General features: G+C 71.3%; 113 protein-coding genes, 1 tRNA gene and 1 pseudogene (1 of these 115 cut by a window edge). 74 read left to right on the top strand and 41 right to left on the bottom strand.

Annotated features, from left to right (window positions below; genetic code table 11):
- Both WFI00_RS12475 and WFI00_RS12470 read right to left on the bottom strand, forming a co-directional pair.
- Positions 1-1,586 carry the 5' portion of a sensor histidine kinase gene (locus tag WFI00_RS12475; RefSeq protein WP_336632529.1) on the bottom strand. It extends 100 nt beyond the left edge of the window, so 1,586 of the gene's 1,686 nt are visible here — the first part of the coding sequence; its start codon is at positions 1,584-1,586; its stop codon lies off the left edge, out of view.
- On the bottom strand, positions 1,583-2,317 hold the full coding sequence (locus WFI00_RS12470) for a response regulator transcription factor (protein WP_336632530.1): 735 nt from the start codon (positions 2,315-2,317) through the stop codon (positions 1,583-1,585). Before WFI00_RS12470 ends, WFI00_RS12475 begins: the two co-directional genes overlap by 4 nt.
- 158 nt (positions 2,318-2,475) lie before the next feature.
- Between WFI00_RS12470 and WFI00_RS12465 the strand changes: the two genes are divergently transcribed.
- Positions 2,476-3,489 carry a magnesium and cobalt transport protein CorA gene (locus WFI00_RS12465; protein ID WP_336632531.1) on the top strand — a complete coding sequence of 338 codons (1,014 nt, stop codon included), beginning with the start codon at positions 2,476-2,478 and terminating at the stop codon, positions 3,487-3,489.
- A gap of 683 nt (positions 3,490-4,172) precedes the next feature.
- Here the strand turns inward: WFI00_RS12465 and gndA are convergent.
- On the bottom strand, positions 4,173-5,651 hold the full coding sequence (gene gndA, locus WFI00_RS12460) for an NADP-dependent phosphogluconate dehydrogenase (protein WP_336632532.1): 1,479 nt from the start codon (positions 5,649-5,651) through the stop codon (positions 4,173-4,175).
- A gap of 28 nt (positions 5,652-5,679) precedes the next feature.
- On the bottom strand, positions 5,680-6,621 hold the full coding sequence (locus WFI00_RS12455) for an NAD(P)-dependent oxidoreductase (protein ID WP_336632533.1): 942 nt from the start codon (positions 6,619-6,621) through the stop codon (positions 5,680-5,682).
- Between the two features lie 114 nt (positions 6,622-6,735).
- On the opposite strand from WFI00_RS12455, the gene WFI00_RS12450 reads away from it, so the two are divergent.
- The 4 genes from WFI00_RS12450 (at position 6,736) to WFI00_RS12435 (ending at position 10,883) form a co-directional block, all read left to right on the top strand.
- Entirely contained in the window at positions 6,736-7,794 is a 1,059-nt protein-coding gene (locus WFI00_RS12450; RefSeq protein ID WP_336632534.1) for a D-2-hydroxyacid dehydrogenase, read from the top strand.
- A 37-nt stretch (positions 7,795-7,831) separates the two neighbouring features.
- Complete coding sequence (locus tag WFI00_RS12445) at positions 7,832-8,629, top strand: IclR family transcriptional regulator (protein WP_336632535.1); 798 nt, start codon at positions 7,832-7,834, stop codon at positions 8,627-8,629.
- A 95-nt stretch (positions 8,630-8,724) separates the two neighbouring features.
- Entirely contained in the window at positions 8,725-10,146 is a 1,422-nt protein-coding gene (locus tag WFI00_RS12440) for an MFS transporter (protein WP_336632536.1), read from the top strand.
- Entirely contained in the window at positions 10,143-10,883 is a 741-nt protein-coding gene (locus tag WFI00_RS12435) for a fumarylacetoacetate hydrolase family protein (protein WP_336632537.1), read from the top strand. The genes WFI00_RS12440 and WFI00_RS12435 overlap by 4 nt, the downstream gene beginning before the upstream one ends.
- 12 nt (positions 10,884-10,895) lie before the next feature.
- On the opposite strand, the gene WFI00_RS12430 is transcribed toward WFI00_RS12435, so the two are convergent.
- Entirely contained in the window at positions 10,896-11,609 is a 714-nt protein-coding gene (locus tag WFI00_RS12430) for a FadR/GntR family transcriptional regulator (protein WP_336632538.1), read from the bottom strand.
- A 131-nt stretch (positions 11,610-11,740) separates the two neighbouring features.
- Here WFI00_RS12430 and WFI00_RS12425 point away from each other — a divergent pair, with 131 nt between their 5' ends.
- From WFI00_RS12425 to WFI00_RS12385, 9 genes and pseudogenes are all read left to right on the top strand, one after another.
- Positions 11,741-13,273, top strand: a complete 1,533-nt coding sequence (locus WFI00_RS12425; RefSeq protein ID WP_336632539.1) for a sugar ABC transporter ATP-binding protein — start codon at positions 11,741-11,743, stop codon at positions 13,271-13,273.
- Positions 13,270-14,439, top strand: coding sequence for an ABC transporter permease (locus WFI00_RS12420; RefSeq protein WP_336632540.1), 1,170 nt, complete (start codon positions 13,270-13,272; stop codon positions 14,437-14,439). The genes WFI00_RS12425 and WFI00_RS12420 overlap by 4 nt, the downstream gene beginning before the upstream one ends.
- Positions 14,440-14,497: 58 nt before the next feature.
- Positions 14,498-15,682: a substrate-binding domain-containing protein gene (locus WFI00_RS12415; RefSeq protein ID WP_336632541.1), complete on the top strand. Its 1,185-nt coding sequence runs from the start codon at positions 14,498-14,500 to the stop codon at positions 15,680-15,682.
- A gap of 88 nt (positions 15,683-15,770) precedes the next feature.
- Positions 15,771-16,712: a cyclase family protein gene (locus WFI00_RS12410; protein WP_336632542.1), complete on the top strand. Its 942-nt coding sequence runs from the start codon at positions 15,771-15,773 to the stop codon at positions 16,710-16,712.
- Positions 16,712-17,752, top strand: a complete 1,041-nt coding sequence (locus tag WFI00_RS12405; RefSeq protein WP_336632543.1) for an NAD(P)-dependent oxidoreductase — start codon at positions 16,712-16,714, stop codon at positions 17,750-17,752. Before WFI00_RS12410 ends, WFI00_RS12405 begins: the two co-directional genes overlap by 1 nt.
- Entirely contained in the window at positions 17,749-18,528 is a 780-nt protein-coding gene (locus WFI00_RS12400) for an SDR family oxidoreductase (protein ID WP_336632544.1), read from the top strand. The genes WFI00_RS12405 and WFI00_RS12400 overlap by 4 nt, the downstream gene beginning before the upstream one ends.
- A 37-nt stretch (positions 18,529-18,565) precedes the next feature.
- Positions 18,566-19,579, top strand: a pseudogene (locus tag WFI00_RS12395) (zinc-binding dehydrogenase); the annotation flags it as partial.
- A gap of 57 nt (positions 19,580-19,636) precedes the next feature.
- Complete coding sequence (locus tag WFI00_RS12390; RefSeq protein WP_336632635.1) at positions 19,637-20,140, top strand: gluconokinase; 504 nt, start codon at positions 19,637-19,639, stop codon at positions 20,138-20,140.
- 73 nt (positions 20,141-20,213) lie between these two features.
- Positions 20,214-20,642: a shikimate kinase gene (locus WFI00_RS12385; RefSeq protein ID WP_336632545.1), complete on the top strand. Its 429-nt coding sequence runs from the start codon at positions 20,214-20,216 to the stop codon at positions 20,640-20,642.
- Positions 20,643-20,690: 48 nt separating this feature from the next.
- Here the strand turns inward: WFI00_RS12385 and WFI00_RS12380 are convergent, their stop codons facing one another.
- Positions 20,691-20,813: a hypothetical protein gene (locus WFI00_RS12380; RefSeq protein ID WP_336632546.1), complete on the bottom strand. Its 123-nt coding sequence runs from the start codon at positions 20,811-20,813 to the stop codon at positions 20,691-20,693.
- A 251-nt stretch (positions 20,814-21,064) separates the two neighbouring features.
- Here WFI00_RS12380 and WFI00_RS12375 point away from each other — a divergent pair, with 251 nt between their 5' ends.
- Both WFI00_RS12375 and pth read left to right on the top strand, forming a co-directional pair.
- Positions 21,065-21,688, top strand: a complete 624-nt coding sequence (locus WFI00_RS12375) for a 50S ribosomal protein L25/general stress protein Ctc (protein WP_336632547.1) — start codon at positions 21,065-21,067, stop codon at positions 21,686-21,688.
- Between the two features lie 68 nt (positions 21,689-21,756).
- Positions 21,757-22,341, top strand: coding sequence for an aminoacyl-tRNA hydrolase (gene pth / locus WFI00_RS12370; protein ID WP_336632548.1), 585 nt, complete (start codon positions 21,757-21,759; stop codon positions 22,339-22,341).
- Between the two features lie 33 nt (positions 22,342-22,374).
- Here the strand turns inward: pth and WFI00_RS12365 are convergent, their stop codons facing one another.
- Complete coding sequence (locus tag WFI00_RS12365; protein ID WP_336632549.1) at positions 22,375-23,115, bottom strand: hypothetical protein; 741 nt, start codon at positions 23,113-23,115, stop codon at positions 22,375-22,377.
- Between the two features lie 60 nt (positions 23,116-23,175).
- On the opposite strand from WFI00_RS12365, the gene mfd reads away from it, so the two are divergent.
- Positions 23,176-26,772 carry a transcription-repair coupling factor gene (mfd, locus tag WFI00_RS12360; RefSeq protein WP_336632550.1) on the top strand — a complete coding sequence of 1,199 codons (3,597 nt, stop codon included), beginning with the start codon at positions 23,176-23,178 and terminating at the stop codon, positions 26,770-26,772.
- A gap of 192 nt (positions 26,773-26,964) precedes the next feature.
- Entirely contained in the window at positions 26,965-28,269 is a 1,305-nt protein-coding gene (locus WFI00_RS12355) for an HNH endonuclease signature motif containing protein (RefSeq protein WP_336632551.1), read from the top strand.
- 90 nt (positions 28,270-28,359) lie between these two features.
- Here WFI00_RS12355 and WFI00_RS12350 read toward each other — a convergent pair whose 3' ends face one another.
- Complete coding sequence (locus WFI00_RS12350; RefSeq protein ID WP_336632552.1) at positions 28,360-28,923, bottom strand: adenylyl-sulfate kinase; 564 nt, start codon at positions 28,921-28,923, stop codon at positions 28,360-28,362.
- Positions 28,924-28,961: 38 nt separating this feature from the next.
- Entirely contained in the window at positions 28,962-30,320 is a 1,359-nt protein-coding gene (gdhA, locus tag WFI00_RS12345; RefSeq protein ID WP_336632553.1) for an NADP-specific glutamate dehydrogenase, read from the bottom strand.
- Between the two features lie 189 nt (positions 30,321-30,509).
- On the opposite strand from gdhA, the gene WFI00_RS12340 reads away from it, so the two are divergent.
- Positions 30,510-31,109: a gamma carbonic anhydrase family protein gene (locus WFI00_RS12340; RefSeq protein ID WP_336632554.1), complete on the top strand. Its 600-nt coding sequence runs from the start codon at positions 30,510-30,512 to the stop codon at positions 31,107-31,109.
- Between the two features lie 70 nt (positions 31,110-31,179).
- Here WFI00_RS12340 and WFI00_RS12335 read toward each other — a convergent pair whose 3' ends face one another.
- Entirely contained in the window at positions 31,180-33,861 is a 2,682-nt protein-coding gene (locus WFI00_RS12335; RefSeq protein WP_336632555.1) for a phosphoenolpyruvate carboxylase, read from the bottom strand.
- Positions 33,862-33,972: 111 nt separating this feature from the next.
- Between WFI00_RS12335 and WFI00_RS12330 the strand changes: the two genes are divergently transcribed.
- The 3 genes from WFI00_RS12330 to hisS all read left to right on the top strand — a co-directional run bounded on the left by WFI00_RS12330 (position 33,973) and on the right by hisS (position 37,264).
- Complete coding sequence (locus WFI00_RS12330) at positions 33,973-35,121, top strand: Na+/H+ antiporter NhaA (RefSeq protein ID WP_336632556.1); 1,149 nt, start codon at positions 33,973-33,975, stop codon at positions 35,119-35,121.
- Positions 35,122-35,228: 107 nt separating this feature from the next.
- Complete coding sequence (locus WFI00_RS12325; RefSeq protein WP_336632636.1) at positions 35,229-35,852, top strand: MazG family protein; 624 nt, start codon at positions 35,229-35,231, stop codon at positions 35,850-35,852.
- A 143-nt stretch (positions 35,853-35,995) separates the two neighbouring features.
- Entirely contained in the window at positions 35,996-37,264 is a 1,269-nt protein-coding gene (hisS, locus tag WFI00_RS12320) for a histidine--tRNA ligase (protein ID WP_336632637.1), read from the top strand.
- Here the strand turns inward: hisS and WFI00_RS12315 are convergent, their stop codons facing one another.
- Positions 37,265-38,188: a helix-turn-helix transcriptional regulator gene (locus WFI00_RS12315; protein WP_336632557.1), complete on the bottom strand. Its 924-nt coding sequence runs from the start codon at positions 38,186-38,188 to the stop codon at positions 37,265-37,267. It lies immediately after the preceding gene.
- Positions 38,189-38,322: 134 nt separating this feature from the next.
- Between WFI00_RS12315 and WFI00_RS12310 the strand changes: the two genes are divergently transcribed.
- On the top strand, positions 38,323-39,762 hold the full coding sequence (locus tag WFI00_RS12310) for an MFS transporter (RefSeq protein ID WP_336632558.1): 1,440 nt from the start codon (positions 38,323-38,325) through the stop codon (positions 39,760-39,762).
- A 216-nt stretch (positions 39,763-39,978) separates the two neighbouring features.
- On the opposite strand, the gene WFI00_RS12305 is transcribed toward WFI00_RS12310, so the two are convergent.
- The gene (locus WFI00_RS12305; protein ID WP_336632559.1) at positions 39,979-41,250 is read right to left on the bottom strand and encodes an APC family permease; all 1,272 of its coding nucleotides are present in this window, start codon (positions 41,248-41,250) and stop codon (positions 39,979-39,981) included.
- 71 nt (positions 41,251-41,321) lie between these two features.
- On the opposite strand from WFI00_RS12305, the gene WFI00_RS12300 reads away from it, so the two are divergent.
- The 13 genes from WFI00_RS12300 (at position 41,322) to WFI00_RS12240 (ending at position 51,551) form a co-directional block, all read left to right on the top strand.
- On the top strand, positions 41,322-42,674 hold the full coding sequence (locus WFI00_RS12300; protein WP_336632560.1) for a GDSL-type esterase/lipase family protein: 1,353 nt from the start codon (positions 41,322-41,324) through the stop codon (positions 42,672-42,674).
- A 100-nt stretch (positions 42,675-42,774) separates the two neighbouring features.
- Positions 42,775-43,149, top strand: coding sequence for a GntR family transcriptional regulator (locus WFI00_RS12295; RefSeq protein WP_336632561.1), 375 nt, complete (start codon positions 42,775-42,777; stop codon positions 43,147-43,149).
- Positions 43,150-43,190: 41 nt separating this feature from the next.
- Positions 43,191-44,192 (top strand): DUF1648 domain-containing protein, encoded by a 1,002-nt coding sequence (locus WFI00_RS12290; RefSeq protein ID WP_336632562.1) that lies wholly within the window; start codon positions 43,191-43,193, stop codon positions 44,190-44,192.
- A gap of 47 nt (positions 44,193-44,239) precedes the next feature.
- Positions 44,240-44,908, top strand: coding sequence for an O-methyltransferase (locus tag WFI00_RS12285; RefSeq protein WP_336632563.1), 669 nt, complete (start codon positions 44,240-44,242; stop codon positions 44,906-44,908).
- 129 nt (positions 44,909-45,037) lie between these two features.
- Complete coding sequence (gene eno, locus WFI00_RS12280; protein ID WP_336632564.1) at positions 45,038-46,318, top strand: phosphopyruvate hydratase; 1,281 nt, start codon at positions 45,038-45,040, stop codon at positions 46,316-46,318.
- A gap of 63 nt (positions 46,319-46,381) precedes the next feature.
- Positions 46,382-47,002 (top strand): FtsB family cell division protein, encoded by a 621-nt coding sequence (locus WFI00_RS12275; protein ID WP_336632565.1) that lies wholly within the window; start codon positions 46,382-46,384, stop codon positions 47,000-47,002.
- Positions 47,003-47,103: 101 nt separating this feature from the next.
- Positions 47,104-47,583, top strand: coding sequence for a DUF501 domain-containing protein (locus WFI00_RS12270; protein ID WP_336632638.1), 480 nt, complete (start codon positions 47,104-47,106; stop codon positions 47,581-47,583).
- Positions 47,580-48,947, top strand: coding sequence for a S8 family peptidase (locus tag WFI00_RS12265; protein ID WP_336632566.1), 1,368 nt, complete (start codon positions 47,580-47,582; stop codon positions 48,945-48,947). The genes WFI00_RS12270 and WFI00_RS12265 overlap by 4 nt, the downstream gene beginning before the upstream one ends.
- Before the next feature lie 32 nt (positions 48,948-48,979).
- Positions 48,980-50,434: an NAD(P)/FAD-dependent oxidoreductase gene (locus tag WFI00_RS12260; protein WP_336642365.1), complete on the top strand. Its 1,455-nt coding sequence runs from the start codon at positions 48,980-48,982 to the stop codon at positions 50,432-50,434.
- Positions 50,435-50,540: 106 nt separating this feature from the next.
- A tRNA-Leu gene (locus tag WFI00_RS12255) sits at positions 50,541-50,613 on the top strand.
- Between the two features lie 69 nt (positions 50,614-50,682).
- Positions 50,683-50,919: a hypothetical protein gene (locus tag WFI00_RS12250; RefSeq protein WP_336632567.1), complete on the top strand. Its 237-nt coding sequence runs from the start codon at positions 50,683-50,685 to the stop codon at positions 50,917-50,919.
- A gap of 3 nt (positions 50,920-50,922) precedes the next feature.
- The gene (locus WFI00_RS12245; RefSeq protein ID WP_336632568.1) at positions 50,923-51,198 is read left to right on the top strand and encodes a hypothetical protein; all 276 of its coding nucleotides are present in this window, start codon (positions 50,923-50,925) and stop codon (positions 51,196-51,198) included.
- A gap of 8 nt (positions 51,199-51,206) precedes the next feature.
- Entirely contained in the window at positions 51,207-51,551 is a 345-nt protein-coding gene (locus WFI00_RS12240) for a hypothetical protein (RefSeq protein ID WP_336632569.1), read from the top strand.
- A 90-nt stretch (positions 51,552-51,641) separates the two neighbouring features.
- On the opposite strand, the gene WFI00_RS12235 is transcribed toward WFI00_RS12240, so the two are convergent.
- The 4 genes from WFI00_RS12235 to WFI00_RS12220 all read right to left on the bottom strand — a co-directional run bounded on the left by WFI00_RS12235 (position 51,642) and on the right by WFI00_RS12220 (position 54,670).
- The gene (locus WFI00_RS12235) at positions 51,642-52,487 is read right to left on the bottom strand and encodes an HNH endonuclease signature motif containing protein (protein ID WP_336632570.1); all 846 of its coding nucleotides are present in this window, start codon (positions 52,485-52,487) and stop codon (positions 51,642-51,644) included.
- A gap of 38 nt (positions 52,488-52,525) precedes the next feature.
- Positions 52,526-52,783 (bottom strand): hypothetical protein, encoded by a 258-nt coding sequence (locus tag WFI00_RS12230; RefSeq protein WP_336632571.1) that lies wholly within the window; start codon positions 52,781-52,783, stop codon positions 52,526-52,528.
- A gap of 28 nt (positions 52,784-52,811) precedes the next feature.
- Positions 52,812-53,210, bottom strand: coding sequence for a GNAT family N-acetyltransferase (locus WFI00_RS12225; protein ID WP_336632572.1), 399 nt, complete (start codon positions 53,208-53,210; stop codon positions 52,812-52,814).
- A 740-nt stretch (positions 53,211-53,950) separates the two neighbouring features.
- Positions 53,951-54,670 carry a GntR family transcriptional regulator gene (locus WFI00_RS12220; protein ID WP_336632573.1) on the bottom strand — a complete coding sequence of 240 codons (720 nt, stop codon included), beginning with the start codon at positions 54,668-54,670 and terminating at the stop codon, positions 53,951-53,953.
- Between the two features lie 173 nt (positions 54,671-54,843).
- On the opposite strand from WFI00_RS12220, the gene WFI00_RS12215 reads away from it, so the two are divergent.
- The 7 genes from WFI00_RS12215 to WFI00_RS12185 all read left to right on the top strand — a co-directional run bounded on the left by WFI00_RS12215 (position 54,844) and on the right by WFI00_RS12185 (position 63,473).
- Entirely contained in the window at positions 54,844-56,184 is a 1,341-nt protein-coding gene (locus tag WFI00_RS12215) for an ABC transporter substrate-binding protein (protein ID WP_336632574.1), read from the top strand.
- A 147-nt stretch (positions 56,185-56,331) separates the two neighbouring features.
- The gene (locus WFI00_RS12210; RefSeq protein ID WP_336632575.1) at positions 56,332-57,165 is read left to right on the top strand and encodes a carbohydrate ABC transporter permease; all 834 of its coding nucleotides are present in this window, start codon (positions 56,332-56,334) and stop codon (positions 57,163-57,165) included.
- 2 nt (positions 57,166-57,167) lie between these two features.
- Positions 57,168-57,971, top strand: coding sequence for a carbohydrate ABC transporter permease (locus WFI00_RS12205; RefSeq protein WP_336632576.1), 804 nt, complete (start codon positions 57,168-57,170; stop codon positions 57,969-57,971).
- Between the two features lie 40 nt (positions 57,972-58,011).
- Complete coding sequence (locus tag WFI00_RS12200; RefSeq protein WP_336632577.1) at positions 58,012-58,794, top strand: 6-phosphogluconolactonase; 783 nt, start codon at positions 58,012-58,014, stop codon at positions 58,792-58,794.
- A 28-nt stretch (positions 58,795-58,822) separates the two neighbouring features.
- Positions 58,823-61,180, top strand: coding sequence for a beta-glucosidase family protein (locus tag WFI00_RS12195; protein WP_336632578.1), 2,358 nt, complete (start codon positions 58,823-58,825; stop codon positions 61,178-61,180).
- The gene (locus WFI00_RS12190) at positions 61,177-62,127 is read left to right on the top strand and encodes an N-acetylglucosamine kinase (RefSeq protein WP_336632579.1); all 951 of its coding nucleotides are present in this window, start codon (positions 61,177-61,179) and stop codon (positions 62,125-62,127) included. Before WFI00_RS12195 ends, WFI00_RS12190 begins: the two co-directional genes overlap by 4 nt.
- On the top strand, positions 62,124-63,473 hold the full coding sequence (locus tag WFI00_RS12185) for a family 4 glycosyl hydrolase (RefSeq protein ID WP_336632580.1): 1,350 nt from the start codon (positions 62,124-62,126) through the stop codon (positions 63,471-63,473). The genes WFI00_RS12190 and WFI00_RS12185 overlap by 4 nt, the downstream gene beginning before the upstream one ends.
- Positions 63,474-63,492: 19 nt before the next feature.
- On the opposite strand, the gene WFI00_RS12180 is transcribed toward WFI00_RS12185, so the two are convergent.
- From WFI00_RS12180 to WFI00_RS12150, 7 genes are all read right to left on the bottom strand, one after another.
- On the bottom strand, positions 63,493-65,715 hold the full coding sequence (locus WFI00_RS12180) for a glycoside hydrolase family 31 protein (RefSeq protein ID WP_336632581.1): 2,223 nt from the start codon (positions 65,713-65,715) through the stop codon (positions 63,493-63,495).
- Complete coding sequence (locus WFI00_RS12175) at positions 65,715-66,863, bottom strand: glycoside hydrolase family 15 protein (protein WP_336632582.1); 1,149 nt, start codon at positions 66,861-66,863, stop codon at positions 65,715-65,717. The genes WFI00_RS12180 and WFI00_RS12175 overlap by 1 nt, the downstream gene beginning before the upstream one ends.
- Positions 66,864-66,984: 121 nt before the next feature.
- Positions 66,985-68,229: an ABC transporter substrate-binding protein gene (locus WFI00_RS12170; protein ID WP_336632583.1), complete on the bottom strand. Its 1,245-nt coding sequence runs from the start codon at positions 68,227-68,229 to the stop codon at positions 66,985-66,987.
- A 59-nt stretch (positions 68,230-68,288) separates the two neighbouring features.
- Complete coding sequence (locus tag WFI00_RS12165) at positions 68,289-69,119, bottom strand: carbohydrate ABC transporter permease (RefSeq protein ID WP_336632584.1); 831 nt, start codon at positions 69,117-69,119, stop codon at positions 68,289-68,291.
- Positions 69,112-70,059 (bottom strand): carbohydrate ABC transporter permease, encoded by a 948-nt coding sequence (locus WFI00_RS12160; protein WP_336632585.1) that lies wholly within the window; start codon positions 70,057-70,059, stop codon positions 69,112-69,114. The genes WFI00_RS12165 and WFI00_RS12160 overlap by 8 nt, the downstream gene beginning before the upstream one ends.
- Positions 70,056-71,288 (bottom strand): ROK family transcriptional regulator, encoded by a 1,233-nt coding sequence (locus WFI00_RS12155; protein WP_336632586.1) that lies wholly within the window; start codon positions 71,286-71,288, stop codon positions 70,056-70,058. Before WFI00_RS12155 ends, WFI00_RS12160 begins: the two co-directional genes overlap by 4 nt.
- Before the next feature lie 92 nt (positions 71,289-71,380).
- Positions 71,381-72,034: a TetR/AcrR family transcriptional regulator gene (locus WFI00_RS12150; protein WP_336632587.1), complete on the bottom strand. Its 654-nt coding sequence runs from the start codon at positions 72,032-72,034 to the stop codon at positions 71,381-71,383.
- A 116-nt stretch (positions 72,035-72,150) separates the two neighbouring features.
- Between WFI00_RS12150 and WFI00_RS12145 the strand changes: the two genes are divergently transcribed.
- The 7 genes from WFI00_RS12145 to WFI00_RS12115 all read left to right on the top strand — a co-directional run bounded on the left by WFI00_RS12145 (position 72,151) and on the right by WFI00_RS12115 (position 80,447).
- On the top strand, positions 72,151-73,440 hold the full coding sequence (locus WFI00_RS12145) for a glycosyltransferase (protein WP_336632588.1): 1,290 nt from the start codon (positions 72,151-72,153) through the stop codon (positions 73,438-73,440).
- 185 nt (positions 73,441-73,625) lie between these two features.
- A complete protein-coding gene (locus WFI00_RS12140) occupies positions 73,626-74,861 on the top strand; it encodes an alanine racemase (protein WP_336632589.1) in 1,236 nt (411 codons plus the stop codon).
- Positions 74,858-76,171, top strand: coding sequence for a D-arabinono-1,4-lactone oxidase (locus WFI00_RS12135; RefSeq protein ID WP_336632590.1), 1,314 nt, complete (start codon positions 74,858-74,860; stop codon positions 76,169-76,171). The genes WFI00_RS12140 and WFI00_RS12135 overlap by 4 nt, the downstream gene beginning before the upstream one ends.
- An 84-nt stretch (positions 76,172-76,255) precedes the next feature.
- Positions 76,256-76,822: a LemA family protein gene (locus tag WFI00_RS12130; RefSeq protein WP_336632640.1), complete on the top strand. Its 567-nt coding sequence runs from the start codon at positions 76,256-76,258 to the stop codon at positions 76,820-76,822.
- 44 nt (positions 76,823-76,866) lie between these two features.
- Positions 76,867-78,099, top strand: coding sequence for an AI-2E family transporter (locus WFI00_RS12125; RefSeq protein ID WP_336632591.1), 1,233 nt, complete (start codon positions 76,867-76,869; stop codon positions 78,097-78,099).
- The gene (gene ilvA / locus WFI00_RS12120) at positions 78,096-79,322 is read left to right on the top strand and encodes a threonine ammonia-lyase (protein ID WP_336632592.1); all 1,227 of its coding nucleotides are present in this window, start codon (positions 78,096-78,098) and stop codon (positions 79,320-79,322) included. Before WFI00_RS12125 ends, ilvA begins: the two co-directional genes overlap by 4 nt.
- A 219-nt stretch (positions 79,323-79,541) precedes the next feature.
- The gene (locus WFI00_RS12115) at positions 79,542-80,447 is read left to right on the top strand and encodes a hypothetical protein (RefSeq protein WP_336632593.1); all 906 of its coding nucleotides are present in this window, start codon (positions 79,542-79,544) and stop codon (positions 80,445-80,447) included.
- Between the two features lie 149 nt (positions 80,448-80,596).
- Here the strand turns inward: WFI00_RS12115 and greA are convergent, their stop codons facing one another.
- Together greA and WFI00_RS12105 are read right to left on the bottom strand one after the other, a co-directional pair.
- A complete protein-coding gene (gene greA / locus WFI00_RS12110; protein ID WP_336632594.1) occupies positions 80,597-81,085 on the bottom strand; it encodes a transcription elongation factor GreA in 489 nt (162 codons plus the stop codon).
- 74 nt (positions 81,086-81,159) lie between these two features.
- A complete protein-coding gene (locus WFI00_RS12105) occupies positions 81,160-81,588 on the bottom strand; it encodes a DUF4307 domain-containing protein (RefSeq protein WP_336632595.1) in 429 nt (142 codons plus the stop codon).
- A 92-nt stretch (positions 81,589-81,680) separates the two neighbouring features.
- Here WFI00_RS12105 and WFI00_RS12100 point away from each other — a divergent pair, with 92 nt between their 5' ends.
- On the top strand, positions 81,681-82,043 hold the full coding sequence (locus WFI00_RS12100) for a hypothetical protein (RefSeq protein WP_336632596.1): 363 nt from the start codon (positions 81,681-81,683) through the stop codon (positions 82,041-82,043).
- A gap of 48 nt (positions 82,044-82,091) precedes the next feature.
- On the opposite strand, the gene trhA is transcribed toward WFI00_RS12100, so the two are convergent.
- Entirely contained in the window at positions 82,092-82,793 is a 702-nt protein-coding gene (gene trhA, locus WFI00_RS12095; RefSeq protein ID WP_336632641.1) for a PAQR family membrane homeostasis protein TrhA, read from the bottom strand.
- 109 nt (positions 82,794-82,902) lie between these two features.
- Between trhA and WFI00_RS12090 the strand changes: the two genes are divergently transcribed.
- The 3 genes from WFI00_RS12090 to WFI00_RS12080 all read left to right on the top strand — a co-directional run bounded on the left by WFI00_RS12090 (position 82,903) and on the right by WFI00_RS12080 (position 86,827).
- Complete coding sequence (locus WFI00_RS12090; RefSeq protein ID WP_336632597.1) at positions 82,903-83,688, top strand: isoprenyl transferase; 786 nt, start codon at positions 82,903-82,905, stop codon at positions 83,686-83,688.
- Between the two features lie 71 nt (positions 83,689-83,759).
- On the top strand, positions 83,760-85,313 hold the full coding sequence (locus WFI00_RS12085) for an aminotransferase class V-fold PLP-dependent enzyme (protein WP_336632598.1): 1,554 nt from the start codon (positions 83,760-83,762) through the stop codon (positions 85,311-85,313).
- A gap of 164 nt (positions 85,314-85,477) precedes the next feature.
- Positions 85,478-86,827: a PhoH family protein gene (locus tag WFI00_RS12080; protein ID WP_336632599.1), complete on the top strand. Its 1,350-nt coding sequence runs from the start codon at positions 85,478-85,480 to the stop codon at positions 86,825-86,827.
- Between the two features lie 53 nt (positions 86,828-86,880).
- Here WFI00_RS12080 and WFI00_RS12075 read toward each other — a convergent pair whose 3' ends face one another.
- The 7 genes from WFI00_RS12075 to xseA are packed head-to-tail and all read right to left on the bottom strand — an operon-like array spanning position 86,881 to position 92,800.
- The gene (locus WFI00_RS12075; protein ID WP_336632600.1) at positions 86,881-87,537 is read right to left on the bottom strand and encodes a response regulator transcription factor; all 657 of its coding nucleotides are present in this window, start codon (positions 87,535-87,537) and stop codon (positions 86,881-86,883) included.
- Positions 87,534-88,517 (bottom strand): sensor histidine kinase, encoded by a 984-nt coding sequence (locus WFI00_RS12070; protein ID WP_336632601.1) that lies wholly within the window; start codon positions 88,515-88,517, stop codon positions 87,534-87,536. Before WFI00_RS12070 ends, WFI00_RS12075 begins: the two co-directional genes overlap by 4 nt.
- Before the next feature lie 21 nt (positions 88,518-88,538).
- Positions 88,539-89,936, bottom strand: coding sequence for a class II fumarate hydratase (locus tag WFI00_RS12065; RefSeq protein WP_336632602.1), 1,398 nt, complete (start codon positions 89,934-89,936; stop codon positions 88,539-88,541).
- 55 nt (positions 89,937-89,991) lie between these two features.
- Positions 89,992-90,639, bottom strand: a complete 648-nt coding sequence (locus tag WFI00_RS12060) for a carbonic anhydrase (protein ID WP_336632603.1) — start codon at positions 90,637-90,639, stop codon at positions 89,992-89,994.
- On the bottom strand, positions 90,636-91,253 hold the full coding sequence (locus tag WFI00_RS12055) for a DUF4245 family protein (protein WP_336632604.1): 618 nt from the start codon (positions 91,251-91,253) through the stop codon (positions 90,636-90,638). The genes WFI00_RS12060 and WFI00_RS12055 overlap by 4 nt, the downstream gene beginning before the upstream one ends.
- Positions 91,254-91,269: 16 nt before the next feature.
- The gene (locus tag WFI00_RS12050; protein WP_336632605.1) at positions 91,270-91,491 is read right to left on the bottom strand and encodes an exodeoxyribonuclease VII small subunit; all 222 of its coding nucleotides are present in this window, start codon (positions 91,489-91,491) and stop codon (positions 91,270-91,272) included.
- A gap of 34 nt (positions 91,492-91,525) precedes the next feature.
- A complete protein-coding gene (xseA, locus tag WFI00_RS12045; RefSeq protein ID WP_336632606.1) occupies positions 91,526-92,800 on the bottom strand; it encodes an exodeoxyribonuclease VII large subunit in 1,275 nt (424 codons plus the stop codon).
- Positions 92,801-92,935: 135 nt separating this feature from the next.
- Here xseA and WFI00_RS12040 point away from each other — a divergent pair, with 135 nt between their 5' ends.
- Both WFI00_RS12040 and WFI00_RS12035 read left to right on the top strand, forming a co-directional pair.
- Positions 92,936-93,961 carry a 4-hydroxy-3-methylbut-2-enyl diphosphate reductase gene (locus tag WFI00_RS12040; RefSeq protein ID WP_442928323.1) on the top strand — a complete coding sequence of 342 codons (1,026 nt, stop codon included), beginning with the start codon at positions 92,936-92,938 and terminating at the stop codon, positions 93,959-93,961.
- Positions 93,958-94,569: a DUF6264 family protein gene (locus WFI00_RS12035; protein WP_336632608.1), complete on the top strand. Its 612-nt coding sequence runs from the start codon at positions 93,958-93,960 to the stop codon at positions 94,567-94,569. The genes WFI00_RS12040 and WFI00_RS12035 overlap by 4 nt, the downstream gene beginning before the upstream one ends.
- A 30-nt stretch (positions 94,570-94,599) precedes the next feature.
- Here the strand turns inward: WFI00_RS12035 and WFI00_RS12030 are convergent, their stop codons facing one another.
- The gene (locus WFI00_RS12030) at positions 94,600-94,923 is read right to left on the bottom strand and encodes a hypothetical protein (protein ID WP_336632609.1); all 324 of its coding nucleotides are present in this window, start codon (positions 94,921-94,923) and stop codon (positions 94,600-94,602) included.
- Between the two features lie 93 nt (positions 94,924-95,016).
- Here WFI00_RS12030 and WFI00_RS12025 point away from each other — a divergent pair, with 93 nt between their 5' ends.
- The gene (locus WFI00_RS12025; protein WP_336632610.1) at positions 95,017-95,637 is read left to right on the top strand and encodes a TetR/AcrR family transcriptional regulator; all 621 of its coding nucleotides are present in this window, start codon (positions 95,017-95,019) and stop codon (positions 95,635-95,637) included.
- Between the two features lie 192 nt (positions 95,638-95,829).
- On the opposite strand, the gene fbaA is transcribed toward WFI00_RS12025, so the two are convergent.
- Complete coding sequence (fbaA, locus tag WFI00_RS12020; protein ID WP_336632611.1) at positions 95,830-96,861, bottom strand: class II fructose-bisphosphate aldolase; 1,032 nt, start codon at positions 96,859-96,861, stop codon at positions 95,830-95,832.
- Between the two features lie 238 nt (positions 96,862-97,099).
- Here fbaA and glpX point away from each other — a divergent pair, with 238 nt between their 5' ends.
- Together glpX and WFI00_RS12010 are read left to right on the top strand one after the other, a co-directional pair.
- Positions 97,100-98,089, top strand: a complete 990-nt coding sequence (gene glpX / locus WFI00_RS12015; RefSeq protein WP_336632612.1) for a class II fructose-bisphosphatase — start codon at positions 97,100-97,102, stop codon at positions 98,087-98,089.
- A gap of 238 nt (positions 98,090-98,327) precedes the next feature.
- A complete protein-coding gene (locus WFI00_RS12010) occupies positions 98,328-98,522 on the top strand; it encodes a UDP-N-acetylmuramyl pentapeptide phosphotransferase (RefSeq protein WP_336632613.1) in 195 nt (64 codons plus the stop codon).
- Positions 98,523-98,942: 420 nt separating this feature from the next.
- Here WFI00_RS12010 and rmuC read toward each other — a convergent pair whose 3' ends face one another.
- The 3 genes from rmuC to adhP form a co-directional block, all read right to left on the bottom strand.
- Complete coding sequence (rmuC, locus tag WFI00_RS12005) at positions 98,943-100,382, bottom strand: DNA recombination protein RmuC (RefSeq protein WP_336632614.1); 1,440 nt, start codon at positions 100,380-100,382, stop codon at positions 98,943-98,945.
- A gap of 86 nt (positions 100,383-100,468) precedes the next feature.
- Positions 100,469-101,068, bottom strand: coding sequence for an exonuclease domain-containing protein (locus tag WFI00_RS12000; RefSeq protein ID WP_336632615.1), 600 nt, complete (start codon positions 101,066-101,068; stop codon positions 100,469-100,471).
- 135 nt (positions 101,069-101,203) lie between these two features.
- Positions 101,204-102,271 carry an alcohol dehydrogenase AdhP gene (adhP, locus tag WFI00_RS11995; RefSeq protein WP_336632616.1) on the bottom strand — a complete coding sequence of 356 codons (1,068 nt, stop codon included), beginning with the start codon at positions 102,269-102,271 and terminating at the stop codon, positions 101,204-101,206.
- Positions 102,272-102,405: 134 nt separating this feature from the next.
- Here adhP and WFI00_RS11990 point away from each other — a divergent pair, with 134 nt between their 5' ends.
- A complete protein-coding gene (locus WFI00_RS11990) occupies positions 102,406-103,170 on the top strand; it encodes a class I SAM-dependent methyltransferase (protein ID WP_336632617.1) in 765 nt (254 codons plus the stop codon).
- 47 nt (positions 103,171-103,217) lie between these two features.
- On the opposite strand, the gene WFI00_RS11985 is transcribed toward WFI00_RS11990, so the two are convergent.
- The 3 genes from WFI00_RS11985 to WFI00_RS11975 are packed head-to-tail and all read right to left on the bottom strand — an operon-like array spanning position 103,218 to position 105,507.
- A complete protein-coding gene (locus WFI00_RS11985) occupies positions 103,218-104,642 on the bottom strand; it encodes a recombinase family protein (RefSeq protein WP_336638489.1) in 1,425 nt (474 codons plus the stop codon).
- Positions 104,639-105,103: an ImmA/IrrE family metallo-endopeptidase gene (locus tag WFI00_RS11980; protein WP_336632619.1), complete on the bottom strand. Its 465-nt coding sequence runs from the start codon at positions 105,101-105,103 to the stop codon at positions 104,639-104,641. Before WFI00_RS11980 ends, WFI00_RS11985 begins: the two co-directional genes overlap by 4 nt.
- Entirely contained in the window at positions 105,100-105,507 is a 408-nt protein-coding gene (locus WFI00_RS11975; protein ID WP_336632620.1) for a helix-turn-helix domain-containing protein, read from the bottom strand. Before WFI00_RS11975 ends, WFI00_RS11980 begins: the two co-directional genes overlap by 4 nt.
- 153 nt (positions 105,508-105,660) lie before the next feature.
- On the opposite strand from WFI00_RS11975, the gene WFI00_RS11970 reads away from it, so the two are divergent.
- The 14 genes from WFI00_RS11970 (at position 105,661) to WFI00_RS11905 (ending at position 112,458) form a co-directional block, all read left to right on the top strand.
- Entirely contained in the window at positions 105,661-105,879 is a 219-nt protein-coding gene (locus WFI00_RS11970; protein WP_336632621.1) for a helix-turn-helix domain-containing protein, read from the top strand.
- Positions 105,880-106,417: 538 nt separating this feature from the next.
- On the top strand, positions 106,418-106,579 hold the full coding sequence (locus WFI00_RS11965) for a hypothetical protein (RefSeq protein WP_336632622.1): 162 nt from the start codon (positions 106,418-106,420) through the stop codon (positions 106,577-106,579).
- On the top strand, positions 106,576-106,935 hold the full coding sequence (locus tag WFI00_RS11960; protein WP_336632623.1) for a hypothetical protein: 360 nt from the start codon (positions 106,576-106,578) through the stop codon (positions 106,933-106,935). Before WFI00_RS11965 ends, WFI00_RS11960 begins: the two co-directional genes overlap by 4 nt.
- 115 nt (positions 106,936-107,050) lie before the next feature.
- A complete protein-coding gene (locus tag WFI00_RS11955) occupies positions 107,051-107,989 on the top strand; it encodes a YqaJ viral recombinase family protein (protein ID WP_336632624.1) in 939 nt (312 codons plus the stop codon).
- The gene (locus WFI00_RS11950; RefSeq protein WP_336632625.1) at positions 107,986-108,171 is read left to right on the top strand and encodes a hypothetical protein; all 186 of its coding nucleotides are present in this window, start codon (positions 107,986-107,988) and stop codon (positions 108,169-108,171) included. The genes WFI00_RS11955 and WFI00_RS11950 overlap by 4 nt, the downstream gene beginning before the upstream one ends.
- Complete coding sequence (locus WFI00_RS11945) at positions 108,168-108,380, top strand: hypothetical protein (RefSeq protein ID WP_336632626.1); 213 nt, start codon at positions 108,168-108,170, stop codon at positions 108,378-108,380. Before WFI00_RS11950 ends, WFI00_RS11945 begins: the two co-directional genes overlap by 4 nt.
- The gene (locus WFI00_RS11940; RefSeq protein WP_336632627.1) at positions 108,377-109,186 is read left to right on the top strand and encodes a hypothetical protein; all 810 of its coding nucleotides are present in this window, start codon (positions 108,377-108,379) and stop codon (positions 109,184-109,186) included. Before WFI00_RS11945 ends, WFI00_RS11940 begins: the two co-directional genes overlap by 4 nt.
- The gene (locus tag WFI00_RS11935; protein ID WP_336632628.1) at positions 109,183-109,413 is read left to right on the top strand and encodes a hypothetical protein; all 231 of its coding nucleotides are present in this window, start codon (positions 109,183-109,185) and stop codon (positions 109,411-109,413) included. Before WFI00_RS11940 ends, WFI00_RS11935 begins: the two co-directional genes overlap by 4 nt.
- Complete coding sequence (locus WFI00_RS11930; protein ID WP_336632629.1) at positions 109,410-109,859, top strand: hypothetical protein; 450 nt, start codon at positions 109,410-109,412, stop codon at positions 109,857-109,859. The genes WFI00_RS11935 and WFI00_RS11930 overlap by 4 nt, the downstream gene beginning before the upstream one ends.
- Position 109,860: 1 nt before the next feature.
- Positions 109,861-110,175 carry a hypothetical protein gene (locus tag WFI00_RS11925; RefSeq protein WP_336632630.1) on the top strand — a complete coding sequence of 105 codons (315 nt, stop codon included), beginning with the start codon at positions 109,861-109,863 and terminating at the stop codon, positions 110,173-110,175.
- A 115-nt stretch (positions 110,176-110,290) separates the two neighbouring features.
- Positions 110,291-110,677 (top strand): hypothetical protein, encoded by a 387-nt coding sequence (locus WFI00_RS11920; RefSeq protein ID WP_336632631.1) that lies wholly within the window; start codon positions 110,291-110,293, stop codon positions 110,675-110,677.
- Positions 110,678-110,811: 134 nt separating this feature from the next.
- A complete protein-coding gene (locus WFI00_RS11915; protein ID WP_336632632.1) occupies positions 110,812-110,967 on the top strand; it encodes a hypothetical protein in 156 nt (51 codons plus the stop codon).
- Positions 110,968-111,346: 379 nt separating this feature from the next.
- The gene (locus WFI00_RS11910; RefSeq protein WP_336632633.1) at positions 111,347-111,625 is read left to right on the top strand and encodes a hypothetical protein; all 279 of its coding nucleotides are present in this window, start codon (positions 111,347-111,349) and stop codon (positions 111,623-111,625) included.
- On the top strand, positions 111,622-112,458 hold the full coding sequence (locus WFI00_RS11905) for a DNA cytosine methyltransferase (RefSeq protein ID WP_336632634.1): 837 nt from the start codon (positions 111,622-111,624) through the stop codon (positions 112,456-112,458). The genes WFI00_RS11910 and WFI00_RS11905 overlap by 4 nt, the downstream gene beginning before the upstream one ends.
- Positions 112,459-112,561: the final 103 nt, after the last annotated feature.

The raw sequence follows: 112,561 nt of genomic DNA, 5'->3' as shown, positions 1-112,561 counted from the left end.
GAGCCCTGATGGGCGGTCACGATGGCCTTCGCGATCGACAGCCCGAGTCCGGTGCCGCCGGTCTGGCGCGCGCGCGAGGCATCCGCTCGGGCGAACCGCTCGAACAGCTCACCGGCGACCGCGGGGTCGATACCGGGCCCGTCGTCCGCGATGCGGACCACGGCGTCGCCCTCGTCGATCGAGACGGTCGCGGTGACCTGCACTCCGGCGGGGGTGTGCACCCGCGCGTTGGTCAGGAGGTTCGCGATCACCTGATGCAGACGCCCGGCATCCCCGGCCACGACGACCGGTTCCTCGGGCACGTCGATCACCCACTCGTGATCGGGGCCGGCGATCTGCGCGTCGGTGACGGCGTCCACGACCACCCGCGACAGGTCCACCGATCCGTACACGAGCTCCTTGCCCTCGTCGAGCCGCGCGAGCAGCAGCAGATCCTCGACGAGGGTGGTCATCCGCAAGGATGCCGCCTGGATGCGCTCCAGGGCTTGCCGGGTCTGCTCCGCACGCGCCGCACGCCGCGAGGCATCCGCGGCATCCTCATCCGCGAGAACGGACCGGATGCCGGCCTCGCCGCCGACGGAAAGCGACCCCGAACCTGCAGCGGACGCGCCCAGCCCGATCGAACCCGAACCCGAATCCGCGCCCGCCGACTCCGCGCCCGCCGGTGCCCGTCCGCCGATCCCCCCGGAGTCGCGCCCGGACGCCGCATCCTGCGCGAGGGACTTCAGCGAGAGCTCCGAGTACCCGCGTATCGCGGCGAGGGGCGTGCGCAGCTCGTGGCTCGCATCGGCGACGAACGCGCGCATCCGCTCCTCGTTGCGCTGGCGTGCGGCGAGCGACTGGTCGACGTGGTCGAGCAGGGTGTTCAGCGCCGCGCCGACGGCGCCGATCTCGTCCGTGGGATCGGCCTCCGCGAGCGGGACGCGCTCGGTGATCGTGACGTCTCCGGATGCGAGGGGCTGCGCGGCGACGCGTGCGGCGGTCTCCGCGACGACGTGCAGCGGACGCAGCGAGCGCCCGATCACGAACGCGATGATGGCGGCGAGCACGAGCAGGCCGCCCGAGGTGAGCAGCGCCACGGTCGTGAGGATCTGGGCGATCTGCGCGGTCTGCTCGGTCGCCGGCAGCCCGAAGATCACGAATCCGTACCCGCGAAGCGACTTCGCCATGACCCGGTACTCGCCGAGGTCGAGGACGGGGAGGGTGGCGTATCCCGTCTTCTGCACACTGTCGACGATCGTGCTGATCTCGTCGGGCGAGAGGGCGACGACGCGGTCGTCATCTCCGACGTACGCCCCGCTCAGCCCGCTGAAGCTCTGGACGATGAGCAGAGCGCCGTCCTGCGGACGATCCGCGAGAAGCGCGGATGCCGTCATCTCGGGCTTGAAGGGGACTTCGGATGCCGCGGCGTTGATCTTGGAGTCGAGGCCCTCCGAGACGATCGAACGCAGCGCCGCCCCGGTCGCGAGCCCCACCGCGATGAGGATGAGCGCGACGAAGGACACGACGGTGACGATGAGCCGGGTCTGCAGGCTCCATCTCCGTCGTGCGCGCGCACCGGCCGGCGCGCCCGGCGCGGCGCTCACTGCGGTGCTTTGATCATGTAGCCGACGCCGCGGACGGTGTGGATGAGCGGCTCGCGTCCCGCGTCGATCTTCTTGCGCAGGTACGAGATGTACAGCTCGACGACGGATGACCGGCCGCCGAAGTCGTAGTTCCACACCCGGTCGAGGATCTGCGCCTTCGACACCACGCGGCGCTGGTTGCGCATGAGGAAGCGCAGCAGCTCGAACTCGGTCGCAGTCAGCTCGATCTCCGTCCCGGCGCGCTCCACCTCGTGCGAGTCCTCGTTGAGACTCAGCTCGCCCACGCGCAGCACCGGATCGGACCCGCCCGCCGTCGCCGTGCCGGCCCGGCGCATCAGGCCGCGCAGGCGTGCCACGACCTCCTCCAGGCTGAAGGGCTTCGTGACGTAGTCGTCGCCGCCCGCGGTGAGTCCGGCGACCCGGTCGGAGACCGAGTCCTTCGCGGTCAGGAACAGGACCGGCACGTCGTTTCCGGCGTGCCGCAGACGCTGCAGCACCGCCATCCCGTCGAGATCGGGCATCATCACGTCGAGGACGAGCGCGTCCGGGTCGAAGTCCCGGGCGACGTTCAGAGCGTCGAAGCCGGATCCCGCCGTGCGCACCTCCCACCCCTCCATGCGCAGCGCCATCGACAGCAGGTCGGTGAGCATCTGCTCATCGTCGACGACGAGGAGGCGCAGGGGAGACCCGTCGGGGCGACGGAGGGCGGGGCTGGCGACGGGAGCGGTCATGTCTCCATTGTCTGGCGTGTGCTGTGAGGGAGCTATGCCGCAGGTTATGTGCTCCCTATGAATCAGCCGATGGGCCTACCGAGCGGGCCGGGGGAGCGGCGGCGGCGCGGCGCGTCGGCGCGCCGGGCATCCATCGGAACGAGGCCTAGGGTGTCAGCATGTCCCAGCCGCATCTCGTCGTCTACGACGGGCACACCGCGCTTCCCACCGACCCCGATCCCGCCACCGCGTTGGCCGCGGCGCGTGCCGTCGGCGGCATGCTGTGGGTGACCCTCGAAGACCCGACCCCCGACGAGGTCGTCCGGCTCGGGACGGTCCTGGGGCTCGAGCCGCTGGGCGTCGCGTCGGTGCTGCGCACCCATCAGCGTTCGAAGCTCACTCGCGTCGGTGACCACCTGTTCGTCGTCGTGCAGCCCGCACAGTACGACGACGCGGCGGAGACGGTCGAGTGCCACGAGGTGGACATCTTCCTGGGCGACGACGTCTTCGTGGTGATCTCGGCCGACGGTGCGGTCGACCTCGAGGCGATGCGGGGGCTGCTCGACCAGCATCCGCATGTTCTGGATCGCGGGCCGTTCGGAGTGCTGTGGGGCGTCTTCGAGTACGTGACGCGGGGGTACCGCGACGTGCTCGACGGCATCGAGCACGACATCGACCAGATCGAGGAGGAGCTCTTCGCCGAGGACGAGGGCGTCTCGCGCCGCATCTTCGCGCTGCAGCGCGAGGTCATCGACCTCGGGCATGCCACATCGTCGCTGCCGGACGTGCTCGCCCGCATCCAGCGGATCGTCGAACGGCGCGAGAAGGTCGAGGATGCCCCGGCCTTCGGCGAGATCGCCGAGCGCGCCCGGTTCGTCGATCAGCGGGTGTCCGGGTTCCGATCGACGCTGGACAACGCGCTGACGATCCACTCGACGCTCGTCGATCAGCGCAGGAACGAGGCGATGCAGCGGATGACGGAGACCAGCATCCAGCAGAACGACCAGGTCAAGAAGATCTCGTCGTGGGCGGCGATCGGGTTCGCCCCGACGCTCGTCGCGGGCATCTACGGCATGAACTTCCAGTACATGCCGGAACTGGCATGGCCCTGGGGATATCCCTTCGCCCTCGGCCTGATGGTCGCCGTGAGCGCCGGGCTGTACGCGGTGTTCAAGTCGAAGGACTGGCTGTAGCCGAGCCCCGGGCGCCGCGTCGAGCCCCGGATGCCACGTCGAGCCCCGGATGCCACGTCGAGCCCCGGATGCCACGTCGAGCCCCGGATGCGGCATCGAGCCCCGGATGCGGCATCGAGACCGCGGGCGTCGTCCTGGGTCTCGACGTGCGGAGGCGGTCTCGTGTGATGTCCACGTCGAGACCGCGCGAGGGCGTCGAGACCATCCGCAGATGTCGAGGCCCAGCGGCAGGGTCGAGACCCCTATGCGGCATCGAGACCGCGGGCGTCGTCCTGGGTCTCGACGCGGGAAGGCGGTCTGGCGGGATGCCCGCGGCGAGACCGCGCGCGGGCTTCGAGACCCGGATGCCCTGTCGAGACCCGGATGCGGCGTCGAGACCGCGGGCGTCGTCCTGGGTCTCGACGTGCGGAGGCGGTCTCGCGTGATGTCCGCGTCGAGACCGCGCGCGGGCGTCGAGACCGGGATGCCACGTTGAGACCGGGACGCCCCGTCGAGACCGGGATGCGGCGTCGAGACCGCTGGCGTCGACATGGGTCTCGATGCACGGAGGCGGTCTCGTGGGATGTCCGCGGTGAGACCGCGCGGGGGTGGCGAGACCGCGCGGGGGCGGCGAGGCCCGACGCGGGGGGGACGGAGGGGCCGGACGCGAGGGCTGAACCCCCGGCATCCGGCCCCTCCGGGCGTCAGTGCGTGTCTTCGGCCTCGACCTCGGTGCGGTCGCCCGACCAGAGCGTGTGGAACGTGCCCGGCTTGTCGATGCGCTTGTAGGTGTGCGCTCCGAAGAAGTCGCGCTGGCCCTGGATGAGAGCCGCGGGAAGGCGCCGGGCGCGCAGCCCGTCGTAGTACGCGAGCGACGAGGAGAAGGCCGGAGCGGGGATGCCCGCGGTCGCGGCGATCCCGACGATGTCGCGCCACGCGTCCTGTGCGCGTCCGAGCGCCTCGACGAAGTACGGCGCCGTGAGCAGCACGGGCAGGTCGGCCTCGGCGGCGTAGGCATCCGCGATCCGGTTGAGGAACTGCGCGCGGATGATGCAGCCGCCGCGCCAGATCCGGCTGATGGCTCCGAGGTCGATGTTCCAGCCGTACTGCGCGGCGCCGGCGCGGATCTCGTCGAAGCCCTGCGAGTAGGCGACGATCTTCGAGGCGTAGAGGGCCAGGCGCACGCGCTCGACGAACGCGTCGGCGTCCTCGACGGTGAACGCGTCCTCCGCCGGTCCCGGCAGCGACCCGGAGACCTCGCGCTGCTCTCGGTGGCTGGAGAGCGACCGGGCGAACGTGGCCTCGGCGATGCCGGAGACGGGGACGCCGAGGTCGAGGGCGGTCTGGACCGTCCAGGCGCCGGTGCCCTTCGCGCCGGCCTCGTCGAGGATGACGTCGACGAGGGGGAGCCCCGTGGTGGCGTCGACCTGGCGCAGCACCTCGGCGGTGATCTCGATGAGGTAGGACTCGAGCTCGCCGCGGTTCCACTCGGCGAAGATGTCGGCGATCTCGGCCGGGGACTTGCCGGTGCCGCGACGGATGAGGTCGTACGCCTCGGCGATGAGCTGCATGTCGGCGTACTCGATGCCGTTGTGCACCATCTTCACGAAGTGACCGGCGCCGTCGTGTCCGACGTGCGTGACGCAGGGCTCGCCCTCGGCGACCGCGGCGATGGAGCGCAGGATCGGGCCGAGGGTCACCCAGGCCTCGTCCGGCCCGCCGGGCATGAGCGAGGGTCCGAGGAGTGCCCCCTCCTCGCCGCCCGAGACGCCCATGCCCACGAAGTTGAAGCCGCGCTCGCGGACGGCCTTCTCGCGGCGGATCGTGTCGGTGAAGAGGGAGTTGCCGCCGTCGATGATGATGTCGCCCGGCTCGAAGACGTCCATCAGGGAGTCGATCACGGCGTCGGTGGGTGCGCCCGCCTTCACCATGATGAGCGCCGTGCGCGGCTTCTGCAGCGACGCCGCGAACTCCTCGTACGAGAACGCGGGGATGAAGCCCGCCTCGGGGTGCTCGGCGACCAGCTCGTCGGTCTTCGACCGCGACCGGTTGTACACCGCCACCGTGTTCCCCTCGCGGCTGGCGAGGTTGCGGGCGAGGTTCGAGCCCATCACCGCCAAGCCGACGACGCCGATGTTGGCCGTGGCGGACGGGCTGGTCTCTGCGGTGGTCACTTCGGGCACGTCGAACTCCTCAGGTCTCGAACGGGATTCATCGTTCAGCGTAGTCCGCCGCGGCACCGGTCGTCGCCGCGTCCGCGGGGGCGCGGCGCTCGGCCGCCAGGCGCCGGGTGACGGAGATGTCGCGGTCGCCGAGCCCGCTGTCGACGATCTCCGCGAAGATGTCGCGGAGGGCGGGGACGAGCGCCGGGAGGACGCCGGTGTCGCGGGCGATGTCGGCGACGTACGCGAGGTCCTTGACCATGTACTTGGCGGCGCCCGAGGGCGAGTCGTCGCCGGCCACGAGCCGCTCCTGCCGGCTGGTCAGGAGCCGCGATCCGGCGTAGCCGCCGCCGAGGAGCGTCCACATCGCGTCGACGTCGAGGCCGGACCGTGCGGCGAGCTCGGTGGCCTCCCCGAGGGCGGTGATGGTCGCGGCGACCACCAGCTGGTTGCACGCCTTCGCCACCTCTCCCGCCCCGAGGGGGCCGAGATGCACGGGCGTGCCGCACGGGGACAGCGCCGCCGCCGCCCGGCGCGCGTCGGCATCCGCGCCGCCGATCATGATGGAGAGGGTGCCCGCTGTCGCACCGTCGACGCCGCCCGACACCGGGCAGTCGACGACGCGGACGCGTCCGTCGGTCTCGGCGCCCAGACGCTCGGCGAGGTCGCGGACACCGGTGGGCGAGGACGTCGATCCGATGAGCAGCAGCAGCTCGCCCTCGGCGGCGAGCAGCCCGTCGGCACCGCCCAGCACCGCGTCGAGCTCGGGCAGATCGGGGAGCATGGCGAGGATCACGTCGCTCTGCCGGGCGAGCTCGCGCGGCGTGTTCGCGACGATGGCTCCGGCGGCGACGAGGTCGGGGCGCGGCGAGCGGGAGAAGATCGACAGGCGACCGTGGGCGGCCAGCAGGTTCCGGGCCATCGGGGCACCCATGGCGCCCAGCCCGATCACGCCGAGGCGGGGCATCTCTTCATCGAGGAGCGGACTCATAGCGGACACCGTAGCGCACATTCATTGGGCCGGACAGTGTCCAGCTGACTGGACGTGGGATACTGTGGCCGAGGGCGCTGCCGCCCGTCTGCTGTCTCGATGGAGGGATCATCCATGTCGGAGAACACCCCCGCCCTGCGCGTCGTCGCCGCCGTTCCCCTGCGCGACGAGCTCTGCCGCCTGATCGAAAGGCTCGAGCCGCGCGTACAGGTCGTGAACGACCCGGACCTGCTGCCTCCGATGCGGGGTCCGGCGGACTGGTCGGGGGACCCGTCCTACCAGCGCACCACGGCCCAGCAGCGCGCCTTCGACGAGCTCGTCGACTCCGCGGATGCGCTGTTCGGGATCCCCGACGTCGATCCCGCCGCGCTGGCGCGCACGGCGGAGGCCAACCCGGGCCTGCGCTGGGTGATGACCACCGCGGCCGGCGGAGGGGCCCAGGTGCGCGCCGCGGGGCTGGATGCCGCGGCGCTGGAGCGAATCGTGTTCACGACGAGCGCCGGGGTACACGGCGGGCCGCTCGCCGAGTTCGCCGTCTTCGGCGTGATGGCCGGCGCGAAGGGACTGCCGCGTCTGCGCGCGGATCAGGATGCCCGGGAGTGGCCGGACCGCTGGGAGATGCGCCAGCTCGACGAGATGACCGTGCTCGTCGTGGGTCTCGGCGGCATCGGGGCGGAGTGCGCGCGGCGCTTCCACGCCCTCGGTGCGACGGTCTGGGGGACGACGCGCTCGGGCGCCCCCGTCGACGACGTCGACGTGCTCGTGCCGCTCGACCGGCTCGAGAGTGCGATGGCGGAGGTGGATGCCCTGGTCATCACCCTGCCCGGCACGGATCAGACCCACCACCTCATCGACGCGCGAGTCCTCGCCGCGGCCCGTCCGGGTCTCATCGTGGCGAGCGTCGGCCGCGGCACCGTGATCGACGAGAGCGCTCTGCTCGCCGCTCTGGACGACGGCACGGTCGCCTTCGCGGCGCTCGACGTCTTCGAGGTCGAGCCGCTGCCGCAGGACTCGCCCCTGTGGGCGCATCCGCGCGTGCTCGTCAGTCCGCACACGGCGGCGCTGAGCTCGCGCGAGGAGGAGCGCATCGCCCGACGCTTCGCCGCGGATGCGACGCGGCTGCTCGACGGCGAGCCGATGCGCGCCGTTGTCGATACGGTCGAGTTCTACTGATTCCACGCACCGCCCGTACGGGCGGGAGGGGGAGGGCATGACCGACGACATCGACGACCGCACCGGGCGCGATCCGGCTCCCGCCGTCACCCGCGGCATCCGCCTGCTGGGCCTGCTCGCCGACGCGCGGCGTCCGCTGAACCTCACGGAGCTCGCCGCCGGGCTCGGTCTCGCGAAGTCCTCCACGGCCAATCTGTGCCTCGCGCTGGAGGCGGCCCGCATGATCGAGCGGACGGCGCAGGGATACCGGCTCGGGCTGCGGGCCGCCGAGCTGGGCGGCGCCTTCGCCGCGCAGTTCAACCAGGTCCGCGAGTTCTACGCGGTGTGCGACTCCTCATCCGTGCTGGCGCCCGAGCTCGTCCAGGTCGCGATCCTCGACGGCGCCGACGCCCTCTACATCGCCCGTCACGAGGGATCGCGGTCGCTGCGGATCGGCACGCCGCTCGGCTCGCGCCTGCCGGCGGCGCTGTCGGCGACCGGTCGCGCGATGCTGTCCACGTTCTCGGATGCGGAGGTCACCGCGCTCCTCGGGCCGGGTGCGGTGTTCCCCGCCGCGACCGAGAACTCCACCCGCGACCTCGCCGGGCTCCTCGGCCGCCTCTCCGAGGCGCGGGCGCGCGGCTGGGCGCTGGATGCGGAGGAGTCGTTCCCGGGGATCGTGGGCGTCGCGGTGCCGCTCGAGGGCTGGGCGCCGGGGGATCCGCAGTTGGGCATCGGCGTCGGGATCCCGGTGGGGGAGGCGAGCGAGGAGCGGATCGCCGCCGTCGCGGCCGCACTGGGCGACGCCGCGCGGCAGCTGACGAACCCGTTCAGCGCCGCGGTACGCCAGGGTTAAGCCTCCTTCGTCCCGACGCTCGTTCAATGGGTTGTACTCGGGCCAACAGGTTGGTACGGTGATCTCACGCAGAACACCCGCGCCGATCGAAGGAGATGGCCGTGTCCGAGACCCGTTCCCCCGAGGTCACCGCCCTGGCGGATGACCCCGAGTACGCCGCGAACCTGCGCCGAGCCACGCTCGCCTCGAGCATCGGCAGCGCCCTGGAGTACTTCGACTTCGCGCTGTACGGGCTCTCGACCGCTCTGATCTTCAACGTGCTGTTCTTCTCGCAGGAGGACCCCGCGATGGCGACGGTCGCGGCCTTCGCGACGTTCGGCGTCGGCTTCGTCGCCCGGCCGTTCGGCGGCCTGTTCTTCGGCACCCTCGGCGACCGGCTCGGGCGCAAGTGGGTGCTCGTGATCACCATCCTGCTGATGGGCGGGGCATCCACCGCGATCGGCCTCCTCCCGACCTACGAGCAGATCGGGCTGTGGGCGCCCGCGCTCCTCGTGCTCATGCGACTGCTGCAGGGGTTCGGCGCCGGCGCCGAACAGGCCGGTGCCACCGTGCTCATGGCCGAGTACGCCCCGGTGAAGCGGCGCGGCTTCTTCTCGGCGCTGCCGTTCATCGGCATCCAGGCCGGGACGCTCCTGGCGGCCGTCGTGTTCGCGCTCATCTCCCTCCTCCCCGAGGAGCAGCTGCTCTCGTGGGGCTGGCGCGTGCCCTTCCTCGCCTCGTTCCTGCTGATCATCGTCGCGCTGTTCATCCGGATGCGGCTTCGCGAGACCCCGACCTTCATCGAGCTGGAGAAGCACGAGCAGATCGCCGAGCGCCCGATCCGCGAGATCTTCACGCGCGGTCTTCCGACGGTGATCGTCGGCATCGGGCTGCGCATGGCGGAGAACGGCGGCTCCTACATGTTCAGCACGCTCGCCCTGACGTTCTTCGTCGCCACCATGGGCGGCACGGCCGACCGGGGCCTGCTCACGTGGGGCGTGACCCTCGGATCGCTCATCGGCATCTTCTCGGTCCCCCTCGCCGGCGCCCTCTCCGACCGCTTCGGACGGCGCACCGTCTACCGCGCCGGCGCCGTCTTCATGCTCCTGTACACCTTCCCCGCGTGGTGGATGCTGACCCTCGGGAGCTATCCGCTCGCGATCGCCGTCATCGCCGTGGGCATCGGCGTCGCGGTCAACACGATGCTCGGCGCCCAGTGCGCGATGCTGCCCGAGCTGTTCGGCAACCGCCACCGGTACCTGGGCGTCGCCATGGCGCGGGAGATCTCCGCCGTCCTGGCCGGGGGAGCGGCCGGTGTGCTCGGCGCGTACCTCATCGCGGTGAGCGGGGGCAACTGGGTGCTGCTCGCGATCTACATGACCGTGCTCGCACTCATCACGACCGCCTCGACCTTCCTCGTCCCCGAGACGCTGCGGCGCGACCTCACGCGCACGGACGACGCCGTCAAGGTGTCGCGGGAGGAGGCGGGGCCCGGCGTCTCGTCGACCACCGTCACGATCCGCACCGTGGAGTGGTGAGCGTGCTCGTCGGGCGAGCACGCACCGCCGACGGCGTGCGCGACGTGCGCTGGAGCGCGGACGGTCCCGTGCCGATCGAGTCGCCTCTCGCGGCGTTCGCGGCGGGGCGCGCGGCGCAGGACGTCGGGGACCCGATCCCGGGTGCGGTCCTCGTCGCGCCCGTCGCGCCGACCCTGCTGATCGGGATCGCGCAGAACGGGCCGGGGCACGCGTCGCCGGTCCAGGCGTGGCTGAAGAGCCCTCGCACGATCGTGCCGAGCGGGACGGCCGTGCGGCTTCGGCGGGATGCCGGGACACCCGTCGCCGAGGGCGAGATCGCGGTGGTCCTCGGGCGCGATGCGCGCGACCTGACGGCGGAGAACGCGCACGAGTACGTGTGGGGCGTGACCGCGGTGAACGATCTGTCGAGTCCTGACCGCAACGACGCCGACCCGCGCAACTTCGAATCGAAGTCGGGTGCGGGCTACACCCCCCTCGGCCCATGGATCGACACCGAGGCGGACATCGGGACGGTCCCCCTCGCGCTGAGGATCGACGGTCGGCTGCGGGGCGAGACGACCGCGGCGGCCCTCCCTGTCGCGATCGCGGAGTGCCTCGCCTACCTCGCCGGCTGGACGCCGCTCGGGCCCGGCGACGTCGTGATGACGGGCGCGCCCTTCACGCACGTGCCGATCGAGCCCGGCCAGCGCGTCGAGGTGGCGGTGGGTGCGGTGCGTCTGATCACGCCGACGCTGTAGCCGCGCGCCGACTCACGTCGGCTCGACCTCCCGCGCCACCAGGACCAGGTGCTCGCGGGCCGCGTGCTCGGCCGCCTCCGCATCGCCGCGGAAGATCGCCTGAGCCGTGCGGACGTGGGCCTCGAGGGTTCCCACGCGCGGCATGCTCGGGGTGAGCCCCCGCATCGATCGGCCGCGGAGGACTTCGGCGATGGGCTCGGTCAGCTGCGCGAAGAGGGTGTTCCCGCTCGATTCCAGCAGGAGCGAGTGATAGCTGATGTCGGCGGCGAGATACTCGGCTCCGGCGCCCTGGCCTCGTCCGCCGAGGGTGCTCAGCTCGTCCGCCCAGCGCACCAGCTCGGCGCGCTGGGCGTTGGTGGCGCGCAGCGCGGCGAGCCGGGCGGCGAGCGGCTCCACCGCCGTGCGCAGCTGAGTGAGCTCCAGAAGCGTCTCACCGCGGTAGGGACCGTCCAGCATCCATTCGATGACGGTGACGTCGAGGTTGTCCCACTCCGACCGCGGCAGGACGACGAGACCCACCCGCCGGCGGGACGCGATGAGGCCGTGCGCCTCCAGGACGCGCGCCGACTCGCGCGCGACGGTCCGCGACACCTGGAACTCGGCCTCGACCTCGGCGAGCGTCAGCACGTCGCCCACCGCGAGGGTGCCGCTCGTGATGCGCCGGCCCAGCGCATCGACGACGGGTGTGTGGGAGACCGGCGCGGGGGCCGCTGTGCGCGTTGTCACGATGCCCATCCTGTCACCCGGCGATCCATCGCGGCGAGAAAAGTCATCCCAAAGGCTTGCAAAGGTGTTACCTTTTGTGCGACGCTGATGCCGGTCACGATGATGTGGCATCCCATCGAAGGAGATGAACTGTGGTGACGGCGAACACCGGAGCGGAGATCCCTCTGCTCGAGGTCGACGGCTTGACCAAGTCGTTCTACGCGACCAAAGCGGTATCAGACGCATCGTTCTCGGTGCGGTCCGGCGAGATCGTCGCCCTGCTCGGCGAGAACGGTGCCGGGAAGTCGACGGTCATCAAGATGCTCGCGGGCGTCTACCGCCCCGACGGCGGCACGATCCGCCTCCTCGGTGCAGAGCTGGACGGCACCACGCGCAAGCAGGTGTCGTTCGTCCACCAGAACCTCGGCCTGATCGAGTGGATGACCGTCGCAGAGAACATCGCGCTCACGCTGGGATACCCCCGGACCGGGCTGGGTCTGCTGAGCCGCACCCGGATGAACGCGCGGGCCGCCGAGGTCCTCGCGAGCGTCGGCGGAGGCATCGACCCCACGACGAGGATCTTCGATCTGCCGCGCGCGGAGCGGAGTCTCCTCGCCATCGCGCGAGGACTGGTGAGCAAGCCCAAGCTGCTGATCCTGGACGAGCCCACCGCGTCGCTGCCGGCCAAGGACGTCGAGCGTCTCTTCGACGTGCTGCGCACGCTGCGCGACTCGGGCGTGGGGATGATCTACGTCTCGCACCGGCTCGACGAGATCTACCAGATCAGCCAGCGCGCCGTCGTGATGCGCAACGGCCGGGTCGTCGCCGAGACCCGCGTCGCCGACCTGCCCCCGGACACCCTCGTCGAACTCATCGTCGGCCACGGCACGAAGCCGCCCCGGATCGGCGCCGCGGGGGAACGCGAACGACTCACCCTGCGCGGTGTGCGCGTCGGCGACACCGGCCCCATCGACCTGTCGGTGCGCGAGGGCGAGATCCTCGCCCTCTGCGGCCTGCGCGGCGCCGGGCATGAGCCGATCGGGCGCGCCGTCGCGGGTGCGCTGCCCACGACGGGCGGAGCCATGACCCTCGACGGCGCGACGTACGCCCCCCGGGACCCCGGGCATGCGATCGCCCAGGGCGTCGCGTTCGCGACGTCCAACCGCGAGTCCGAGTCGGTCGCTGCGGGCCTCTCGGTGCGGGAGAACCTCTTCCTGAACCCCCGGGTCTGGGGGCGTCGCGCCTGGCAGGCCCGACGCGCCCGCGGAGAGGGGGAGCAGGCGGCGGCCGTGCTCGCGCCGTACCAGATCCGTCCGGCCGATCCCGAGCTGCCGCTGGACACCTTCTCCGGCGGCAACCAGCAGAAGGTCGTGCTCGCCCGCTGCTTCGGCAGCGCGCGATCCGTCGTCGTGCTGGAGGAGCCGACCATGGGCGTCGATGTGGGGGCGAAGGCCGAGATCTACGACCTCCTCGGGACGGTCGCGGGCGCCGGCACGAGCGCCGTGGTCGTCTCGACGGACATGGAAGAAGTCGCCAAGATCGCCCACCGCGCGATCGTCTTCGGCCGGGGGCGCGTCGTCGCGGAGCTGTCCGGCGACGACGTCACGATCGGAAACCTCATCGCCGCCGCCTCCGACCTCGGAGCCGTCGGCCACGACGCACGGACTGGAGTGGACGCCGCATGACCATGAACACCTCGCTCACGTCGACATCGTTGGAGCCCGGTCCCGGATCGAGCTTCTTCGCGCGACTGACGAGCAACTACGGCATGGTGCTGCTCACCATCGCCCTCTTCGTCCTGTTCGCGCTGCTGCGCCCGGACACGTTCGCCTCGCTGCTGAACTTCCAGCTCCTCGCCTCCAGCAAGTCGGTCCTGCTGATCCTCGCGCTCGCCGTGACGATCCCGATGGTGGCCGGGAAGATCGACCTGTCGATCGGGTACGGCGTGGGCCTGTGGCAGGTGATGGCCCTCTCGTGGCAGATCGAGGGGCTCGACTATCGCCTCGTCATCCTCCTCGTGCTCGTCGGCGGGGGCGTGATCGGTCTGCTGAACGCGCTGCTGATCGAACTGGCACAGGTGGACGCGTTCATCGCGACCCTCGCCACGGGGCAGGTGATCTTCGCGATCACCTACTGGTACACCGGCGGACGCCAGGTCACCGACTCGGCGGGGGCGCGTGCAGCGGCCTTCGACGAGCTGACGCGATGGTCGCTGGGCCCCATCCCCGGCCCGTTCGTGATCGCCCTCCTGATCGGCGTCGTCGTCTGGCTGGTGCTGGACTACCTGCCGGTCGGACGCTATCTCTACGCGGTCGGCGCGAACCCCGGCGCGGCACGCCTGTCCGGGATCCCGCGTCGCAAGTACGTGGTCGGCGCGATGGTCGCGTCGGGGATGCTCACGGGTGTGGCGGGCATCCTGCTCGCCTCGCGGCAGGCCGGCGTCGCGCAGGCGAACATCGGCCCGGAGTACCTGCTGCCGGCCCTCGCGGCCGCGTTCCTCGGCTCGACGACCATCCGGCCCGGCCGCGTCAACGGTCTGGGGACGATCCTCGGCGTCGCGATCGCGACGATCGGCATCTCGGGCCTGCAGCAGGTGTTCCCGGGCCAGTTCTACCTCGAGCCGCTCTTCAACGGGCTGACCCTCGTCGCCGCGATCACGATCGCGTCCCTCGCCACGCGTCGCCGCGTGTCCCGAGCCGATGCGCCCGTGGCCGCCGCGACGCCCGCCCCGCCGTCGCACATCGGGCCCGATCGGAGCCTGACCGACGAGGCGGTCGCCGACGACGCCGTCGCCCCGCCCGACGCGGATCTGCCCAGCAGGCGCTCGGCGGCATCCGACCACACCTCCTGACACCGACACCATCCCGCACGCAGTACCGACACCGCACGCTCCACCGAAAGGATCACCCGTGAATCGACAGCACCGACGCCGTCTCACCCTGGCCGCGTTCGCCGCCCCTCTCGTGCTCGCCCTCGGCCTCACCGCCTGCTCCAGCGTCAGCGTCGGCGCCGGAAGCGCGGCGAGCGGGTCGGCCACGCCCTCGACCGGACCCGACTTCTCCTCGATCCTCCCCACGGGCGACGCCCTGGAGTTCTCGAAGAAGCTCGTCGAGACCAGCCTGTCCGCCTCGGACGGGTTCACCCCGCCCAGCACCGGCCCGACCGCGCAGGAGCCCGGTGCGCACGTCGCCTACGTGGGCAGCGACCTCACCAACGGCGGCATCAACACGGTCGCCGAAGGCGTGCAGGAGGCAGCGACCGCGATCGGGTGGACCGTCGACTCCTACGACGGCAAGGCGACCGCCCAGGGCCGTTCGGACGCCCTCAGCCAGGCGATCGCGGCCGCACCGGCGGCCATCATCCTCGGCGGATTCGACCCGACGGAGCAGGCCAGCACGATCGCGCAGGCGACGCAGGCCGGGATCCCCGTGGTGGGCTGGCACGCGGGCACGCAGACCGGCGGAGGCAACGGCCTGTTCACCAACGTGACGACCGACCCGCTGAAGGTGTCGCAGCTCGCCGCCGCCTACGCGGTCGCGCAGGCCGACGGGAAGGCGGGCGTCGCGATCTTCACCGACGGCCAGTACGAGATCGCACGCCTGAAGGCGGACGCGATGAAGGCCTACGTCGAGAGCTGCAGCGGCTGCACCGTGCTGTCCTACCAGGACTCGCCGATCGCCGAGGCCGATCAGCGGATGCCCGGAATCATCTCCAACCTCCTGCAGAGCGACGGCGACAAGCTCACCTCGCTCCTCGCGATCAACGGCAACTACTTCGGCGGGGCGCAGCAGGCCCTCCGGGCGGCGGGCAAGGACCCGGCCGGTCCGCCGATCTCGATCGCTGCGGGCGACGGTGACGCCGCCGAGTTCCAGCGGATCCGCAACGTCGACTACCAGGCGGCCACCGTGGCGGAGCCGCTGCTGCTCCAGGGGTGGCAGCTCGTCGACGAGGTGAACCGTGCCCTCGCCAAGCAGCAGCCCTCCGGGTTCGTCGCCGCTCCGGCGCTCGTGACGAAGGCCAACGCGCCGACCGGCGACGTGTTCGATCCGGCCAGCGGGTACCGCGACGTGTACGAGAAGGTCTGGGGCAAGTAACCACGACGGCGGGCGGGGAGGGCCCACCTCCCCACCCGCCTCCCGGAGACGTCGCACTCGGCGTCCCACCCGTACGAAAGGCAGAGGAATGATCACCGACGAGCACCGCGGCGAGACCGCACCGCTCTCCGCCGAGGCGTTCGACGACCTCTATCGGGGCATCCGTCGCTGGGGCGCCTGGGAGGACGCCGACCGTGGCGCCTACAACCTGCTGACCCCGGCGCACACGGCTCGGGCCGCGCGCCTGGCCACGGCGGGGGAGGTCGTGCCGATGGCGCTGCCCTGGGCGACCGAGCCGGACGTCGACAACCCGCGGCCGGCCCTGCACCACATGACCGACCTGGGCGACCGCGAGGCGCCGGAGCCCTCCACCAACAAGGACTTCATCGGGATCGACTACCACGGCAAGTCCTCGACGCATCTCGACGCGCTCGCGCACATCGCCTACCGCGGCGAGCTGTTCGACGGCCGGGAGAGCCGTTCGGTCGTCGGGGCTACGGGCGCGCGCTTCGGGGCCGTGTCGGCCCTCGGCCCGTTCGTGGGCCGTGGGGTGCTGCTGGATCTGCCGGTCGTCGCCGGACGGTCCTGGCTCGAGCCGGGGGAGGCGGTGTACGCGGACGACCTCCTCGAGGCGGAGCGCGTGCTCGGCGTCGAGATGGGCGAGGCCGACGCCGTGCTGGTGCGCACCGGTCACAAGGCGCGGCGTACGGACCTGGGGGCGTGGGACCCGTCCGACCTGTCTGCCGGGCTGCATGCGACGGCGATGCCGGTGCTGGCCGATCGCGGCATCTCGCTGCTCGGATCGGACGGCGACAGCGACGTGCGCCCGTCGCCGGTGCCGGGCGTGCACTCGCCGGTGCACATCCTCGCCCTCACGGCGCTCGGCATCCCGCTTCTGGACAACCTGGATCTGGAGGCGGTGTCGCAGGCGGCCGCGCGGCACGGTCGATACGAGTTCCTCTTCGCCGTGCTGCCGCTCAACGTGCCGGGCGGAACCGGATCGCCCGTGACCCCGACGGCGGTGTTCTGATGGCGGCGACGGATTCCTCGCGCCCCGTCGGCGTGAGCCGCGACTTCCTCGGCCCCGACGGCACGAACGTCTGGGGGGACATCGGACTCGGCGCCCTCGACGACGCCGGCGTCGCCTGGGAGTACCTGCCCGAGACGGTCGACGTCCTCCGCCCCGAGGACGTCGACGGACGCCCCGGTCTGATCTTCGCCGCGCCCGCGGTCGACGCCTCGACCTTCGACGGCGTGGCCCGTCCGCCCGCCGTGCTCGCGCGGTTCGGTGTCGGCTACGACGCGGTGGATCTCGCAGCGTGCACCGCGGCCGGCGTCGCGGTGACGATCACCCCCGACGGGGCCCGTCGCCCCGTCGCCACCGCGGCGCTCACCATGCTGCTCGCGACGCTTCTGAACGTCGGCATCAAGGACCGCCTGGTGCGCGAGGACAGGTGGGACGAACGAACGGAGTGGATGGGGCGCGGCCTGACCGGAACGACCGTCGGGATCGTCGGCTTCGGCAGCACGGGCACCGACCTGGCGCGGCTGCTCGCCCCCTTCGAGGTCGAACTGCTCGCCTACGATCCGTATGCGCCGCCCACGCGGGCCGCGGAGTTCGGCGCCGAGCTCGTCGGCATCGGCGAGCTCGCGCGCCGCGCCGACGCCGTCGTCGTGATGGCCGTCCTCACGCCGGAGACCCACCACCTGCTCGACCGCGCGTTCTTCGCCGCGATGAAGCCGACCGCGACGGTCGTCAACGTGGCGCGCGGGCCCATCGTCGACGAACAGGCGCTGATCGACGCGCTGCGCAGCGGTGCGATCCGCGCGGCCGGCCTCGACGTGTTCGAGGGGGAGCCGCTGGAGGCGGGGAGCCCGCTGCGCGGGATGGACAACGTCCTGCTCGCTCCGCACTGCATCGGCTGGACGGACGAGATGTCGCGCGGCAACGGCGGCAGCGCCGTGCGCGCGATCCTCGACGCGCGCGACGGCCGGGTCCCGTCCTTCGTGGTCAATCGGGACGTGCTCGACAGTCCGGCATGGGCGGAGCGGAAGGGTGGAGAACGATGAGCACGGAACCCTCCCGCACCTTCGACCTCTCGGGTAGGCTCGCGCTCGTCACGGGGTCGTCGCGCGGACTGGGTCAGAGCCTCGCCGTCGGTCTGGCCGACGCCGGCGCACGGCTGATCGTCCACGGCCGCGACGAGTCCGCCGTGCGCCGCAGCGTCGAGCTGATCGAGGAGCGCACCGGGGTGCGCCCCGAGACCGCGCTGTTCGACGTGACCGATGCCGCCGCCGTGGAGGATGCCGTCGGCGACCTCGTCTCGCGTGTCGGCGTGCCCGATGTGCTGGTCAACAACGCGGGCATCCAGCGCCGCGCGCCGTTCGCGGAGTTCGCGGTCTCGGACTGGGACGACATCATCGCGACGAACCTGTCGAGTGCGTTCTACGTCTCGCGCTTCGTGGCGCCGGGCATGATCGACCGCGGCTCGGGGAAGATCATCAACATCGCCTCGGTCCAGTCCGCGCTCGCCCGACGCACGATCGCGCCCTACTCGGCGAGCAAGGGCGGCATCGCCCAGCTGACACGCGGGATGGCTGCGGATCTGGCGCGGCACGGCATCCAGGTCAATACGCTGTCACCGGGATACTTCGCGACCGAGATGAACGCGGCGCTCGTGGCCGACCCGGACTTCACGGCCTGGGTGCAGGAGCGCACGCCGGCCGGCCGCTGGGGGCGCGTGGAGGAGCTGCGCGGTCCGCTGGTCTTCCTGGCGTCGGCGGCGAGTGATTTCGTGAGCGGGCAGAACCTGTTCGTCGACGGCGGCATGACCGCGGTCGTGTGACGTGCCGGATCAGGCGACCGAGAGAAGGAGGAGGCGGATGGACGCCGTCGTCATCGCAGGCAAGCTCGACCTGAGCGTGCAGGAGCGCCCGGTGCCCGAGCCCGGCGAGGGGCAGGTGCGCGTGCGGGTCGGCTACGTCGGCATCTGCGGGTCCGATCTGCACTACTACTTCGAGGGCGCCAACGGAGCGTTCGTCGTGGCGGAGCCCCTCGTGCCCGGGCACGAGCTGTCCGGCTGGATCGACGTCGACCCGTCGGGCCGCGTCGCCCCCGGCACCCCGGTCACCGTGCACCCCGCGCGCTTCGGGGATCGGATGGCGGAGCTCCCCGACGCGCCGCACCTTTGGCCCGGCGGGTCCTACCTCGGCAGCGCGTCGACGACGCCGCACACGCAGGGTGCCATGAGCGACCTGCTCGTCGTCGACGCGGGCATGATCCGCACGCTTCCGGAGGGCCTGCCCGTGCGTCGCGCGGTGCTGGCGGAGCCCCTGGCCGTCGCCCTCCACGGGGCCGGTCGCGCCGGTGCGCTCGAGGGGGCGCGCGTGCTCGTGTGCGGCGCGGGCCCGATCGGACTGCTCGCCCTCGTCGCCGCGCAGGCTCGAGGAGCCGCCTCGGTGACGGTGACGGACCTCCTGCCCGAGCCTCTCGGGCGCGCCCGCGAACTCGGGGCGGACGAGGTGCTGCGCATCGGCGAGGACGACGTCCCCACGGAGGGCTTCGACGTCGTGCTGGAGTGCTCCGGGGCGGGCCCGGCCGTGACGGCCGCGGTCGCGGCGGTGCGCCGGCGCGGCACGGTCGTGCAGATCGGCATGCTGCCCAACGAGCCGCGACCGATCAACCTCGCCCCGCTGGTCGCGAAGGAGGCGACCCTCGTGGGCGCCTTCCGCTTCCTCGATGAGATGGACGAGGCCCTCGCGCTGCTGCTCGCCCGCCCCGACGTCGAGCGCGTGATCACCCACGAGTTCGCACCGGCGGACTCGGTCGCGGCGTTCGAGACCGCGCGGCGGTCGTCGGACAGCGGCAAAGTCGTCGTCACGCTGTCCGCTGCGCGCGAGGCCGGACACGGGGGAGCGGGTGCCGACGCTCGCCCCACGCCGCGCGTCGTCGTCATGGGTCCGAGCGGATCCGGCAAGACCGCGGTGGGCGCGGCCCTCGCGGTCGACCTCGGAGTCCGCTTCGTCGACGCCGACGACCTGCATCCCGCCGCCAACGTGGCGAAGATGGAGTCCGGCGTCCCGCTCGACGACGACGATCGCCTCCCGTGGCTCGACACGGTCGGGGCCGCCCTCGCCGACGCTCCGGGGCTCGTGATGGCCTGCTCCGCGCTCGCCCGCCGGTACCGCGACCGGATCCGCGCCGCCGCGCCCGACGTGCGCTTCGTCGAGCTGCGGGTCTCCCGCGAGGAGCTCGACCGGCGGATGCGCACCCGGCAGCATTTCATGCCGGCGGCGCTGCTCGACTCGCAGCTCGCGACCCTCGAACACCTCGAGGACGACGAGCCGGGAGTCGTCGTGGACAATGACGGCGGCATCGTCGAGGTGGCCGGTCGCGCACGCGTCGCCCTCGACGAGGCCGCGCGCGCCGAGAACCGCGCAACGCCCGGCGACGCCTGAGCGGGGCGTCCGCGGCACGGTAGCATCGACCCCGCCGCGGTGTGCGGAACGGGGTGCGCGGAGGGAGCGGCTGGTGGCGCGAGTCGTCGTCATGGGATCGGCGGGGACGTCGACCTCGATCATCGGCGCCGCCGTGGCCGCGAGGCTGCGTGCGCCGTACGTCGACGGCGCCGACCTGTGGCCGCGGCCCCGTCGCGGGGGCCTCCGCCGGGCACGGACGGCCCCGCAGCCGGCCCGCTCCGACCATGAGCTCTGGTTCGACGCGCTCTGCCGTGCTCTGACGCAGGGCGCCGTCGTGACCACCGCGGCGTTGACGCGCTCGGGCCGCGACAGCGTGCGTCACGCGGTACCGGAGACGCTGTTCGTCGAGATCGTCCCCGACGCCGGGGCCGACGGGGCCCGAGAGCCCCTCACGCAGGACGAACGCGGCGTGCGCGTCGCGGACGACGTGGATCTGCCCGCCGTGGTCGATCGCATCGTGGATCTCCTCGGCGCGGGCTGAGGACAGACTCCCTGCCCTGCGGCTGAGGGGAGGCCGACGTGCGACGCGTCAGCGCTTGCGGTACTCCGAGCGACCCATGGCGTACATCGCGCCCACGGCTCCGAGGGTCGCGCAGACCGACATCGCGCCGATGATCCACATCAGCGCGTGCGACATCCAGCCGTAGTCCATGGGGATCCTCCTCGGTGGGTGCGGGTGACGTCTTCATCGTAGCGGGGTCACTGGTAGACTCGGTGCGTACTTCGGCGAGGGATGCCGCGTGCCGGCACCGCCGGTTCCGTCCATCCGTGATCGACGCGGTGTGGCAGGGCCTGTTCCCGGAGGAGTCCGGAGGGCGGGATCTCCTCACGTGCGAGCGTTCGAGTCGAGCCCCAGACCCCACCGGATCCGCTGCCGCGGATCCCGTCCTGCAAGGAGAAGACATGACCACCGAGACCGACACCAAGGTCGTCGCAGAACTGCGCGAGAACTTCGGCAAGGGCTACGCGCGTCGTCTGCGCGCCGCCGGCCAGATCCCCGCCGTCATCTACGGGCACGGCACCGACCCCGTCCACGTCGCGCTGCCCGGCCACCAGGTCGCGCTGCTCATCCGGCGTGCGAACGCCGTCCTCGAGCTCGAGGTCGGCGGCAAGGAGCAGCTCACGCTCGTCAAGGACGTCCAGAAGGACCCGGTGCGCCAGATCATCGAGCACATCGACCTGCTCGTGGTGAAGAAGGGCGAGAAGATCCAGGTCGACGTGCCCGTCGTCATCCTGGGCGAGCCCTTCGCCGGCACCATCGCCAACCTCGACAACGCGACCGTGTCGCTCGAGGTCGAGGCCACGCACATCCCGGAGACCATCGAGGTCGACGTCGAGGGCCTCGAGGACGGCACGCACATCACGGCCGCCGACCTCGTCCTGCCCAAGGGCGCGGCGCTGGTCACCGACGCGGAGACCCTCGTCGTCGCGATCTCCGTGCCGGCCGCGACGATCGCCGAGGCCGACGAGATCGAGGCGGCCGACGAGGCCGTCGCCGAGGAGCAGTCCGAAGAGGCCGCCGAGTAAGCACACCGCGTCCGAAGCCCGCCACCACCGACACGGGTGTGGCGGGCTTCGCCGTAGAGGGGGAGAGCATGGCGCAGACCTGGCTCGTCGTCGGCCTCGGGAACCCGGGCCCGCGCTACGAGAACACGCGGCACAACGTCGGTCAGATGGTGGTCGCGGAGCTCGCCGCGCGCCGATCCGAGACCCTGCGCGCGCACAAGGCGAACGCCCGCGTCGCCGAGAGCTGGCTGCGTCCGGGCGGCCCGAAGCTCGTGCTGGCGACACCGAACTCGTACATGAACGTGTCGGGCGGGCCCGTGTCGCAGCTCGCGCGTTTCTACGACGTCCCGGCCGAGCGCGTCGTGCTCGTGCACGACGAGCTCGACATCCCGTTCGACACCATCAAGCTCAAGGTCGGCGGCGGCCACGGGGGCCACAACGGCATCCGCGACGTCGCCAAGGCCCTCGGAACCCCCGACTTCCCGCGCGTGCGGGTGGGCATCGGCCGTCCTCCCGGCAGGCAGGATCCCGCGGACTGGGTGCTCGACCCCTTCGCCTCGACCGAGCGCACGCAGCTGCCGATCCTCCTCGGCGACGCGGCGGACGCCGTCGAGCAGCTCATCGATCAGGGGTTGCTCGCCGCGCAGCAGACCCACCACGCGCCCCGCGCCTGAGGGCGTCCGGCGCGCGTCGGGGGAACCCGCGCGTCAGGCTCCGCTCGCCCCGGCGCCGATGCCGGTGAGCACGCAGATGCCGACCACGACCGTGAAGACGAACGGACCGACCGCGGCGATGACCACCGCGGCGATCCCCTGCGCGCGCCCGCGGCGGGTCGCGATGGCCGCGATGCCGGTGACGAGGGCCGCAAGCCCCAGCCCGGTGCCGATCCAGTAGCCGATCTCGGCCCACAGCACGAGGCCGCGGACGGGGCTGAGCAGGCTCAGCAGCTGCTGCTCGGACAGGTCCTCGAGGCCCGAGGGCGAGATGCCGATCGCGTGCCGCATCGCCCCCTCGGCCGCGGCGAACCCGGTCGCTCCGCTCAGGACGATCGAGATCGTCACCGCGGCGAGTGCCAGCGACAGCGCCAGGATGCCCAGCATCGCCGGTCGCGTCGCGGCGTCCGCCGGTGCGCCCGGAACGCCCGACCGTGACGGCGTGGCGGTGCCGGTCGGAAGCGGCGCGGAGGACGGCTGGGTGGGCTGCGGCGCGGGCTGCGCGTACGGCGGCAGGGGCCGGGTGGGCTGTGCGAACGGCGGCGCGGGCTCTGCGGGTTGCGTGTACGGCGGGGCGGGCTGCGCGTACGGCGGCGCAGGCTGGGCGTACGGGGCGGGCTGCGGCGGCGCGCCGGGAGTCGTCTGAACCCAGCCGCCGGGCGGAGTCGCCGGCGGTGCGGACGGCACGGACGGTGCGGGCGGTGCCGGCGGGGGAGTCTGCGGATCCTGGCTCACAGCCTCATCCTAGGCAGGGCGCCAGGGAGCCGTGTCGGCGGGGCGCAATAGACTCGGTCCGTGACAGTTTCCGGGATCGCGCGCGCCCTGACGCAGGCTCCGTCCGTGCAGCGTGCCGTGGAGGCCGCCCGCGCCGACACCGACTTCTCCGTGGTGGCGGGCCTCGACGCACCCGTGCTCGCCGCACTGCTCGCCTCGCGCGGGTCCGCCGGCGCGGCACCCGTCTCGCTCCTGGTCATCACCCCCACCGGGCGGCGGGCGGAGAGCATCGGCGCGGCGCTGCAGAGCCTCGTGCCGGGCGCGGCGGTGCACCATTTCCCCGCGTGGGAGACGCTGCCGCACGAGCGGCTCAGCCCCTCGACCGAGACGGTCGGGCGGCGGCTCGCGGTGCTGCGGGAGGCCGCGGCGTGGGACGGCTCCGCCCCGCTGATCGTCACCGCCTCCGTCCGCGGTGCCCTCCAGCCGCTCGCCGCCGGGCTCACCGACGCGGGCTCGCTCGACCTCGCCGTCTCCGGGCGCGGCCACGACCTCGAGGCGGTCGCGCGTCGACTGGTCGACCTCGCCTATCTGCGGGTCGACATGGTGTCGCGCCGCGGCGAGTTCGCGGTGCGCGGCGGCATCCTCGACGTCTTCCCGCCGGTGGCGGATCACCCGTACCGCATCGAGTTCTTCGGCGACGAGGTGGATCAGATCCGCGCGTTCTCGGTCGCCGACCAGCGCTCGCTGCCGGGCGAGGTCGCATCGGTGACGCTGCTGCCCGCCCGCGAGCTGCTGCTCACGGAGGACGTCCGGGCGCGGGCCGCCGCCCTGCGCGAGAAGTTCCCGGGTCTGCAGGCGATGATCGAGAAGATGAGCGAGGGCATCCCCGTCGAGGGCATGGAGTCGCTCCTGCCGGCGGTGGCCGATGCCGTCGTGCCGCTCGTCGACTATCTGCCCCGCGGCACGGCCGTCGCCCTGATCGACCCGGAACGCGCCGTGACCCGCGCGATGACCCTCGGCGACACGAACCGCGAGTTCCTGGAGGCCGCGTGGAGCGCCGCCGTCGCGGGGGCCGACACCCCCGTCGACCTCGGCGCCGGCGACTTCCTCGCCCTTCCCGACCTCGAGGCCGCCGCGCACGCGCGGGGCGGCGTGTGGTGGTCCTTCAGCGGGTTCGACTCGGGCGCCGCGGACGCCGCCGACGAGGGGCTCGGCGCGAGCGACGTCGTGCGGGTGGCCGGTCGCGCCGTGCCCTCCTTCCAGGGGAACGTGGACGGCGCGACGGAGCACGTGGGCGGGCTCGTCGCGGACGGCTGGCGCGTCGTGGTCGCCGCGTCCGGTGCGGGACTGGTCGATCGTGCGCGCGATGTGCTCGCCGAGCGCGGCATCGCCGCGCGCGCGGTCGACGCCCTCGCCGAGGCGCCCGACGCCGGGGTCGTGACCGCCGTGTTGGGAGCATTGGAGAGCGGTTTCGAGCTGGCCGAGGCCAAGCTCGCCGTGCTCACCGAGGCGGAGTTCTACGGCCGCACCATCGGCTCCGACGGTCGCGTCGTGAAGAAGCTCGCCTCGCGCCGGCGCAACGTCGTCGACCCGCTGCAGCTGAAGGCGGGGGACGTCGTCGTGCATTCGACGCACGGGATCGGCAAGTTCGTCGAACTGGTCCAGCGCGAGGTCTCCAGCGGCGGGCGCAACGCCGTCAAGACGACGCGGGAGTATCTCGTGCTCGAGTACGCGCCCTCCAAGCGCGGGCATCCCGGCGACAAGCTCTTCGTGCCGACCGATCAGCTCGACCTGCTCAGCAAGTACGTCGGAGGCGAGGCGCCCGCGCTGTCGAAGATGGGCGGCAGCGACTGGGCCGCCGCGAAGGGCAAGGCGCGCAAGGCCGTCCGCGACATCGCCGTGGAGCTGGTGAAGCTCTACTCGGCGCGGATGGCCGCCAAAGGCTACGCCTTCGGCCCCGACACCCCGTGGCAGCGCGAGCTCGAGGAGGCGTTCCCCTTCGCCGAGACGCCCGATCAGCTGCAGACCATCGACGAGATCAAGGCCGACATGGAGCGGCCGATCCCGATGGACCGTCTGCTCTCGGGCGACGTCGGCTTCGGGAAGACGGAGGTCGCCGTGCGCGCGGCGTTCAAGGCCATCCAGGACGGCAAGCAGGTCGCGATGCTCGTGCCGACGACGCTGCTCGTGAAGCAGCACCTCGACACCTTCCAGGAGCGGTTCGCGGGCTTCCCGGTGAAGGTGCGGCCGCTGTCGCGGTTCCAGACCGACAAGGAGGCGCGCGACACGCTCGCCGGTCTCACCGACGGCACCGTCGACATGGTCATCGGCACGCACCGCATCCTCACCGAGAAGGTGATCTTCAAGGACCTCGGCCTCATGATCATCGACGAGGAGCAGCGCTTCGGCGTCGAGCACAAGGACGCCCTCAAGAAGCTGAAGACGAACGTCGACATCCTCGCGATGAGCGCGACCCCGATCCCGCGCACGCTCGAGATGGCGGTCACCGGCATCCGCGAGATGTCCACCCTGGCGACGCCGCCGGAGGACCGGCATCCGATCCTCTCCTACGTCGGCGCGCGCAGCGACAAGCAGATCGCGGCCGCGATCCGTCGCGAGCTGCTGCGCGAGGGACAGGTGTTCTACGTGCACAACCGGGTGCAGTCGATCCAGCGCGTCGCCGCGCACCTCGCCGAGCTCGTCCCCGAGGCGAGGATCGCGGTCGCCCACGGGCAGATGGGCGAGCACGCGCTGGAGGAGGTCGTCGACGGGTTCTGGGAGCGCAAGTACGACGTCCTGGTGTCGACGACGATCATCGAGACGGGTCTCGACATCTCCAACGCGAACACGATTGTCATCGACCGGGCCGACAAGTACGGCCTCAGCCAGCTGCACCAGCTGCGCGGGCGCGTCGGTCGCGGGCGGGAACGGGCCTACGCGTACTTCCTGTACGACGACCTCAAGCCCCTGTCCGAGACGGCCGCCGACCGACTCGAGACGATCGCGGTCAACAACGACCTGGGATCGGGCATGCAGGTCGCGCTCAAGGACCTCGAGCTCCGCGGCGCCGGAAACCTGCTGGGAGCCGAGCAGGCCGGGCACATCGCCGGCGTCGGCTTCGATCTGTACTTGCGGATGATCGGCGAGGCGGTCGCGACCTTCCGCGGCGACGAGGTGGACGGGCCGGCCGAGCTCCGGCTGGAGCTGCCGGTCGACGCGCGCATCCCCGAGGACTACATCGACAGCGAGCGGCTCCGGCTCGAGGCCTATCAGAAGCTGTCGGCGGCGGCCTCCCCGGCGCGCGCGGGCGCGGACGGCGCCGACGCGATCGACCTCGTCCGCGAAGAGCTCGAGGACCGCTACGGTCAGGCGCCGCCGGAGGTGGACGGGCTGTTCCAGGTGGCGCGGCTCCGTCGGCGCGCCGCCCAGGCCCAGCTCTCCGACGTGGTGGCGATGGGGCCGAACCTGCGGGTCGCGCCCGCGCCCGCGGCGGACTCGCTGCGCGTGCGGCTGCAGAGGCTCTACCCGAAGTCCAAGGTGCTGGCCGGGGGAGAGGCGATGGTCGTGCCGCTGCCCTCGGCGGGCGGCGAACCGCTGGCGGACGCGGACCTGATCGCCTGGGTGGCGCAGCTCCTCGACCAGCTGTACCCCCTGCCCGAGCCCGCCGCCGACGCCTGACCCGCCCGCTCCCGCTCCGCCTCCGCCCCTCCCGCTCCGCCTCCGCTCATCGCTTCCGCGCATCCACGCGAGACCGCGCGAGTGTGCGGTTCTCGGGTGTCTTCCGTGAGATATGCGCGGTCTCGCGAGAGGCGCCTGACGGCGGTGGGCACGGGGACGGCGGATGTCGGAACCCCTGGTCAGAATGGGGTCATGGGAGATCTGGCGGGGGCATTCGGCAGTGACACCGACGTCGCGGCGTTGGCGGAGATCGTGGCGGGCGTCGCCTCGGTCGACGCGCAGCTGACGGCGGCGCAGGTCGCGCAGGTGCGGCTGCTGGCGTGTGCGGGCCGACTCGCGGCGCAGCAGGCCGCGGGGTCTCCCGAGAGCGTGCGCGTGCACGACATGGCGCTGCGGTCCGTCGCGGCGGAGCTCGGCGGCGTGCTGCGTGTGACCGACCGCACCGTCCAGGCTCGGATCGACGAGGCCCGCGAGATCGTGGAGTCGTACCCGGCGGCCCTCACCGCGTGGGAGTCGGGTCGTATCACGCGGGGGCACGTCCGGGTGATCGTCGAGGCGGGGAACGTCGTCGCCGCCGAGCGGCGCGCCGAGTACGAGCGCGAGGCGATCGAGCGGTGCGTGCGAGACACGCCGAATCGGGTGCGTGCGGAGGTGGAGATCCTCGCCCACCGGATGGGGGAGGTCTCCTTCACCGAGCGGCACCGGGCGGCTGCCGACGGGCGGCGCGTCCGAGTGACGCCGGGCACCGACGGGATGAGCGAGGTCGTCGCCGAGCTGCCGACCGTCATCGCGGACGGCATCCTCGACCGCCTCACCCGGCAGGCCCAGGCTGTGATCGATGCGCGGGAGCCCGTCGAGGGCGACCATCGCCGCATCGACCAGGTCCGCGCCGACGTGTTCGCGGACCTTCTGCTGGCCGGCACACCGTCGCTCGACCCGACGGCGGACTCCGACGGCCCCGGCGCACTCGGCGCCATCCGCGCGCACGTCCAGGTGATCGTGCCCGCCCTGACCCTCCTGGGCTCCGACGACGGGCCGGCAGACCTCGTCGGGCGCGCGCCGATCGACGCGGACACGGCGCGACGGCTCGCGTCGGAGTCCCACAGCTGGGCGCGTGTGCTGACGGAGCCCGTCGACGGCACCGTGGTGGCCGTCGACCGCTACCGGACACCGTGGCCGCAGCGGCGATTCCTCCGGGCGCGCGATCAGCACTGCCGGTTCCCCGGATGCCGGCGGGCGGCGATCCGCTGCGAGATCGACCACACCGTGGATGCGGCCCGGGGCGGCCCGACCGCGCTGTGGAACCTCGCGCACCTCTGTCAGCGACACCACAGCATGAAGCAGTTCACGAGGTGGCGGGTGCGTCAGCTCGGCGGCGGCGTCCTCGAGTGGACCTCACCGCTGGGCCGGGTCTACCGCGAGGATGCCCCCGCCCCGCCCGTCCACTTCACGCCGAGCATCCCCGAGCCTGCCGCGGCCGAGCGACCGCCCTTCTAGCGACGATCCGATCCCGTCGACGCGCGCTCCGCCCCGCGGAGTCGCCCCACTCCGATGCGCCGCCCGAGCCGTGCTCACCCCCGCAGGCGGTCACTCCGCGCTCCCTGCGACATCCGTGGTGTGTCGCACCGCCGACCAACCCGCCCGGACGAGGATCTCCTCCGCCACGTCCGTGACACGGCGGCCATCGGTGGAGATACGCGCGACGGCGTGCTCCGCGGCCTCAAGGCTCCGCGCTGCAGCCCGGCTGCGCTCGAGGTGCTCGTCCAGTCCGGTGCCGACCTCGCGGTGCGCGAGTCGGCCGGCGGCTGTCTCGTCGGTCGCGGTGAGCAGGGCGGCGAACCAACGGACCTCGCCGCCCAGCGCGGCGGTGAGCGCGGTGATCTGCAGGACACTCACCGTGTTGGTGAAGATCAGCCGCGAGTACCCGATGGCCCGGTAATTCCGCCACATCGCTGCGAGGTTCTGCTCCGCGAGGTCGACGCCGTCACGCCACGGCTCTGGATACGCCTGGTCGAGGTTGTCACCTTCGATGACTGCGTGACGGACGTCGGCGCGCACGAGCATTCGGGAGGCCTCGGCGGCCACCGACGTCTTCCCCACCCCCGAGCGTCCGCCGATGAAGATCACGTCCGAGGGCTCGGCGCTCGGCACCCTCGCATCCCGACCCACGGCGCCGCCCCGCGCCCGCGTCAGATGACGCCCTGCGCCAGCATCGCGTGGGCGACGCGTTCGAAGCCGGCGATGTTCGCCCCGGCGACGTAGTCGCCCGGGCGGTCGTATCGCTCCGCGGCGCCGAAGGCGGCCGCGTGGATGTCCGCCATGATCGCACGGAGCTTGTTCTCGCTGTCGGTGAAGCTCCAGCGCTGGCGCGAGGCGTTCTGGCTCATCTCCAGTGCCGAGGTCGCCACGCCGCCCGCGTTGGCCGCCTTGCCGGGGCCGAACAGGACGCCCGCCCCCTGAAGGGCGGCGACCGCGGCGGGCGTGGAGGGCATGTTGGCGCCCTCCGAGACGACGCGCACGCCGCCGGCGATGAGGGCACGTGCATCGTCCTCATCGAGCTCGTTCTGCGTCGCGGAAGGGATCGCGATGTCGACCGGCACCTCCCACGGGCGCGCGCCCTCGACGAAGCGTGCGGAGGGTCGTGCGGCGGCGTACTCGGAGATGCGTGCGCGGTCGATCTCCTTCACCTTCCGCAGCAGGTCCACGTCGATGCCGTCCTCGTCGAGGACGTAGCCCGACGAGTCCGACGCGGTCACGGGGACCGCGCCGAGCTGCTGCGCCTTCGAGATGGCATAGACGGCGACGTTGCCCGACCCCGAGACGGCCACGCGCTTGCCCGCGAAGGACTCGCCGTGCACGCCCAGCATCTCCTCGGCGAAGAACACCGCGCCGTAGCCGGTCGCCTCGGTGCGCACTTCGGCGCCGCCCCACTGCACGCCCTTGCCGGTGAACATCCCGGACTCGTGGCGGTTCGTGATCTTGCGGTACGCGCCGAAGAGATAGCCGATCTCGCGCGCGCCCACGCCGATGTCGCCGGCGGGCACGTCGGTGTGCTCGCCGAGGTGTCGCCACAGCTCGCTCATGAACGACTGGCAGAAGCGCATGATCTCGGCATCCGAGCGTCCGTGCGGATCGAAGTCACTGCCGCCCTTGGCGCCGCCGATGCCCTGACCGGTGAGCGCGTTCTTGAAGATCTGCTCGAAGCCGAGGAACTTGATGATCGACAGGTTCACCGACGGGTGGAAGCGCAGTCCGCCCTTGTACGGCCCGAGGACCGAGGAGAACTGGATGCGGTAGCCGCGGTTCACGTGCACCGCTCCGGCGTCGTCGACCCACGGCACGCGGAACATGATCTGGCGCTCGGGCTCGACCAGACGCGGCAGGATACCGGCGTCGACGAACTGCGGATGGCGATCGAGCACCGGCGCGATGGAGCCCAGCACCTCGTGCACCGCCTGCTGGAACTCCGGCTCGTGGGGGCTTCGGGCGAGTACGGCGTCGAACACGGACGAGACGGAATCGGGCAGGGGAGTGAGCGTTTCGGGCACGGTGGAGCTTTCTGGCCGGATGAGCGGCCCGCGACGGGAGCGCGGGCGCAGGAGATTCCACTGTATCGACGTGCGCAGGGCGCTCGACGCCGTGTGACGACACCACGAAGAACGCGGGAACACGCGCTGTCGCCGCCCCGCCCTCGACGCCGCCGACGACGCGGGCCTACGCTGGCGGCGGAGGCCCATATGCGTTTCGAGCACCTCGGGGCACAGCCCCGCATCCATCCCGACGCCATCGTCGCACCCACGGCGGTCGTCTCCGGCGACGTGACGATCGGTGCGGGATGCCAGGTGCTGCACGGCGCCGTGATCACGGCGGAGGGTGGGCCGATCACGCTCGGCGAGCACGTGATCGTCATGGAGAACGCCCTCATCCGTGCGAGCGCCACCCATCCCGTCCACATCGGCTCGCATGTCCTGGTCGGTCCGACGGCGAGCCTGTCCGGCGCTGTCGTCGACGACGAGGTCTTCCTCGCGACCGGCGTGCGCGTGTTCAACGGCGCGCGGATCGGCGCGCGCTCCGAGGTGCGCATCGGCGCGATCGTGCACCTGCGGACCGTCCTGCCGCCGGACTCGGTCGTCCCGATCGGATGGATCGCGGTCGGCGACCCTGCGCGGGTGCTCTCGCCCGACCGCCACGAGGAGATCTGGGCGCTGCAGAAGGAACTCGACTTCCCCGGTTATGTGTTCGGCCTCGACCGCGACACCCCGGACCTCATGATCCAGCTCACCGAGCGCTATGCCGCGGCGCTCTCCCGACACGCCGACGACCGCCGCCTGGACTGACGGCGGCACGGACGGCAGGACGCAGCGGGCCCCGGTCCGGTGGCCCCGCCGCGCGGCGTGCGGAGTCGGCTCACCCCGTGTTCTGCAGGCCGGCCGAGACGCCCGACACCGACAGCAGCAGCAGACGCTGCCAGCGGGGCAGGTCCGCCTCGGAGACGTCGCCCGTGCGCAGGGTGCGCAGCGCGCGCAGCTGCAGCAGCGACAGCGCGTCCACATAGGGGCTGCGCATCTTGACCGCGCGCTGGAGCACCTGCTTGTTGGCCAGGAGCTCGTCGCCGCCGGTGATCGCGACGACCCACCGCTGTGTGAGACGCATCTCGTCGACGACGAGGTCCGCGAGGTCGGGCCGGTCGCCGAGGTCGAGGTAGCGGCGCGCGATCCGGTCGTCCGCCTTCGCGAGGCTCATCCCGACGTTGTCGATCACGGTGCGCAGCAGCGGCCACTCCTCGTAGGCGCGGCGCAGCAGCTCCACGTCGCCGACGGCGTCGAGCGCCGTGCCGAGCCCGAACCATCCGGCCAGGTTGATGCGGGCCTGCGACCAGGCGAACACCCAGGGGATGGCGCGGAGGTCTTCGAGCGACTCGACGGACAGGCCGCGGCGCGCGGGGCGGGACCCGAGGGCGAGCAGGCCGATCTCCTCCATGGGGGTGACGGTCGCGAACCAGGGCGCGAACCCGTCCGCCTTGACGAGCGAGAAGAACCGCTCGCGCGAGGCCGCGTCCATCGCCGCGGCCACATCGGCGTACCGCTCCGCGGCGGCGCTGTTGCGCTGCTCGATCGAGGGGGCGGATGCCAGCAGCACGGCCGCCGCGACCTGGTCGATGTGGCGCATCGCGATGTTGGGGTCGCCGTAGCGGGCGAAGATGACCTCGCCCTGCTCGGTGAGCTTGAACCGTCCGTCGACCGAGTGCGGCGGCTGCGCCAGGATCGCGGAATTGGCCGGCCCGCCGCCGCGGCCGAGGGCGCCTCCGCGGCCGTGGAAGAGGGTGAGATGGATGCCCTCGTCCTGCGCCCACGCGGCGATCTTCGCCTGCGCCTCGTACAGGGCCAGGTTCGCCGCCACCGGTCCGACGTCCTTCGAGGAGTCCGAGTAGCCGAGCATGACCTCGAGGCGTCGTCCGGTCGCGTCGAGGCGTGCGGCGAAGTCGGGGTCGGTGATGATCTCGGCCATGATCGCCGGTGCGGCCTGCAGGTCGGCGAACGTCTCGAACAGCGGGATCACATCGAGCACGGGCGGGGTGCCGCCCGGACCCACCGCGTGCCGCGCGAGGGCGTGGACGGTGGCGAGGTCCGTCGCCGACTGCGTGAAGGAGACGATGTAGCGCCCCGCGGCGTCGGGTCCGTAGCGGTGCTGGATCTGCGCGATCGTGCGGAAGACCTCGAGCACCTCCTCCGCCTGGGTACTGAGCGAACCGCCCGAGGCGAGCGCCTCGCACTCGGCGAGCACCTTGGCGTGCACGGCGGAGTGCTGCCGCACCTCGAGCTCGGCGAGATGGAAGCCGAACGTCTCGACCTGCCACAGCAGCTGCTGCAGGTGCCCGTAGGCCTGACGGGGGGCGCCCGCTGCGACGAGGGAGTCCTGCACGACGCGCAGATCGCGCAGGAGCTCCGCGGGCTGGCGGTAGGCGAGGTCGGCGTCGCGGGCGCGCGTGGCGCCGATCCTGCGCGTGATGAGCAGCATCGCCTGCTTGTGCGGCTCGGTGCGGGCGCGCTTGAGCGCGTCGGCGGCGCCGTCCTCGTCGGCGGCACCGAGGCGCTGCAGGAGGGCGTCGAGGTCGGCACTGGCGGGCGTCGTCTCGCCGGCGACGGTGAGGGTCTTCGAGATGCGGCTCGCGGACTTCTCCAGGCCCAGCAGGATGTGCTCCGACGCGATCCCGGCGGCCTTGCGGGTCACGGACGCCGTCACGAAGGGGTTGCCGTCGCGGTCTCCGCCGACCCAGGTGCCCAGGCGCACGAACGGACGGATGACCGGGGCGCGGCCGCCCGCCGCCGGACCCTGCAGAGCGTCGTCGACGCGGCGATAGACGTGCGGGACCGCCGTGTAGAGCGTCTCGTCGAACACGGCCATGATGGCGCGCACCTCGTCGACGGGCGTCGGCTTCTCGGCGCGCAGGGGAGCGGTGCGCCAGAGCGTGTCGATCTCCTCGAGCATCCGGCGCTCGGCTCGCCGCTCGTCCGCGCCGCCGCTGAGGGAGGCGTCGTACTCGCCGAGCAGACGCACGAGGCGCCGGATGCTGGTGGACACGGCTCGCCGGCGCGCCTCGGTCGGGTGCGCCGTGAACACAGGGTGGAAGCGCAGATCGCGCAGACGCTGGAGGGCCGTGTCGTCGCCGACCTCCTCAGACAGGCGCACGAAGGCGGCGGCGACCGAGTCGGCGGCGCCCTCCTTCTCCGGACGACCGTCGCGCTCGCGCAGGACGCGGACGCGCTGGTGCTCCTCGGCGAGGTTCACGAGGTGGAAGTAGACGGTGAACGCGCGCGCGACCTCGTCGGCGCGGTCGATCGAGAACGACTCCGCGATGGCGGCCGCACGCTCGAAGGCCTCCGGTGACTCGTCCGTGTAGGCCGCGATCGTGGCGACGCGGAGCCGTTCGACGTCCTCGTACAGGCCGGAAGATCCGCTCTCGCGGAGAACGCGGCCGAGGAGCGAGCCGAGCAGTCGAACGTCGGCGCGCAGTCGCTCGGGGAGTTCCTGTTCGGCCTCATCGCGACCGACGAGGTCGATGGCTTCGGTGCGGGTGAGTTCACGCATCCCCCCACGCTAACGGTCGGATGTTTCCCGCGTGTCACGCGGTATGATGCCGTCCTGGTGTGCCGGGAAGTCTGGTCGGCGTCTCCCGTTCACCGACCCCTTCGGAGCGCCGTGTCCCTGCTGCGTTCGGCCCGATTCCCGGCCGTCCTCCTCCTCGTCGCCGCGGCCCTCGGGCTCGTCCTCGCGAACTCGCCCGCGAGGGGCGCCGTCGCCGCCGTCCTCGACCTGCACCTCGGCGTCGCCGGGGTCCTCGGGCTGACCCTGCGCGAGGCGGTCTCCGACGGGCTGCTCGCCGTCTTCTTCTTCGTCGCCGCGGTCGAGCTGCGCCAGGAGCTGACCGTGGGGCACCTGGCGTCGCGGCGCCGGGCCGCGCTCCCGGCGCTCGCCGCGGCGGGCGGCATCGTCGTCCCCGTCGTGCTGTATCTGTCCGTCGCGGGTGAGACCGCGACATCCGCGGGGTGGCCGATCCCCACCGCGACCGACATCGCCTTCGCCCTCGGGGTGCTCGCGGTCTTCGGCCGGGGCCTGTCGCCGCGGGTGCGGGTGTTCCTGCTGGCTCTGGCCATCCTCGACGACATCGTCGGCATCGTGTTCATCGCGGTGCTGTTCACCTCCGACGTGAACGTGGGGATGCTGCTGCTCGGTCTGGGGCTCGTCGGCGTCTTCGCCGTGTGCAGTCGTCTTGTGGGCGCACGCGGCGGCCGGTGGGCGCGCGCCGGACAGGTCGTCTCGGCGCTCGGCGCCTGGTACGCCGTGCACGAATCCGGGGTGCACGCGACGATCGCCGGCGTCGCGCTCGGGCTCGCGATGTCGCCGCAGCCCGCGCTGCGCGCGCGGTTCGTCCTGGAGCCGTGGGTCAACGCGCTCGTCCTTCCGCTGTTCGCCCTGTGCGCCGCGTTCGTGACGATCCCCGCGGTGTCGCCGGGCGACCTCTCGCCCGCGTTCTGGGGCGTGCTGATCGCCCTGCCCGTGGGAAAGCTCGCCGGGATCGCCCTCGCCGGCGGTATCGCGCAGCGGATCCTGCGGGTGCCGCGCACCACCGCGATGAGCCTCGGCGACCTCCTCGCCGCCGGCGCTCTGGGCGGCATCGGCTTCACGGTCTCGTTGCTGCTGAGCGATCTGGCCTTCGAGGGCGACGCCGGCATCCGCGACCAGGCGGTGCTCGGCGTGCTCGCCGGATCGACGATCTCCCTCGTCCTCGCCTCGATCCTCGTATCGTGGCGGGCATGGCACCATCGACGCGCGACGACGACCCGCTGACGCCCCCCTCCGCTACAGGCTCCGCCGCGCACTCTGCGCCGGACACCGCAGCGCTCTCCGCGTCGGATGTCACAGCGCACGACAGTCTGCGCGAGGCGGCCGAGACGATGCGTGCCGTGCGCGAGCGCTGCGTCTGGTCGCAGCGGATCACCCACGACGACCTGGTCCCCTACCTCGTCGAGGAGTCGGCCGAGCTGATCGACGCCGTCGAGGCGGGTACGCGCGCGGACCTGCGCGAAGAGCTCGGCGATCTGCTCTGGCAGGTGCTGTTCCACGCCGCCGTCGCCGCAGACGACCCCGACGACCCGTTCGACATCGACGACGTGGCCGCCGGCCTCACCGAGAAGATGGTGCGGCGGCATCCGCACGTGTTCGGCGACGCGGTCGCCACCACGCCCGAGGAGGTCCTCGTGCACTGGAACGCGGCGAAAGCCGCCGAGAAGCGCGAGCGCCGGTCGGTGCTGGACGGCGTCTCGCCGCACATGCCCGCCCTCGCCCTCGCCCAGAAGCTCCTCGGCCGCGCCGCGGCGCTCCCCGGAGGAGTCGGCCTCACGATCCCGACCGGTTCGCCCGTCCCGGGGGTCGATGCCGGAAGCGAGGACGAGCTGGGGGAGCGGCTGCTCTGGCTCGTCGCGCAGGGGCGCACGCACGGGTGGGATGCCGAACGGGCTCTCCGCGGCGCCCTCCGTCGTCTCGAGGGCGACATCCGGGCCGCCGAGCGCGAACTCTGACGACCCGTGCGACCGCCCGCGTCCGCGCGAGGAGGCGAGACGGCCCGGATGCGGGCGGCGTCGATCATGCCAACACAACGGTCGGGGCGGTACGCCCGACCTGGAAGAATGAACCCGTGGCATCCGTGAACCCGCCGCGCGGCATGCGCGACTTCCTCCCCGCCGACAAGGCCCGCCGCGAGCGCGTCCTCGCCGTGATCCGTGAGCGCTATCGCGCGCACGGATTCGACGAGATCGAGACGCCCGTCCTCGAGGACTATTCGCGCCTGCACGCGGGCATCGGCGGAGACAACGAGAAGCTGGCGTTCAACGTCCTGAAGCGCGGTCTGGACGCCGACGCCGTCCGCGCCGGAGCCGACGACCCGGCGGCACTGTCCGACCTGGGCCTGCGCTACGACCTCACGGTGCCGCTCGCGCGGTTCTACGCGAGCCACCGCGGAGAGCTCCCGAGCGTCTTCCGGTCGATCCAGATGGCGCCGGTGTGGCGGGCGGAGCGTCCGCAGAAGGGGCGCTACCGCCAGTTCGTGCAGTGCGACATCGACGTCATCGGCGACGCATCGGCGCGCGCGGAGGCCGAGCTGCTGGTCGCGAGCCTCGACGCGCTCGACGCCCTGGGGCTCGACGGTGGGACGATCCGCATCAACGACCGTCGCGCGCTGGACTGGATGCTCGGGCACTTCGGCTTCGCCGCCGATGAGCGCCCCGGCGTCCTGATCACCATCGACAAGCTCGACAAGATCGGGCCCGACGGCGTCACGGCCGAGCTGCGCGAGCGCGACGCCACGGCGTCGGCCGTCGATGCCTTCGAGGCGTTCCTGCGTCGCCCGGGGACCCTCGAGTTCCGCCCCTACGGAGACGGGCAGATCCGTGCGGCGCTGCCCGCCGGCGTCCCGGACGACGTCGTGGCGGACCTCGTCGCCATCGGCGAGGCGGTCGGTGCCGCGCGCCCCGCGACGGACGCCGTCTCCGGTGTCCCGCTCCTGTTCGACCCCTTCCTCGTGCGCGGCATGGGGTACTACACCGGCACGATCTTCGAGCTCGCACACCCGAGCGTGGACTACTCGCTCGGTGGGGGCGGCCGCTACGACGGCATGATCGGGCGGTTCCTCGGTCAGGACGTTCCGGCTGTCGGGTTCTCGTTCGGCTTCGAGCGCCTCGTCGAGCTCCTCGACTCCGAGACGGATGCGGCGGCCACGGCCCTCGTCCTCGTGCACGACCGTGACGTCCCCGTCGGCGAGCTCGTCGCGCTGAAATCGGCCCTCGTCGCCGAGGGAGCGCGCGTGCGCCTCGAGCAGCGCACCAAGAACCTCAAGGCTCTCCTCGAACGGGCCGCGGCCGACGGCTACACCGCGTTCGCGACCGTCGCGGCCGGGCAGGCGCGCGCATCGCTCGAGGTGAAGCCGCTCGCCTGATCAGCCGATCGCGGTGAGCGTCCGGTGACGGTGACCGGGTGACGCAGCGGGAGGCGGCGCCGAGCCGGCTGGAGGCTCGGAGACCACGGGATCGTCGGGCGCGAACCGCGACAGCTCCTCGACGGCGCGCTGCGTGGCCTCGTCGGCCGGGGTGAACCACACGACGCGGGACGCACCGGCGTCGCCGATCCAGAGACTCGTCATCTCGAGGCGCAGCGGGCCGAGCAGGGGGTGCACGAGGTTCTTCACGGTGTTCTGCTCGCCGCCCACGTCGCCCCGACGCCACAGTTCAGCGAAGGCGGCCGATCGGTCCTCGAGCCGTGAGACGAACTCCTGCCAGCCCGGTTCGTCGTGGTGCCGGCCGTAGGCGGCGCGCAGCCGTGCGGCGATGCGGTGCTGGGCGTGGGCGAGGTCGGCGTGGGCGCGTTGCCAGATCGGGTCGGTGAAGATCAGCACGGCGCAGTTGCGCCCGGTCGCCGGATACTCGTCGAGGTCGTCGAACAGGAAGCGGTACGAGCGGTTGTACGCGCGGATGTCGAACCGCGCGGTCTGCACGGCGGCGGGGTAGGGCATCAGCTTCGCGAGCAGATCCAGGTGCGCCGGTTGCACGCAGGCGCGCACCTCGCGGCCGGGCACCGAGACGCCCGCCAGCGCGAAGAGGTGGTCGCGCTCGTCCTCGGACATCCGCAGGGCGCGGGCGATCGCGCCGAGCACCTGCTCCGATGCGGCGATCGGACGCCCCTGCTCGAGCCAGGTGTACCAGGTCAGTCCGACACCGGCGAGCTGCGCGACCTCTTCGCGTCGGAGTCCCGCCACGCGTCGACGCGACCCGGTCTGGAGCCCCACGTCGCTGGGCCGCAGGCGCTCTCGGCGCGTGCGCAGGAAGGCGGCGAACTCGTCGCGGCGCTCGGAGTGCCCGCTCATCGATCGCCTCCTCGGGGCCGTCTCCCGCCAGAGTAGCCCTCTCGCGCCCCGCGACGCTCACGGTGACGAGTGCTGTCAGTACCAGGATGAGGAGACTCCTGGTACCAGCATGAGCGGGGCGGGATGCTGTGGACATGACGACCGCACTGCACGACCCTGCGACCGCCGCCGTCCGGGTACTCCCGGCCGCGATGCCGACCTGGCGCTACCTGGGGTTCCTCATCGGACCGGGGGTGGGCACCTTCGCGTTCAACGCCGTGACCGTCACGATGCCGCAGGTGCACACCGCTCTCGCGGCGACCGAGGTGCAGCTCGAGCTCGTCGTCGCGGGGTACGGCATCCCGTTCGCGGTGCTCCTCATCCTCGGCGGGCGCCTCGGCGACCGATTCGGCCGGCACGCCATGTTCATCGCGGGCATGGGGCTGTTCCTCGCCTCCGCGATCGGGTGCGCTCTGAGCCCGACGATCGAGATCCTCATCGCGTCGCGGATCGTGCAGGGGATCGGGGCGTCGCTGTGCACGCCGCAGGTGCTCGCCACGATCCAGGCCACCTCGACGGGTCAGGCCCGCGCCCGCGCGATCGCTGCGTTCGGAGCGAGCGGGGGCATCGGTGCCGCCATCGGACAGGTCCTCGGCGGCGCGCTGGCCGGGGTCGAGCCGGGTGGGATCGCGGGCTGGCGGCTGGTGTACGTCGTCGTCGCCGCGGCGGCGCTCTCGGCGATGCTGCTGGCCGGGCTCGCGCCGGCCTCGCGTGCGCACGAGGTCGTCGCCATGGACCTCGCCGGCACGGTCGAGCTGGCGGCCGGCATCCTGCTGATCGCCTCGGCGCTCACCTTCGGGCCTGCGCTCGGGTGGTCCGCGCCGGTGTTCGCCGCGCTCGCCGCAGGACTCGCCGTGCTCGTCGTCATGTGGATGCACCAGAGCCGGATCGAGCGCAGCGGGCGGGTGCCGCTCCTTCCCCCGAGCGTGCTCCGGCTCCGCCCCCTGCAGCTGGGCCTTCTGACGGCGGGACTGTTCTTCGCCGGCTACGCCGCCGTGCTCTACGTCCTTCCCCGTGCGGTCGAGTCGGGACTGGGCTACGGCCCGCTGGATGCAGGGCTTCTCCTGCTGCCGTTCGCGGTCGTGTTCGCCGTCGTCTCGCTGTCGGTGACGCGCGTCCAGCGCCGCCTGGGTGAGACGACCCTCGTCTGGGGCGTCGCCGTGCAACTGCTCGCCCTGCTCGGATTCGGCATCACGACAGCCGCGGGATGGGGCGGTGCGCTCATCTGGTGGCTGCAGCCCTGGCTCGTGCTCCTCGGGGTCGGACAGGCGCTCATCTTCTCGCCGCTGACGCAGACCGTCGTGCGTGAGGTGCCCGTCGAGGCGGCGGGGCTGTCGGGCGGCATGTTCAGCACGGTGCAGCAACTGGGCCTCTCGCTGGGGGTCATCGCGATGGGCACGGTCGCCGGCGCGATGGGGTGGACGGGCCGGGCCGAACTGCTCGCCGGGGTCGCCTTCGACGCCGCACTCGCACTGGGCGTGCTGACGCTGGCCGTCGTGCTCGTCGTGCCGCGCCTTCGGGCGGGCGCGCGGTAGCGAAGAACGCGCGGCAGAGAAGAACGCGCGGCAGCGAAGAACGCGCGGTAGAGAAGAACGCGCGGCAGAGAAGAACGCGCGGCAGAGAAGAACGCGCGGTAGAGAAGAAGGGTACGGCCCTGTCGGAGCATCGTCGGGGCCCGCGCCGGCGAGCCCGCGCGGGCCGCCGGCCGCCGCCGGGTGCTCGCGGCGCGGCCTGCGGGCCCCGATCGTGCGTCAGCCGAGCGGTGCCCGCGAAGAACGGCGCATCCGCAGCATGCGATACGCGATGCCCGCGGCGACGACAGCGGTGCCGGCGGCGACGCTCTGCCACGGCAGAGTGACGGCGAGCACGAGGCACCCGATCGCGCCGACGATCTGCAGGACGCGCGGGTACCGGCGCGCGTCGCCGCGCTGCCGCCACGCGGCCGCGTTCGCCACGAGGTAGTACAGCAGCACACCGAACGAGGAGAAGCCGATCGCGCCGCGCAGATCGATCGTGGCGATGAGGGCGATCACGACGACGGCGAGCACGAGCTCGGCGCGATGGGGGACGCTTCGAGTCGGGTGCACCGCCGACAGTGCACGAGGCAGATCGCCCTCGCGCGCCATCGCGAACGCGGTCCTCCCGACGCCGGTGATCAACGCGAGCAGGGCACCGAGCGACGCGGCGGCGGCGCCGACGCGGACGATCGGGCCGGTCCACCCCCATCCCGCCGCTGCGGCCGCGGCGACCGGTTCCGAGGATGCCGCGGTCGCCGCCGGTCCCAGCGTCGAGAGGACGGCGACGCCGATGACGGCGTAGACGACGACCGCCGCGGCGAAGGCGACGACGATCGCGCGCGGGATCGTGCGCCGCGGATCGCGCACCTCCTCGCCGAGCGTCGCGATGCGTGCGTAGCCGGCGAAGGCGAAGAACAGCAGACCCGCCGACTGCAGCACGCCGTACATCAGACCGGCGGCACCGCCGTCCGGCTGTGGGACGCCCACCAGCCACCCCTCGGCATCCGGCGCCGCCACCGCGCCGCCGACGGCGATCGCGAGCACGATCAGCACGACGACGACGATGATCCGCGTCAGCAGCGCGGTGCGGGTGATGCCGAGGAGGTTGGTCGCGGTCAGCGCGACGACGGCGGCGATCGCGGTGGGCCGCTCCCAGCCCGACGGGGCGGCGTATGCGGCGAAGGTCATCGCCATCGCGGCGCAGCTGGCCGTCTTGCCGATGACGAACGCCCAGCCGGCGGTGAACCCCCACCACGGCCCGAGCTCGGCGCGGCCGTAGGCGTAGGTCCCGCCCGAGGTCGGATGGGCCGCCGCGAGCTGGGCCGAGGCGGTGGCGTTGGCGAAGGCGACGACCGCCGCGATCACGAGGCCGATCAGCAGCGCACTGCCGGCGGCCTGTGCCGCGGGCGCCCAGACGGCGAAGACGCCCGCGCCGATCATGGAGCCGAGACCGAGCGACACGGCGTCGCCGAGGCCGAGGCGGCGCTGCAGAGCGGGGAAGGACATGCGCGCACCGTACCGGATCCGGGTAGCCGCTCGGTCACCGCCCGTTCACCTGCGCGCGGTGCAATCGACGAGTGTCTCGACGACAGGTCCCACGCCGCACGATCGTCGCCGTCGGCGGCGCGATCGTCGGCGCGGCGGCGGCGACCGTCGCGGCCCGCAGCGTGCTCACGCGACAGGCCGCCGTCGCGCGGCGACGCATAGGCAAACCCCTGGGCGAGATCGCCCTGGACGCGGACCGCGTCTGGCGGCCGAAGCTGCGCGGGCCCCGGGTGGAGCTGCTGCTCGTCGGCGACTCGATCGCCGCCGGCCTCGGCGCCGAACGCGCGAAGGATGTCCTGGGCGCCCGCATCGCGAAGGGCGTTGCCGACTTCCTGGGTCGATCCGTACAGCTGCGCACCGTGGCATCCGTCGGCGCGGAGTCGCGCGACCTCGCCCGACAGCTCGACCGGCTCCCCGAGCTCTACCGCCCGGAGGTGGCCGTCGTGATCGTGGGCGGCAACGACGTGACGCATCGCACCCCGATCGGCGTCGCCGCGGCGCAGCTCGAAGAGGCGGTGACACGCCTGCGCGGGCTCGGCGCCGAGGTCGTCGTCGGCACGTGCCCCGACCTCGGCGCCCTGCTCGCGGTGCCGCAGCCGCTGCGAAGCCTCGGCGCCCAGGCCTCGCGCCAGCTCGCGCGCGCGCAGGCGACCGCCGCCGAGCGCGGCGGTGCTCGGGTCGTCTCGCTGCGGCGCGCGGTCGGTCACCTGTTCGTCGCGAACCCCGACGACATGTTCAGTCTCGACCGCTTCCACCCGAGCGCACTCGGATATCGACGCACGGCGGACGCCCTCGTGCCCGAAGTCGTCGCTGCGCTCGCCGCGCGCCCCGCCGGCGGCGAGCGCGGCCTCGATCGCGCGCCGGAGGGCGAGCGGCTGCGTGTCGCCGCCGTTGCGGGCGGACCGACCCCTCTGGCCGGGCCGGTGCCGATGCGGGAGGATGCCTCCATGACCCTGCACGTGCGAACGACGCTGCCCGCGACCGGCCCCGCGACGGCGATCGAGCTCACCGACGCCCAGGTCGCCGAGCTCGGCGGAGGCAAGCGCGCGGCCGTCCGCGTGCGCATCGGTGACCGCGAGGCGCGGTTGCGCCTCGGCGTCATGGGCGGGCGCAACCTCATCGGACTGTCGAAGGCATCGCGCGCCGAGCTCGGAGTGGAGATCGGTGACACCGTCGATGCGCACATCGATCTCGACGACGCGCCGCGCGAGGTCGTCGTGCCGGACGATCTCGCCGCGGCGCTCGCCGAGACTCCGGGCGCGCGTGAGGCCTTCGACGCGCTGTCGCCGAGCCGTCGCGCCGAGCTCGTCCGAGGCATCGTCGAGGCGAAGAAACCGGAGACGCGTACGCGGCGCGTGAGCGCAGCCGTCGGCGACCTCGCCTGACGGTCCGGCCGCACGGGCACGCCACCTCCCGTTCGGTCGTCGTCTCCGTCGTTGTCGACGTGGTCTCAGCGCATTGTTCTAGTTGAACTAGAATGACTGTGTGTTGATTCGTGTCGATTCCGGCAGTGACGCGCCCCTGTTCGCTCAGATCGCCGATGCGATCCGTGCGGACATCGCGGCCGGACGTCGACACGCTGGCGACCGTCTGCCCTCGGCGCGTGTCCTGGCCGAGGGACTCGGGGTCAACCTGCACACCGTGCTGCGGGCGTACCAGCTGCTGCGTGACGAGGGGATCGTCCAGCTTCGCCGAGGCCGCGGCGCGACGGTCACCGACGCCGCCGGGTCGCTGTATGAGCTGGGCGTCGAGATCGCCGCGCTCGTGCGGCGCTCCCGTCAGCACGGGATCGCGCCCGACACCCTCGCCGCGCTCGTGCGCGGCGCCGCCCTCCGCCCCGACGCATCGACCGGCGGCTGACGCGCTCACGCCGACGCCCATTCCCTCGAGAAGGAGTACCGATGCCCTCGCCCCGTTCGACCGCCGTCCGCCGGCTCGTCCTGGTCGCGATCACCCTGCCCTCCGTGCTGACACTCGTGGCGGTGATCGCACAGCTCGTCGCCCTGCCGTCGCTGCCCGATCCCCTCGCGATCCACTGGGGCCTCACCGGCGGCCCGAACGGGTTCGGGCCCGTGTGGGTGCCGCCCCTGCTGACACTGCTCGTCGGTCTCGGCATTCCTCTGCTGCTGGCAGCCTCCGTGCTCAACGGGCTCCGCCGGGGCGACCGGGGGATCACCTATCGCTTCCTCGGCGCGGTCGCACTCGGCGAGAGCGTGCTGTTCGCCGTGCTCGTCACCTGGACGACGCTCATGCAGACGGGGCTCGAGGATGCCGCCGGAGCGCCCGCCGCGACGCTTCCCACGATCGTGGCATTCGCCGCTGCTGTGGGCGCCGGCGTGATCGCGTGGCACCTGCAGCCGGACGAGCCGTATCGTCCGAGCGCTCCCGTCGATCTCGCCCGCGTCGAGCTCGAGCCGACCGAAAGGGTCGTGTGGCTGCAGAGCGCGCGCATGGCGCGGAGCGGCGCGATCGTGTTGGGCATCGCCCTCCTGATCATCGTGGGGTCGCTGATCCTCACCATCCTCGTCGCGCCGCTCGGCATGGTGCTGCCGATGGCTGCGCTCACGGTGCTCATGTTCGTCGCGGTCGCGGTCGCCGTCGCATTCCACGTGCGGGTGGACGGGTCGGGGCTCAGCGTCACGTCGGTGTTCGGCTTTCCGCGGGTCCACATCCCGCTGAGCGACATCGACGAGGTGAGCGCCGTGTGGGTGTCTCCGATGGGAGAGTTCGGCGGGTGGGGGCTCCGGTGGGCGCCGGGCGGCGGCTTCGGAGTCGTGCTGCGCGAGGGGGAGGGCATCCGCGTGCGACGCCGGTCGGGCAAGGTGTTCACCGTGACTGTCGACGACGCGGAGACGGGAGCGGCGGTGCTGGCGGCGCTCGCGGCGCGCGCGACCCGCACCTGACTCCGTCACGCCTTGACGTCGGGATCGCCGGCGATGAGGCTGGCGGCATGACCGAGCCCACTCCCGCGGCGGCGCACGACGTCGACCGCTACCTCGTCGCGACGCTGATCGCCCCGGATCCCGCGCTCGACGCGGCGGTCGCGGATCAGCGCGCCGCGGGGATGCCCGACATCGAGGTCGCGCCGACCGGCGGCAAGCTGCTGCACCTGCTCGCCCGCGCGACCGGCGCGCGCCGCGTGCTCGAGATCGGCACGCTCGGCGGATACTCGACGATCTGGCTCGCGCGCGGGGTCCCGCACGACGGGCGGGTCGTGACGATCGAGGCCGAGCCCGACAACGCCCGGGTCGCCCGCGGGAGCATCGACCGGGCGGGTGTGGGGGAGAAGGTCGACATCCGCGTCGGACGGGCCGCCGACGTCCTGCCGACGCTCGCGGGCGGCGAGCCCTTCGACCTCGTCTTCATCGACGCCGACAAGGAGTCGAACACGGTCTACCTCGACTGGGCGGCGCGGCTCGCCCGCCCCGGCGCTCTGGTCGTCGTCGACAACGTCGTGCGCGGCGGGCGGGTCGCCGACCCGGGCGACGACAGCGCGCAGGTCTCGGGCGTGCGCGCGGGGCTGGAGATGCTGCGCGACGACCCCCGATTCGAGGCGACCGCCCTGCAGACCCTGGACGCCAAGGGATGGGACGGCATCGCCGTCGCCGTCGTCGTCTGACCCCGCTGTTCCCCGTTTGTTCCGGGGCGGCCGCTGTGGCGGTGGCATCCGGGTCACTATGCTCGAACACGGAGCGGGAACACACCAGTGACGCTCCGAGATTCATCCTCCACAAGCAAGGAGTCCCCTGTGGCACTGATCGAGGCTGTAGGCGCACGCGAGATCCTGGATTCGCGTGGCAACCCGACCGTCGAGGTGGAGGTGCTGCTCGACGACGGCATCGTCCAGCGCGCGGCCGTCCCCTCCGGCGCATCCACCGGCGCCTTCGAGGCGTACGAGCTGCGCGACGGCGACAAGAGCCGGTACGGCGGTAAGGGCGTCCTGAAGGCCGTGAACGCCGTCATCGACGAGCTCGGCCCCGCGGTCGAGGGTGTGGACGCCAGCGAGCAGCGCGTCATCGACGAGATCCTGATCGCCACCGACGGCACCGAGAACAAGTCGCGCTGCGGCGCGAACGCGATCCTCGGCGTGTCGCTGGCCGTGGCGAAGGCTGCGGCCGACGCCGCCGACCTGCCCCTGTTCCGCTACCTCGGCGGCCCCAACGCGCACGTCCTGCCCGTGCCGCTGTTCAACGTCATCAACGGCGGCGAGCACGCCGACAACGGCATCGACTTCCAGGAGTACTTCCTCGCGCCTATCGGCGCGGAGACCTACGGCGAGTCGCTGCGCTGGGGCACCGAGGTCTACCACGTCCTCAAGGGCGAGCTGAAGGCCGCCGGCTACAACACCGGCCTCGGCGACGAGGGCGGCTTCGCCCCCGACCTCCCCAGCAACCGCGAGGGCCTCGACTTCCTCATCAAGGCGATCGAGAAGGCCGGCTTCACCCCCGGCAAGGACGTCGCCGTGGGCCTGGACGTCGCCGCCACCGAGTTCTACAAGGACGGCGTCTACACCGTCGAGGGCAAGGCGTGGTCGGCCGAGAAGCTGACCGACTACTTCGCCGACCTCGTCGCGAACTACCCTGTCGTCACGATCGAGGATGCCCTCGCCGAGGACGACTGGGACGCGTGGAAGCACCTCACCGACGCCATCGGGGACAAGGTCCAGCTCGTCGGCGACGACCTGTTCGTGACCAACCCGGTCCGCCTGCAGAAGGGCATCGACCTGGGCGTCGCGAACGCGCTGCTCGTCAAGGTCAACCAGATCGGCACGCTGTCCGAGACGCTCGACGCCATCGCGCTCGCGACCCAGAACGGTTACCGTTCGATGCTGTCGCACCGTTCGGGCGAGACCGAGGACACGACGATCGCCGACCTCGCGGTCGCGGTCAACGCCGGCCAGATCAAGACCGGTGCGCCCGCCCGCAGCGAGCGCGTCGCGAAGTACAACCAGCTGCTGCGCATCGAGGAAGAGCTCGGCGACGCCGCGGTCTTCGCCGGTCGCGGTGCCTTCCCGCGGTTCAAGGGCTGAGCATTCGCTGGATGACCGGGGTGCCGGCTTCGCGTCGCGATCACTCGACGTAGGGTGGACTCCATGACAGAAGAGGGAGCCGGGCGCCACGCGCCGGCTCCCTCTTCTCGTCCCGTCAGGCCTCCGCGCGGCTCGCAGTTCGCCGAGGCGTCGCCCGCGGCGCGCGCCCGCCCGGCGTCCGGGGGACGCGGGGGGACGGCGCGGCCGCGGCGCACGGTCGACGTGCGGGAGTGGGCGGGAGGCATCCGCTTCTCGGCGTTCACCGCGATCATGCTCGGCCTCGTGGTCCTGGCCGTGTTCGTGCTCGTGCCGACGGTGGGGACGTTCCTCTCGCAGCGGCAGCAGATCGCGGCCCTCGAGCAGTCGGTCACGCTGACGACCTCGGAGGTCGCCTCCCTGCAGCAGCAGAAGGACCGCTGGTCGGATCCGGCGTACGTGACCTCGCAGGCCCGTGCTCGGCTCTACTACGTACATCCGGGTGAGGTCGTCTACCTCGTCGACAACGACCTGCCGCCGTCCGCCATCCCGCGCGCCCGGACGGCCGTCAGCGAGGACGTCCAGGTCACCCGTGCCGACTGGATGGGTCAGCTCGTGCGCTCGGTCGCCGGTGCCGGGCTCGCCCGGACCGCGACGGGGCCCGCCGATCCGGCGGATCCGGCGGATTCCTCCACGCCCACGCCCTGAGCGCACCGCGGGGCGTCCAGCCGGTCGTCAGCGGGCGCCGGTACCCTGGAGCGGTGCCGCACCCCCCACTGACTCCTGCCACCGACGCCGACCTCGAGGTCATGCGTGAGCAGCTGGGGCGCCCGATGCGCGGCGTGGTCGGCATCGCCGCCCGCTGCGTCTGCGGCAATCCGACGGTCGTGGCGACCGAGCCGCGCCTGCCGGAGTCGGCAGGCGGTGCGCCGTTCCCGACCTTCTACTACCTGACCCACCCGGGGGCGACGGCGGCGATGTCGGCCCTCGAGGCCACGCAGGTGATGCGCGAGTTCTCGGAGCTGCTGGCGACGGACGACGAGGTCGCGGCGGCGTATGCCGCGGCGCACGACGCCTACCTGTCCGACCGCGCCGTGTACGGAGAGGTCGAAGAGATCGCGGGGATCTCCGCGGGCGGGATGCCCACGCGGGTGAAGTGCCTCCACGCCCTCGCCGGTCACGCCCTCGCCGCCGGTCCCGGCGTCAACCCGATCGGCGATCTCGCCCTCGCGCGCGGGGAGTGGTCTCCCGAGCACTGCACCTGCGCGCGTCCGCGGGAGTCCGCATGAGCCGTCGACGCTCGCGGTTCGCCGCGATAGCCGTCGTCGCCGCGCTGCTGGCAGCGCTCGCGGCCGACCCGGCGATGGCGGCCGACCCCGGCGGTCCGGCTGCCGAGGCCCCCCGCACGTCGATCGCGCAGCCGGCGGTGGACCCGACCCCCGCCCCCGACCCCACCCGCGGCGCCGAGTACTGGCTCGACCAGTACGGTGTCCGCTCGGCGTGGCAGACCACGAAGGGCAAGGGCACGACGATCGCGATCATCGACACCGGCATCGGCCGCGGGCCGGTCGAGTTCGCCGGTGCCGTCGTCGGGGGAACCGATTTCTCCGGGGTCGGCGCGTCCGATGGCCGGCTCCCGGTGGGGGCGGTGGACGGGAACCACGGCAGCTGGGTCGCCTCCCTCGCCGCCGCACGCGGAACCGGCACGGACACCGGCATGATCGGGGTCGCGCCGGAGGCGAGCCTGCTCTCGATCTCGATCGGGTTCGGCGCATCGTCGTCGGTGCCCTTCGTGCAGCAGGTCGCCGACGCGATGCGCTGGGCCGTCGACCACGACGCGGACATCATCAACCTGTCGTTCACGACCAACACGCTCGCGTGGGACCCCTCCTGGGACGACGCGTTCCAGTACGCGTTCGACCACGACGTGGTCGTCGTGGTCGCCGCGGGCAACAAGGGGAGCGGCACCGAGGAGGTCGGCGCGCCGGCGACGATCCCCGGCGTGCTCACCGTCGGCGGCGTCGGGCGCGACGAGATCTCCAGCAAGGAGGCGTCGACCCAGGGCATCACGATCGGCATCTCGGCGCCGAGCGAGCAGCTGCTGGGCGTGTCGGCCGACGGGCAGATCGTCCAGTGGAACGGCACGAGCGGCGCCGCTCCCATCGTCGCCGGCATCGCCGCGCTCGTGCGCTCCGCTCACCCCGAGCTGGATGCCGCGAACGTGATCAACCGGATCATCCGCACCGCGCGGCCGGCTCCGGCCGCGCGCAAGGTTCCCGACGAGAAGTACGGCTACGGCCTGGTGGACGCCGCCGCCGCCGTCACCGCCAACGTGGCATCCGTCGACACCAACCCGATGGGAAGCCTCGCCGAGTGGGTGCGGCTGTACCGCCGCGCCAATGTCGCGCCCGTCCCGCAGCCGACCGCCAGCGCGGTCGTGGTGCCGGATCTCCCCGCGGCGGATCGCGTCGAGGTGCGCTCGCCCCTCCTCCCCAGCGCGGACACGCTGCGCTACGGCACCGTCCCGCTCGTGACCTTCAGCCTGGCCGCTATACTGGTGGCGCTCGGCGTCACTGCTGCTGCCCGGCGAATCAGATCGGAGCGCGCGTCGCGCCCTTCGAGCCGCCCACCCAAGGAGTACTCCCACCTGTGACTGACACAGCGTCCAGCACCGCCGTTCGCGCCGTGCCCAAGATCCTCATCGTCGGTGGCGGTTACGCCGGCTTCTACACCGCGTGGAAGCTCGAGAAGCACCTGCGCAAGGGCGAGGCCGAGGTCACCGTCGTCGACCCGCTGCCGTACATGACGTACCAGCCGTTCCTGCCCGAGGTCGCCGCCGGCGAGATCGAGGCGCGCCACGTCATCGTCGGGCTGCGCCGTCACCTCAAGAAGACGCGCGTGGTCACCGCCAAGGTCACGGGGATCGATCACGCGACCAAGACCGCGACGATCACGCCCGACCAGGGCGAGCCGTGGCAGGAGTCGTATGACCAGATCGTCGTCACCGCCGGTGCGGTCTCGCGCACCTTCCCGATCCCCGGGATCGCCGACAACGCCATCGGTCTGAAGACGATCGAGGAGGCCGTCGCCATCCGCGACCGCATCCTCACGAATTTCGACCGCGCCGCGAACCTCCCGCCCGGACCCGAGCGCGACCGCCTGCTCACCGTCGTCGTCGTCGGCGGCGGGTTCGCGGGCATCGAGGTGTTCGCCGAGACCCGCGCGCTCGCGTCGTCGCTGCTGAAGGACTACCCGCAGCTGCGCTTCGAGGACACGCACTTCCACCTCATCGAGGCCATGAGCCGCATCATGCCCGAGGTCTCGCTCAAGACGAGCGAGTGGGTCCTCAAGGATCTCGCCAAGCGGGGCGCGAGCGTGCACCTGGACACCCAGGTCACCGGTGCCGTCGACGGGAACGTCGAGCTGTCCACCGGCGAGGTCATCCCGACCGACCTCATCATCTGGACCGCCGGCGTCATGGCGAACCCCACCGTCGTGCGCGGCGGCGACCTGCCCGTCGAGGAGCGCGGTCGCATCCGGACCCGCGCCGACCTGCGTGTCGGCACCGCGGACGAGGTCGTCGAAGGCGCCTGGGCGGCCGGTGACGTCTCGGCCGTGCCGGACCTGACCGGCAAGGGCGTCGGCGGCTACTGCGTGCCCAACGCGCAGCACGCCGTCCGCCAGGCGAAGCTGCTCGCGAAGAACCTCGTGGGCGTGCTCCGCGGCGAGGTTCCCCGCGAGTACATCCACCACAACCTCGGCGCGGTGGCCGGCCTCGGCCTCTACGACGGCGTGTTCCAGTCCGGCAACATCGCGCTCAAGGGCTTCATCGCCTGGTGCGCGCACCGCGGCTACCACGGGCTCGCGATGCCCTCGTGGGAGCGCAAGTGGCGCGTCATCGGCGACTGGTGGCACAACTTCTGGCTGCGTCGCGACAACGTCTCGCTGCAGACCGTGCAGAACCCGCGCTACGTCTTCGAGGAGTTCGCCGCGCGTCCGCGCCCGGCGGCCCCCGCCGAGGCGCCGGCCGCTCCCGCCATCGATCCGAAGTCGGTCGCGGCGGAGGCGGAGGGCAAGACCCCTGAGTCGGCGCCCGCCGCGAAGGCTCCCGCGAAGAAGAAGGCCGAGGCGTCGGCCTGACGGTCGCCCCTGTTCTCGCGAACCCCCTCGCCGGTCGGGCGAGGGGGTTCGTCGCATCCCGGCCCGCACGGTTCGTCGCGTCCCGAGCCCGCTAGCCTGGACGAGGGCCCCCGTAGCCCAATGGCAGAGGCAGGCGACTTAAAATCGCTTCAGTCTGGGTTCGAGTCCCAGCGGGGGTACTCGGACCCCTGGGAAAGTCGGGTATCTGGCCTGACCATGGTGTGGGCGATCGCTCTCACCGCGGGGCCGTGCTCGCACTCGTGGTCGTCGTCGCGGGGTGGTGGTGGCTGGAATGCCTCGGCCTCTATGACGTAGGTGTCGGAGCGCTCATCTACTTCGCCGTCGTCCTCGCCCTCCACTTCCAGGAGCCGCCGGGCTCGTCCCGCCTCACGCAGGCGGGCTTCATCGTCATGGTGGCCCTCACGGTCTGCGTCATCCGGGTGCACGACATCTGGAGGTACACCTTCGAGCCCCGCAGGAAGTGATGCATGGACCGGCTCGCACAGGAGATCACCAGCACGATCCTGACCCTCGCCGGCGGCGCCGCGGGCGTCGAGCTGATCCGCGCCGTCATCGGCGGCATCGCCGGATCGATGCGCCGCCGCCGCGCCGAGGTCGACCGCAAGGAGACCGAACGCGCCGCCGAGGAAGCCGGCGCCGACGAGGCGGAACGGCGCCTCCGCATCGTCACCGAACACGCCCACACAGTCCGCGTCGCCGCCATCCAAGGCGGTATCCCAATCCCCGAATTCCCGACCTTCTAGGAGTCGTCATGACCGACCGGATCATCCCCGCCGCGGTGAAGCTCGCCGCCAAGCGCGCCGCGGTGAAGACCGCCGCGCAGTCCGCTCGAGGCGCCGGCGCGGCCGTCGTCGCCGCGATCGGCGCATCCGTCCTCGGCGTCGACTGGATGCTCGTCGCCGGCGTCGCCGGCGCGGGCGTCGTCACCGTCGTCTGGGCGGGCGCCGACGCGTACCTCGACAAGATCCGCAACGGCATCCCCGTCGAGTACACCGACGCGACCCTCGTCGAACAGGCGACGCTCACCGAGGACGCGCAGCTCGCCGACCAGGAAGCGGCCGTGTCCCGCGTGCTGCGTCGCGACCCGAGGGCATGACAACCCGGGTTCATATCTAAGGCCCCCTCCCCAGCCGCGTGGCCGGGGAGGGGGCTTTTCTACGTTGGTGCTAGGCCGGGGGAGGCCGAGCTAGTCCCGTGTTCTGCGGCTGAACGCGCCGCCGACCGGGGCGGGCGGGGCTCCGTAGTGTCGAGGGGAACTGCGGATCCCGAGCGCAGTCGGATAGCCGATTCGTTCAGACTCGACGGTGATCGACCCGTCCTTCAGAGTGAGCCCCGCGAAGGTCCTCTCCGCAATCTCAAGACCACCGTCGGGCGCATCGGAACCGATGAGGATGGGCACATGATTGAAGTAAAACTTGCCCCGGTCGAGGCTGATCTTGTGTGGTGGAGTGAGCTCTATCTGAGTGATGATCTTGCCGAGGCCGGCTCGTACGCGAAGGTGGGTGCCGGTGAACTCGACGTCCCAGTTTTCCGTGGCGACCCGCAGCCACCCGTCATCGATCCGAAGCAACGTGCGGTTGTGCTCGTCTCTGATGTTCACGTCGAGGCGTAGGTAGCCGTTGGTAATCCGGGCGCCGAGAACTATCGCGCCGTCAACGACAATTGCTGCGGCACGATCATCGTCCTCGACCCCATCGGTCTTGAGTCGTAGATTTCCGAGCTCGACCGCGAAATCCATGCCGTTGAAGTAGAGCTCGTGGGAGCTCGAGAACGAGGACTTCACGTTGCGCGGGTCGGCGTTCGCCTTACGTACGGTCTCGACCGGAAGACGTCCGGCGGTCTTCTCGCGGTGATGCCACGGGCACAGCAGAGTCATGTGATCGGGGTCGTGGCCGGTCGCCTCGAACCCCTCGATGTGTTCGTAATCGAAGACTGGCGAGCCGCACATGGCGCATCCAAACCCGCATCGCTGACGAAGCTCGAGCCTTACGTCGCGCGGCGGCGTCCTCGCGATGGTGTCTTGCGTGCTCATCTGCCGAGGGTAGCGAGACGGGGCATCCTCGTACATCATTAGCGAACGCTCAGTAGGGCCCATCCGTTGGGCGCCTTCGCCTCGAGCGCTGGCATGGTGTCGTCGTTGATCTCGCGGAGCCCGTCGAGCCGCTGGAACGTCCCGGTCGCGGTCATGACTGTGGAGCCCTTCACCATCGCGACGGGTGCCGACGCGAGTTCCCAGCCGGCCGGGACGGCGGCGGTGAGCTTTTCCTGGATTTCGGCGAGGGAATGGCGCTCGACGTCCATGGTTCTGGTCTCGACGGGACGGATCACACCGGTCAGGCTAAGTCGGGTGACGTGCTCAGACGACCGTGAGGTCCATTCCGGGGCCTGACTCTGGGCGACGCTCGAAGCCGTGCCGTTCGTAGAAGCCTGCGCGCCCCCGAGCAGCGAAGAGCTGCACATCCTCGACCCCGCGCCGTCGCGCTTCCTCTACGAGGCGGGCGAGGACCTCCCCACCGATGCCAGATCCGCGGGCGGTCTCGGTGACGATCATCTCCGTCACGAACGCGTGGAGAGCACCATCGCTGATGAGCCTTCCGATCCCGATGAGGCGCCCAGCGTCGTCTCGCACTGAGCAGACGACCCAGCTACCGGCAAGCGCCTGAGCAAAGCGTTCAATGGTCCAGGTGCCCCACCCTGTCTCTTCGTAGAGCGCCTTGAACTCGACCGCGGTCGGTGAGGAGAACGAATACTGCACGCTCCGACGCTAGCGCGTCACGAGCGGGTCGCCCTACGACCGGACAGCGACGGCGGTGCGCCACACGACGGTGTTGCGGGTTGCGCCGGGGGCCTCGTTCCATTCGACGACGACGACGCGGTCGTTCCATCCCGACGCGAACCCGGCGACGCGGGAGGCGGGGCCTTCCGCCCAGCTGATCCACGCCCAGACTGCCGGCTTGCTGTGCTTCGCTCATTCGAGCGGGTTCGGCCCGTGCGCGTCCATCGGCAGGGTGCACGCGATCCCCGCGTCGTGGTTCCGTGCGCGTGATCGCGCGTCCATGGATTCCTCGTATCGCCTGTTGCTGCCCATGGCCGTCCCCTTCTCGGCCCGAGACGGTCAGCCTAGAACGACACCCCCGCCATCGGTCACCAGCCGGGAAGGCCGGGGAGCCCGTCACCGAGATCATCCACCCCGCCAACGTAGACGGGTCGCTCACGAGCCGCTGTTTAGTCGCCGTTTTCGCGAGTTCCCGGTCCTTACCGTCGGTTCCCGTTCGCCGGACTTCCGCGGCGCGGGAGGCGATGGGAGACAGTCGTAAACCTCGCGCCGTATCGCTTCAGTCCGGGTTCGAGTCCCAGCGGGGGTATTCGACGCTCCACGGCACGGACCGGTGCCTGTCGCCGCACGCCGAAAGAGACGGGGGACGGGGTCGGGCGGGTCCGCGTCGAGAGGCGCTGAGCACGATCGACGCGCGGGCACCCTCGCCTCGGGGCGTACTACGCCCGACGGAACAGATCCGCCTGGAACCGGTACGCGTCGCCGCGGTACTTGTTCAGTCCCAGCAGCACCGGGATGCCCTCCGCGGTGTAGGCCGTCTCCTCGCCGACGAGGACCGCCGCTCCGATCGTCGTGTTCAGCATCTTGGCCAGCGTCGCATCGGCGGTCGACGCCGCGACGCTGTACGCGCTGCGGTAGATCGTCACGCCACACAGCTCGCGCAGCGTCTCGTACAGCGAGGCGTTCTCCAGGGCGGCGCCGACGAGGTCCGGCGCACGCTGCTCGGGGACTACCACGACGTCGAAGCACACGGGCGTGCCGTCCATCGCCCGCAGCCGATCGATCTGCAGGACCGACGAGGCGGGGGCGACGCGCAGGCGCTCCGCCTCATCGAGCGTCGCGGTGCGCAGCTCCTGCCGCAGGACGCGCGCCGTCGGATGGAGGCCCCGCGCGCGGGCCATCTCGGTGAAGGACTGGAGCGTGCTCGGGGGCTCGCCGAGGACGGTTGCCGGCACGAACCACCCCCGCTGCGCGGAGCGGATCAACCGGCCCTCTCCTTCGAGCGCGGTGAGGGCCGAGCGCAGCGTCACGCGGCTCACCCCGATCCGCTCGGCGAGCTCGCGTTCGCCCGGAAGGCGCGTCCCCGCGCCGAACAGTCCGACGTCGAGTTCCTGCGTCAGCTGCTCGTAGGCCTGGGATGCCGCCGTGGTGAGGCTCATGATGCGAAACGTACCACACGGCCGATCTGGTCGACCAGTAGACCATTCTGTTTTACTACTGGACTAACTGGTCTGAGGGTGTTAGCGTGCCAGCAGCGCGGCCCGTTTGACTCCGGTGCACCCGGTGACGACACCCGGGGCCGGCGACGGCACACGAACACGATGGAGTGAAGATGATCTCGAAGAAGTCACGCGTCACGGCGGTGGCGGCGGCCGGTGCGCTTGCTGCGCTGGCGATCACGGGGTGTGCGCCGGGCGGAGGGACGGGCGGGCCGACGGGTCCGGCGAGCGTCTCCAAGGACGTCGCCGCCGCGGGCGACGTCACCCTGAAGCTCTCCGACTTCTGGGGCTCCGCGGAGCAGGACTGGATCGTCTCGGTAATCGATCAGTTCGAGAAGAAGTACCCGAACGTCACGATCGAGCGCACGCAGGAGGACTGGGGACAGCTCACCAGCACGCTGAACCTGCAGATGCAGGACGACGGCGGTCCCGACATCGCTACCGCGAACAACGGCTGGTCGTCGCTGGGCACCTTGGCGAAGGGACACCTCGTCCTCAATCTCGACGCCTACGCCGACCTCTACGGCTGGAACGACAGTGTGCCGACGACGATCGCCCGACAGAACAAGTTCACGACCGATGTCACGAAGATCGGCGAGGGCTCCTGGTTCGCGACGCCCCAGGCGAGGGCCTCCCTCATCGGGGTCTATTACAACGCCGACGTCCTGACGAAGCTCGGGATCGAGGTGCCGAAGACGCTCGACGACCTGGAGCAGGCGGCGGCCACGGTCAAGGCGGCCGGGTTGATCCCCTTCAGCTACAGCGGTCTCGACGGCAACACTGCGGCCCTGCTGGGCCTGCAGGCGGTGTACGGCAGCGAGGCCGACATCAACGACTTCGTCTACGGCGACCCGGGTGTCACCGCCGACCAGACCGGGCTCACGCGGGCGGCGGCGACTCTCCAGGACTGGAACGCGAAAGGCTGGCTGACCCCGAACTTCGAGGGCATCGACTACCAGACCTCGGTGGCGGACTACCTCGACGGGAAGGGCGTGTTCCGCTTCGAGTACACCGGGTCGCTCGGTCTCAGCGGCGACCAACTGAACCGGTTCGGGTACATCCAGTTGCCGCAGGCGGGGGGCGGGTCCACGGTCGGCGTCGGGGCGGCGCCGGGCGCGATGGTCATCTCGGCGATGTGCGCCCACCCCGACGTCGCCGCCGCCTTCCTCGACTTCGTGATGTCGCAGGACTCGGCGCAGACGGCGGTCGACCTCGGGCTGGTGCCCGCCCTGCACGAGGTGAAGACCCCCGACGTGCTCAGTCAGCGAGGCGAGGCGGCGGCCACCGCGACGCTCGACAGCGACGACGGTTACGTGCCCTACTTCGACTGGTCCAGCCCGACCATGCTCGACGTGCTGAGCCAGAACATGCAGCTGCTGCTCGCGGGCAAGACGACGCCGCAGGACTTCTCCGCTGCGGTCGACGCCGATCGCGACGCGTTCCTGGCGGGCTGATCGTCCGTGAGCATCTCACACGCGGGGGCCGCCGTCGCACGCGACGCGGGTGATGGCGGCCCCTCGGCCACGCGCGCGACCCTCGTGCCGCCACGGCGACGGGGGCGCACATCGCATGCGCGTCGACGCGCGCGTATCGCGGGGCTGATGTTCGCCGCGCCGGGCCTGCTGATCTACGCCGGCGTCGTGCTCTGGCCGCTGGTGCAGTCGCTGCAGTACTCGTTCTACAAGTGGGATGGGATCTCCGCGGCGATCTGGGTGGGCGCCGACAACTACCTGAACTTCTTCACGGACCCGGTGCTGCGCTCGACGCTCGGCAACGTCCTCGTCCTGATCCTCTTCTTCGCGATCCTGCCGATCGCCCTGGGGCTCCTGTCGGCGGCGCTGATCACCACCGGGAAACGCCGCGGCATGGCGGTCTACCGGTGGATCTTCTTCCTGCCCCAAGTGCTCACGAGCGTCGTCATCGCGCTGCTGTTCAAGCGGATGTACGCGCCTGAGGGCCCCATCAACGAGGCGCTGCGCGCGCTCGGACTGGACGCCCTCACCAAGAACTGGCTCGGCGACTTCACGTGGGCGCTGCCGGCCGTCGGCCTGATCGGCACCTGGGTGACCTTCGGATTCTGCATGGTCCTGTTCATCGCGGGGGCGTCGTCTATCGCCCCCGAGCTGTACGAGGCGGCGCGGATGGACGGTGCCGGGCCCGTCCGGGAGTTCTTCGCGGTCACGCTGCCCGGCCTCCGCGGTCAGATCGCGGTCGCGCTGACACTCACCATCACGGCGGCGCTGCGTGCGTTCGATCTGATCTGGATCACGACGCGCGGGGGACCCGGCACGTCGACGCTCACCCCCGCCGTGGCGCTGTACAAGGCCGCGTTCGTCAACCCGGATGTCGGCCAGGCCGCGGCGATCGGCGTCGTCATGGCGATCCTGTGCCTGATCATCGCCGTCGTGATCACCCGCGTCTCGGAGAAGGAGTGACCGTGTCCTCACGTTCCGAGAAGGTCTTCACCTACGCCGTCCTGACCATGGCCGTGATCGTGCTGTGGCCGGTCGGCACCTTCGTCGCGGCGGCGCTCAGCCCCGACCGCGCGGGGCGTCCGTCGGCCGATCTGCAGTGGGGCAACTTCGTCACCGCATGGACGAGCGCGGAGTTCTCGCGTTCGATGGTCGTCTCACTCACGATCACGGTCGCCGTGGTCATCGTCGGCACCCTCCTCGCACTCCTGGGCGGCTACGCGTTCGGCGTTCTCGGAGTGGTCGGCGACCGGGTCCTGTTCCCGCTCATCCTCCTGGGGATGATGATCTCGCTCGAGGCGATCATCGTTCCGCTGTACTACCAGTTCCGAACGCTCGGGCTCACCGACAACCTGCTCGGCGTCATCCTCATCCACGTAGGCATGGGCGTGCCGTTCGGCATCTTCTGGATGCGCGCCGCGTTCCGCGCTCTTCCGCGCGGCATCTTCGAGTCCGCCGAGATGGACGGTGCGAGCTCGATGCGGATGCTGTGGTCGATCGCCGTGCCGAACCTGATGCCGGCCGTGTACACGTTCATCCTGCTGAGCTTCATTTGGACGTGGAACGACTACTTCCTCTCGCTCGTCTTCCTCCACGGCGACAACCAGACGGCGACCGTGGCGCTGGGCGTGTTCCAGGGGAAGTACGTCACCCAGATAAACCTGATGGCCGCCGGCGGCCTCATCGTCGCCGCGCCCGTGCTCATCCTCTACGTGATCTTCCAGCGGAAGTTCATCTCGGGGATGCTCGCGGGCGCCATCAAGGAATGACCGGAGCGCCGGTCGTGGACAACAACGTAAGGGCAGCATCGTGATCCTCACCCCCGACATCCTTCCCGACGGCGACGCGGTCGGCGCCGCCGTCGCCGACGCGATCGTGCAGCGGATGGCGCAGAAGGGCGACTCGCCGTTCCTGCTCGGCTGCCCCAGCGGACGCACGGCCGTGCCGGTCTACCGGGCGCTCGCGCGGCACGCGTCCGCCGGGGCGGACCTGTCCCGGCTCGTCATCGTCATGATGGACGACTACGTCGTCGCCGACGGGGCCGGCGTGTTCCGCATCGTCGACCCGGACGCCTCGTACTCGTGTCTGGGCTTCGCGCGCCGCGACATCCTCGAGCCGATCGCTGCGGCCGCCCGCGCCGCGGGCACCGTCGCGCCGACCCGGATCTGGACCGCCGACCCCACGGACCCGCAGGCCTACGACGCGCGCATCGCGGCCGAGGGCGGGATCGACCTGTTCCTGCTGGCGTCGGGCGACAGCGATGGGCATGTCGCCTTCAACCAACCCGGCACGCCACGGAACGAGAAGACGCACATCGTCACCCTCGGCGAGGCCACGCGCCGCGACAACATGCACACGTTCCCGGAGTTCACCGACCTCGAGATGGTGCCGCTGCACGGGATGACGGTCGGTGTCGACACCATCGCGAGCCAGTCGGCCGAAGCCGTGATGCTCCTGTGCGGCGCGCACAAGCGGGAGGCGTACCGTCGACTGATCGCCGCACGCGGCTACGAGGCCGACTGGCCCGCGACGATCATCACCGAGTGCCGCCGGCCCACCGTTCTCGCCGATCGCGCCGCGGCCGCCGTCTGACCCCGACCTCTGCGAAAGCACCCCTCCGATGACCCTCGCTCCGTCCGACGTCGACGCCGTCCTCGCCGCGCTCACCCTCGAAGAGAAGGCCTCCCTGCTCTCGGGCGCCGACGAGTGGTTCACGCAGCCGATCGACCGCCCCGGCCTCCCGCGCGCCGTCCCGTCCATCGAAGTGGGCGACGGTCCGCACGGGCTGCGGAAGGAGACGGGTGTCGACATGGTCTGGGTGCCCGCGACCGCCTTTCCCACCGCGTCGGCGATGGGTGCCAGCTGGGACCGCGACCTGGTGCGCCGCGTCGGCGCGGCCATCGGCGCGGAGGCGCGGGCGGAGGGCGTGCAGGTCGTGCTCGGCCCGGGCGTCAACATGAAGCGTTCGCCGCTGTGCGGGCGCAACTTCGAGTACTTCTCCGAGGATCCGATGCATTCCGGCGTGCTGGGCAGCGCGTACGTGCAGGGCGTCCAGTCCGTGGGCGTTGGGGCGTCGCTCAAGCACTTCGCCGCCAACAACCAGGAGATCGAACGGACGCGGATCTCCGTCGTGGCCGACGAGCGCACGCTGCGGGAGACGTACCTCGCCGCGTTCGAGCGCGTCGTACGGACCGCCGATCCCTGGACGGTGATGTGCTCGTACAACCGCCTGCTCGGGGTGCACGCTTCGGAGAACCGGTGGCTGCTCACCGAGGTGCTCCGGGACGACTGGGGGTACGTCGGCGTTGTGCTCTCGGACTGGAACGCGGTGCACGACCGCGTGTCCGCCGTGCGCGCGGGGCTCGACCTGGAGATGCCCGGCACGGACGGCCGCACCGACGCGGACGTCGTCGCCGCGGTGCGCGACGGGCGGCTCGACGCCCGGCTCGTGGACGACGCCGCGCGCCGGGTCCTTCGTCTCGTGGCGCGGGCCTACCCGGGGCCCGACCTCGTCGACGGGCCGGTGCTGGCCCTCGGTCACCGCGCGGGCGACCGCCTGAGCACCGCCCAGCTCGCCCTCCTCGACGCCGGGGCGCACCACGCGCTGGCGCGGGAGGCGGCGGCCGCGTGCATCACCCTGCTGCGGAACGAGCGGGTCGCGGACGCACCGGCCCTGCCGCTCGGTGAGATCGACGGGGCCTCGATCGCAGTGATCGGAGCCTTCGCGGAACACGCCCGCATCCAGGGCGGCGGGTCGTCGGGAGTCGACCCGACGAGGATCGACACCCCGCTCGAGAGCATCCGCGCGGTGGCCGGCGCCCGTGTCTCGTTCGCCCCCGGATACGTCTACCTGCCGAAGGACGCCTACCAGGACGACAACCTCGCAACCCTCGCGGCTCACGGCGTCGACCTCGCCGCGGGCGACCCCGCGCTCGCACGGCGCACGGCGGCGCTCTCACGAGAGCTCCAGCTCGCCGAGGCGGTGCGACGCGCGACGCGCGGACCGCTCTCCGCGCAGGCGCAGCGACTGCAGGACGAGGCCGCCCGCGTGGCCGAGCACGCGCGGACCATCGTGGCCGTCGTCGGGCTGCCGCTGGCCTTCGAGCAGGAGGCGAACGATCGCGACACCCTCGGCCTCCCCGGCGACCAGGTCGCCCTGCTGCAGCGCCTCGCCGACATCCGCGATCGCACCGGTGCACGCCTCGTCGTCGTGCTCTGCGCCGGCTCGGCCGTCACGATGGACCCCTGGCACGACCGGGTCGATGCGATCGTCCTGACGTGGCTCGGCGGTCAGGGGATCGGCGGCGCCGTCGCCGACATCCTGTTCGGCCGCGCGACCCCGAGCGGCAAGCTCGCCGAGACCTTCCCGCTCGCCCTGTCGGACACCCCCGGTCAGCCGCGTTGGACCGGCGAGCGCGGCACCGTGCTCTACGGCGAGGGCGTGTTCATCGGCTACCGCTGGTACGACGCGCTGGAGCGGCCCGTGCGCTACCCGTTCGGACACGGCCTGTCGTACACGACGTTCTCGTACGCGGACCTCGACGTCGAGGTCGTCGATGCGCGCGCAGGCGAGGTGCGCGTCACGTGCACCGTGACGAACACGGGTGCGCGGGCCGGGGCGGAGATCGTGCAGCTGTACGTCGGCGACCCCGAGGCCGAGGTCCCCCGCCCCGTGCGGGAACTCCGCGCGTTCGACAAGGTGCGCCTCGACGCCGGTGCGGCGGCGCGCGTCGAGTTCCGCCTCGGCAGCCGGGACTTCGCCTATTGGGATGCCGTCGTCGAGCGTCCCGACGGACGGGCCGGCGCGTGGCGTCGCGAGGGCGGTGAGTTCGTCATCGAGATCGGGGCGTCCTCGCGCGACATCCGGCTCTCGAGGACCATCGAGCTGCCCGATGACCCGACGATGCCCGCGCTCGTGCCGGATGCCGCGCTCGGCACCGTGAGCACGTCGCGCTTCGTGCAGGGACACGCCGGATGAGCGGCGCGGTCGCGACGGCGGCACGTGCCCTGGTCGGCGTCGACATCGGCGGGACGAAGACGCGGATCGTGCGGGCGTACGTCGGCGACGAGAGCATCGTGACCGACGTGGAGGTGGCCTCGTCCTCATGGCGAGGTGCGCTCGGCGACGTCGAGGCCGATGCCTCCGGCCTCGCGCGGCTCCTCCGCGCGCACATCGCAGCGGGGCTCGACGACGCGGTCGTGGTCGGCGCCCACGGATGCGAGAACACCGCTCAGTGTCTGGCCCTGGAGGACGCGCTGGGGCGTGTCGTCGCCGGGCGGATCCGCGTCGTGAACGACTCCGAGCTCATCGCCCCGGCGATGGGCGCCCGGAACGCCGTCGGCCTCGTCGTGGGCACCGGATCGATCGCATCGGCGCGCGACGGGGGCGGGCTCGTCACCGCGGGCGGGTGGGGGTGGATCCTGGGCGACGAGGGGAGCGCCCCCGCGCTCGTGCGGGAGGCGACGCGAGCGGTGCTGGCGTCGCTCGATGACGGAGAGCCCCCGGACGCGCTCGGCCGGGCGCTGTTCGCCGCCTTCGACGTCGGGGATCAGGACGCCCTCGCCCTCGCGCTCACGCAGGCGGCCGATCCGGACGACTGGGGCCGACACGCCCCGGTCGTCTTCGCCGCCGCCGACGCCGGGTCGCGGATCGCCGCGCAGGTGGTGGACCGGGCGGGGGGCGACCTCGCGCGGCTCGTCGACCGGCTGATCCGCCGCGGCGTCCGCCCGGACGCGGTCGTCGCCGGCGGATCGGTGATCGAAGGACAGCCCGGGCTCCAGCTCGCCCTCCGCACAGCGCTGGCGCGCACGCACCCGGAGATCGCTCTCCACATCCTGGACCGACCGCCCGTCATGGGGGCCCTCGCCCTCGCGCGGGAGCTCGCCGACGTCGACCACACACCCGAAGAAAGGCAGTCCACATGAAAGTCACGCTGATCGGAGCCGGCAGCCGTGAGTTCGCCGGCAAGATGGTCCGCGACCTCCTGCTGAGCGACCCCATCGCCCAGCAGGGTCTCGAGATCGTCCTCATGGACATCGCGGCCGAACCGCTCGCCGAGATGGAGGCGTACACGCGCCACCTGGTCGCGACGCTCGCGCACGGCGCCGCCGTGTCGGCGACGACCGACCTCGACGCCGCGTTGACCGGCGCGGACTTCGTCATCACGGCGATCGAGCGCGACCGCTATCACTACTGGTCGCAGGACTTCACCGTCCCGAGGACGTACGGCTTCGCGCAGGTATACGGCGAGAACGGCGGCCCCGGCGGCCTCTTCCACGCGCTGCGCCAGTTCGGTCCCCTGCTCGAGATCGCCCGGGCGATCGAGCGGCTGGCGCCGGAGGCGCTCTTCCTCAACTTCTCCAATCCCGAGCACAAGGTGTGCGAGGCGATCACGCGTCTGACCTCGGTGAAGGTCGTCGGCCTCTGCCACGGCTACTTCTACGGCGTGCGACAGATCTCCGCCTTCCTGGACATGCCCGCGGAGCGGCTCGACCTGCCCGCGGCGGGGATCAACCACTTCACGTGGTTCCAGGCGATCCGCGACAAGGAGACGGGCGAGGACCTCTACCCGCGCCTGCGCGAGGTCGAGCGCACCGCGAACTGGGTCTCGGACTGGCACGAGATCGGCCTCTCCCGCATCCTCTTCCGCCGGTTCGGGCTGTGGCCGTCGCCGAGCGCGAACCACATCGGCGAGTACCTCTCGTGGGCGCAGGACTACGTGCCCACGCAGCTCCAGTACTTCCACGACCCCGGCGTGGGCTCGCCGTGGCGCGCAGGCGCCGAGACGCCGGAGTGGTACTACGAGATCCGCTTCGCCGACACGGACCGCGCCTTCCACGCGCCGAACCCCGCCACCACGCTGGAGACGTCGCTCGAAGACCGCCCCGTCGAGTCGTCCGAGGAGCTGGCGATCCCGATCATCGAAGCGGTCGCGTGCGGCGTGCCGCGCGACATCCCGGCCGTCAACATCCCGAACCGCGGCGCGATCCCCGGTCTCCCTGACGACATGGTCGTCGAGGTGCCCGTCACGGTGGTCGACGGCGAGCTCGTGCCGCTGCGGATGGCTGAGCTTCCCACGGGCATCCTCGCGATGGTCCAGCTCCAGGGCGCGATCCACAAGCTCCTGGTCGAGGCGTACGCCGAGGAGTCCAAGGCGAAGCTGCTGCAGGCGGTCCTGCTCGACCCGATCGTCGACAACCACAACCGTGCGGTGGCGATGGTGGACGAGTTCCTGCGGCTGCAGGCGGACGTCCTGCCGCCGCTGCGCTAGGGCGACGCGGCGGCGGCCGTTACATCTCGAACAACCCCACCAGGTCCTCGTTCCGCGTGAACACAGGTATCCGCTCCAGGGGTGTGTCGATGTCGACGAGCCGGCCGCCGCGGACCCGTTCCCCCGTCCACACGTCGATCCATTCGCCGTGCGGCAGATAGACCGGCGTCGACGTGGCGCCGTCGGTCATCACCGGGGCGACGAGGAGGTCGTCGCCGAGCAGCCACTCGGGGGGCGCGGACCAGATCGCGGGATCGTCGGGGAACTCGAAGAACAGCGGGCGCATGAGCGGACGGTCGGTCGCGATCGCCGCCGCGGCCGACCGCTCCAGATAGGGCACGAGGCGCTCCCTCAGGTGGGTGTAGGCCCGCGCGAGCTCCATTACCCGCTCGTCACCCGTGCGCTCGGCGATGTTCCACGGTGTGCGGTCGCGCGAGGGGCTCCGGTGATGGTTGAACTCGGAGTGGTACTGCATGATCGGCACGAAGGTCGACGCCTGCAGCGCCCGGATGTAGAGCTCCGCCGACGGGATCTCGCCCGAGAAACCCGCGATGTCCCACCCCCAGTAGACGATGCCGGACGCGGCGGCGGTGAGGCCCGCGTTCATCGACCACCGGAACGCCTCCCACGTCGAGTTCTCGTCGCCGGCCCAGAAGGCGCCGTGCGCCTGCGACCCGGTGAACCCGGCGCGGCTGAAGGTGACCGGCGCCTTGCCCGCCGATGCGAGCAGCGCACCGTAGGCCTTCGGGTACGCGACCGGGAAGGTGTTGTTCTTCTCGTCGCCGCGGCGGCCGTCGAGGTAGACGAGCTCCGCACCCCACGCGTGCTCGCCGCCGTCCGTCTTGAACCCGTCGACGCCGACCTCGTCCACGAGGTAGCGCCGCTTCTCGGTCCACCACTGCGCCGCGCGCTCGTCGGTCAGATCCGGCATGAGAGCGAGCGGGAACCACCAGCCGCGATTGCGGTAGGGCCTCGTCCCGCCCGTCGGCGTCGGCTCGCGGATCAGCACGTCCTCGCGCACCGCCGCCTCGGCATCCGCTCTCGCCTGCCCGTGCGGGTGCGGGCGCATCTTCATCAACGGGATCTGCCACAGGTGCAGCCGGATGTCGCGGTCGTGCAGGTCGTCGGTCATCGCCTTCGGGTCCGGCCACGCGCCCTCCGGCGGGAAGGTGAACTCGGCGAGCGTGTGCGGCGATCCGTCCGCGTGCACCTCGTACTGCGCATCGCGGAACGCCGTGAAGGTCGACTCGTCGCTCCACGCCTCGATGACGACCGAGCCGACGGGGATGTCGTGCTCGGCGTGGAGGTCCATCTGCCGCATGACCTCGGCCTGCGTGTTCCACTCGTTGCCGCTGGCCCAGAGCCGGAAGACCCAGCTCGGCAGCTCCGTCGCCCGGCCGGCGACGTCCAGGAACGCGCCCAGCACGTCGGTGGGCATCCCCTCGAAGAGGCGTACGGTGAGCGGCTCGACGGCGTCCGCCTCGGCCTCGATCACGATGCGGTCGGGCGTGCTCGCGCCGACGTCGAACCACACGCGACGCGTCGTGTCGACGTGGAACCCCCACCCGCTGCCGCCGACCACGTGAGCGAACGGCATGGGCAGATAGGTCTTCCGCTCCGCGCCCTGGCTCTTGTACTGCTCGAAGACCACGGAGTCCAGCGTCCTCCCGCGCTGATCGACGGCGTCGTAGCGCTCGCCGAAGCCCACGACGTGTTCCGGGGCGTCGAGGGGGACCGCGAAGCGCACTCGGCGCGGGCGTTCTCCGTCGTCGAGGACCTCGACGCTTCCCGGGATCACCCGCGGTGCGCCGATCTGCCGGATCGCGGCGTCGTCGGCGCGCCAGCGCGCGGGGCGGAACGCGAACCAGCGGGTGCGCTCCCGCGTGCCGTCGGCGCGCGTCCCGGTGAAGCGGTAGCGGTACGCGGATCCGCTCTCCAGCACGGGGGAGGCGACCTGCCAGCCGCCTGTGGCGCGCGCGAGTCGTGCGGCGGCGGACGCGAGGTGACCCCCGTCGGTCACCTTGCCCCGCGATGTCGTGGCGACCCGCTCCAGCGCGAGCTCCTCGCCGGACATGGTGTCGCGCTCGTCGGTGCGCTCGATGCTGCACGAGACGGAGACGATGCTCGCGTCCGCCCGCACCCCGAGGAGGACGCGCTCGCCCACGAGCGGGAGGACGGGGGAGCGCTGTTCGGTGTCGACGGAGTACGGGTGTCCCGAGCCTTCGGGTCGGTGGCGGAGCATCAGCGGGATCCTTCGAGGGTGTGGTGGGGGGTCGTCGGGATGCGGCCGAGCTCGACGCCCAGCCGCAGGAACATGGCATGCGACCACAACAGGGGAGTGGCGACGGGCCCCCACCTGTCGATCCACTCGTCGCGCATGCCGGGGGCGATCAGGTGCTCGGCGACCTGCTCGGGCATGTCGAGCGTGGCGGTCGCGGCCCCGGCGGCCCACGCGAACAGCTCGTTGGCGCGCGCCTCATCACCCGCGGCGGCGTGCGCGAGGCCGAGGAAGCAGCTCAGCAACGGCCACTGCCCGCCGCCGTAGAAGGTGTCGCCCAGGTAGCGGTGCACCCCGCCGTCCACGGTGAGGTGTGCCTCCAGCACGTCGATGGTGCGGCGGGCGAGGGCTGACGACGCCTCGACGACGTGCAGCGGTGCGATCGCGGATGCCAGACTGCCGTCGACCGCGGTGCTCCCCACCCACTTGATGAGGTGCCCATCCGCGACGCCGTCGGTGCGGATCCTCGTCCGGATCGCCGCCAGACCGTCTCGCACGCGTGCGGAGCGATCGGCATCGACGAGCTCCTGGCGCAGCGCCGCGTCGAGGCCCGCCGCGATGCAGGCGAGCGTCGAGACGTGCACGTGCCGGGAATGCTCCTCCCACCAGTCGTAGCAGGGACGCTCCCACGAGGCGAGCAGGTAGTCGACGGTCAGGGCGACCGCGTCGCGGTACCGGTCGCTCTCCAGGCCGTGCCGGTCCAGGTGCGCCCCCAGCGCCCACATCCACGTCCCGTAGCCGTCGAGCTGGAAGTCCCACCATTCGTCGGTGCCGTCGTCGCCCGCGAACGTGAACCGGGCGGGCAGCATGCGATCGCCCGCCGGTGGACGGCCCGCGTCGGTCTCATGGACGATCGTCCGGATCTGATCCGCCCTGCGTTCGAGCGTGTCGGCGCACCAGTCGAAGAACCGCGTCGCTGACTCCGCGCCGCCGGCGACCGAGGCCGCGTCCGCGATGAAGGAGCCGTCGCGCAGCCAGCAGTAGCCGACGTAGGCCGAGAACGTGGGGCTGGCGGGGTAGGCGCCTTCCGGCGTCTGCAGATCGCCGATCAGGGCGATGCTGTGTCGCGCGAGACGGTGGATGTCGTCGTCGGTGAGCGCGTCGTGGTCCACGATGATGTCCTTCGGAGAGTGGTCGCGCCCCCCCCCCGGGGGGCGGGGGGGGCCCCGGGGGGGGGGGGGGGCCCCACCGGGGGGGGCGCCGCCCCCGCGACCGGGGTGTGCTGGGGATCCGCTACTTCAGGAGGCCGTCGACCTGCCTCGCGAGCGCGGGGATGGCCTCGTCGGTCTTCGCCCGACCGGCCGCGACCTCACCGAGCGCGTTCGTCACGGCGTCCTGGATCTGCTGCGCGTTGGTCCCCAGCCGCGGCGCGACGGCGATGTGCTCGAGCGAGTCGAAGACGGCCTGACGGTTCGCCGGCGGCGTCTTGTCGAGGTAGGGCTTGAGCAGGGCGTCGTCGGCGACGGGCGGCAGCTCCCAACCCGCCGACAGGCGGGTGTCGACCATCGTCTTCGAGCTCGTCAGGTAGTCCGCCCACTTCTGGGCCGCCGCCTGGTGCGCGGAGTTCTTCGAGATGACGACCGCGTTCGAGAAGGTCGCGCTCGCCTTCTGGGCGTCACCCGGCTCGACGGCGATGTCCCAGCCGAACGGCAGATCGCCGACCAGGCTGATCATCCAGATGCCGGTGTGCCACATCGCGAGCTTGCCGTCCTTGAACAGGTTCGTGTCGAAGTCGGCCGTGCCCGCGCCGTCCGCCGCCGTCGGCATGACGGTGCCGGACTTGCCGGCGATCCAGTCGGCGGCCTTCATCCCGGCGGCGGAGTCGAACTCGGCGGCGGAGTCGTCGGCGTTCAGGAACGTGCCTCCGGCCTGCTGCACGGCCTTGTAGTACTCGTAGTAGCTGACGGGCTGGTAGTCGCCCCACACGCCGGCGGCCTTGTCCGTCAGCTTCTCTGCCGCGGCCTTCTCGTCCGCCCAGGTCCAGTCCGACGTGGGGTAGGCGATGCCGGCCTTGTCGAACAGATCCTTGTTGTAGAAGAGCACGACGTTCGAGAAGGACGTGGGCAGCCCGTACTGGGCCCCGTCGACCTTGTAGGTGTCGAGCACCGAGGTGCGGTACTTGGTGTCGTCGACTCCGGTCATCTCGGCGAGCACGCCGTTGGCCTGGATGTTCGCGAAGCTCCCGGCGTCGACGTCGAACACGTCGGCCTCGGTGCCGGCGGCGAGGTCGGTCTGCAGCTTCGTGAAGTAGTCGGCGTAGGCGGCCGTCTGCACGTTCACCGTGATGTCGGGATTCTCCTTCTCGAAGGCATCGACGATCGTCGTGAGGTTGGCCTCGTTGCCGCCGTTCGAGATGAAGTTGGAGTAGGTGATCGTGACCGGGCCGGATGCGTCGCCGTCGCCGCTCGACGAGCATCCCGTCAGCGCGGCCGCGCCGAGGATCACGACGCCTCCGGCGGCGATCAGGGTCTTCTTCATGGTGGTATCTCCTTTGATGTGGATGGGTCGGGCGAGGGAGGGGCGGGCGGAGCCGGGCATCACTTGAGCCCCGTGCCGGCGACGCCCTGGACGATGTACTTCTGTGCGAAGAGGTAGAGCGCGAGCATCGGGATGATGCTGACGACCGATCCCGCCATGAGGACGTCCCACTGCGTGGAGAACTGCCCTTGCAGGGTCGACAGCGCCACGGGGAGGGTCTGCATCGTGGGATCGCGCAGAATGATCAGCGGCCACAGGAAGCTGTTCCACGTGTTGAGGAAGGCGAACACCGCCAGCGTCGCCAGGGCGGGCCGCACGAGCGGCAGCATGATCTGGAAGAAGATCCGGAAGTGCCCGGCGCCGTCCAGCGTCGCCGCCTGGTCCAGGTCGTAGGGCACCGTGCTCATCGCCTGTCTCAGCAGGAACACGCCGAACGCGGAGGCGATCGTCGGCAGGATCGCGCCGAGGTAGGTGTTGATGAGGCCCAGCGTCTTCATCTCGGCGAACAGCGGGACGATGAGCACCTGGAAGGGGATCATCATCGTCGCGAGGTACAGGACGAAGACGGCGCCGCGACCGCGGAACGGAAGCCGGGTGAACGCATAGGCCGCCATCGAGCTCGTGACCAGCTGCAGGATCGTGCTGATGACGGCGATGATGAGCGAGTTCGCGATGACCTTCGCGAACGGTACGCGGGTGAACAGCTCCGCGTACGGCGCCAGCGACGGGTCCTCGGGGATCAGCTTCGGTGTGCTCGTCAGTGTCGCCCCGGGGCTGATCGAGGTGACGACCGTCCAGAGGAAGGGGAAGAGCATGATCAGGCCGCCGACGACGAGGACGACGTAGAGCAGTGCGCGCCCGAACGGGAATCGACGTGTCGTCTCACTCATAGGTCACCCACCGCTTCTGGCCGTAGAACTGGATCAGGGTGATGACGAGGATGACGAAGAACAGCAGCCAGGACAGGGCGGATGCCATGCCGGCCTGACCGTAGCGGAACGTCAGGTCGTACACCTGCTGCACCACGACGCGGCTCGCGTCATTCGGTCCGCCGCCGGTCATGACGTAGACCTGGTCGAAGACCTGGAACCCGTTGATGAGGGAGAGGACGATGACGAAGAACGTCGACGGGGACAGCAACGGCAGTGTGATGCTGCGCAGGCGCCGCCACCATCCGGCTCCGTCGAGCGCTGCCGCCTCGTACAGGTCGGGATTGATGGTCTGCAGGCCCGCGAGGAGGATCACCATCACGAAGCCGACGTCCTTCCAGGCCGACGCGAGGATGATCGAGGGCATCGCCCACGCCGGATCCGCCCACCAGCCGGGTCCCTGGATGCCGAACCAGGCGAGCGCCGTGTTGACCACGCCGTTGCTGGGGCTCAGCAGCCAGCGCCACACCAGCGCGACGACCACCCAGCTCGTGATGACGGGGAGGAAGTAGACGCCGCGGAAGAGGGCGCGTCCGCGCAACCGCGAGTTGAGGGCGAGGGCGAGCGCGAGGCCGCCGACGTAGACGAGCGGCAGGTAGCCGACGATGTAGGTCACCGTGTGCAGGAACGCCTGATGGGTCGCCGGGTCGGTGAGCAGGTGCGCATAGTTGTCGAGGCCCACCCAGGTCATCGGTCCGATGAGGTTCCAGGAGTGCAGCGAGGTCCATCCTGCGGAGATCATCGGACCGATGACGAAGGCGAGCAGCGGGATGAGGCTCGGCAGCAGGAACACCAGGACGGTGAGGACGTACTTCAGACGCACTCCCCGAGGCGGCGTGCGGCGGCGGTGCGCCGGCGGCTCGGTCGTGACGAGCGCCGCGGGCGTCGCGTAGGTCGTCATGCCGACGCCTCCGCGGGAGCGGCCAACCGCTCGCGGACCAGACGGCCCTGCTCACCGGCCACCCCGTCGGAGTCGAAGGGCGTCGCCAGCACGAGGGCGGCGGCGCCCTGGGCCCAGCGGTCATCCTGCCAGCTCTCGACGACGATGGGGGTGCCGCGCTTCCCGGGCACGAGGGCGTTGCGCAGCGCCCTCTCGAACGTTCCGGCCCAGTGCGGCCAGGCCTGCACCCCCTCGCCGAGGAGGACGACGACGGCGGGATCGAAGAGGTTGATTGCGCCGGCCAGCGCGCGACCGAAGACATGGCCCGCGTTGGCGAAGATCTCGCGAGCGCCGTCGTTGTCGGCATCGGCCAGCGCACGCAGGTCGTCGATGGTCTCGGAGGCGCCGATCAGACGGATCGAGCGCGCGTCGGTCACGAGCGCGGTCTGCCCGATGATGGCCTCCAGGCATCCGCGGTTGCCGCACTGACAGAGGGGGCCGTCCTCGCGCACCGGGAGGTGACCGAGGTCACCGGCTCCGCCGGCGCGCCCCCGCACGAGTGCGCCTCCCGCGATGAGTCCCGCGCCGACGCCGTTGCCCACCGTGACGACGAGGACGTCGTCGTGCGCGCGGCCCTGACCGTAGAGGAGCTCTGCGGCGCTGAGCGCATTGACGTTGTTCTCCACGACGACCGGGAGATCGAGCGACCGCCGCAGGATCTCGCCCAGCGGGACCTGGTTCCACCCGAGCTGAGTCGAATCGACGACGCCCACACCCTGCTCGGCGACGCTCCCCGGCAGTCCGACCCCGACGCCGAGGATGCGGGTGTCCGAGCCCCGCGCGATGAAGTCGGCGACCAAGGTGACCAGCGTCGACGTCGCCAGGGGGGAGATCGCCTCGAAGGGCCGCGTCTCGGAACGGACGACCTCGCCGTCGATGGCGACCTCGACGATCGCCACGTGATCCGGTGCCACCTTCACGCCCAGCGCGGTGAGGTTGCGCGACACGAGTCCGAGGAGGCGGGCGGGGCGTCCTCCCTTGCTGCTGGTCTCCTCGAGTTCCTCGATGAGACCCTCGCGGAGCAGATCGCGCGTCAGCTGGGTCAGGAGAGCGGGGGAGAGGCCGAGCTCGCGGGCGAGGTCCGCTCGGGAAGCCGCGCCGTGGGCGCCGAGCCTCGCCAGGACCGCGGTGCGGTTGACGTCGGCCTGGCTGCGCTGCGTGGGAGCACCTTCACGACTTTGTTTAGGCATGAATTAACCATAGAACAAAGCACGAGATCGCACAAGGATCGACGTCGTCGCGATCGATCGCGGGGTCGATCCGTTGCGGAGGTTCGACCGCGTCAGCGCTCGCCGAGCAGCGCGTGCGTCAGCAGGTCGGTGGCGAACGCTTCGATCTCGTCGTGCGTCCACCCGCTGTCGAGGGCGAGAGATCGCCACATCTCCGGGCTGAGGAGCGCATGCACGATGTCGGACGCTCTCCGGGGCGACACCGCGAGACCGTGGAGCATGCCCACGAGAGCGCGCTGGTCGCGGCGGCGCCCCGCCTCGTTCTCCCGGACGTCGGGTTCGAGCGCCGGGTCGTGCGCGGCCGCCTCCGTGAACACCTGCCAGATCGGGTAGGCACGCTCGACCAGGGCGAGCGACTCGGAGATGAGGATGCCGATCTGCGCCCGCGGATCGGGTTCGGCGGCGAGCCGTGCGACCCAGGAGAGGTCGGGCAGTGTCTCCGCGTCACCCGTGCCCACGACCGCCTGCCTGCCGATGAGTCGGAGGATGTCCGCCTTCGAACCGACCGCGAGGTACACGGTCTGCACCGACACCCCGGCGGCCTCGGCGATGGACGCGACGGATGTGCGGACGTACCCCCGGTCGAGGAACGCCGCGCTCGCCGCCGCGACGATCCGTCCGCGCGTGGCCTCCCGCTCGATGCGCGCTCGTTCCCGCCGCGCGGTCGCGTCGTACCGACGCGGTGATTCCGATTCGGCGGTTGGCATGGTGTAATTCTACCTGGAAGCGGATTCCACTCAGAATGTCGCCGACCCTCGAAGCGCTGCTGGACGCGGCGCCCGCCTACCCGAATGATCGTCCTCCCCAGATTGAGAGGGTCCCCGTGGCCACCGTCCTCGTCGCCTGCGCGCCACTGCGAGGTCACGTCGATCCCGTCCTCGGCGTCGTCCGAGCCCTCGTGGACGGCGGCCACCGCGTCGTCATGACGACGGGGTCTCGGTTCGCGTCACTGGTGCGCTCCGCCGGCGCCGAGTTCGCGCCCCTCGCCGGCCGGGCCGACTTCGACGAGCGGGACCTCGACGCGTATCTCCCCGACCTCCACCGCTACCGTGGCGTCGCGCTCTCGCAGTATCAGCTGCAGCACACGTTCATCCAGCCGCTGCCCGATCAATGGGCGACCATCGAGGCGCTTCTCGAGGCCACCGACGCCGACCTCGTGATGACCGACCACCTGTTCGCCGGGGTCGCGCCGCTGCTCGCACTGCCCCGGAGTCGGCGGGTACCCGTCGCGGGGATCGGCATCGGTCCGCTGGCGCAGCTCAGCATCGACACCGCGCCCGCCGGGATGGCACTCCAGCCGTCGTGGAGCGTCGTCGGACGCCTCCGCAACCGCATCCTCACCGCGGTCGCGACGCGCGTGGTGTTCCGCGACACGCAGCGCCTCGCCCGGCGTCTGTTCGCGGACGCCACGGGGACCCCGCTGCCGAAGGACTTCCCGTTCATCCTCGACCTCACGCCCCGGTTCGACCGTCTCCTGCAGCTCGGCCCGCGGGAGTTCGAGTATCCGCTCACCGATCTGCTGCCGGGCGTGCGGTTCGTGGGCAGACCCCCCGGAACGCTCGCGGACGTCGACCTGCCCGAGTGGTGGGACCAGCTCGACGACGGGCGCCCGATCGTGCACGTGACGCAGGGGACCCTCGCGAACTCGGACCTCGGCACGCTCATCGCCCCCGCTCTCGCCGGTCTCGCCGACCTCGACGCGCACGTCGTGGTCAGCACGGGCGGGGTCGACATCGCCGCGCTTGGCGAGCTGCCCCGCAACGCGAAGGCCGCGACGTTCCTGCCCTACGACCGCCTGCTGCCGCGGCTGTCGGCGCTCGTCAGTAACGGCGGGTTCGGCACCGTCCTCGCCGCGCTCGGTCACGGCGTCCCCGTCGTCGTCGCGCCCGGGGCGGAGGACAAGCCTGAGGTCGCCGCACGCGTCCGCTACACCGGAGTCGGCATCGATCTGCGGACGTCCCGTCCGACCGCCGATCAGGTCGCGCGCGCCGTCCGCGAGGTCCTCGACGACCCCCGCTACCGCACGGCGGCTTCCGCTCTCGCCACGGCCACGGCTGCGTACACCCCACAGGAGGCGGTGCGCGCCGAGATGGCGAGTCTGCTCGACGGCTGAGGTCGTCGAGCGCGGGTGCCGGCATCATCTGGGGGGATCCGATGCCGGCACCCCCTCATCCAGCACGTGGTGCGCGTGCGCGCGGTGCCGCGTGTGCTCCTGTATCCCGCGCGACGGCGGCCGACGGGCACTCGGTCTGCCGTCTCGGGCGGCATAGGCTCGTGCCACCCGTGCGAAGGAGCATCATGAGTCTCGATCTGCTCGCCGCGCCCGCCGCAGAGCGGGCCGAGCCGTGGTCGGAACCGGCCGCGTATTGGCGCGCGCGGTCGGCCTCGATCGCGGACCGCTCGGGCCCGGTCGCGACGATCGACGTCGAGGCCCTCCGATTCAACGCGCTGGACCTCGTCGTCCGCTCCAGCGGTGTGCCGATCCGCGTCGCCAGCAAGTCGATCCGGGTGCGCGAGGTGCTGGATGCGACGCTCGCCCTCCCGGGCTACCGCGGCATCCTCGCCTTCACACTGCCCGAGGCGCTGTGGCTCGCAGAGACGCACGAGGACATCGTCCTCGGGTACCCGACCGTCGACAGGGGCGCCCTCGCGACCCTCGCCGGCGACGAGGAGATGGCCGCACGCATCACCCTGATGGTCGACGACCCGGCTCAGCTCGATCTGATCGACGCCGTGGCCGCGCCGGCGATGCGCGCGGTGCTCAGGGTCGCGATCGACGCGGATGCCTCGTGGCGCGCCCCCGTGCTCGGACACATCGGCGTGCGCCGGTCGCCGGTCCACGATCCCGGCGAGGTCGCCGACCTGGCTCACGCGATCGCGCGCCGCGCCGGATTCCGCCTCGTCGGCCTGATGATGTACGAGGCGCAGATCGCCGGCCAGCCGGACGCGACGGGATCGGGCGATGCGGTCATCCGGTGGATGCAGCGGCGCTCGGGGGAGGAGCTGGTCGACCGTCGTCGCGCGATCGTCGCCCGGCTGCGCGAGATCGCCGATCTCGAGTTCGTCAACGGCGGCGGCACCGGATCGCTCGAGTCCACCTCGGCGGACGCCGCGGTCACCGAGACGACGGCGGGGAGCGGCCTGCTCGCCGGTCATCTGTTCGACCTCTATCGGGCTTTCTCTCCCGCCCCGGCGGCGGCGTTCGCCCTCGAGGTGGTGCGGCGACCGGCGCCCGACATCGTCACGGTGCTCGGCGGCGGCTGGATCGCCTCCGGACCACCGCTCCCGTCGCGGCAGCCGCTGCCGGTCTGGCCCACGGGCCTTCGCTCCCTCGCGCGGGAGGGCACCGGTGAGGTGCAGACCCCGCTCGAGGGCCCGGCCGCGCGGCGGCTCTCGATCGGGGAGCGGGTGTGGTTCCGTCACGCGAAGAGCGGCGAGCTCGCCGAGCGCGTCGACCGCTACGTGCTCACCTCGGGCGACCGCGCCGTCGGGGAGGCACCGACCTACCGCGGCGACGGGAAGGCCTTCCTGTGACCCGCCCCGGCGGCGTCTGGGAGAACTGGGGGCGCACGGAACGCGTGCGCACCCCGTACGTGGAGCACCCGTCGACCATCGAGGCGGTGCGCCGATCGGTGCGCTCCGCCGCGACGCGCGGACGCGCGATCAAGGCCGTCGGTGCGGGCCACAGCTTCTCCGGCATCGCGGTGGCCCCCGGAGTCCTCCTCGACCTCACCGAGCTGTCCGGTCTCGTCGCCGTCGACCGGGAGCGCGGCCGCGTCCGCCTGCTCGCCGGGACACGCCTGCATCGCATCCCCGCGCTCCTCGCTCCGTACGGCCTCGCGATGGAGAACCTGGGCGACATCGACAGGCAGACGATCTCCGGCGCGATCTCCACCGGAACCCACGGCACCGGCGCCCGCTTCGGCGGGATCGCCGCTCAGGTCGTCGGCGCGACGCTCGTCACCGCGGACGGCGACCTGCTCGCGATCGACGAGGACCACGATCCCGACCTCCTGCCCGCCGTCGCTCTCGGACTCGGCGCGCTCGGCATCCTCGTCGACGTCACGATCCGGTGCGTCCCGGCCTTCGGCCTCTCCGCCGTGGAGCGCCCGGAGCCGCTCGACGACGTCGTCCAGGATCTCCTCGATCGGGCGCGGGCGGTCGATCACTTCGAGCTCTACTGGTTCCCGCACACCGACGTGGCGCTCACCAAGACCAACACCCGTCTTCCCGCCGACGCGACGACGGCGCCGTTGTCGCCCACGCGACGGTTCGTGGACGACGTGCTGCTCGGCAACGTCGTGCACCAGATCTCGTGCAGCGCCGGCCGCGCGGTGCCCGCCGCCGTCCCGCGGATCAACAGGCTCGCCGCACGGGTCTGGGGCGACCGCGCGTTCTCGGACGCCTCGCACCGCGTGTTCGCCACGAGCCGGGGAGTGCGATTCCGCGAGATGGAGTACGCCGTGCCGCTCGACCGGCTCGCCTCCGCCTTCCGGGGCGTGCAGCGCGTCATCGCCGAGAACGGCTGGCGCATCGACTTCCCGGTCGAGGTGCGCGTCGCCGCGGCCGACGACCGCTGGCTCTCCACGGCATCCGGCCGGCCGAGCGGGTACATCGCGGTACACCGCTACTGGCGCGCGGACCCGACCGCGTACTTCGCGGCCGTCGAGGAGGTCATGCTCGCCCACGACGGGCGACCCCACTGGGGCAAGATGCACACGCAGGACGCCGCGGCGCTCCGGGCCCGCTACCCGAGGTTCGACGAGTTCGTCGCCCTCCGAGACCGACTCGATCCGCACCGCGCATTCCGCAACCCGTACCTCACGCGCGTCCTCGGTGAGTAAGCGCTGAGAACTGTGCCCCGGGCACCGGAGGGGCGCATGGCAGACGGATAGGATGGGCGGTGAGTCGAGGGGAGTCCTATGGACATGGCGTGGCTGATCCCGGTCCTGATCATCGTCGCGCTGGTGGTGGTCGTCGGCGTCTACCTGTGGGCGACGTACAACTCCCTGGTCGCGCTGAACGTGCGCGTCGACGAGGCCTGGAGCGACATCACCGTGCAGCTCAAGCGGCGCGCGGACCTCCTGCCCAACCTCATCGAGACGGTCAAGGGCTACGCGGCCCACGAGAAGGCCGTCTTCGAGAACGTCACGCGAGCGCGGGCCGAGACGCTCGGTGCGACCTCTCCCGGCGAGGCGGGCGTGGCCGAAGGGCACATGCAGCAAGCGCTCAAGTCGCTGTTCGCCGTCGCCGAGGCCTATCCGCAGCTCCAGGCGAGCCAGAACTTCCTGCAGCTGCAGCAGTCGATCGTCGACACCGAGGACAAGATCCAGGCTTCGCGCCGGTTCTACAACGGCGGAGTGCGGGAGCTCAACACCAAGATCAAGGTGTTCCCCAACAACCTCTTCGCGCGCAACCTCGGCTTCCACGAGCGCGAGTTCTTCGAGGTCACGGGCGGCGTCGCGATCGCCGAACCGCCGCGCATCCAGTTCTGACGCCCGTGACGCGGGCGGCATACGTCCCGTCCTAGACTGGCGGGATGAGCGGCGTCGACTCCGGCAGTGGTGGCCCCGCCCCCCGCGAGACCGCAGGCGCGGGGGAGCGATCGCGTGGCTCGTTCTTCGACGCGATCCGGCACCGGACGGTCGGCAACGACGTCACGGACGCACTGCCGCACGGGCTGCGCGTCATCACCGCCTATGCGTGGCGCTTCGTCGTGATCGCCGCCGCGGCGGGCATCCTGATCTGGCTCGTCATCCAGTTGAAGCTCCTCGTGATCCCGCTGCTCGCGGCGATCCTCGTCACGGCGCTGCTGTGGCCCGCGTTCACCTGGATGCTGAAGAAGGGCGTCCCGCGCTGGCTCGCCATCGTCGCGTCGGTCGTCGGCACCGTCGCGGTCGTCGCCGGTCTCCTGTGGCTGGCGATCTGGCAGATCACGCGGCAGTGGTCGAGCGTGCAGGCACGTACGGTCGAATCGGTCGGCCAGTTCCGGCAGTACCTCATCGACGGTCCGCTGCACCTCACCGAGGCGCAGATCGACGATCTGCTCGCGCAGGGCTGGACGTACCTGCAGCAGCAGGCGGAGGTGCTCTGGTCGGGAGCCCTCGCGATCGGGTCCACGGTCGGCCACGTCGGCACCGGAGCCGTGCTGGCCCTGTTCATCCTGCTGTGCACGCTCGCCGACGGCGGCGGGATCTGGCGCTGGGTGGTGCGCCTGTTCCCGCGGCGCGCCCGCTCCGACGTCGACGGCGCCGGCCGCGCCGGCTGGGCCACCGTCGTCACCTACGCGCGCACCCAGCTCCTCGTCGCCACGATCGACGCCGTCGGCATCGGTCTCGGCGCCTTCCTGCTGCAGGTTCCCCTCGCGATCCCCGTGGGCGTGCTCGTCTTCCTGGGCGCCTTCGTGCCGTTCGTCGGGGCCATCGTGACGGGCGCTCTGGCGGTGTTCCTCGCCCTCGTCTACAACGGCCCCTGGATCGCGCTGTGGATGCTCGTGGTCGTGCTGGGCGTCCAGCAGCTCGAAGGGCACGTGCTCCAGCCGTTGCTCATGGGCTCGGCCGTCAAGGTCCACCCGCTCGCGGTCGTGCTCGTCGTCGCCGGCGGTGCGATGATCGCGGGCATCCCCGGCGCGCTGTTCGCCGTCCCGCTCGCGGCGTTCGTGAACGTCGTCGCCGTCTACCTCTCCACCCGGCACACCCGGGGCGCCGCGCCGCCGCCCACGCCGGACCTCATCTGGAGCACCGTGCCGCGCAACAGGAAGAAGACCGCGTGACCATCCCCACCCTGGCGGAGTTCGAGGACGCCGCCGCCGTCCTTCGTGATGTCGTCGTCTCGACGCCCTTCGACGTGTCCGAGCACCTCAGCGAGGTGTTGGGGGCGCCCGTGCACCTGAAGCTCGAGAACCTTCAGCGCACGGGCTCGTTCAAGATCCGCGGCGCGACCTACCGGCTGTCGCGTCTGACCGAGGACGAGCGCGCGCGCGGCGTGGTCGCCGCCTCCGCCGGCAACCACGCGCAGGGTGTCGCGTCGGCGGCGCAGAAGCTCGGCATCGCCGCGACGATCTTCATGCCGCTCGGCGTACCCGTGCCCAAGCTGCTCGCGACCCGGGGCTACGGCGCCGAGGTCGTGCTGGAGGGCGCGACGGTGGAGACGCCGCTCCGCCTGGCCGCGGAGTTCGCCGAGCGCACCGGCGCGGTCCTCATCCACCCGTTCGACCACCGCGACATCATCGTCGGGCAGGGGACGCTGGGGCTGGAGCTGTGGGATGCCATCCCCGACCTCGACACCGTCGTGGTCGGCATCGGCGGCGGGGGCCTCATCGCGGGAGTCGCAGCGGCCGTGAAGGCGCGCGCCGCCGCCGCGGGTCGCACCGTCCGGGTGATCGGCGTGCAGGCGGAGAACTCCGCCGCCTACCCCGCGTCGCTCGCCGCGGGCGAGCCGCTGTCCGTCGACACGACGCCGACGATCGCGGACGGGATCGCCGTCGCGCGTCCGGGAGACGTGACCTTCGCGGTCATCAGGGAACTCGTCGACGAGGTCGTCACCGTCAGCGACGACGACATCGCGCGCGCGCTGCTCGTGCTCCTCGAGCGGGCGAAGCAGGTCGTCGAGCCCGCCGGCGCGGTGGGCGTGGCTGCCATCCTCGCGGGAAAGATCCGTGCATCCGGACCGACGGCCGTCATCCTCTCGGGGGGCAACATCGATCCGCTGCTGCTGCAGCGCGTCGTGGCGCACGGCCTCGCCGCCTCGGGGCGCTACATGACGCTGCAGATCCCGCTGCCGGACCGCCCGGGTCAGCTCGCCCGGGTGTCCGAGCTGCTCGCGATCGCGGGAGCGAACGTCATCGAGGCTCTGCACACCCGCCACGGCCAGGGACTGCAGATCAGCGAGGTCATCCTGCAGCTGAGCGTCGAGACCCGTGGCGAGGAGCATCGCGCCCACGTGATCGCCCTCCTGGAGGAGGCGGGCTTCGCCCCGCGCGTGGTCCAGGACTGACTCTCATCTCTCTCACCCGCCCCGGCACGCTTTCCATCCCTCACCCGGCCGACTTTCGGTCCCCTCGGGGGTCTGACACACGACCACGGCGCGATTCGGACGCCTGAGGAGACCGAAACTCGCGGGCCCGAGGCGCCCGCGGCGTGCGCGCGGGAGCTCGCGGAAGCGGGGCTGGGGATAAGCGGCGCGAGGGTCGCGGGGGTCGGGCAGGCTCGCCGCATGGCTCGACTCCCGGATGCGTTCACTGTCCACGACGCGCGGGCGTGGGGCGTCGACGATCGCCGGCTGCGCTCGCGTCGGGAGTGGCAGCATCCGTACCGCGGGATCCGGGCGGCCCCGGATGCCCGGTGGATCGACACCGTCGGGGTGCGGGTACGCGCCGCGGGCACCGCGGCGTTCCTCTTCGGACCGTCGGCGCTCCGTGCGTGGGGCCTGGAGCTTCCCGGAAGGCGCGGCGCGGACGACGGGGCCGGTGCGGACGCGGACGTGCACATCGCCGTCCCGAGGCCGGGGAGAGCCCCGCGCGGACAGGGGATCCTCGGGTACAGCGTCGGGATCGACGACGTGTGCGTGACGCGGCTGCGGGGCATCCGGATCACCACTCGCGCGCGCACCTGGGTCGATCTGGCGCGGTGGATCGGGATGCGCGATCTCGTCGCCGTCGGCGACCGGCTCTGCCTGCCCGAGGAGGACCTCTGCTCACAGAGCGAGCTCGAGACGGCACTGGCCCTCTCGCCGCGCGTGCGGGGCGCGGCGTCCCTCCGCTCGGCGCTCGCCCTCGTGGTGCCCGGCGCCGAGTCGTACCCCGAGTCGCAGATCCGCGTGTCGTGCGAACTGGCCGGCCTGCCGCGCCCGCTCGTCAACGCGGTCGTCCGCGACGGCCGTGAGCCGGTCGCCCGCGTCGACCTGCTCTTCGAACGGTGGGGCGTGATCGTCGAGTACGAAGGGGCGCACCACGCGCTCGATCAGCGGCAATGGCGCCGGGACCTCACGCGGATCGGCGAGCTGCAGCGACTCGGCTACATCGTGGAGCGGGCCCACGCGGACGACCTGCGCGATCCGACGCGTCTTGTCTCCCGCATCCGCACGCACCTGCTCCGCCGCGGTTGGACTGCGGGCGGATGATGCGTCGCGCGCGGGTCAGCGGAGGGGTTTCGGACGCCACAGGCGCCCGAATCCCGACGACGAGCTCTCAAGATCGTCGGAAGCGACCGAAACTCCGTCGAGATGGTGAGATGGCGAGATGACGCGAGGAGGCGCGAAGAGGGGAGGGCTTACTGGCCCGTGTAGGTCTCCACCTGGGTGATCTCGACCGAGATCTCGCGTCCGGTCGGAGCGGTGTAGGTCGTCGACTCGCCCACGGACAGACCGAGGATCGCGGCGCCGAGCGGGGAGGCCTCGCTGTAGACGTCGAGCTCGGAGCCCGCCGCGATCTCGCGGCTTCCCAGGAGGAAGACCTCCTCGCCGCCGGCGACGATCGCCGTCACGACCGTGCCGCTGCGGACGACCCCGTCGGCTTCGGGCGCCTCGCCCACGACGGCGTCCTTGAGGAGCGCCTGCAGCGTGCGGATGCGCGCCTCCTGCTTGCCCTGCTCGTCCTTGGCGGCGTGGTAGCCGCCGTTCTCCTTGAGGTCTCCCTCTTCACGCGCCGCCTCGATGCGAGCCGCGATCTCCGTGCGGCCCGTGGTCGAGAGGTGCTCGAGCTCGGCGGCGAGCCGGTCGTACGCATCCTGCGTGAGGAAGGTCTCCGTGTTGTCGGCCACGTCTCTCTCCTTGGGTCTGGTGCGGGGTAAACCGAACGCCCCGGCAGCTGCCGGGGCGCGTATGTCGGATCAGACTACGGGATCCAGCAGGAGGTCGCCAAACCCGTCGTCGCCTCCGCGACCGTCGGGATGGTCTCGGTGAAGCTTCGCGTGTGCGCGTCATCTGCCGGATACTGCACGACGCGCCATCCGACGACGCCGTGGTCGGTGTCTTGCGCCTCGATGGCGCACGTCACGGCGGCGCCACGTCGCAGCGTCACCTGGAACGAGACCGTCACGGAGTGCTCGTCGACGAGGTGGAACGCGGTGTTGTCCACGTCGACGGTCTCGATCGACTGCGCCACGGTGCTCCAGCCGAAGTAGCCGATGACGGCCACGACGACGATGCCGAACGCGATCCACGGGCCACGTCGGCGCGCCCCCGACCGGCGACGACCGTAGCGGTCGTCGAGCTCGGCGCGCACCTCATCGGTGAGGTCGTCCGGCGGGGTCACAGTGGTCATGTCGGGTCCGAGTCGAGGGGGAGGGCGATCTAGGCTGGAGTTCCAGGCTACGCCGTGCGCGCGCTGCGCCGGAACGACCGAACCGAGGAACGATGCAGACTCTCTCCCTCCCGCTGACGTGGCTCGCCGGATCGACCCGGGATGCCGGGCTCGCGACGCCGTCGCCGTCCATGACGGTCGACCCCGACGCGGTCACCCCGGGGTTCGTGGGCTTCGTCGCGATCGCGGTGATCGCCCTGGTCGTGGTCTTCCTCCTCATCGACATGCTCCGCCGCATCCGCCGAGCCGGCTACCGCGCGGACATCAACGAGCAGCTCGACGCCGAAGCGGACGCCGCGGCGGATGCCGCGAGCCCTGCGGACCCGGCAGCCCCGGCAGACCCGGCGGCGCGGCCGGATGCCGGCACGCACGAAGAGCAGGCCGGTTCGGACTCTGAGGACCCGCCGCGGCGCTGATCGCCGAGATCAGCCTGCCGATCGCACGGGTGGATACCTCCGCGCGCCTCAGGCCGCGCCGAGCGAGGGCACGACGGGCCGCAGCGCGATGAGCAGGCACGCGGTCCAGTGGCAGAGGAACGCCAGCACCGTGCAGAGGTGGAAGATCTCGTGGAAGCCGAAGTGGCCGGGCCAGGGGTTGGGCTTCTTCAGCCCGTAGCAGACCGCCCCGCCCGTGTAGAGGAGCCCGCCCACGATGACGAGGATCATCATGGCGACGTTCGCCACGAAGAGATCGACGAGGTACATCACGGCCGCCCACCCCAGCAGCAGGTAGAGCGCGACATACAGCCACCGGGGCGCATTGATCCAGAAGACGCGGAAGAGGATGCCCAGCAGCGCGCCCGACCAGACGAGGATGAGCAGCAGCAGACCCTTCTGGGGCGGCAGGGCGAGAACGGCGATCGGCGTGTAGGTCCCCGCGATCAGCAGCATGATGTTCGCGTGGTCGATCCGCTTCAGGACGGCCTTGGTCACGGGTCCCCACGAGAAGCGGTGGTACAGCGCCGAGTTGCCGAACAGCAGCACCGAGGTCGCCATGAAGACCGCCGAGGCCCATTTCGCCGGTGCTCCCTGCGCGAGGGTGATCAGCACGATCCCCGCAGCGACGGCCACAGGGAACGTGCCCGCATGGATCCAGCCGCGCCACGTGGGCTTGAGCTCGACGTGCGCGCCGACCGCCGCGGCATCGAGGAGAGGGAGCTGGGGCATCTCGACGCCCTCATCGGAGGTCTGATCGGGCACGCTCCGAGACTACGCTCGTGGGCATTCCCGTCAGAACATACGGGAGAGACGGCGCCCGGCGCGCTAGCGTAGGGATGTGACACCGACGGCATCCGGCGAGGGGAAAGGTTTTCTCTATCGTCTGTACGGCTCGCGCCTGCGCCGTCGTCTCACCCCGGCGAGCGTGCCGCACCACGTGGCGATGATGATCGACGGCAATCGGCGCTGGGCTCGGCAGTCCGGGTACGCCACCGTCGCCGAAGGCCATCGCGCGGGCGCCGCCAAGATGCACGAATTCCTGCGGTGGTGCGACGACCTCGGCATCCGCGTCGTGTCGCTGTACCTCCTCTCGCACGACAATCTGCGCAAACGCGATTCGCAGGAGCTGACCGATCTGATCGAGATCATCGCGGAGCTCGCCGACGAGCTGTCGCACGAGCCGGGCTGGCGTGTCCAGCACGTGGGGCGGGCGGAGGGTCTCCCCGCCGATCTCGCACGGGTGCTCAAGACCGCCGAGGAGCGCACCGCCGGGAACACGGGTCTCCATGTGAACCTGGCCGTCGGGTACGGAGGGCGCGGCGAGATCGTCGATGCCGTCCGCAGCATCATCAGCCAGCATCAGGAGAGCGGCGGATCTCTCGAGGACCTGGCGGCGAGCCTGACCCCCGAGCAGATCGGCGAGCACCTCTACACGGGCGGACAGCCCGACCCCGACCTGGTCATCCGCACCTCGGGGGAGCAGCGGCTCAGCGACTTCCTGCTGTGGCAGTCCGCCCACTCGGAGTTCTACTTCGTCGAGGCGCTCGGCCCGGATCTGCGCGAGGTCGACTTCCTTCGGGCGATCCGGGACTTCGCGACCCGCGACCGGCGCTACGGAGGCTGAGCCCGCCGGGGTCGCCGATCGCGGTGGCGCGGGCGCAGGCGCGGTGCGCGCCGCGTGACACAATGGCAAGCGTGAACGAACTGTCGTCGATGATCGATTCGTTCGGCGACGTGGCGCCGGGATACCTCGACTGGGCGCGGTTCGGACCGCTCTCGCCGGTGGTACGGGCGGAGATGTCGGCGGACACCGAGACGCTCGGTACCGGACGGTCGGCGGGCATCGACCTGGTCGCCGCGCGGTCGGACGAGGCCCGCGACCTCGTCGCCCGCGTCATGGACCTGCCGGTAGACGAGATCGTCCTGCAGCCCTCGACGAGCTACGGCCTCCAGCACGCGTTCCTCGGACTGACCGGAACGGTCGTGCTCCCCGCTCTGGAGTTCCCCGCCATGCGACTGGCCGCCGGGCGGGCGGCGGCGGCGCGAGGCCTGCTCGCCGTGCGCGAGATCGACCCGCCCGCCGGGATCGTCACGCCCGCGGACATCGCGACGGCCCTCACCGACGAGGTCACCGCCGTCGCGCTCAGCCTCGTCGACTTCCGCACCGGCGCCGTCGCCGATCTGGAGGGCATCCGCGGCGTCATCGGCGACCGGCTGCTCATCGTCGACGCGATCCAGGGCTTCGGCGTCACCGACGTGGAGTGGACCGCGGCCGACGTCATCGTCGGCAACGGGTACAAGTGGCTGCGCGCGGGCCGCGGAACCGGCTTCGCGCGGTTCTCGCCGCGGGCGCGGGAGCGTATCGAGCCCGTCCTGTCGGGCATCTCCGGCATGGTCGGCGACGAGACGACGCGGGGGGTGCCCCAGGCGGTGGCCGGTGCCGCCGCGTACTCGGTCGCGCCCGGCGACCCCCTGGCCGCGTCGAGACTGGTCGCCGCTCTGCGGGAGATCCTGGATGCCGGTGTGGGCGCGGTCGCGGCGACCGTCCGGGAGCGTGCACAGGAGGTCATGCAGCTCGCCGACGGCTTCGGGCTGCCGGTGATCACGCCGCGCGACGCCCACGCGGGCATCGTGACGCTGATGCCCGACGCGGCCGACGCGCCGGCGCTGGCCGCGGCGCTGGCCAACCACGGCCTCACCGTGACCGCCCGCGGCGGCGGCATCCGCGTCTCGACGCACGTCGGAGGCGGCTGCGTGGGTGAGCTGGGCGACGCGCTGGCGGACGCCGCGGCGCGCCGCGCCGTCACGATCGACCTGGCTCCCGACCTCGGCGCGGGACTCCCCGCGGCGGAGGTCTTCACGATCGAGCTGCCCGAGGACGCCTCGGCGGGACTCGCCGCGGACACGGTCGGCGAGGAGGCCGTCGATGCCGAACCGGCCGCGCCGGTCGACCCTGCGGCGGAGCAGCCCGCCTCCGCGGAGCACGCCGAGCCGCAGGAGTTCACGCCGCTCCCCGAGGACGCCGCGACGCAGGAGCTCACCGTGTCGACCGAACACACGGGTGCGTGGGGCGCCGACGGTGACGAACCGGACGACGAGATCGTGATCGCCACCGTCGAGGACGACGAGCCGCACGGCGACGACGAGGCCAGGGCTGACGACGAGACCCGCGTCGACGACGGGACCCGCGTCGACGACGAGACCCGGGGCGCCGACGGAGACCGGCAGCCGGACGCCGTTCAGATTTAACCCGCCCGCAACCTCCGGGCGGCGTGTCGCGGGTGGCGAGCGATCCGTCCGCGACGTACCGTCATCACATCGGGCACGGTGCCCGGTCGAGTCGGCCGATCCACGACTCGTGGCCCTGGTCGACTCGAGACTGCCGGGTGATGAACCCGGGGCGGGAGTGGGTTGTGACCACACGAGTTCCAGAGCAGCAGCAGCGTATCGGCACGGACTCGGAGGTGGATCAGGACCTGCGCACCTACGTGCTCGACACGTCCGTCCTCCTCAGCGATCCGCGGGCCTTCTTCCGCTTCGCCGAGCACTCCGTCGTCGTCCCGGTCGTCGTGATCACCGAGCTCGAGGCCAAGCGCCACGATCCCGAGCTCGGCTACTTCGCGCGCCAGGCGCTGCGCCACCTCGACGAGCTGCGTGTCGAGCACGGACGCCTCGACTTCTCCGTGCCCGTCGGCGAGGGCGGCACGCTGCGCGTCGAGCTCGCGAACACGGATGCCTCGGTGCTGCCCGCCGGGCTCCGCCTGAGCGACAACGACACGCGCATCCTCGCCGTCGCCATGCACCTCGCACAGGACGGCCAGGACGTCACCGTCGTCTCGAAGGATCTCCCGATGCGCGTGAAGGCGGCCTCGCTGGGCGTCAACGCGGAGGAGTACCTCGCCGAGCAGGCGGTCGACAGCGGCTGGACCGGCATCGCCGACCTCAATGTGTCCGGCGACGACATCAGCGACCTCTACGAGAGCGAGGTCGCCACCAGCGACGACGTCCGGGGCCTCCCGATCAACACGGGGCTCGTCATCCACTCCGAGCGCGGATCGGCGCTCGGCCGTGTCACCGGCGACGGCGGGTACAAGCTCGTACGCGGCGATCGGGACGTGTTCGGGCTGCACGGCCGCTCGGCCGAGCAGCGGATCGCAATCGACCTCCTCCTCGACCCGGAGGTGGGCATCGTCTCCCTCGGCGGGCGCGCCGGCACCGGCAAGTCCGCGCTCGCGCTCTGCGCGGGGCTGGAGGCCGTGCTCGAGCGTCAGCAGCAGAAGAAGATCATCGTGTTCCGCCCCCTGTTCGCCGTCGGAGGCCAGGAGCTCGGCTACCTCCCGGGCGACCAGGCGGAGAAGATGAACCCCTGGGGTCAGGCGGTCTTCGACACCCTCGGCAGCGTCGTGTCGGGCAACGTCCTCGAGGAGGTCGTGGCGCGCGGGATGCTCGAGGTCATGCCGCTCACGCACATCCGCGGGCGGTCGCTGCACGACGCCTTCGTGATCGTCGACGAGGCCCAGTCGCTCGAGCGGAACGTCCTGCTCACGGTGCTGAGCCGTATGGGGCAGAACTCGCGGGTCGTCCTGACCCACGACGTCGGCCAGCGCGACAACCTGCGCGTCGGTCGCCACGACGGCATCGCGTCGGTCATCGAGACCCTCAAGGGACACGGCCTGTTCGGGCACATCACGCTGACCCGCTCGGAGCGGTCGGCGATCGCCGCCCTCGTGACCGACCTGCTGGAGCAGGGCGAGCTCAGCTGAGAGCGTCGACGGACCCCGCCGCGCGTCCCGCGCCCGCGGCGGGGTCCGTCGCGTCAGTCCCAGCGGTAGCCCTCGCCGCGGACGGTGACGATGTGCTCCGCACCGAGCTTCGAGCGGAGGTATCGCACGTACACGTCGACCACGTTCGAGCCCGGGTCGAAGTCCATCCCCCAGATGCGGCTCAGGAGGACCTCGCGCGTGAGCACGGTGCCGGGATGGCGCAGGAACTGCTCGGCGAGGGCGAACTCCCGCGCCGACAGGTCGACGTCGCGGCCCGACACCGTGGTGCGGCGCCCGAGCAGATCGAGCGACACGTCGCCGTGGGTGAGCACCATGTCGATCGCTCCCGTGCGCTCGCGCAGCCGGGACCGCACACGCGCCATGAGTTCCGCCACGGAGAAGGGCTTCGGCACGTAGTCGCTCGCGCCCGCGTCGAGCCCGTCGACGGCGTCGCGCGCCGAGGAGCGCGCCGTCAGCATGATCACCGGCGTCCCGTGGCCGTCGGCGCGCAGGGCGCGCAGCACCTCGAAGCCGTCCATGCCCGGAAGGCCCACGTCGAGGATGATGAGGTCGATGTCGCCCTCCCGAGCGCGGTCGAACGCCGCGTGGCCGTCGTCCGCGCTCACGGTGTCGTACCCGTCGGCGCGCAGGGCACGGACGACGAGCGAGACGATGTGCGGTTCGTCGTCGACGACGAGGATGCGGGTCATCCGGAGGCCTCTCGCTGGAGCACGACGGCACCGGCACGCACCGGTGCGGGAAGCGACGCACGCGTGCCCGTGGGGATGTCGAGCGTGAGCGTCGCGCCGCCTTCGGGGGTGTCGGCGACCGTGCAGTGCCCTCGGTGCGCCTTGGCGATCGCGTCGACGATCGCGAGGCCGAGCCCCGACCCGCCGACGGACCGCTTGCCCGTGCCGCGGTCGAACCGGCGGAAGACGCGGTGGCGGAGCGCCGGCGGGATGCCCGGTCCATGGTCGCGGACCCAGAACTGCACCCCCGAGGCGTAGACCGCGCTGCCGATCTCGATGGGCGAGCCCTCGGGCGTGTACTTGGCGGCGTTGTCCGCCAACTGCAGCCACGCCTGCAGCAGTCGGTCGTGGTCGCCCTGGATCGTGCCCGTGGCGGCCTGCTCGACGCTCCAGACGTGCCCCGGGATCACGCCGACCAGCTCGGAGACGCGACGGGTGAGCGCCGCCACGTCGACGTCGCTCATCGTGAAGCTGTCGAGCTCGACCGCCGCGAGCAGGTCGATGTCGCCGATCAGTCTCGTCATGCGGTCCAGCTCGGCCATGCCGAGCTCCCGTGTCGCGGCGGCATCCTCCGGATCGTCGACGTCCATGATCTCGAGGTGACCGCGGACGATCGTGATGGGCGTCTTCAGCTCGTGGCGCACGTCGTCCAGCAGGCGTCGCTGCGCCTCGACCGACACGTCGACGCCGTCGGCCGGACGCGCATGGGCGTCGTCAAGGAGCGCCCACAGCACCACCCCGGTCACCGCGACCGTGGCCGTCGCACCGAACCCGTAGACGACGACCGCAGGCCAGGACACGGGAGCGGAGGTCACCGCGAGCGCGACGAGCACACCGAGACTCGTCACCGTGAAACCGGCGCCGATGACCGTCAGCACGAGGAAGGTGACGCGCCGGCGCCGCGAGGACGCGGCCCCGGCGGCGCTGTCGGTGCGGTTCACGCTTCGATTATGGCCCCCGAGTCACCCCGGGTGCGTCATCGAGAGAAGATCGAGCTTCTCGTCGAGCTGCTGCTCGGTCAGCTCGCCCCGCTCGAGGTAGCCGAGGTCGACGACCGCTTCGCGGACGGTGATGCCCTTCGCCACGGCGTGCTTGGCGATCTTGGCGGCCGCCTCGTACCCGATGAGCTTGTTCAGGGGCGTCACGATCGACGGCGACATGCCGGCGAAGGCGGCCGCTCGATCGACGTTCGCCTCGAGGCCGTCGATCGTCTTGTCCGCGAGCACGCGCATCGCGTTCGAGAGCAGGCGGATCGACTCGAGGAGGGCGGTGCCCATGACGGGGATGGCGACATTGAGCTCGAAGGAGCCGGACGCCCCGGCCCAGGCGACCGTCGCGTCGTTGCCGATCACGCGCGCGCAGACCATGAGGGTGGCCTCCGGCACGACGGGGTTGACCTTGCCGGGCATGATCGACGACCCGGGCTGCAGGTCGGGGATGTGCAGCTCTCCGAGACCGGTGTTGGGGCCCGAGCCCATCCACCGGATGTCGTTGTTGATCTTGGTCAGGGAGACGGCGATGGTGCGCAGGGCGCCGGATGCCTCGACGAGACCGTCGCGGTTCGCCTGGGCCTCGAAGTGGTCCTTCGCCTCGGTGATGGGAAGCTCGGTCTCGGCCGCGAGCAGCGCGATGACCTTCTGCGGGAAGCCGAGCGGCGTGTTGATCCCGGTTCCGACCGCGGTGCCGCCGAGCGGCACCTCGCCGACGCGGGGGAGGACGGCCTGGACGCGCTCGATGCCGAGACGGATCTGGCGCGCGTAGCCGCCGAACTCCTGGCCGAGGGTCACCGGGGTGGCATCCATGAGGTGCGTGCGTCCCGACTTGACCGCGTCCTTCCAGAGCTGCGCCTTCGCCTCGAGGGCGACGGCGAGGTGATCCAGCGCGGGGATCAGGTCGTCGATCAGAGCCTGGGTCACGGCGATGTGCACCGACGTCGGGAACACGTCGTTGGAGGACTGGGACGCGTTGACGTGGTCGTTCGGGTGGACGGTCGCGCCGAGCTTCTGGGTCGCGAGGGTCGCGAGGACCTCGTTCATGTTCATGTTCGACGAGGTGCCCGAGCCCGTCTGGTACGTGTCGACGGGGAAGTGCGCGTCGTAGCGACCGGTGATGACGTCGTCCGCCGCGGCGGCGATCGCGTCGGCGATGGCCCCGTCGAGCGTCCCCAGCTCCTTGTTGGCGAGCGCCGCCGCCTTCTTGATCCGCGCGAGCGCGGCGATCTGCGTCGACTCCAGGCCCGAGCCCGAGATCGGGAAGTTCTCGACGGCGCGCTGCGTCTGCGCCGCGTACAGGGCGTCCTTGGGCACCCGGACCTCGCCCATGGTGTCGTGCTCGATGCGGTACTCGGTGTTCTCTGTCATGGTCACGTCCTCGTGTGTCGGCGGGTTCGGTGGAAAGCGGAGTGGAGGGTCGTGATCAGCCGTCGAGGCCGACGATCACGTGCGGCACGGCCGTGCCCTCGCTCAGACGGTAGTTGGCGCCGACGATGGCCAGGCGGCCCTCGGCGACGGCGTCGCTGATCAGGCGGGACGAGGCCAGGATGTCGTCGATCGTGTTCTGCAGATGCGCGATCCCGACGTCTTCGGCGTCCAGGCTGCGCGGATCGATGCCGCGGCTGCGACGGAGGACGGTGCGCGCGGCGGGCACGATCTTCGCGATGAGACGCCAGATGTGCGGGGGGAGCTCGGGGCTGTCGAGGGCGGTCGAGTCGATCGCCGCACGCACCGCGCCGCACGCGTCGTGGGCGAGGACGATGACGAGCGACACGTCGAGCGCGGCGACCGCGTACTCGAGGCTGGCGATCGCCGAGTCCGAGGCCACCTGCCCCGCGTTGCGCACGACGAAGAGGTCGCCGAGCCCCTGGTCGAAGATGATCTCGGCGGCCAGACGCGAGTCGGCGCATCCGAACAGAGCCGCGCGCGGTGTCTGGGCGGCGGCGAGCACGTGCCGCCGTTCGACGTCCTGACGGGGATGGCGGGGCTCCCCCGACACGAAGCGCGCATTGCCGTCGCGCATCTCCTCCCAGACGGAGAGCGGTGTCGGGCGGGTCGTGGCATCCGTCATGGGGTCTCCTCGCGCAGGGAGCGGATCTGGTCGGCGATGCCGGATGCGGCGATCGCGGCGTCGGCGGCGCCGGTCGCGCCGTAGACGAGGATCGTGTCGGTGCCGGCCGTCGTCGACAGTGCGTAGGACACCGTGTCGGTGCGCCCCGCGATGACGTACTCGTCCCAGTCGATGCCGTCGATGGTCACATGGCCGGTGGGGGCGACTCCGCCCAGCTGGCGGGTGGCCCAGCCCTCGGGTGCGTCGATGCCCTGGGCGACGCGGAGATAGCCGGACGGCCAGGCGTAGACGACCCGCCACATGCCGCCCTCGAGCCGGGCCGAGTTCGCGCGCCAGTCCGCCGGGGCGACCGGCACGATCAGGGGGTGACCGAGGGAGGCGGAGGCGGTCTGCGCGGACGCGGCGACATCCACCGGCTCCGGCTCGGCGAGCGAGCCGCGGGGGACGCCGAGGTAGACGACGGCCACCACGGCGACCGTCACGAGGAGCGCGGCGATGAGGTTGCGGAAGGTCTTGCTGGAGCGGTACGCCGCGGACGCCGCCGCCTTGCGGTCGGCCGTCTCCTCGGGGGTCTCGGGGCGCCCGAGCTCCGCGACCACGCGGGGCGCCGCCATCAGAGGGTCACCGCGCTCATGCGTCGGCGTCCGCGGGGCGGGCGGCGTCGAGCAGGCGCTTGGCGCCGACGAGCCATTCCTCGCAGCGCGCGGCAAGCGCCTCGCCGCGGGTCCACAGCGTCAGCGACTGCTCGAGGGTCGGCGCACCCTGCTCGAGTTCGGCCACGACGCGCACGAGTTCGTCGCGAGCCTGCTCGAAGGAGAGGCTCGCGACATCGGTCCCGGCGTCGGCGGTCATGCCCTCCATCTTAGGACGGCCTCACGACACCGACTCACGCGCCGGACTCCGCGACGGGTCCCTCGGAGCGGGCGGCGAAGGACCCCTCGGCGACGGTCACGACGACCGCCGCGCCCGCGGGCGCCTGCGTCGCATCGCGCACGATCACGCCGCCCTCGAGGTGTGCGATCGCGTACCCGCGGGCGAGCGTCGCACCGGGCGAGAGGGCGCGCAGCGATGCGCGCAGCTGCGCGGTCGTGCGCTCGGCCTCCTCGAGCCGACGCGACACGCGGTCCCGCCCGCGCGAGGTGAGGGTCCACAGCTCGTGGGCGCGCGCGGTCAGCATCGCCTCGGGCGTGCGCAGCACCGGACGGGTGCGCACCTGCTCGAGGTGGGCGATGTCGTGGGCGATGCGCTGCGTCAGGCGGGTGCGGGCGCGCGAACGCAGCTGCTGGACGAGCGCGCGCTGCTCGGCGACGTCGGGCACGACGCGCTTCGCGGCATCCGTCGGCGTCGAGGCCCGCACGTCGGCGACGTCGTCGAGGAGGGGATGGTCGTTCTCGTGCCCGATCGCCGAGACGATCGGCGTGCGGGCCGCGGCGACCGCGCGCAGGAGCCGCTCGTCGCTGAAGCCGAGGAGGGTCTGCGGGTCGCCGCCGCCGCGCGCGATGACGATCACATCGACGTCGGGATCGTCGTCGAGCACGCGCAGCGCGGCGATCGTCTCGGGGACGCAGCGGTCGCCCTGCACCGCGGCATGCACGGTGCGGAACCGTACCTGCGGCCAGCGCAGCTCGGCGTTGCGGTGCACGTCCTTCTCCGCATCGCTGCGCTCGCCCGTGATGAGGCCGATGACGTGGGGGAGGAAGGGGATGCGCTTCTTGCGCGCCGGATCGAACAGACCCTCCGACCTCAGCTGTGCACGCAACCGCTCGAGGCGCTCGAGCTGGTCGCCGAGGCCGGTGTGGCGCATCGCGGAGACCGTGAAGGTGAAGTCGCCCGACTTCACGAAGTAGTCGCTCTTGACGCAGGCGACCACGCGGTCGCCGACGGCGAGATCGTCGGGAAGGCGCTGCAGCGTCGACGACCACAGGCGGAACGAGATCATCGCGTCGCCCGACGCGTCTTTCAGCCTTCCGAACACGTGGCCGCCGCGCAGATTCCACGCGGTGATCTCGCCCTCGACCCAGACGGACCCCCAGGTCGACACAAACCCGCGGATCGTCTCGTTCAGACGCGAGACGGAGGTGGGGGCGTCGGGGGAGGAGTCGCGCGGATGCACGGAGTCCGGCGGCGCGGACTGGCCGGCCGCGGGTGTGAACGAGGTCATGGCTCGTTCCTCCTTCCGTCGGGCGGGGCGGCCCGGTCGTTCCCGGCCCTCCGCCGCGCGTGCGGCCCCCGCTCAGCGTCGCATCCGTAGAATCGCAGGGTGAGCAGCACAGCCGTCCGCCTTCCCTCGCCCCGCATCCCCGGGGCCCGTGGACGGCTTCAGGATAACCCGGTCCCCGGACACAAGAAGGTGCTGCTCGCGTCGCCGCGCGGGTACTGCGCGGGCGTCGACCGCGCCGTGGTCGCCGTCGAGAAGGCGCTGGAGCGCTACGGCGCGCCCGTCTACGTCCGCAAGCAGATCGTGCACAACATCCACGTCGTCACCGAGCTCGAGGCGAAGGGCGCGATCTTCGTCGACGAGGTCGACGAGGTCCCCGAGGGCGCTCACGTGGTGTTCAGCGCGCACGGGGTCTCCCCGGCCGTCGTGGGCGCCGCCGCCGAGCGCGGGCTGCACGCGATCGATGCGACCTGCCCGCTCGTGACGAAGGTTCACCGCGAGGCCGTCCGGTTCGCGCGCGACGACTACGAGATCCTGCTGATCGGTCACGACGGCCACGAAGAGGTCGAGGGTACCGCGGGCGAGGCGCCGGACCACGTGACGATCGTGAACTCGCCCGACGACGCCGACCGCGTCGAGGTGAAGGACCCCGCCAAGGTCGTGTGGCTCTCGCAGACGACCCTCTCCGTCGACGAGACGATGGAGACGGTGCGCCGACTGCGCGAGCGCTTCCCCGACCTCAACGACCCGCCCTCCGACGACATCTGCTACGCCACGCAGAACCGTCAGGTCGCGATCAAGAAGGTCGCACGCGACGCGGACCTGGTGATCGTCGTCGGATCGGCGAACTCCTCGAACTCGGTGCGCCTGGTCGAGGTCGCGCTCGAGTACGGCGCCGCTGCGGCGTACCGTGTCGACTACGCCCATGAGATCCGCCAGGAGTGGCTCGACGGCGTCGAGACCGTCGGGGTGACCAGCGGGGCCTCCGTGCCCGACGTCCTCGTCCAGGAGGTGCTGGAGGAGCTCTCCGGGGCCGGCTACCGCGACGTGGAGGAGGTCCGCACGGCGGAGGAGGACCTGATGTTCTCCCTGCCGAAGGAGCTACGCCAGGACGCGAGCGGAACCCGTGACGGACGCGCGCTGGGTGGGCGGAACCGGCCGTGACCGATCCGTCGTCCGAGCGGATGCCCGGATCCGCGCCGGACCCGGGTCAGCGACCGCGTCCCGCCTACGGCGAGTATGCGACGCCGGAGGAGCAGCGGGCCGCGATCCGGCAGCCTCTCGACGCGGGAGCGTCGGCGAGCGGCGTTGCGCCCGGGGCGGGTGGCGCGGGCGCGCATCCGCCGCTGCCGCATCCGCCGACCGGTCCGCTCCCGCATCCGCGACCGACGACGGCCGCGGCACGTCCGACGCGGACGGCGGATCGGATCATCACGATCGCGCTGCTCGGGTACGGCCTGGTCACGGTGCTGAGCGCGGTGCCGCAGCTGTGGAACTTCGACGGGTTCGCACAGTCGTGGATGCAGCTGGCGGGCATCGACGCCGCCTTCACGAACCTCGCGCAGGGAGAGCTGTGGGGGAGGATCGGCGCCGGCGTCTTCGTCGTGGGCTGGCTGCTGACCGCCGTCGTGTCGTGGCGATCCATCGTGCGGCGTCGACTCAGCTGGTGGATCCCGCTGGTGGGTGCCATCGTCACGTTCGTCGTGGCGAGCATCTGCCTGACCGTGCCGCTGCTGGGCGACCCCGCCGTCATCTCCCACTTCGGCGGCTGACCGAGCCCGGCGTGCGCGCGGGCGTCCGGCTCAGCGGCGGGGCGGGGCGGAACGTGCGGTGCGCGTCCGGAGTCGCGCGGAGCGCGCCCCATGCAGGCGCAGGAGTCGCGGGACGACGACGTAGACCGCCAGCGGCACCACGACGACGGTGAGGACGAGAGCGCGCAGCACCGGATGCCAGGACTCGGAGAAGGGCGCGAGCGCGGTCATCCCGATCGCCACCAGCGGGAAGATGGCGACCCAGGTCAGCAGCGCGCGGACGTGGATGCTCGGAAGCGGCGGGGGTGCCTGCGCGGGCGTCGCGGGAGTCGGCACCTGCGGTGCGAAGGCGGGTGCGGTCTCTGCGGCGTCCATCGGCAATCTCCAACTGTTCGTTTGGTGAATGCCACTCTAGCCGAGCTCGCGGCGAAACTGCAACTGTCGAGTTGGATTTGATAGGCTCGCGCCATGGCCTGGGACACCGAGCGCACGCGCCGCCTGCTGCTGGAGGCGGCGACGGCGGAGTTCAGCGCGCACGGCCCCGACGGTGCTCGCGTCGACCGCATCGCCACGCAGGCGGGCGTCAACAAAGAGCGGATCTACCAGTACTTCGGCAGCAAGGACGCGCTCTTCGACGCCGTCATCGCGCACGAGCTCGGCGAGGTGACCGCGGACGTCCCGATCGTCGGCTCGGGTCCCGACGCGATCGGGGAGTACGCCGCGGCGCTCCTGGAGCGCATCGTGGCGCGTCCGGAGCTCGGCCGGCTCATCGCGTGGGAGGGCCTCGTCCGCGGGACGGAGATCGAGGGGCGCGACGAGCGCTGGCGGCACTGCCGCGACAAGATCGCCGCGGTCCAGGCGGCGCTGCCCGGAGTGGATGACCGCCAGGCGGGGCACCTCCTGCTCACCATCGTCACGCTGACCGACGGCTGGCGGGTCTTCCCGCAGTTGGGCGCGATGTTCGTCGGCGACGGGGCGCGCCCCGAGGCGCAGGAGGAGCGGCGGCGCGAGCTGCGCGCCGTGGCGGTCGTGCTCGCGGAGCGGGCGGTGGCGGACGCCGCCGCGGCGTCCGCGGCATCCGGATCCTGACGCGCGTCCTGGCCGGCCCGCCGAGGGCGCGTCCGCGCGGTGTCTGTGGCGCGTCCGCGTGGTGTGTCCGCGGTGCGCCCGCGTGGTGTGTCCGCGGCGCGCCGGGCGGTGTGTCTGCGGCGCGCGCCGGTGGAACGGCGAACGCCCCGCCCTCCGAGTCGGGAGGCGCGGGGCGTTCGTATCGGGCCGCGATCAGGCGCTGATCGAGTGCCCCGCCGAGCCGAGCTGCTGCGTGGCCTCGACCACGCGAGCGGCCATCGCGCTCTCGGCGATCTTGCCCCACGCGCGCGGGTCGTACGCCTTCTTGTTTCCGACCTCGCCGTCGACCTTGAGGACGCCGTCGTAGTTGCTAAACATGAAGCCGGCGACCGAACGCGTGAACGCGTACTGCGTGTCGGTGTCGATGTTCATCTTCACGACGCCGTTCGCGACGGCGAGGGCGATCTCCTCGGGCGTCGATCCGCTGCCGCCGTGGAAGACGAGGTCGAGCGGCTTGGCGCCCGTGCCGAACTTCTCCGCGATACCGGCCTGGATCTCGCCGAGCAGCTCCGGGCGGAGCTTCACGTTGCCGGGCTTGTAGACGCCGTGCACGTTGCCGAACGTGAGCGCGGCGATGTAGCGACCGTTCTCGCCGAGGCCGAGAGCGTCGACGAACTTCGAGACGTCGGCGGTCGTGGTGTAGAGGGCCTCGTTCGATCCCTCGTGCTTGACGCCGTCCTCCTCGCCGCCGACGACGCCGATCTCGACCTCGAGGATCGCGTTGATGTTCTTCATGCGCGGGAGGAGGTCCTTCGCGATCTCGATGTTCTCATCGAGCGGAACGGCCGATCCGTCCCACATGTGCGACTGGAAGATGGGGTTGCGGCCCGCCTTGACCTCCTCCTCGGAGGCGGCGATGAGCGGCAGGACGAAGTCCTCGAGCGCGGGCTTCGGGCAGTGGTCGGTGTGGAGGGCGACCGTGATCGGGTAGTTCTTCGCGACCTCGGTCGCGAACTTCGCGAACGCGAGCGCGCCGGTGGCGCGACCCTTGACCGTGTGGCCGGCGAAGTAGTCGGCGCCGCCGGTGGTGACCTGGATGATGCCGTCGGATCCGGCCTCGGTCAGACCCTGCAGGACAGCGTTGATCGACTGCGAGCTGGCGGCGTTGATCGCGGGGAAGGCGTAGCCGCCGGCCTTCGCCTTGTCCAGCATCTCGGCGTACTGCTCGGGGGTTGCGACGGGCATTTCCACTCCTCAGGTGTGCGGTTGTCTGCACCGTCACTCTATCGAAGGGCGGCCGTTCGCCGTGGCCCGCCCACCGGGCAAAAGCCGGGCCCGAGCACCGTGCCACGCGCTCGCGCACCGCGTGCGTCCGCACCCCGGATGCGGGGCGATTGCCGGGGCCGTAAGAATCACGTTTTCTTCGCCCGCGCGGGCCCGGATTGGCCCGTGTCCGTGCGGACAATGGTCGTAGGCTCAGGGCATGGTGAGTCTGACCGCGGACATGAGCCCGCTGCATCCCGACCGAAACCTCGCTCTCGAACTGGTCCGTGCGACCGAGGCGGCGGCGATCCGATCGGTGCCGTTCATCGGTCGAGGCCAGAAGGAGCTCGCCGACGGCGCGGCGGTGGATGCGATGCGCGCGTTCCTCACGACCGTGAACTTCGACGGTGTGATCGTCATCGGCGAGGGGGAGAAGGACAACGCTCCCATGCTCTTCAACGGCGAGCACGTGGGCACCGGCCGCGGGCCGCAGTGCGACATCGCGGTCGACCCGATCGACGGCACGACGCTGACCGCCGAAGGGCGCAACAACGCGCTGTCCGTGCTGGCGGTCGCCGACCGCGGCGCGATGCTCGACGCGTCGAGCGTGTTCTACATGGACAAGATCGTCACGGGGCCGGCCGGGGTCGGCGTCGTGGACATCCGCCTCCCCGTCGCGGAGAACATCCACCGGCTCGCGAAGGCGCTCGGCAAGCCCGTCGACGAGCTCGTCGTGTCGGTGCTGAACCGCCCCCGCCACGCACGGCTGATCGAGGAGATCCGGGAGACCGGTGCGGGGACCCGCCTCATGAGCGACGGCGACGTCGCCGGCGGCATCAACGCGGCGCGCCACAACGCGCGCACCGACATGTGCATCGGCATCGGCGGCAGCCCGGAGGGCGTCGCCACCACGTGCGCGATCAAGGCGCTGGGCGGGCACATCCAGGGTCGGCTGTGGCCGCGCGACGACGACGAGAAGCAGCGTGGAATCGATGCGGGCTTGAAGCTCGACGACTACGTCTATGAAGCCGACGAGATGGTGCGGGGCAAGAACACGATCTTCGTCGCCACGGGCGTCACCAACGGCGAGCTCGTCGCGGGTGTCCGGCGCGACGGCGACTTCGTCTACACCGAGAGCGTCGTGCTGCGCGGGGCCTCCGGCACACTGCGTCGCATCAGCTCGGAGCACCTCACCTCCAAGTGGCTGTGACCGCCCTCCCGGCCCCCGCGCGCGTGCGGTAGCCGCCGGGCGGGGTGTCGTTCGGCGCGGGGATGGCCGTGCGGTTCGGCGCGGGCGTGTGGTCCGGCGCGCGGAGGTGCCGGGGGGCGCTCGGTCTCGATTGGGAAAAGATCCGGCTGCCGCTCCTGACCGTCGGCGTCCGCTCTGGCAGAATGGGTGACGGTCACCGGAGACCGGATCGTCGTCCACGCCATCACCGGGAGTTCCCATGTCCGCAGCATCCAACAGTCCGAGGACTGGTCAGATCGCGGTCGCCGTCGACGCCGCGCGTCGCCCCGACGTGCTCCTGCGTCGGCGCCTGCCGGACGGACATCGGATCAGCGCCTGGTGGATGATCGGCGCGTTCGTGACCGTCTCCGTCGGCGTGGTGGCGCTTCTCAACACCTTCCCTAGCGGCTACTGAGTCGCCGCGGCTGCGGCTGCGGCTGCGGGCCCCTGGTCGGCGTGGGCTGCCGCTCGCGCCCACCCACGCGGGTTTGGGGTCGCAAATGGTCGGTCACCCGCGGGATCCGTGTCGCAAATCGTCGCTCAGCGGGGTGGATAGCGACATATCGCGACACTGATCCTGAGGGTGCGGCCCGGCGTGCCGCCCAGCGCGGGAGCGCGCGCCACGTGCAGATGGGGTGGATGCGCCGCGCTCGGGCGTGCTGCCCCGGGTGACAGGTGTAGGTTCGGGGTCGGGTGTGGTCGGCCGTGCTCGAGTTCGGGGTCGCGCGTGGTCGCTTCGGCTCGCCGGTGGCGACCGTTGGCGACCCCAAACCTGGTGGGGCGACCGACGACCGCGCGCGCGGTCGCTGGGGTGGAGCCCGCGTGGGGCGTGGGGTCAGAGGCGGCCGCGGAGGTCACCCAGGTCCGCACCCGTGCCGGGCACATGCTCCGCGCCGGAGCTGGTCGCGTGCGCCGCACCCGTGCTGGCCGCGTGCTCCGCGCCGGAGCTGGTCGCGTGCGCCGCACCCGTGCCGGGCACGTGCTCCGCGCCGGCGGCGGGGCCCGCAGCTACGGCAGGTGACTCGTGGTCCGCGCCGGCGGGGTCGTCGGCTACGTGTGCGGTGAACTCGGGCGCGGTCAGCTTGCGCGGGAGCTTCTCGATCGGTGCGGGGGCCGCGGTGGCATCCAGCTTCGTGTCGTCGATCCCGGGGAAGCGGCGGGCGCTCACCAGCACGCGAGACTCCAGCGACCCGGCGAAGCGGTTGTAGGTGTCGACGGTCCGCTCGATCGCGCGCCGCAGATCGTCGGCGTGGCTCGCGAGCCCACCGAGCCGCTGGTAGAGCTCGTTGCCGAGATCGAACAGTCGCCTCGCCTCGGTGGAGACGTCCTGCTGCGTCCAGGTGTAAGCGACGGTCTTCAGCACCGCCCAGAGGTTCACCGGCGAGGCGAGAGCCACCCGGCGGCCGAAGGCGTAGTCGAGCAGGCTCGGGTCTTCCTCGAGGGCCGCGGCGAGGAGCGACTCGCTCGGGATGAAGCAGATCACGAACTCCGGGCTGGACTCGAGCCCGGTCCAATAGCGCTTCGCCGCCAGGGCATCGACGTGCGCCCGCACGGCCTTGACGTGTTTCTGCAGCAGCTGCGCCCGGAGTGCGCCGGGTTCGCCCTGAGCGGTCACGGGGATCGCGGATGCCTCGAGGTAGGCATCCAGCGGCACTTTGGCGTCGACGGCGATCGCCTTTCCTCCGGGAAGGCGCACCACCATGTCGGGGCGGCCGGCTCCGGCGTCGGAGGTCAGCGACGACTGCGTGTCGAAGTCCACATACCGGGTGAGTCCCGCGGACTCCACCACGCGGCGCAGCTGCGTCTCCCCCCAGACTCCGCGCGTCGCGTTCGAGCGCAGGGCTCCGGCGAGGGACTCGGTGGTCGCCCGCAGCGCCTCGTCGGCCTCGTGCGAGCGGCGCAGCTGCTCCGCGATCGATCCGTACTGCGCCTGCCGCTCGCGTTCGAGCTCGTCGACCTTGTGCTGCATCGACTGCAGCGTCTCCTGAACCGGCGCCAGTGCGCGCAGCAGCACCTGTTCGCGCCGCTCGCGGTCCTGCTGGGCGGCGTGGTCGGCCCGGGACTGATCGCCGAGCTCGCGGGTGAGCGCGCGCTGCTGCTCGAGCTGCTCGCTCAGCGACCGCTGCCCGGCCTCGGCCGAGACCGCTCGTGCGGTGAGCGCCGTCCGCTCCGCCGATGAGCGCTCCGCGGCGCGCGCGGACTGGCCGAACCAGCCCGCCAGGAAGCCAGCGAACACGCAGCAGACGGCGAGGGAGGTGACGATGACGGCATCCATGAGGGCAGTATGGGCGGATCCTCGGATATCGGCGGGATGCCCCGCGGCGCAGACCGCCCGCGAGGAGGCCCCACGGGCGCGGCGGATCAGCCCCGCAGCGCCGGGGCGGCGCTCTCGGCCGCGGGGATCTGCGGCACCCGCACCCCGAGGAGCATCGCCAGCTCGACGATGTCTCCCGCCGCGCTTCGCGCCGCCGCGTCGATCATGATGTGGGCGCACGCGAGGGCGTCCGCGCTCGCATCGTGGTGGGCGAAGTCCAGGAACCCCGCGGCCGCGGCGACGGCGGGAAGGCGGTACGAGGCCAGCTCGTACGTCTTGCGCGCGACCTGGAGGCTGCAGACGTACCGGTACGGCGGGCACACGGCGTCCGTGACCTCGCAGGCGCGGCGCAGCACCGAGACGTCGAAGCCGGCGTTGTGCGCGACGAGCACGTCGTCTCCGATGAACTCCGTCAGGGCCGGGAGCTGCGCGGTCCAGCCGTCGGCGTCCGCGACGTCCTCCTCGCGGATGCCGTGGATGCCGGTGTTCAACTCGAAGAACCGGTCGTGACCGGCCGGCGGGCGGATCAGCCAGCCCGCGGAGGCCACGACACGGCCGTCGCGCACGCGCGCGAGGCCGACGGCGCAGGCGGACGCGCTCGAGGAGTTCGCCGTCTCGAAGTCGATCGCGGTGAAATCCAGAGCCACGGATCCACCTTCGCCCGGGCCGCGGGCGGGGGAGCGGAGGCGCGCCGGGACGCCCTCGACACGAGGGGGCGACGAGAGCGACACGACAGCGGGGAGCGATCCTGCTGCGATCGCTCCCCGCCGGTCCGTGCGTCGTCAGTACTTCATGACGATGCGGCCCTCGATCTTGCCCCGCTGCATCCGATCGAAGATGTCGTTGATGTCGTCGATGGTCTCGACGTGCACCGTGGGGTGGATCTGGCCGCGCGCGTAGAAGTCGAGCGCCTCGATCATGTCCTGGCGGGTGCCGACGATCGATCCGCGCACCGTAATCGCCCGCAGGACGATGTCGAAGATGTCGGCGTCGAAGGTCCCCGGCGGGAGGCCGTTGAACACGATCGTGCCGCCTCGTCGCACCGCGCCGAGCGCCTGATCGAACGCACGGGGATGGACGGCGGTGACGAGCACGCCGTGCGCGCCGCCGGTCAGCTCCTGGATCTTGGAACCGGGCTCGTGGTCGGCGGCGTTGACGGTGACCTCCGCGCCGTGACCGCGGGCGAGGTCGAGCTTCGCGTCGTCGACGTCGACGGCGACGACCCGCATGCCCATGGCGCGCGCGTACTGAACCGCGATGTGCCCGAGTCCGCCGATGCCGGAGATCACGACCCACTCGCCGGGGCGGACGCCGGTCATCTTGAGGCCCTTGTAGACGGTGACGCCCGCGCAGAGGATCGGTGCGACCTCGACGGGGTCGGCACCCTCGGGGATGCGCGCGGCGAAGCGCTCGTCGACGAGCATGTACTCTCCGAAGCTGCCGTCCACGGAGTACCCGCCGTTCTGCTGCTCGGGGCAGAGCGTCTCCCATCCGGTGCGGCAGTACTCGCACGTGCCGCACGCGGACCAGAGCCACGCGTTCCCCACCTTCTGCCCGACCTCGAGCGTCGTCACGCCCGGTCCGACGGCGACGACCTCCCCGTACCCCTCGTGCCCGGGGATGAGGTCGCCCTTGGGGGCGACCGGCCAATCGCCGTGGGCGGCGTGCAGATCGGTGTGGCAGACACCGCTCGTGATGACCTTGACGAGCGCCTGGCGGGGTCCGGGGGTGGGGATCGCGACCTCTTCGACCACCAGCGGCTGGTCCGAGGTCTTCACGACGGCGGCGCGCATCGTGGTGGCCGGCGCGGTCTTCGTCGCGACGGCAGGGGTATCGGTCAGAGTCGTCATTGACATCACTTCCTCTCGGCGGAGCCATTCCGCCAGGTGCCCTCGACGGTAGGACGGGCGACGTTGCATGTGGTTGCGACGGACGGTTCGGAGCGCGTGGACGGGATGTCCGCGGGGCGGCGTATCGTCGGGGCATGGCGACGCGAGACGAGATGGCGAGGAGCTTCGGGGCGGCCTCGGCCGCCTACGAGCAGGGCCGGCCCGGCTATCCTGCCGAGGCGGTCGAGTGGATGCTGGAGCCCGCCGGTTCCCATCCGCGCGTCGTCGACGTCGGCGCCGGCACGGGAAAGCTCACCCGCGTGGTCGCGGAGGTCGTCGCCGAGCGCGGCGCGGACGTGATCGCCGTCGAACCGGATGCCGCGATGCTCGACGCCCTCCGCGCAGCGCTGCCGGGAGTGGAGACGCTCGTCGGCAGCGCGGAGGACCTGAACCTGCCGGATGCGAGTGTCGATGCCGCCGTGTTCGGTCAGGCCTGGCACTGGGTGGACCCGGTGGCGGGATCGGCCGAGATCGGTCGCGTCGTGAGGCCCTGCGGGGTACTGGGCCTCGTCTGGAACATCCGTGACGAGTCGGTCCCCTGGGTCGGGCGCCTGGGCGCCATCATGAAGGGCAGTCACGCGGAGCAGCTGCTCGCAGCCGGCGGACCCGAGGTCGCCGATCCGTTCGGGCCACTGGCGGAACGCACGTGGCGGTGGTCGCGGCCGATGGACCGGGGGATGCTCACGGCGCTCGTGCGATCGCGCAGCTACATCATCACCGCGTCGGGGGATGAGCGTGCGCGGATCGATCGCGAGATCGGAGACCTGTTCGACGAGATCGGTGCCGTGGGCGATGCGACGGTGGAGCTGCCCTACGTCACCCGTGCCTTCCGCGCGAGGAGGGACGGCGCCCGCACGTAGACTGGACTCTCGTGGCTCTTACCATCGGAATCGTCTGATGGGTGTCTCTAACTCCGCGTGATGATCGAGTGCACGACCACGCGTCGAGGTGAGCCCGGGGGCAAGATCTCGATGCGGTCGACGAGGACGCGGATGGCCTCTCGTCGCCGTTCCACCGGAAGATCGTCCCAGGCGGACACGAGGTCGCCCACGAATGCGACGGGCTGGACGGTCGACTGCGCATTGAGTCGGCCAAGCTCGGATTCGAGGGCGAGCCTTTCGGCCTCGAGGCGGTCCCGGCGCCGCTCGTAGGCGTCCTTCGGGATGTCGCCGTCGAGGTACTTCTCGGTCGCATTGTCCAGCCGCTCGGCCAGGCCTGCGAGCTTGCGCGTGATTTCCGCTCGCGGGTCGGTCGTTGCGGGCGCGCGCCGCACAGGGGGCACGGCGTTCAGCTCCTCCCTGAACTGCTGCAGCCATTTCACTACCTCGGCGTCGATGACGTGCGCGGCTAGCGAGGCGTCCGCGTGACGCGTGTACTGGGACGACTCAACGCATGCGTACCGGGGTCGCCCGTGGTCGGTGCGACCGCCCATCTTTGAGCCGCAATGGCAGTAGAGGAGTCCGGAGTAGGTGTACGGCGATCGCTCGGCGCGTGGCCGTCGGCGCCGGGCGTCTCGTGCGTGCACGTACCGCGCCCATTCGTCGTCGGAGATGACCGGGGGGTGCGTGCCGGGGGCGAGTTGCTCGCGGAAGAGGATGAGGCCCGCGCCGAAGCCGGAGTCGAGCACGCGAAGGACGGAGACGGTGTTCCATCGCGCGTATCTCGGGTAGGCGCCGTTCACTGGGCGCGCGTCGGGGTTGGTGTAGCGTTCGGCGATGTCGCGCGCGGAGTCACCGGCTATGTACGCGCGGTACATCGCTGCGAGCACTTCGCCTTCTCGGGGATCGATGGAGTAGGTCTTCGTCTCGCGTGAGTAGACGTAGCCGAAGTGACGCTGTCCGTTCGGGGTGAGGCCGTGGCGCACGCGCCGCTCGAGAGTCTCCTTCCACGTTGCGCCGATCGAGCGCGCCATGAATTCGGCGTGTGCGACGAGGACACCGCGGCCGAAACCGCCAGCGGGTGTCTGGTCGTTCGGTTCGGTGGCGGAGAGGATGAGTCCGCCTGCTGTCTCGATCCTGTCCTCGGTGATCGCCCACTTGAGCTTGCTGCGGGCCGCGCGGTCCACGCGCCAGAGGACGAGAACGTCCGCCTGGTGCCCTTCGATCTGCTCGCAGCAGTAGGCGAGGCGCGTCCACCACGCCGACTTCTTCTTCGATCCGGACTCGTCGATCCCCTCGACCCATTCGACGATGTCGATTCCCTCGCGCTCGGCGAACTGCTCGATCGCGTAGCGCTGGTTCTCCGGGCTGATCATGCCGTCGCGTTCCTTCGAGACGCGGATAGCGCCGATGGCGCGGCGACGAGCGGGGCGGGGTAGGCGGGCGAGGTTCATCGCAGGGCGAGCTCTCTGTGATCCCATTGCCGCTCGCCCATGCGGGGCGCGAGGTATGTTGCGTCGCCGAGGCGGGTGAGGAGTCCGTGGAAAGCGGCGACCGTGCTTCGCATCACTCCGAGTTCGATGGCGATCGCGCCGAGGTGCCCTCGGTGGGATTCTTCGGCGGCTCGGTAGTCGTCGATGCTGATGAGTCGGAGCGCCGCCCATTCCTCTGCTGCGCGTTCCTGTTTGGCGTTCACGGGGCCGAATCGAGATCGTACGTGCCCGAACGAGGCGTGCCCGAGTTCGTGCGCCAGGACCGAACGAGTGTGCCTCGCGTGCAGGCCCTCCCGGATGCGAATGTGCCGGCGGGGGTGGTTGTAGTCCCCGTCTCGATCGGCGGGCAGGTCGTGCGTGTACTCGACCGTGACTCCCATCATGACGGCGAGGTCGGTGAGGTAGAGATCTGCGGGGGTCATGTCTCGTCCGTGGGCTCCGTCTCTCGGTTGCGAGCGGCTAGAGCAAGATCATCTGCCGAAGCTACGACATCGGCGGACGGGTTCACCATCTCGTCGGTGATGGCGTTGAGCGCGGCTTGCCCCGCAATCCCGCGGCGGCCGGTCGGGAGTGCTTCGAGTGCGCCCCCGATGATGCCGAGCCACATCTCCGTGTCGGGAGAGTAGTTGCCGCTGGTTGGGCTGATGCCGAGCACGGCGAGGATCGAGCGGAGATTGCTCTCCTGCGGTGCCATGCCGTTCTCAAGGTTCGAGATCGTCTGGCGGGTGAGGCCGGCCGCGGTCGCGAGGTCAGTTTGGGTCATTCCCAGCTCAAGGCGGCGCGCGCGAACACGAGACGCAAACTCGCGGCGCTCCGTGGCGGACATCCGACCGAAACCATTTTTTGACATGCCACGAGGCTATCGTGCCCAAGATTTCGGGGTCAAGTGTGGACACGGTTTGACTTGGTGCCCAAGAGATTCCGAAAACTTAGGCGTTGCGGCTAGACCCGACGCCAAAGAAATGGCAAAGTCTTGGGCATGGCATCACAGGCAGCTACCCCGGGGCAGGCGCTCAAAGCGCTTCGAGGCATGGCGGGGATGACTCTCAAGGAAGTCGCCTCCGAGGCGACGACCTCCATCGCGTACCTCTCGCGCGTCGAGAACGACGCGGTCGTACCCGCACAGGAGTACGTCGCGAAAGTCTCCTACGTGATCTCGCGGAAGATGATCGCCCGCACTCGGGCGGCCGCCGCATGAGTCCGTACGCCAACTCCGGACTCAGCGCGCAGGAGCGCATCGAGATCGCCGCGCACATCATCCGCGAGGGGCTCGAAGCGGTCTACGCCAGTCGGCCCATGCCGCAAGCGGCCTAGCTCTCGTCAGCCGGTCTGATGCCGGTCGCCTTCGGAGGGAGGCGAGAGTACGCACCTAGCGAACCGGGAACGGGGAGCCGGGACAGCAGAAGCACTTTGACAACTACACAGAGGAATCCGGGTCGGAAGCACTGAACCCGGGCGCAGTCCATCGGGACGCCATGCGACATCGTCGCCGCGTTCCTTCCGACGTCGCGCCCGGTGTGACGTGGACCCGAGGAGGGCCATGGCGGCCCTGGTGCTGGGTTCACCCGCGGTGAGAGCGCGGGACGGCACCGAAACAGACATTGGCTCGGCCGACTGGCGAAGACGATTCGGTCTTCAGTCGGGCACTCGCGCTGGATTCCGGCGCGTGGCGGGTTCGATCCCCGCCCGAGTCGCGACGACGGCACAGGGCCGTCACGGAAAGGGGCGGTCACCTCATGGCCGAGAACTACTGGCAGATCGAGAGAGTCGCCGCAGCTCACGGGATGACCGTCGAGGCGTGGCTCGCACATTGCGACGCGATCGAGGCGCGCGAGGCGAGTCGGCGCAAGGTCGACCGGCACATGCGTGCCGTCCCGCAGTACCGGGACGCAGCGTGAGCGCCCGGGTGATCGACGACGCGCGAGCCTTCGAGATCATCGCGCCGCACCTCGACGAGGCGCGTCGGCAGGAGATCGCGGAGGCGATCGCGTTGCGCCTCGCGCCGTCGGCGGGCAAGCGGTCGTCGGTGCCGTCCACGAGCACCGAGCCCGCTGAGCGGCCCGAGTACGCGATCGCCGAGTCCGACCCGGCCGTCGCGTACCTCCGCTCCCTCGGCTTCGCAGAGGGCGAGCTGGTGCGCGCCGCGGGCCGCCTGGCCGCCGCGGTCCGTGCGCACTGGCGTGGCGAGGGGCAACCGCCCGAGCGGGTGATCGCGGCCCTGTGGGACCAGATCACCGCGGAGGCGCGGCCGTGATCGACCTGACGGTCATCGGCTACTGGATCTTGATCGCGACCGCGGCGGGCCTGCTCGTCTGGGCCGCGATCCGAAACGAGCCGCCGAGGGCGGCGTGAAGGGCAGGGCAATGGGCATGACGAAACCGATCGCGCTCGTGTCGTCGGAGCACGAGGCCGAGTGGCACAAGCGCCGCAGTCAGGGCGTCACGAAGACCGACGTCACGCGGCTGATCTCCGGCACGATCGCATCGAAGCGCGCCGTGTACGCCGACAAGACCGGCGGGAAGACGTTCCACGGCAACCAGCACACCGAGCGCGGACACGCGTTCGAGGGCGGCATCGCGGCGTGGGTCGAAGCCGAGGTCGGGATCCCGGCATCCGGCGTCCTCTACGCGCACGGCGAGAACACCGCGTACCTGGCGACGCCGGACACGTTCATGTGGGACGACGGCGAGGGCGCGTTCGTCGAGATCAAGACGACCACGGCGGACTGGTCCGGCGGCCTGCCCCGGAGGATCGTCGACGACGTCCTCTGGCAGCGATTCGTGCTGGGCGCCGGGTACTCCGCGGTCGCGTGGCAGCAGTTCGACGAGGACGGCATGCCGCTCACCTTGGAACCGACCCTCGTCGAGGTGCCCGCCGATCCCGAGCGGACCGCGGCGCTCGTCGCCGCCGCCGAGGCATATCTGCAGTGGGTAGCGGCGGGCCGCCCCGACGTCGACTCCGACGTGCCGGTCGAGGTGCGCGACGCGGCCGAAGAGGTCGCGTCGATGAAGTCGCGCATCGCCGAGCTCGACGCGTTCGTGAAGGCGTGGGCGGAGTCCCAGCCGAACGCCGAGACGGCCGGCGTGAAGCGAGAGATCCCCGGAGCGGTGATCGCCCTGACCGTCACCCGCGGGAAGGAGTTCGACGAGGCCAAGGCCCGAGCGGACCACGCGGAACTGTTCGCCGTGTTCGATCACACGCTGACGGTGCTCGCCGACATCAAGAAGGACAAGACGTACCTGCGCGAGAAGGTCGGCCGACGTTGGTCGATCAGCGCACCGAAACCGAGAGAAGAGGTGGCCGCGTGATCGGCACAGCGAAGACGGAACTGCTCAAGCGCGTCATGGCCGGGGAGGCCGAGCCCGCGAACCGGGCCGAGCGCCGCGTGATCGAGCAGGACAAGCGCACGCAGGAGCGCCGCGCCCGGCGCGCGCGGGCGCGGGTGCAGCGAGCGCTCGCGAAGTACAGCACGGGGGAGGTCGCAGCGTGAACCGCAAGAAGACCCGACTCATCACGTCAGTCGAGGAACGGGTCACCGACCCGAACCGGTGGCACCCGCGCATCCGGCGCCGGGTGAAGGAGTGGGCCGGGGTGTACACCTTCACCCGCCGCCGCGGATGGGAGAAGCTCGCGCCCGTCGCCGAGATCGCCCCGACCCCGCCGGCCGCGCTCGCCTCGATCCGGAAGGCGGCGGCATGACCGAGTCCACCGACGAGCTGAAGGGCATCGGCGTCGCAGAGATGCGCGCCGCGGTGCAGGCGTCCGGCACCCTCGAGGGCATCGAGGGCCCTGACTTCCTGTCGCCGTCGGACGTGGACTGGCGTCCGTACTTCCGTGCCAGTGATGATGCGGAGCACCCGGAGTTCGCGCGGGTCACCGTGACGCGTGTCGGGCAGCGTCCACGCAACGTCGTGATCTCGTGGGCCGAGTGCGAGGCGGAGATCGAGTCCGAGCGTGAGCAGGCATGGGCTGACGGCCGCCGCCTGAAGCCGATGTCGATCTTCGGGGCTGAGGCCGAGCGTCACGCCTACCGGGTGGTGTTCGCCGACATCCTCGAACCGATCGTGCAGGCGCGGAAGGCGTCGGCGCTCCCGGCCATGCCCGGAGCGTGCGGGCGGCATCCACAGGGCACCTCGGAACCGTGCGCCGGATGCGCGCAGGTTCGACAACGCGCTGCGGAGGTGCACGGATCGCACCGTGACTGGCTCGCAGATCTCGCCGCGACGTCGTCGAAGGCCGAGGTCGATGCGCTGTTCGAGGATGCTCGCCAGGCGAAAGCGTTGAAGGACGCGACGTTGCACGAGGCGTTCACGCGCCGCCTACGCGAAGTGCTCGCATCGCCGAAAGTCGACGAGTGGGAGCCGCGGCCGACGCCGAATCCGACACTCGGGGTAGTCCCGTCACCGGCAGCGGTCGCTGCGAAGTCGAAGCCGCTCACGGTGCAGGCGCCGCGGCGTCCGCAGGGTGACCGGCCGCAGGGGCAGCGTCGGAAGGCGAAGCGATGAGCACTGCGGCGATCGCTGAGCTGCTGAGGCGCAGCGACGACTTCCCTCGCGATGACGGCGTGGCTGGTTTCGGCATGGACCGAGACGGGATGATCGCACTCTTGGCGGAGTGCACTCCGCGCCTCGATTCGATCGCGGTCCTTCCGAAGCACGTAGGCGACGGCGACATGACGTCGTTCGAGATCAAGGTGTACGTATCGTTCGCCCGGTCGGAGTTGCACGAGTGATCGCCGATCCCGGCACGGGGGAGGTCCGCCCGGTCACCGCGACCTGGGCGGAGCTCCGCGACCGGGCGCGGGCGTTCGAGGACGCCGCGCCGGAGACTCCGCCGGAGATCGATCGTCTGCTGCGCGAGATCGAGTCGCTCGGGTTCAAGCTCGCCGACTTCCAGGCGCGCGCGGCGACCGAGCTCGACGACGCCAAGCGCGTGCTGAACGCGCGGATGTCGATCCTCTCGGCGAAGTACGAGCTGAAGGGCCGCACTCAGACGATGGTCAACCGTCTCGCCGAGGCGGACGCCGCAGAGGAGGTCGCGGAGGTCGCGCGGCTGCAGATCATCGTCGACCACGCGCGCCGGATCGCCCGGGCGCTGTCGAGCAAGCACATCGGCTTGCAGAACACGAACAAGGGCCTACAGCCGCTCGCGGCGGGTCAGCACAGGAGAGGTGTGTGAGATGGCGGCAACGCTGAAGAATGGGGGCGCCGTTCTGGTGAGCATCGTTCCCGATACCTCGCGGTTCGAGGCGGCGATGCGGGAGGTCGGCGAGCACGCGCGACGTGTCGCGGCTTCGATTCGCGGTTTCGTGCTCGGGATCCCGTTCGCGAAACCTCCGGCGCGCGAGAGACGCGCGCAACGCAGGGCTGACGCGATGGAACGGCAGGAGCGGTACGACAACACGCCGACGTTCGACAAGCTCGCAGCGATCCAGTCGCGGCCGGGGGAGTCGAAACGGGAGCGGGCGCGTCTGCTCGCTACCGCGCTCGCATGATCGGGATGTTCAGCCTCGCCGCGATAGCGCTCGCGGCGGGGCTGTTCGCCATCCTCGTGCAGATGGGTGCGACCCGCCGCGAGCGGACTCCGGTCCACAACGAACAGGAGCAGTGATGAGCAGCCTGACCGCATACGACATCGGCGAGGACGGCGGGATGTGGCTCGTCGTCGGGCAGTTTGAGGTGCACCGCGAGACGATCAGCGTTGCGGAGGCTCGACTGGCAGTCATCGCCCTCCTCCGGGAGCAGCTTCTACCCGCGGACCATGAGGTGTTCACGAGCGAGACGCTCGCCGTGCTGGACGCGCCCGCCCGCGTCCATGAGTACCCGATCTACTCGGACCCCGCGACGGAGCGGGTCTACATGCGGTCGCCGATTGGCGGCACGCCGATCTGGGGCGACCGCATTGGTACGTGTGCCGTGGCGATCGGGTTCGACCTGCCAGATCACCGCACGGTGTGGCGCGAGATCGGGATGACTGGTTCGGGTGGTCCGTTATGAGCTTCACCGAGGTCGGTGGTAGGGCCCCGTGGTTCATGCAGGTTGTCGATGTGCGGATAGGCCACGAAGTCCTCGGATTCGACTACCCCATGCAAGGCGATCAGCGCCCTCCTCGCAGTCCGGGGTGATCCGTCATGAGCGCGCCGCGGACGCACCGCGGCACCTACTCGGACGTCGAGCGCGTTGACATGGTCGTCAAGCAGATGCCCATCCTCGGGTATGGCGTGTACTACGTCGAGGCGGTGCAGGCCGCGCGCGACGCGCTCGCTCAGCAATCGGCTGATCTGTAGCACGTGGCCCGTGATCGTCTGACGGGTCGGGCTCTCGCAGCAGTGAACGCGCTGGTCGACGACCGGGAAATGCGACGGTGCGCCCGCTGTGGCGTCGTGATCTGGGAGAACGGGTCACGACATCACAGGCAGCTCCGGTCCCGCGGCGGCGCCGACGCTGTCGAGAACCTGATTCTTGCGTGCGGATCCGGCACCACAGGGTGTCACGGATGGATGCACGCGAACCCTGCCGAGGCGACCCGCCTCGGTTTCATCGTGCCGTCGTGGGCTGACCCGGCGGCATGGCCGATGCTGCACGCCCTCTACGGGTGGTTGCGGCTACTACCTGACGGGACCGCCGAAGGGGTGGCCCCACCGACCTGAGAGGGACATGGGGCAGATGTCATCTTCGAGCCTGATCCACCTGGACCGCGAGCGCGCGAAGCGCCGCGGTGAACGCAAGCCGATGCAGGGCGCCGAACTGATCGACGAGGTTGTGTTCCTCCTCGATCAGGGCACGCACCCGCTGATGGCCGCACAGCAGCTCGGCCGCGACTGGGAGTCGATTCTCCGCACCGCGAAGGGCCTCGGCCGGTCCGAGGAGGTCAATCGGATCGACATCGACGCGTGGCGTCGGTTCGCGCCCCGGGAACGGAGCGGCTGGGGGTACGCGGCGTGACCCGGGAGATGCTGGCGCTCGATCTGTTCGCGGGGACGGGCTGGGGAGTTGCGCTGAAGGCGCGCGGCATCCGCGAGGCAGGCGTGGAGATCATGCCGGAGGCAGTCGCGTCCCGCGAGGCCGCGGGCATGGAGACGATCTACCGTGACGTTTGGGACGGGCTGCTCGGAGATCCGCGCCCCCGGCTGCTGACGGACATTGAGCGTGCGGAACGTAGACGAGCGTTCGCGAAGCCGACTGAAGAGTGGAGCGAACACGAGATTCAGATCGCTTCGCCGCCTTGCCAGTCGTTCAGCACGGCCGGTAAGGGAGCCGGACGGGCGGCGCTCAATGATGTGCTGCGCGCGATCGACGATCATGCGTACCGGCGTCCGGAGAGGCTGCGCGCCCTCGGCGCCGAGACGGACGATCGCACCGCGCTAGTGCTGACGCCGCTCGCGCACGTCTACCGGGATCGACCGATGTACATCGCGTGGGAGCAGGTGCCGCCGGTCTTGCCCGTGTGGCAGGCGTGCGGCGCGGTGCTCGAGCAGATGGGCTATTCGGTCTGGACAGGCATCATGCGCGCTGAGCAGTACGGCGTGCCGCAGACGCGTCGCCGGGCGGTGCTCATCGCCCGGAGGGATGGTGTTGTGGCAGCGATGCCGACGCCGACACACTCGCGGTACTACGAGCGTCAGCCGAAGCGCCTCGATCCAGGCGTGCCGTCATGGGTCAGCATGGCGAACGCGCTCGGGTTCGGCGGATTCGATCTGGTGGGCAATCAGGTGCCACGCGGCCGAGAACGTGGTGACTACCACTCGCGGCCGTCGAGCTCTCCCGCTCAGCCCTGATCCACCGTCGCGATTCGGTTGAGCCGCGTTTCGCTTTTCGTTGAGTTGTTTCGGCGGGCGGGCGTGCGTGTTCTGCCAGCCGGGGCTCTGGCTTATCCACGTC

It is taken from the genome of Microbacterium sp. MMO-56, assembly GCF_037146215.1.
In the GTDB taxonomy this organism is placed as follows: Bacteria; Actinomycetota; Actinomycetes; order Actinomycetales; family Microbacteriaceae; genus Microbacterium.
The sequence above is the reverse complement of the archived record's forward strand: the minus strand, read 5'-3'. Positions and strand labels throughout refer to the sequence as shown.

Excerpts from the sequence above, each read along its gene's own strand:
- WFI00_RS12060 (WP_336632603.1), bottom strand. The coding sequence starts at position 90,639 with ATGACGGATGCCACGACCCGCCCGACACCGCTCTCCGTCTGGGAGGAG.
- WFI00_RS12115 (WP_336632593.1), top strand. The coding sequence starts at position 79,542 with ATGGCTCGACTCCCGGATGCGTTCACTGTCCACGACGCGCGGGCGTGG.
- WFI00_RS12390 (WP_336632635.1), top strand. The coding sequence starts at position 19,637 with ATGGGTCCGAGCGGATCCGGCAAGACCGCGGTGGGCGCGGCCCTCGCG.
- rmuC (WP_336632614.1), bottom strand. The coding sequence starts at position 100,382 with ATGGATGCCGTCATCGTCACCTCCCTCGCCGTCTGCTGCGTGTTCGCT.
- pth (WP_336632548.1), top strand. The coding sequence starts at position 21,757 with ATGGCGCAGACCTGGCTCGTCGTCGGCCTCGGGAACCCGGGCCCGCGC.
- WFI00_RS11940 (WP_336632627.1), top strand. The coding sequence starts at position 108,377 with ATGACCGAGTCCACCGACGAGCTGAAGGGCATCGGCGTCGCAGAGATG.
- WFI00_RS12100 (WP_336632596.1), top strand. The coding sequence starts at position 81,681 with ATGCAGACTCTCTCCCTCCCGCTGACGTGGCTCGCCGGATCGACCCGG.
- WFI00_RS11980 (WP_336632619.1), bottom strand. The coding sequence starts at position 105,103 with ATGACCCCCGCAGATCTCTACCTCACCGACCTCGCCGTCATGATGGGA.
- WFI00_RS12130 (WP_336632640.1), top strand. The coding sequence starts at position 76,256 with ATGGCGTGGCTGATCCCGGTCCTGATCATCGTCGCGCTGGTGGTGGTC.
- WFI00_RS12165 (WP_336632584.1), bottom strand. The coding sequence starts at position 69,119 with ATGAGTGAGACGACACGTCGATTCCCGTTCGGGCGCGCACTGCTCTAC.
- WFI00_RS12305 (WP_336632559.1), bottom strand. The coding sequence starts at position 41,250 with ATGTCCTTCCCCGCTCTGCAGCGCCGCCTCGGCCTCGGCGACGCCGTG.
- WFI00_RS11920 (WP_336632631.1), top strand. The coding sequence starts at position 110,291 with ATGAGCAGCCTGACCGCATACGACATCGGCGAGGACGGCGGGATGTGG.
- WFI00_RS12240 (WP_336632569.1), top strand. The coding sequence starts at position 51,207 with ATGACCGACCGGATCATCCCCGCCGCGGTGAAGCTCGCCGCCAAGCGC.
- WFI00_RS11935 (WP_336632628.1), top strand. The coding sequence starts at position 109,183 with ATGAGCACTGCGGCGATCGCTGAGCTGCTGAGGCGCAGCGACGACTTC.
- WFI00_RS12450 (WP_336632534.1), top strand. The coding sequence starts at position 6,736 with ATGTCGGAGAACACCCCCGCCCTGCGCGTCGTCGCCGCCGTTCCCCTG.
- WFI00_RS12355 (WP_336632551.1), top strand. The coding sequence starts at position 26,965 with ATGGGAGATCTGGCGGGGGCATTCGGCAGTGACACCGACGTCGCGGCG.
- WFI00_RS12310 (WP_336632558.1), top strand. The coding sequence starts at position 38,323 with ATGACGACCGCACTGCACGACCCTGCGACCGCCGCCGTCCGGGTACTC.
- hisS (WP_336632637.1), top strand. The coding sequence starts at position 35,996 with ATGCGCGACTTCCTCCCCGCCGACAAGGCCCGCCGCGAGCGCGTCCTC.
- WFI00_RS12065 (WP_336632602.1), bottom strand. The coding sequence starts at position 89,936 with ATGACAGAGAACACCGAGTACCGCATCGAGCACGACACCATGGGCGAG.
- WFI00_RS11985 (WP_336638489.1), bottom strand. The coding sequence starts at position 104,642 with ATGAACCTCGCCCGCCTACCCCGCCCCGCTCGTCGCCGCGCCATCGGC.
- WFI00_RS12440 (WP_336632536.1), top strand. The coding sequence starts at position 8,725 with ATGGCCGTGTCCGAGACCCGTTCCCCCGAGGTCACCGCCCTGGCGGAT.
- adhP (WP_336632616.1), bottom strand. The coding sequence starts at position 102,271 with ATGACGACTCTGACCGATACCCCTGCCGTCGCGACGAAGACCGCGCCG.
- WFI00_RS12285 (WP_336632563.1), top strand. The coding sequence starts at position 44,240 with ATGACCGAGCCCACTCCCGCGGCGGCGCACGACGTCGACCGCTACCTC.
- xseA (WP_336632606.1), bottom strand. The coding sequence starts at position 92,800 with ATGACCTCGTTCACACCCGCGGCCGGCCAGTCCGCGCCGCCGGACTCC.
- WFI00_RS11970 (WP_336632621.1), top strand. The coding sequence starts at position 105,661 with ATGGCATCACAGGCAGCTACCCCGGGGCAGGCGCTCAAAGCGCTTCGA.
- WFI00_RS12055 (WP_336632604.1), bottom strand. The coding sequence starts at position 91,253 with ATGGCGGCGCCCCGCGTGGTCGCGGAGCTCGGGCGCCCCGAGACCCCC.
- WFI00_RS12160 (WP_336632585.1), bottom strand. The coding sequence starts at position 70,059 with ATGACGACCTACGCGACGCCCGCGGCGCTCGTCACGACCGAGCCGCCG.
- trhA (WP_336632641.1), bottom strand. The coding sequence starts at position 82,793 with ATGCCCCAGCTCCCTCTCCTCGATGCCGCGGCGGTCGGCGCGCACGTC.
- WFI00_RS12465 (WP_336632531.1), top strand. The coding sequence starts at position 2,476 with ATGTCCCAGCCGCATCTCGTCGTCTACGACGGGCACACCGCGCTTCCC.
- WFI00_RS12380 (WP_336632546.1), bottom strand. The coding sequence starts at position 20,813 with ATGGACTACGGCTGGATGTCGCACGCGCTGATGTGGATCATCGGCGCG.
- WFI00_RS12170 (WP_336632583.1), bottom strand. The coding sequence starts at position 68,229 with ATGAAGAAGACCCTGATCGCCGCCGGAGGCGTCGTGATCCTCGGCGCG.
- WFI00_RS12420 (WP_336632540.1), top strand. The coding sequence starts at position 13,270 with ATGACCATGAACACCTCGCTCACGTCGACATCGTTGGAGCCCGGTCCC.
- WFI00_RS12335 (WP_336632555.1), bottom strand. The coding sequence starts at position 33,861 with ATGCGTGAACTCACCCGCACCGAAGCCATCGACCTCGTCGGTCGCGAT.
- WFI00_RS11990 (WP_336632617.1), top strand. The coding sequence starts at position 102,406 with ATGGCGACGCGAGACGAGATGGCGAGGAGCTTCGGGGCGGCCTCGGCC.
- WFI00_RS12290 (WP_336632562.1), top strand. The coding sequence starts at position 43,191 with ATGCCCTCGCCCCGTTCGACCGCCGTCCGCCGGCTCGTCCTGGTCGCG.
- WFI00_RS12190 (WP_336632579.1), top strand. The coding sequence starts at position 61,177 with ATGAGCGGCGCGGTCGCGACGGCGGCACGTGCCCTGGTCGGCGTCGAC.
- WFI00_RS12245 (WP_336632568.1), top strand. The coding sequence starts at position 50,923 with ATGGACCGGCTCGCACAGGAGATCACCAGCACGATCCTGACCCTCGCC.
- WFI00_RS12030 (WP_336632609.1), bottom strand. The coding sequence starts at position 94,923 with ATGGACGCCGCAGAGACCGCACCCGCCTTCGCACCGCAGGTGCCGACT.
- WFI00_RS12050 (WP_336632605.1), bottom strand. The coding sequence starts at position 91,491 with ATGACCGCCGACGCCGGGACCGATGTCGCGAGCCTCTCCTTCGAGCAG.
- WFI00_RS12025 (WP_336632610.1), top strand. The coding sequence starts at position 95,017 with ATGGCCTGGGACACCGAGCGCACGCGCCGCCTGCTGCTGGAGGCGGCG.
- WFI00_RS12210 (WP_336632575.1), top strand. The coding sequence starts at position 56,332 with ATGTTCGCCGCGCCGGGCCTGCTGATCTACGCCGGCGTCGTGCTCTGG.
- WFI00_RS12275 (WP_336632565.1), top strand. The coding sequence starts at position 46,382 with ATGACAGAAGAGGGAGCCGGGCGCCACGCGCCGGCTCCCTCTTCTCGT.
- WFI00_RS12180 (WP_336632581.1), bottom strand. The coding sequence starts at position 65,715 with ATGCTCCGCCACCGACCCGAAGGCTCGGGACACCCGTACTCCGTCGAC.
- WFI00_RS12125 (WP_336632591.1), top strand. The coding sequence starts at position 76,867 with ATGAGCGGCGTCGACTCCGGCAGTGGTGGCCCCGCCCCCCGCGAGACC.
- WFI00_RS11965 (WP_336632622.1), top strand. The coding sequence starts at position 106,418 with ATGGCCGAGAACTACTGGCAGATCGAGAGAGTCGCCGCAGCTCACGGG.
- WFI00_RS12195 (WP_336632578.1), top strand. The coding sequence starts at position 58,823 with ATGACCCTCGCTCCGTCCGACGTCGACGCCGTCCTCGCCGCGCTCACC.
- WFI00_RS12315 (WP_336632557.1), bottom strand. The coding sequence starts at position 38,188 with ATGAGCGGGCACTCCGAGCGCCGCGACGAGTTCGCCGCCTTCCTGCGC.
- WFI00_RS12400 (WP_336632544.1), top strand. The coding sequence starts at position 17,749 with ATGAGCACGGAACCCTCCCGCACCTTCGACCTCTCGGGTAGGCTCGCG.
- WFI00_RS12150 (WP_336632587.1), bottom strand. The coding sequence starts at position 72,034 with ATGCCAACCGCCGAATCGGAATCACCGCGTCGGTACGACGCGACCGCG.
- WFI00_RS11925 (WP_336632630.1), top strand. The coding sequence starts at position 109,861 with ATGGCGGCAACGCTGAAGAATGGGGGCGCCGTTCTGGTGAGCATCGTT.
- WFI00_RS12155 (WP_336632586.1), bottom strand. The coding sequence starts at position 71,288 with ATGCCTAAACAAAGTCGTGAAGGTGCTCCCACGCAGCGCAGCCAGGCC.
- WFI00_RS12265 (WP_336632566.1), top strand. The coding sequence starts at position 47,580 with ATGAGCCGTCGACGCTCGCGGTTCGCCGCGATAGCCGTCGTCGCCGCG.
- WFI00_RS12105 (WP_336632595.1), bottom strand. The coding sequence starts at position 81,588 with ATGACCACTGTGACCCCGCCGGACGACCTCACCGATGAGGTGCGCGCC.
- WFI00_RS12375 (WP_336632547.1), top strand. The coding sequence starts at position 21,065 with ATGACCACCGAGACCGACACCAAGGTCGTCGCAGAACTGCGCGAGAAC.
- WFI00_RS12215 (WP_336632574.1), top strand. The coding sequence starts at position 54,844 with ATGATCTCGAAGAAGTCACGCGTCACGGCGGTGGCGGCGGCCGGTGCG.
- WFI00_RS12140 (WP_336632589.1), top strand. The coding sequence starts at position 73,626 with ATGAGTCTCGATCTGCTCGCCGCGCCCGCCGCAGAGCGGGCCGAGCCG.
- WFI00_RS12455 (WP_336632533.1), bottom strand. The coding sequence starts at position 6,621 with ATGAGTCCGCTCCTCGATGAAGAGATGCCCCGCCTCGGCGTGATCGGG.
- WFI00_RS12405 (WP_336632543.1), top strand. The coding sequence starts at position 16,712 with ATGGCGGCGACGGATTCCTCGCGCCCCGTCGGCGTGAGCCGCGACTTC.
- WFI00_RS12220 (WP_336632573.1), bottom strand. The coding sequence starts at position 54,670 with ATGAGCCTCACCACGGCGGCATCCCAGGCCTACGAGCAGCTGACGCAG.
- glpX (WP_336632612.1), top strand. The coding sequence starts at position 97,100 with ATGGTGAGTCTGACCGCGGACATGAGCCCGCTGCATCCCGACCGAAAC.
- WFI00_RS12410 (WP_336632542.1), top strand. The coding sequence starts at position 15,771 with ATGATCACCGACGAGCACCGCGGCGAGACCGCACCGCTCTCCGCCGAG.
- fbaA (WP_336632611.1), bottom strand. The coding sequence starts at position 96,861 with ATGCCCGTCGCAACCCCCGAGCAGTACGCCGAGATGCTGGACAAGGCG.
- WFI00_RS12445 (WP_336632535.1), top strand. The coding sequence starts at position 7,832 with ATGACCGACGACATCGACGACCGCACCGGGCGCGATCCGGCTCCCGCC.
- WFI00_RS11910 (WP_336632633.1), top strand. The coding sequence starts at position 111,347 with ATGTCATCTTCGAGCCTGATCCACCTGGACCGCGAGCGCGCGAAGCGC.
- WFI00_RS12470 (WP_336632530.1), bottom strand. The coding sequence starts at position 2,317 with ATGACCGCTCCCGTCGCCAGCCCCGCCCTCCGTCGCCCCGACGGGTCT.
- WFI00_RS12340 (WP_336632554.1), top strand. The coding sequence starts at position 30,510 with ATGCGTTTCGAGCACCTCGGGGCACAGCCCCGCATCCATCCCGACGCC.
- WFI00_RS12185 (WP_336632580.1), top strand. The coding sequence starts at position 62,124 with ATGAAAGTCACGCTGATCGGAGCCGGCAGCCGTGAGTTCGCCGGCAAG.
- WFI00_RS12010 (WP_336632613.1), top strand. The coding sequence starts at position 98,328 with ATGTCCGCAGCATCCAACAGTCCGAGGACTGGTCAGATCGCGGTCGCC.
- WFI00_RS11955 (WP_336632624.1), top strand. The coding sequence starts at position 107,051 with ATGACGAAACCGATCGCGCTCGTGTCGTCGGAGCACGAGGCCGAGTGG.
- WFI00_RS11915 (WP_336632632.1), top strand. The coding sequence starts at position 110,812 with ATGAGCGCGCCGCGGACGCACCGCGGCACCTACTCGGACGTCGAGCGC.
- WFI00_RS12075 (WP_336632600.1), bottom strand. The coding sequence starts at position 87,537 with ATGACCCGCATCCTCGTCGTCGACGACGAACCGCACATCGTCTCGCTC.
- WFI00_RS11975 (WP_336632620.1), bottom strand. The coding sequence starts at position 105,507 with ATGTCCGCCACGGAGCGCCGCGAGTTTGCGTCTCGTGTTCGCGCGCGC.
- WFI00_RS12235 (WP_336632570.1), bottom strand. The coding sequence starts at position 52,487 with ATGAGCACGCAAGACACCATCGCGAGGACGCCGCCGCGCGACGTAAGG.
- WFI00_RS12270 (WP_336632638.1), top strand. The coding sequence starts at position 47,104 with ATGCGTGAGCAGCTGGGGCGCCCGATGCGCGGCGTGGTCGGCATCGCC.
- WFI00_RS12325 (WP_336632636.1), top strand. The coding sequence starts at position 35,229 with ATGCGTGCCGTGCGCGAGCGCTGCGTCTGGTCGCAGCGGATCACCCAC.